Consider the following 115,343-nt stretch of genomic DNA (forward strand, 5'->3'; position numbering starts at 1 on the left):
CTCGTGATCCACTGACAGAATATGTCCCAATACAGGTTTCAGATGGTACGTTGGTAACACAGTATGATAAAGATCGTGTCGAAGAGCTTGGTCTGCTTAAAATGGACTTTTTAGGACTTCGAACTTTGACGGTTATCAGCGATTGTCTGGATCATATAAAAGCAAATAGAGGAATTGATCTTGATCTGGACAGCATTCCACTTGAAGATGAAAAAACATCACAAATGCTTTGTTCAGGTGCGACTGGCGGAGTGTTTCAAATGGAATCATCAGGGATGACAACGTTGGTGAAAGATTTGAAACCGACCGGTTTTGCAGACTTGATCCCATTAGTTGCTTTATACCGCCCGGGACCACTTGGCAGTGGAATGGTTACGGACTTTATCAATGGACGTCACGGGAAAAAAGAAGTAACCTATATCCATCCTTTGTTGGAACCAATTTTGAAAGAAACATTTGGTGTGGTTTTATATCAGGAACAGGTTATGCAAATTGTTCAAACTTTGGCGGGTTTTACATTAGGACAGGCCGATCTTTTAAGGCGTGCTATGGGAAAAAAGAAACATTCTATTTTGATGGCACAAAAAGAAAACTTCTTAAAAGGAGCAAAAACAAAAGGTCTGGAAGAAAAAACAGCGAATACGATTTTTGACCTGCTGACACATTTTGCCGATTACGGTTTCAATAAATCACATAGTGCGGCATATGCGTTGGTGGCGTACCAGACCGCTTATTTAAAAGCGAATTATCCACAAGAATTTATGGCAGCGATGCTGTCGAGTGTTATGGGGGCGAACGATAAGATCGGTACATATATCGAACAATCGCGCCATATGGGAATTGATGTGCTGCCACCTGATATTAATGCCAGCAAATCCTCCTTCACTGTTGATGGAAATGCGATTCGGTTTGGTCTGGCAGCTGTAAAAAATGTTGGAGAGGCAGCTCTGGTCAATTTAATCAAAGTCAGGGAAAAAGATGGACTGTTTAAATCATTGGTTGATTTTTGTGCGCGAGTCGATATGAGGACTGTTAATAAACGCGTCATGGAAAGTTTAATTAAATGCGGGGCCTTTGATTCAATGGGAGGGAAGAGATCACAGTTTTTGGCAGTGTTGGATCGAGCTGTTGATGCGGCAGGAGCCAAGCAGCGTGATGCGGCAAGCGGGCAAATGGGCTTATTTGGTATGGAGGCAATGGAAGAGGTCGATGATCTTGCTCTGCCAGATATTGAAGAATTGCCTAAAAATGAAATATTGACGTTGGAAAAAGAAATCACAGGTTTTTATATTACAGGGCATCCGCTTGATCAGTATCGTGATAAAATGCAAAGCTTTGTATCAATTCAAGATCTTTTAGCGGGTAAGTTCAAAGAGGGAAATGTAATCAAACTGGCAGGGATCATTTTATCGGCAAAACGGATTACCACTAAAAAAGGTGATACAATGTGTTTTATGGAAGTTGAAGATTTTACGCATGCGATCGAAGTCATTGTTTTCCCAAAAGTTTTTTACCAGAATGTAAACACTTTAGTACCAGATTTTCCTGTCGTAGTCAGTGGCCGTGTTAATGTAACGGATGATGGTGTGAAAATTATTGCGGAAAACCTGTGCTTAATTGCTGATTATCAGCCGGAAGTACGGATAAAACTTCGTAAGGATCAAGAACAGGCTGAGGTTTTTGAGGAATTGAAAAATGTGTTCCATGAATACCACGGCGATCATATTGTTTTTTTACATTTGATTGACAGCCGCAAGGTTATCAAAACAGAACCCGGATTTTGGGTTAAACCATCGGAGCAATTTCTAGGGAAAATCGAAAATCTGCTGGGGAAAGGTGCTGTGCATTTTACATAAGTTCAACTAAATGATGTAAAATGCTTGATAAATTCTGTAATACAGGCAGGAATGAATCTTTTTATGGAGAAAAACATATAAAAATATAACTTTTATTGAATGGAGGGATGCTAAATCTAAAAATGCTATCTGGATACTTTGTGAGGACTTGGAATGTTTTCTTATGAAGTCGATAAAGAATGTTTTTTGGAGGAAATGTGCATGTGGACGTCTATATATATTGCAAATAACAGAAAGCAGGCAGATCATTTAAAAACCTTGTTGAGTAATGAGGAAATTTTAACCAATATTCGTCCGGTTGGTATTGCCGCAACAACCGGTGAAGGTATGTTTGAGATACAAGTTCTGGAATCAGAAGTCGATGAAGCACAGGCTATTGTTTGTCAAGGTTCAGCGAATCATTGATTTAAGCAATAAAAACGGTCTCCGAAATGGAGACCGTTTTTATTGCTTATTTATTTTTAGGATAGATGCCAATTAATAGACTATTAATTATTGGATAAAATGTGCCGATTTTTCTAAATAAAGCGGCTGCGGCAATACTAAGTATCGTAACTAGAAAATAAAACAAAATGGCAACGGGAGCAGTCATGATTTTTCCTTGCCAGGTAAGAAACATAGCTAAATAGGTAATGGCAAATGGATGAAATAAGTAGGCAAAATAGGAATGCTTGCCAAGAATCGATAGTATGGAATGAACAAAAACTGGAAATTTTGTATTGGAAAATAGGGTGAAAAAGAAAAGTGAGGCACCAATCGTATAAAAAATACCGGCTGGGCATAGCTGATGGGCTGTATTGATTGCAGCTTCCAACGAATAAGATCGTTCGTAAATTAAATAGTAATAATAAATGACTAAAGAAGATAAACTTGCAATAAAAAAAGAACAAATCGAATTATAGTGTCGACTCATATAAATTTCAAATTTATTGTAATGGATCGCCAGATATCCACCAAAGAGAAAAATAAATATGTAATGCAGTACCCAGTAATTTAAGCGATATTCAAAAAGAGCTTTGATAACAGGGTTTTCAATGCTATATGGATTCATAATAAAACTGGAATAATAGTCAAAGGCAAGCTGAAATAGAAGCAGCATCAGCAATCGAACAGCACTCATGTGTCGAATCATATAGATCCACACGGGCATAAGTGCATAAAACCAAAGTAAAATTACTAGAAAATATAATTGGTATGATGCAAAACCAAAAAATAAAAACTTTATCAAAATTGGAATTGATAGCAAGGACGTATCATGATATAAAAATGTATAATGGGCAATGTAGAGAAAAGACCATACGACATAAGGAATCAAGACCGTTTTGAAACGTTTTGTCATAAAGTTTTTATAACTAAATTTTTCCGTTAGATCGATATTATAAAATAAGCCAAAAGCTGAAATAAAAAAGAAAATTGGCACACTGAAACGTGTCAGAATTTCAAATATAGCAATCAGATGAATATTACTCGTGGGATTGCTGAGATATTGTGAACCGGTATGTATACCGATGACACCAAGCATAGAAATGCCACGAATATATTCGATGGCTAAAATACGATTTTTTTTCATAAATATATAAGCTCCTCTATATAACATATAAACTCTATTATAAAAGCTGACTATGAATAAGTAAATGCACAGATCCGAATAAATGATGATTTTGAAATTTATTGCGACAAATTAGAGCGGCTATAGCCAAACAAGCTGGTAAAATGGTAGAATAAAATATGAAAAACATAAAGGGGGATTTTATATGCAGCCAATGGTTATACGATTGCTGGCCATTTTTGTTGTAAGCGGCATAATTAAACTGATTCTTCAGATGACCGTAGGAGGCCCAATTGCTGTTGTTCTCGGGGTTTTGGTAGATATCGGGGTTTTATGGTATATTTATCAGCTTTTACGTCGTTATGGATATGTAGATTTAAAAAGGATTATGCTTTTTCTGAGTGGAATTACGTTGATTTCAATTTTAGTTGAAGTGGGGGTTTTACGAGGAGACCTTGGCAATTTGATTATATTATTGGCCATCGCCTGGATTCTGTTTGGCAAAGATGGACTTTGGGGTGGACGTCGCCGTGGGCGAAATTGGTTTTAAATAGTTTCGAATAAAAACAGTCCAATATCAAGTATACTTGATATTGGACTGTTTTTGATTTAGGTAATTAATCCATTATAAATTGAACTTGTACAGTAGAATTAATATGGATTTCATCTGGTTCAATTGGTGTAGATAGTCCATCACTCTTTCGTAGGGAGAAACTGGCGAAATTACGCGATTCTATATAAGAATTGTTTTCACTGACACTGACCACGTTCGTTACATGTTTGCCAAGTGCTTTAGCAATACTGTCTGCTTTTTCACGAGCATCTTTTATTGCGGCTTGCAGAGCTTTTTGCTGCATATCTTTTGGATTTTTCATCGTGAAATTGATAGAATTGACCTTGTTAGCACCACTTTTGATACTAGAGTCGATTACATCACTGAGCATAGCAATATCGTCGAGGGTTACGGATACTGTATTATCCGCTGCGTACCCTGTAATCTCATTTGCATGATCGGTCGTAGTATTATTGTTATAAGTGGGATAAAATGTATAATTTTTTGTATGAATTTTATCTTTGGCGATGCCGAGTGCAGCTAAATTTGTTTGAATATCATTGGCAATTACAGCATTTTCTTGTGCGGCAATATTTGCCGTTGCTGCTGTAGTCGTTATACCAATCGAAATGTCAGCTTGATCTGGAGTTGCGGTAAGAGAGGAATTTCCCTGTACGGAAATGGTGTGGATGGCGGTGTTTTCAACGCTTTCTGCCTGAACAGTACTAAGTGGCAGCCATAACAATGTGCATATAAACATTAAAAATGTAATTTTTTTCATAATAAATCTCCTTTTATATAATTTGAAATATTTCGTGGCTGTGCTGTTTTAACCACAATTTGTGCTTTGCGTAATCTGGCTGATGGCTTTGGACTAAATGCCAAAATTCTTTCGAATGGTTCATATAGTGACGGTGGGATACTTCGTGAATCACTAAATAATCAATCGTTTTCTCTGGAGCCATAATGATACGCCAATTATAATTGATATTGCCCAAAGAAGAACAACTTCCCCAACGGGTTTTTTGTTCTCTAATGGTAATTTTCCCAACATTTGTATTGAGTCTTTGGCACCAAAACTGGGTTTTTTGCAATAGAATTTTTTTCGCTTGCAGGATAAACCAAGTTTTTAGACAAGCTCGTAAATCTTGTGGTCGTGGTGCATATAAATTGACACATAATTCTTGCGCTGCTAAGGTAATGGCAGGCTTACAATAGGTTGATTTTACACGTAAGATGGTTTCATTTCCTTTAAATAACAAGATAGAACCATCTTTTAAATCGTTAAGAGGTGAGGCTTCTGTAAGTGGTTGCTTTTGTAATATATTATTTTTTTGTTGAATCCAATCTGCTTTTTGTTGAATAAATGCAAGAATTACATCCAAGTTTATGCTTTTTGGTGCTTTAATGGATAGCGTATCAATTGCTGTAAGCTGTAATTGCAGTGTCTTGCGGACTTGTCGTTGTAGTGTATATTGATAGATATGCTGTTTGATTGAAATAGATGCCATGTTTACCTGCCCCAAAAATCAGATTCACTTGTATCATAGCGGTATTTGGTTGATTTGTAAAGTTTGAATTTTATAAAAAAGGATATAGTGTACCTCGGATTATACAAGATTACACAAGTTTTGCTTTATAAGGCTGGTTAAATATGATACTATAAGTAAGTAATCATAAATATTTATGTGGTAAAAAGATAGATACAAGGGAGAGATTTGCTATGATGTCATTGAATTTCCAAGCGCAAAAACATGAAAAATTATTAATTGCCCGTCAAAAAAATTGTACGGTTCGACTCGGTGATGTTCGTAAACATTATCCGGAAAGTTCCATTGTGTGGATTACAACTGGTGCAAAATTGGAAACAAAACATAAGTTGTTTACAGCTTTTATTGATAAAACGCAGGTCAAAACAATGGCTGATTTAACATCGAATGATTTAGGCCATCAAAATCCGGAAATTAATTCACGAGAAGAGCTCATTGCTGATTTTGAACGTATTTATAAAAAAAGAATTACCATGGATGATACTGTAACTGTAATTTATTTTTCAGAAGTAAATGAATAGAACGAAATAAGTTGTAAATCCTTTTCTTTAATATGGGTTAATAATTATGGCGAATATCGATGTTGACATTTTGTTGACATCGATATTTTTTTGCTCATTTATTTTGTGAATTAAGTTTCGGTAGTACGACAGGGCATAAAACGGGTGCTTGCTGGTAAAAAGCAAAGTGCTGACTTTCTATTTGCGATGATACCCTTTGCTTGATCTGTGTTATGATGGAGTAATGGAAAGTGAAAATTACTATTTGTGAAACTGGCGGGCCGCGCTCGTATTCATAACGGATGAAGCAAGGAGCTGAAAGCATGTTTAATAAAATAAAGAAATTTGTTTTGGGAAAGTCGTTACGCAGTAAACAGCTGGGAGAGCAAAAGTTTAATGTGTTTTGGGGACTACCCATTCTTGCCAGTGATGCAATTTCTTCGGTTGCTTATGCGGGCGAAGAAATTCTTTATGTTTTGGTACCTATCGTCGCGCTAGCGGCTTATGCGCAAATGTTTTATGTATCTTTAGCAATTGTGGCACTATTATGTATTTTAGTTTTTTCCTATCGCCAAACGATTGATGCATATCCTTGTGGCGGTGGCTCTTATATTGTAGCTCATGATAATTTAGGCGTTATTCCGGGGTTGACTGCTGCGGCTACGTTGTCGATTGATTATGTTTTGACAGTTGCCGTTAGCGCTTGTGCCGGTACGGCTGCGATTACTTCGGCTCTGCCGAGTTTGCTGCCGCACAAAATTTTAATGACGTTGTTTTTTATTTTCATTTTAACGATTGGTAATTTGCGGGGCCTTAAAGATTCATCGAAAATGTTTGGTGTTCCGACTTATACATTTATAATATCTATACTTATTATGATTGTTTATGGTGTCTTCAAAGTGAAAGTACTGGGCTTTGTGCCAGTTGATCTGGTGCAAATGCCGGAAGTTACTGGAGATCTTACCATTTTTTTAATTTTACGTGCTTTTGCCGCTGGCTGTACAGCTTTGACTGGTGTGGAAGCTGTAAGTAACGGGATTCCTAATTTTCGTGAGCCATCGCAAAAAAACGCGAAATTCGTTTTGGTTTTATTGGCATTGGTTGTTTTGGCTATTTTTAGTGGAACCTCTTATTTGGCAACTTTGTATCATGCGGTGCCCAATCCGGATCAGACGGTTATTGCACAAATTGCTATGCAGGTTTTTGGGAATGGCGTATTTTATTATTTTATGCAGTTTACGACGGCACTGATTCTTATTATGGCGGCGAATACAGCCTTCAATGATTTTCCCTTACTCTTGTCGTTACTGGCTAAAGATTCATATGTACCACGTCAATTTGCCCAACGGGGCGGACGGCTTAATTATTCAAATGGTATTGATTTCCTTGCCTTGGCAGCGGGTATTTTGGTCGTTGTTTTCAATGGTGAAACGCATTTACTATTACCATTATATGCAGTTGGGGTGTTTGCTTCGTTTACTCTGTCACAGTCTGGAATGTGGCTGCGCTGGGTCAAAAATAAAACGCCGGGGTGGCGATACAAAGCCTTCATTAATGGGCTCGGCGCTATGGTGACTTTTATTACGATGATTATATTGGGTGTAACTAAATTTATGACAGGTGCGTGGATTGTCTGTATTTTAGTTCCTATCTTTATTTATGGGATGCTGCAAATTAAATCCCATTATAATGTTGTGGCTGAACAACTGCGCCTGCCATTGCCAGAAGTTGCCAATGCAATGTCTTGGCGTGAAAGGGAAATTAATCATGTGATTGTCCCCGTGGCATCAATTAATAGGGCCTCCCTCAAAGCGTTGCTTTACGCGAAAGAAATTTCAAAAAATCAAAATATTATTGCTTTTCATGTAGCGATGAATGAACAATTTGCCAAAGAACTGCGTGCCATGTGGGAAGATTTTCAGTTTGGAATCCCTTTGGTTATTTATGCATCTCCTTATAGAGATTCTGTTAAACCCCTGTTGGCGTTTATTGCATCACAAGAATACGCTGCTAAAAAAGATGATATCATTACAATTGTTTTACCTGAAGTAATTGTGAATAAAAAATGGATGAATATTTTGCATAATCAGACCAGCTATTTTATGCGGGGAGAGCTGATTCACGATCCGCGTATTGCCATTATTACAGTACCGTTTCAACTTAAGAAATAGCTTGGTATAGAAATCTATATATAATGCAACTTAATATAGAAAATATTTGTTACGTTATATAAAATGATATTGATTTTCGTTATCATATATGTTATTCTATATGTATACCTCTTCATCAACATCTCCCTTATTAATACATCGAAAAATGCTCACCGATTTGGTGAGTATTTTTTATTGTAGTTGGTGTAATGTTTACATAATGATTTTTGTATGGGATAATCATATTTAGGTTTTAGTTCGTGTACTTGAATTTTATAGGGAGTTGAAATGTATGTTTTTAGAAATTTTTGTAATTGGTATTTTAGCGGGAATGTCTCCGGGACCTGACTTTTTTATTGTAATGAAAAACAGTTTAGGGTTTGGGAAAAAAATAGGGATTGCATCGGCACTGGGTATAGGTGCAGCACTTATGATCCATGCAACATACACGGTTTTAGGTTTAGCTGTTATCATACAGACGTATATATATGTTTTCAAAACAATACAAATAATTGGAGCTGCTTATTTGGCGTATTTAGGTGTACAGGCGTTACTTTCTCTATTTAAAAAAGAGAAGTTTACACTAGAAGCACAATTGGAGTCAGGAAATGGAAAGAGCTTTTGGCAAGGCTTTAAAAACGGATTTATATGTAATGTATTTAATCCAAAGGCATTTTTGTTTTTCCTTAGTGTATTTTCACAATTTTTTTCAGTGGATACACCAAAATGGATTGAGTGGGCTTATGGATTAGAAGTTGTGATGGCAGTTACGGGGTGGTTTATATTTCTTTCCTTAATGATTTCGTCAAAATTTTTTCGATCATTGTATCAAAGAGGCCATAAGGTTCTAGATGGTTTTTTTGGTGGTATTTTATTATATTTTTCTTATCGATTATCTAAAAATATTTTTGACTGATTTTTCTTTGTAGTTCTTTTTAGTTAAAAAGTATTGATTCTAAGCTTGAGATGCAGTATTATTAGAACATGTGTTTACTGGAAAATAAAGCCAGTTGATATACTGCAAGGTGGTGATAGAATGAATATGGATGCGTTATTTAATACATTTTTACATGGTATTGCATGGCATACTGGTGGAAAGTTAGTAAATATGTTTTTTGTGCCAATTCTTTTATGCTTTATAGCATATGGTATTTATAAATTCATTAAACGTAGAAAAGAGTAAAATTTATAATCGTGAATTAAAAAATGCAGAGTTATGTCTGTCCACGGGGTTTTAGAAATCTTGCAAAAGTCGTACTTTAAGGGTACGGCTTTTGTTTTGACCGAGTAGGACGGTTATTTCGTTCTATGTTGTAGCTGTAGTTTCTCGAAGTACCGTTTTTCTGCAATAAATAAGTCATAGGTACTATAGGAAAAATAGGCTGTAAATTGCAGGAGAAGTGCTGGCTGTGTTATAATAATTGAGGAAGATTCGTTGTGACTGCCTATATAGTGGTAGCCTGCTATACAAAAATAATAGAATAATTTTATGTAAAACCTGGATTTAAAATTATTTTTATAATGTGTTGACAACCTGAAATTAAAATGGTATTATATTACATGTTCGGTATGGCATTAATTGCTTTGCAGAATAATGAATAGGAACATGCCGAAGTGGCGGAATTGGCAGACGCACTTGACTCAAAATCAAGCGATTTCCCAATCGTGCCGGTTCGAGTCCGGCCTTCGGCACCATTCAATAGTTCTATACTGTTTTAACTTTAATATGCCGAAGTGGCGGAATTGGCAGACGCACTTGACTCAAAATCAAGCGTTTTCCCAAACGTGCCGGTTCGAGTCCGGCCTTCGGCACCAGTACATTCAAGCCTTCCAGGGGTTTCCTCGGGAGGCTTTTTTTAGTGCTTACTGTTATGTGGATATTACGGTGACACTTATGTTTTTTTTAGATAGATTCTGTGGGGGAAAGAGATGTTTTTATGTTAAAATATGTGTTTTTTGTTTTATGTTCTATTTTGTTTTGTAACTCACTTAGTTCAACTGCTGAGGCAGCTGAACTGACGGGATTGCAGCAAACACATAAAATGAAAATTATGATTAATATACCAAGTCGATTACTGACCTTGTTTTCGGATGGAAAGGCGGTTCGTATGTATGCGGTTGGAATTGGACGATTTGATGCACCGACACCAGTGGGGGAGTATCAAATTCTTTCAAAGGAAATCAATCCGACCTGGATTAAGCCGGGAGAAGAGGTTGTGAAGATTGAATCAGGCCCAGATAATCCTTTAGGTTATCGGTGGATGCAGATTGAGGGGAATTATGGGATTCATGGAACGAATCAGCCCAATTCAATTGGCGGGTACGTTTCGAGTGGCTGTATTCGGATGCGAGAAGCCGATGTTGAAGAATTATATGATTTAGTGCCGATTGGCACGCCAGTAAGTATTCTTTATAAACGTTTAGTCATTGAAAAAAATCCAGATAAAGTCGTGACTTTTTATATTTATCCAGATGAATATCATTCACAGCCTTTGGATATTCAAGCTGTTAATAAAAAATTGGCTGAATTTGGTGTAGATCGTTTTGTCAGTGATGAAAAAATATCAGATAAACTGTTGGCAGCAAATGGTGAAGCTACATTTGTAGGAAAATCTTTTTCTATTATGGTAAATGAGCAGAAGCTTAATGTGGCTGGTGTCGTACAGAACGGTATGGTTTATTTGCCGGTGATACCGATTGCTTCTCAATTGAAAGTAGCTGTGACTTGGAATAAAGAGAGTGGATCATTGAATACTGCCTATGGAACGGTTCCAGGATATGTGAAAAAAGATATTCTGTATATGAATGCAAAAAATGTTGATCGTTTGTTTCATTTAGAACTTGATTGGCATGATAGTGATACTTTGTTTTTGAATCGAAAGATAAGTGTAGATACAGCTTTGCCAACACCACCAGTTACTTCAAGACCGGTTTCAAAAAACGATGTTGTCATGAAACGTGCTAATGAACCTACACACACTACACCGATGATGCCTGATTTTGGAAAAATGGATCAAGTAAAAAATTAACCGATATTTAAACGAATGAATCGGCTGTGTTACAGTGGAATTGATTTTATAAAAAACTAGAGTGTTGCGTATAAGGTTGAATTTTTGGGAGTGAATTGTGTGCAAAAACGATTTATTATAATTGATGGAAGCAGTCTTATGTATAGAGCATTTTATGCTTTACCGTTGCTGACAACAGCGAATGGCGAATACACAAACGCCGTATATGGCTTTGCGACCATGGTAACGAAATTGATTGATGATTTGAAACCAGATTTATTGGTGATTGCCTTTGATAAGGGGAAAAAAACGTTTCGTAATGAAATGTTTGCTGAATATAAAGGTACACGAAAACCTACACCTACAGAACTTTCGGTACAGATCCCTTTGATTCATGATTTGGCTGGTGCATTTGGTATAAAGTTAGTGGAAAAAGCTGGATTTGAAGCAGATGATATTATCGGGACATTGGCTAGCAAGGCAGCAGCTACTGGGCATGAATCCATTATCGTGACGGGAGATCGTGATGCATTACAGCTTGTTGGACCGAACCTTACGGTAATGTTGACGAAAAAAGGTATCTCAGAACTGGAGAGTTTTGATGACGCAGCTATTATGGAGAAATATGGCTTATCACCGAATGCATTGATTGATTTAAAGGGTTTGATGGGAGATTCTTCCGATAATATTCCGGGAGTTCCAGGGGTTGGTGAAAAAACTGGCTTGAAGTTGCTTTTGGAATATGGTTCCTTGGAAAATGTTTTAGATCATATTGACGATGTTGCTGGTAAAAAATTAAAGGAACGTTTAACTGAAAATAAAGAGTTGGCGATTCTTTCGAAAAAGCTGGCAACTATTATTCGAGATATGGATATTCCTTTTGATGAAGACGAGTACAAGATTACGCCGGATGTTGCAAAACTTAAAAAATTTTGTTTGCGGTATGAATTTAAAAGTGTTGCGGCAAAAATAGAAAAATTATTTCCCGAAGTGGATGGTTTGGGCTTTGGTACAGTTGTAGAAAATTTATTGCCGACGTTTGAAAAAATAGATGACCCAGAAAACCTTGTAATCATTGCAAGTGAAGTGGAATCTACAAAAAAAATGATTTTTTATCCAATCCTTATAGGGAAAATGCCAAAAATCGAGTTGAGGGGTATGGTTTTATGCCTTGAAGCAGGTATGGTTTATGTGGATGCGGCTCTGCGAAATTGGAATTTAATCATGGACTTGCTGGCTAATCCAAATGTTGTAAAGATAACGCATGATTTTAAACCTTTATACCATACAGGGCAAGTCATTGATGGTATGATTTTTGATACGATGCTGGCGGCTTATTTATTGGAACCGGCCGACACGAAATATGAAATTTCTACTTTGATGGAAAAATATCTTAATGAATTCAGCCAGCCTGAACAATGTGATGCTATTGAACATGGTGTTTGGGCCGGTTCTTGTATTCGTGATTTATATATTCCATTACAAGACGGACTTGAAAAAGCCCAATTAATGGATCTTTATCAAAAAATTGAAGCTCCCTTGTTGCGAGTTTTGGCAGAAATGGAACATAATGGAGTTTGTGTAAATCGCAACCATCTTGAAATGATGTCTGCTGAAATTGCTGTGCAGATTGATGAATTATTAAAAGAAATTCATGCTTTGGCAGGACTGGAATTCAATGTAAATTCACCGAAACAATTAGGTGAGGTGTTATTTGAACGGCTGCAATTGCCAGCGGTAAAAAAAACAAAGACAGGTTATTCAACGAATGCGGAAGTTCTTGAAGAACTTTTGCCGCAGCATCCCATTGTTGCAAAAGTTCTCGAATATCGTACATGGACAAAGCTAAAATCGACCTATTTAGATGGTTTGGTAGTTTTAATTGATCCAGAGACAAACCGTATCCATACGAGTTTCAATCAAATGGTTACAGCTACAGGGCGCCTTAGCAGTTCAGATCCGAATCTGCAAAACATACCAGTTCGGACGGAAGCTGGTAAAAAGATCCGGGAATTATTTGAACCTGGAGTCGGTTATCAGTATCTTATGTCAGCGGATTATTCACAAATTGAACTTCGTGTTTTGGCGCATATGTCTGAAGACAAAAATTTTGTGGAGGCTTTTACCCATAATCAGGATATTCATACGCGGACAGCTTCGGAAGTCTTTGGTATACCCATGGATGAAATGACACCGGAAATTAGAAATAAAGCAAAGGCCGTCAATTTTGGTATTGTATATGGGATTAGTGATTATGGTTTATCACGTGATTTGCATATATCTCGCAAAGAGGCAGCCCTTTATATCGAAAGCTATTTTGATAAATGCAGTGGTGTTAAACATTTTATTGATCGAGTTGTCGAAGAGGCTCATACAAATGGTTATGTAACGACATTATTTGGCAGACGCAGAAATTTGCCGGATATCAACAGTTCAAACTATAATCATCGTACGCTGGCGGAACGAATGGCGATGAATACGCCAATTCAAGGAACGGCAGCAGATATTATCAAAAAAGCGATGATTGAAGCATACCGTGAGCTTAAACAAAAAAATCTCAAGAGCCGTATCTTATTGCAAGTACACGATGAACTTGTTTTAGAGGTTATTGAAGAAGAGATTGAAATTGTTTCTTCTATATTAAAGAACACTATGCAAAATACCGTAAAGCTGATTGTTCCGCTTACCATTGATATTAAAGTTGGGGTAAATTGGGCAAGAGCAAAATGAAGAAATCATAGGGGGCTGCAACATGCCAGAGTTACCGGAGGTCGAAATCATCAGACGGAGTTTGGTGGATAAATTAAAAAACAGACAGATTATCAATACGAAAATCGATTTACCACGTCTTATCAAGTGGCCAAACCTGACAGGGTTTCAGTCTAGGGTTATAGGGAGATCTATTGTTGATATGACGCGGCAGGGTAAATATTTACTTATTGCCCTTGATAATGGCAATTTAATCGTGTTCCATCTGCGCATGACGGGTCGGCTGCGGTATCTTGATAGTGGAACCTCAGGTGATCCGTATACCAGGATTGTGTTCCAACTTGATAATGGGGCAATCCTGGTGTATGCAGACACTAGGACACTGGGAACTGTTTATGCGCTTTTACCAGGGGAAGCATGGCGTATATCCGGTCTTTCGACGATGGGGCCGGAACCTTTGTCGGCTGAATTTACAATTGTTTACTTGACAAGTCTGTTAGAGAAAAGCCGTGGTAAGATTAAATCGTTTTTATTGAATCAGAAATATATTGGAGGTCTGGGGAACATTTATGCAGATGAATGTTTGGCTCTGGCAAAGATTTATCCGGAAAGAATCGGTGCTAGTCTCACGAGCGCGGAAATCACAGCCTTATATGGGGCTATTAACCAAGTAATCACCGATGGTATTCGCGATGGCGGCACGACTTTTCGTGATTATCGGGATGGAAATGGTGAAAAAGGACATCATCAAGAGCACTTATTGGTTTATGGAAGAACCGGAAAACCTTGCCATAATTGTAATGCATTGATACAGAAGATTGAAGTGGGCGGCAGGGGCACGCATTTTTGTCCACAGTGTCAAAAATAGGAGGCGTAGTTTTAAATATGTTTGTTATTGGTTTAACCGGAGGTATTGCTAGCGGGAAAAGTACGGTTTCTAAAATTTTGGCGCAGGCAGGGGCCCATATTATTGATGCAGACAAGATAGCTCACGACGTCGTGATGCCAAACCAGCTGGCTTGGCAAAAAATTGTGAGTCATTTTGGTATGTCGACAATTCTGGAGAACGGACAGTTAGACCGGGCTGCTCTGGGAGCAACGGTTTTTTCGAATCCGGCTCAGCGTAAATGGCTGGAAGAACTTATTCACCCGTTTGTTCGGGCGGCTATTGAAAAAAAAATTCAAGTCTGGAATGCAGAAAAAAAAGAAATTGTTGTTTTGGACATTCCACTTTTATATGAAGCTGGCTGGGATACCTTAGCAGATGAAACTTGGGTGGTCTCGGTAGATACAGCTACTCAGCTGAAACGGCTGGTGCAAAGAGATCGACTTTCTCTCATGCAGGCTCAAAAAAGAATTGATTCACAAATGCCGCTTATAGAAAAAGTGAAGCGCGCAGACTATGTGATTGATAATATGTTTGATTTGGCAAAGACAAGAGAACAGGTATTAAAACGCTGGAATCAGATTCGAAAGAGGTGAACGGAGGCAATGGATAATGTGATGAGTCGTAGTTCAAGAAGCCGTGCGGTTAAAATTTCAAGCCGCCGTGTTTTATTTATAAGCAGTGTGATTTTATTTATCTGTATATACCTTGGCGTTCAATCGAATTGGTTCCAAAAAAAATATGTATATCCATATCCTTATCAAAATGTGATTGCACAATATGCAAAGTCACATAATTTAGAAACACATTTAGTTGCTGGTGTTATTATGAGTGAAAGTAAATTTCAAGATGAAGTGCATTCAGATACAGGGGCGATTGGTCTGATGCAGGTAATGCCTGAAACAGCAGAGTGGATTGCACAACAAATTGATGAACCGTCTTTTTCGGTTGAAAAATTACATGATCCTGATACAAATATTCGTTTTGGTACATGGTACTTGTCTTCTCTGCAAAAAGAATTTTGCGGGAATGAAGTTCTGATGCTGGCTGCCTACAATGCTGGGCGGGGGAATGTTCATGAATGGATGGATAAGTATGGTTGGGATATGAATTTTAAGGATATTAATCAGATTCCTTATCAGGAAACACGTGAGTATGTAACGCGTGTTTTGAAAAATGAAACGAAATATCGCAGCTTATATCGATAATGAATTGACAATGGCTGTTTACCATGGTATTATGATAAAAGTATAATATTTGTAAGTGCCTTTAAGTATCGGTCCTGTGAGGCTGAGAAGGAAAGCTTTTTTTATGTTAGTATAGCTTAGCTAGCTTTCTCATGTCTTCATATGGGAAAGCTTTTTTTGTATATTCATACAAAAAAATAGATTTTGGTTGAAAGTTTATGCACAAATAAGGTATAATTATTTATAGTTCCTGTGAAGTAAGACCAATACGGTGAATAAAAAGTAGTTATAGCTTTATGATTGACAGATACGATCCTTTAAGTGATCCAGAGAGGTTGGCTAAGGAGTGTGTAGGGTAAGCAATTTCCAAAATTGCAGCACCAATATAACTTCTTGCCGCCGGTAAGAAGTTTATTTTTTATTAGAGGAGTGATTGGTTTGAGTAAAAACAACGTATCCTTAAGTGGAAAAAGTATTCTTGGTTTAGAATATTTTAATGCAGATGAAATTCAGTTGGTGCTTGAAACAGCAAAGGAAATGAAAAATATCATCAATCGTGATATTAAAAAAGTTCCTACATTACGTGGGAAATCAATTGTAAATTTATTTTATGAACCGAGTACAAGAACGAGAAGTTCCTTTGAATTAGCCGGCAAATATTTGGGGGCCGATGTCATTAATATCACCGCTGGCACAAGTAGTATCGTAAAAGGTGAAAGTCTCCGCGATACCTTGCTTACCGTTGAAGCCATGGGGGTAGATGCGATTGTAATGCGGCATAAATCAGAAGGTGCTGCAGAATATGCACATCAAGTCGTCAAACCAGCCATTATCAATGCGGGTGATGGAGCACATGCGCATCCATCACAAGGACTTTTGAATTTATTTACAATTGCTCAGCATAAAAAAACCTTAAAAGGCTTGAAAGTCGCCATCCTTGGTGATATTTTACATAGCCGGGTAGCGCGTTCTGACATATGGGGAATGCGTAAGATGGGAATGGAAGTTCATCTTGCCGGACCGAAAACATTATTGCCGAGATTTTTAACCACAGAAAAAGGGCTTTTCGTCCATGATCGTATTGAGGAAGCAATTGAGGCGGCCGATGTAATCAATGTACTTCGTATCCAGCTCGAAAGACAAAAATCAGGGTTGTTTCCATCACCTCGTGAATATGCAAGAATTTTTGGCTTGAATCGTGAACGGCTGGCTGGAGCGAAAGACGATGTACTTGTATTGCATCCGGGACCGATGAATAAAGGTCTTGAAATTTCACCCGATGTCGCTTATTCAGATCATTCGGCAATTCAGGAACAAGTGCAAAATGGTGTTGCAGTCCGTATGGCTTTGTTGACTTTAGTTTTGATGGGAGGAAAAAATCTTGAAATTAATGCTTAAGGGTGGACGCATAATCAATCCAGGTAAAAATTTTGATCAAATTGGTGATGTTTTAATAGAAAATGGAAAAATTAAAGAAATCGGTGTTGATTTAAAACCAGAGGATGCCACAATTATTGAAGCAGATGGTTTGGTTGTTACACCGGGCTTGATTGATATGCATGTACATTTGCGTGAACCTGGTCAGGAAGCAAAAGAAGATTTTTCTTCGGGATCAAAAGCGGCAGCTGCCGGTGGATATACGAGAATTGCTTGTATGCCAAATACAAAACCGGTTGTTGATAATGCGATTTTAGTGAATGGATTAAAAGAAAGAGCGCGGCAGGCAGCGGTGGTTCATATTGATATCATTGGAGCTTTGACTAAAAATCAAAAAGGTACAGAACTTGCTGAAGTTGGGGATATGACACAAGCTGGGGCAGTGGCTTTTTCAGATGATGGACATTACGTACAAAGCTCTAAAGTCCTGCTAAATGGACTGGATTATCTGCGTACGTTTGATAAACGAATTATTTCTCATGCGGAAGAAACTACTTTGGTAGAAGATGGTATTATGAATGAAGGCTATCGGTCAGCGATGCTCGGAATGAAAGGACGTCCAACTGTAGCCGAAGATATTGCTGTCGCCAGAGATATTTTACTCGCCGAATATGCGGATGCAAAAATCCATATCGCACATATTAGCTCGAAAAATGCAGTGGAAATTGTCCGCCAGGCGAAAAAACGCGGGGTGAAAGTTACAGCGGAAGTAACGCCGCAGCATCTTACGATGACAGATGATCTGGTAAATGCATTCAATACATCAACAAAAGTGAATCCCCCCCTTCGTTCGAAAGAACATTTGACAGCAATGCTTGAGGGGCTTAAAGATGGAACGATTGATGCGATTGTAACCGATCATTCACCACATGCCTATGAAGAAAAAGATGTTGAATACAATTATGCACCAAGCGGATTTCCCGGACTTGAAACGGCAGTGGGGATTTTGCTGACCGATTTGTATCATGAAGGAAAGCTGGATTTACCTAAAATTATTGAAAAAATGACGTATGGTCCAGCCCAAACCTTTGATTTAAACGCAGGTGTACTTGAAGTTGGCGCAGCAGCGGATGTCACCATCATTGATCCCAATCTGAACTGGACTGTTGATGCTGAAAAGTTTTATACACGCGGCACACATTCTCCCTTTGTTGGCAGACAATTAAAAGGAAAAGCAGTTATGACCATCGTTGATGGTAAGATTGTTATGAAAGATGGCAAAATTATCGATTGAGAATTCATTTAATAGAGTATGGAGGTGCTTTTTTGAAAGGAAAATTAATACTTGAAGATGGCAGTGTTTTTACTGGCAGCCTTCTTAATGATGCAAAAGCAACGGGTGAGGTTGTTTTTAATACAGGTATGACAGGTTATCAGGAAATTTTGACAGATCCATCATATTGCAGTCAGATTGTTACGTTGACGTATCCGATGATTGGCAATTATGGGGTTGCTGAACTTTTCAATCAATCACGCAAACCTTTTGTCAATGGGTTTATTATCGGTGAATTGTGTGAAGAAGCCAGCAACTGGAAAATGCAGGGGAGTCTGCGTGAATTCTTAATCCAGCAGAAAATACCTTGTCTGTTTGATGTCGATACACGAGCGGTAACGAGGAAAATTCGCTCTTCGGGTACACTTCGTGGGGTGATTGTTCCAGACGATGTACCACAATCTGAAATTGATAAACTTCTGGCAATGCCGATCAAAATCGATGTTGTACAAGAAGTAACAACACCAGAAACCTACACGATGGATGCGGATGGTCCGACTGTTGTGGTAATGGATTTTGGTATTAAACAAAATATCTTGAATTCACTCCATAAGTTAGGCTGTAATTTGATTATTGTTCCAGCGGATACCACAGCGCAAGCAATTTTGGAACTCAACCCAGCTGGCGTTTTTTTATCAAATGGTCCTGGTGATCCTAAAGATTTACCACAGGTCATTGAAAACATCAAAGGTTTGATTGGTAAAAAACCTTTATTCGGAATCTGTTTAGGACATCAACTTTTAGCATTAGCCTTAGGTGCCGATACGTATAAATTAAAATTTGGTCATCGTGGTTCTAACCAGCCAGTTAAAAATCTGGCAACAGGAAGAGTGCACATTTCCTCACAGAATCATGGATATGCTGTAGCTGAAAAATCGTTGACTGGATTACCACTGAAAGTAACACATATTGCCGTAAATGATGATACCGTAGAAGGTATGCGTCATACAGAGCTGCCAATCTTTTCGATACAATATCATCCAGAAGCTTCACCGGGACCGGATGATAATTTATATCTGTTTGACGAATTTTGGACAATGCTCACAAAGGGGGAATAATTAGTGCCGAAAAAAGAATATCTAAAAAAAGTTATGGTAATCGGATCCGGTCCAATTATTATTGGACAGGCCGCTGAGTTTGATTATGCAGGAACACAGGCCTGCCGCGCGTTAAAAGAAGAAGGCCTTGAGGTTGTACTGGTCAATAGCAATCCGGCAACAATTATGACCGATACACACATTGCAGATCGTGTATATATAGAACCACTTACTGTTGAATTTCTTGAAGAAATTATCAGCAAAGAAAAACCGGAAGGACTGCTGGCAACTTTGGGCGGGCAGGCTGGCTTGAATTTAGCGGTAAAACTTTCGGAGCAGGGAATTTTGCAAAAGTATAATGTTGAACTTTTGGGGACCTCCTTAGAAGCAATCAAAAAAGCGGAAGATCGTGAATTATTCAAAGAAACGATGCAGAAACTTGGCGAACCAATTCCAGCAAGTACAATTGTAGAAGATGTTGCGGCGGCGGTTCAATTTGCAAATGAAATCGGGTATCCGCTTATTGTGCGCCCGGCTTATACAATGGGCGGCAGCGGCGGCGGTATTGCCGATACAGAGGAAGAACTGATTGCCATTGTTATTCGTGGCATTAAGTATAGTATGATCGGTCAAGTTTTGATCGAACGCAGTGTTGCAGGTTGGAAAGAAATTGAATATGAAGTTATGCGTGACTCGAATGATAACTGTATTACAGTATGTAATATGGAAAACTTCGATCCGGTTGGCGTCCACACGGGGGACAGCATCGTCGTTGCTCCTTCACAGACGTTAAGTGATCATGAATATCAAATGCTTCGCAGCGCATCTTTGCGTATTATCCGTGAACTCGGGATTGCCGGCGGTTGCAATGCACAATATGCACTTGATCCAGACAGCGACCAATATTATGTAATTGAAGTAAATCCGCGGGTAAGCCGCTCAAGTGCCCTGGCTTCTAAAGCAACTGGCTATCCGATTGCTAAGGTTTCGGCAAAAATCGCTATCGGTTATTCGCTCGATGAAATAACGAATGCAGTTACGCAGAAAACGAAAGCTTGCTTTGAACCGGCGCTTGATTATTGTGTTGTGAAATTCCCCCGCTGGCCATTTGATAAATTTATTTTTGCTGATCATACATTAGGTACACAGATGAAGGCAACTGGCGAAGTTATGTCGATTGATCGAAATTTCGAAGGTGCTATCTTAAAAGCAGTTCGTTCGCTTGAAATCGGTGTTAACCGTCTGCATATGGAAAAAATGGATGAATGGGACGATGCAAAAGTCCTTAAAAGTTTAAACCGCATCAATGATGAACGAATTTTTGTTGTGGCGGAAGCTCTGCGCCGCGGTATTGCGACCGTAGATGAAGTTCATACTGCGACGAAGATCGACGAATGGTTCTTGTCAAAAATCAAACATATCACGGATATGGAAAATCGTATTGTTGAAAGTGAACTTACGCCAAACTTGATGCTTGCAGCAAAAAAACTCGGGCTGGCAGATCGTTCTATTGCAGAAATTACCGGCAAAACAATGGATGAAATCCGGGTTACGCGCAAAACAATGAACATTCTTCCTTGCTATAAGATGGTTGATACTTGTGCGGCCGAGTTTGAAGCGGCTACACCATATTATTACTCTACTTTTTCGGCACAAGAAGATGAAGTTCTAACCTCTGATAAACGGAAAGTACTGGTACTGGGGTCTGGACCAATTCGTATTGGTCAAGGGGTCGAATTCGATTATTGTTCCGTTCATTCCGTATGGGCACTTCGCGAACTGGGTATTGAAGCCATTATTGTAAATAACAATCCGGAAACAGTTAGTACGGATTTTGATATTTCGGATCGACTTTATTTTGAAGCGCTTACGACCGAAGACGTATTAAATATTATTGATAAAGAAAAACCGGAAGGTGTCATTGTTCAGTTTGGTGGTCAAACGGCAATCAATCTTGCTGATTCTCTGCAAAAAGCAGGGGTCAAAGTTTTCGGTACATCGGTTGATGATATTGACCGTGCGGAAGATCGGGAACGCTTTGATGAACTTCTGGAACAAACTGGAATTCCACGCCCGAATGGTGCCAGTGTAACCACTCCGGATGCTGCAATTACAGCTGCGAATCGAATTGGTTATCCTGTAGTTGTTCGCCCTTCGTATGTACTAGGCGGCCGTGCTATGGAAATTGTTTATAACGAAGAAGAACTTAGGGATTATATGGGGCGTGCTGTGAAGGTAACACCAGAACATCCGGTCTTGGTTGATCGTTATATGCAAGGAACTGAAGTTGAAGTAGATGGTATCGCTGATGGTACAGATGTTGTTATACCAGGTATTATGGAGCATATCGAACGAGCTGGTGTCCATTCGGGTGATAGCATCGCAGTTTATCCACCGCAGACTTTATCCGCAAAGGTAATTTACACAATTATTGACTATACAAAACGGCTGGCACTTGGCCTGCATGTTAAGGGCTTGCTCAATATCCAATATGTTGTTATGAATGATGATGTTTATGTAATCGAAGTAAATCCACGGTCAAGTCGTACGGTACCATTTTTAAGTAAAGTAACTAACATTAAAATGGTCAATCTTGCTACGCAGATTGCACTGGGAGCTACACTCAAAGAACTTGGTTATAAATCGGGCCTTGTGCCGCCGAAACCATATGTTGCGGTTAAAGCACCAGTTTTTTCGTTTGCTAAGATGCAGGATGTAGATATTTCGCTCGGACCTGAAATGAAATCAACTGGCGAAGTTATGGGAATTGATTATCACTATGCCAGGGCTTTATACAAAGCTATTATCGGTGCTGGTATGAATATTCCAGTCGCGGGAACGATCTTATTTACAGTCGCTGATAAAGATAAAGAAGAAGTCAAACAACTTTCTAAAGCGTTTGCAGAACTTGGCTTTCATCTTGTAGCAACACAAGGAACCGCGCAGACGATCCAGTCCATCGGAATTGATGCCGATATTGTTGGCAAAGTACATGAAAGAAGCATTGATATCATTCAAATGATTAAAACAGGTAAAATTAATATGGTCATTAACACGTTAACGCAAGGTAAAGGTTCAGAACGCGATGGCTTCCAGATTCGTCGTGCAACAGTAGAACATGGAATTGCCTGTCTGACTTCGATGGATACCGCCTGGGAAGTGCTGCGCGTCTTAAACTTTATGCGGGAACGCCGTTTGATTTATTCGCTGGCCATTCAAGACTATGTTGGTGGAGGGGATACGCTTGCCTAAGATTGCTATGGATGTAGTAGTACTTGAAAATAAACATCTTTCCGATGACGTAAAGGAACTTATTGTTTATGCCCCTGACATTGCAAAGCAAGCGATGCCGGGACAGTTTGTTCATCTGAAAGTAATAAAAAGTGAACCTCTTTTACGGCGTCCAATCAGTATTGCATCGGTTGATGAAGCAAAAGGTACTTTGAGCTTAATCTATCGTATTGTTGGGAAAGGTACTGCTGCTATAGCAGATCTTAAAGCAGAAAATCAGGTCAATTGCCTGGGCCCTTTAGGGCATGGGTTTGATTTGACATGTAAAAGACCCCTTCTTATTGGAGGGGGTATGGGAATTGCGCCGCTGATCTTTTTGGCTCAGCGGCTTTGCCCTGCAACAACATCGATATTGATGGGTGGACGAAATAAAGCGGAACTGTTTTGGCAGAAACGTTATGAAGGGCTCGTTAATGAAATATTTATCACGACCGATGATGGTTCGCTCGGGGTTAAAGGATTTACCGTTACTTTACTGCCGGAACTACTCAAAACCAAACAATACGATCGTATTTTTGTTTGCGGTCCTGAAATCATGATGGCAGGGGTTGCCAAAATAGCACAAAGCCATGGTGTTGCCTGCCAGGTTTCGCTGGAAAAACACATGGCCTGCGGTCTTGGTGCCTGCTTATCTTGTACATGCGAAAGCAAGGATGGCAGTAAACGCAAAAAAGTCTGCAAAGATGGTCCTGTATTTTGGGCACAGGAGGTTTTTTAATGAAACAAAATTCGAGGCTCGCTACCGAAATTGCTGGAATCAAGATGAAGACTCCCGTAATGACAGCTTCGGGAACCTTTGGTTTTGGCGAAGAGTTTAGTGAATTTGTCGATCTCAATCAAATCGGAGCTATTGTGGTTAAAGGTACGACACTAAAACCACGTAGTGGTAATACTGGGGTTAGAATCGCAGAAACGCCAAGTGGCATGCTCAACTGCATTGGGTTGGAAAATCCTGGTATAGAATATTTTTTAACGGATATTTTGCCACGCATTTCGCACTATGATGCACCGATTATCGTTAATATATCAGGTAGTTCGGTTGAAGAATATGGTATTTTAGCCAAAAAGCTCGATATTCCAGAAATTGCGGCTATTGAACTTAATATTTCCTGTCCGAACGTCAAAGAAGGCGGGATTATTTTTGGGACAGATCCTCTTAGTGCTGCTGCGGTTGTAAAAGAAGCAAAAAAGAATACAAAAAAGCCGGTTATTGCAAAACTGTCTCCTAATGTAACAGATATTGTAGTTATGGCAAAAGCAGTGGAAGAAGCCGGTGCCGATGTGATTTCAATGATCAATACATTACTGGGAATGGCCATTAATATTAATAGCTGGAAACCAGTTCTTGGCAATGTGACAGGAGGGCTTTCTGGTCCGGCGGTAAAACCAATAGCCTTACGGATGGTTTGGCAGGTAGCGCAGGCAGTACATATCCCTATTATAGGTATGGGGGGGATTATGAAAGCAGAGGATGCTATTGAATTTTTCCTGGCAGGAGCTAGTGCGGTAGCTGTCGGCACAGCAAACTTTGTTAATCCATCTGCTGCCGAGGATGTTGCGAAAGGGATTATTAAATATCTTGAGAAAAAAAATGTAGAACATATCAGTCAATTGGTGGGGCAGCTAAAATGTAATTGACCTGTTTATTTGAATGATAGAAATAAAACGTGAGCGGAGGATGAATATGGCTGATGAAAGATTGATTGTTGCCTTGGACTTTCATGAAATGGATAAGGTACAAGCTTTAGTTGAAAATTTAGGAGATTGTGTATCTTATTATAAAGTTGGAATGGAATTGTTTTATAGTGTTGGTGTAGAAGTAATTACATATCTGAAACAACAAAACAAAGAAGTTTTTCTTGATCTGAAATTGCATGATATTCCAAATACAGCAGCCAGGGGCTTATGTTCTTTGGCACGGCTTGGTGTTTCAATCTTGAATGTCCATGCATCGGGCAGTTATACGATGATGAAGACAGCCATAGATCAATTAAGGCAAGAAACAGCTCGGACGGGTATACCTTGTCCAAAATTGATAGCAGTAACGGTTTTGACTAGTATCGACCAAACGGATTGGACGGCGATTGGACAAAAGACAAATATCCAGGAACAGGTGGTTCGTTTAGCGAAACTGACAAAACAAGCTGGACTCGATGGTGTAGTCGCTTCGCCGCAGGAAGCACAAGCGATTCGTCAGGCTTGTGGTGAGGAGTTTATGATTGTAACACCAGGCGTTCGTCCATCTGGTGTGGCAACCAATGATCAGAGCCGCATTGCTGTGCCGATGCAGGCTCTTAAAAATGGTGCATCGCATTTGGTTATTGGCAGACCAATTACGGCAGCTAAAGATCCGCATGCGGCAGCTTTGGCAATTATAAAAGAAATGGAGATGGTGAGATAAATGACAGAAGCACAAGTAAAAGAGTTATTTATTAAAACAAATGCAATCATGGAGGGACATTTTTTATTAACATCCGGGCTGCACAGCCCTATGTATGTAGAAAAGTTCAATGTTTTGCAGCATCCTGTTTATACAGAACAATTATGTACAGCTTTAGCTGAAAAATTTGCTGATCAAAAGATTCAAACGGTTGTGGGTCCGGTAACGGGTGGTATTTTACTTGCACATGAAGTGGGGAAAGCTCTGGGAACAAGGGCTATTTTTACGGAACGAGAAAATGGGAAAATGGCATTTCGCCGTGGCTTTAAGCTGGAAAAAGGTGAACGAGTCCTCATTGTGGAAGATATTGTAACCACAGGCGGATCGGTTAAAGAAGTGATTGATGTTGTAAAAGCGCAGGGAGCAATCCCTGTGGCTGTGGGGATGCTTGTGGATCGAAGCGGTGGGGCGGCAAACTTCGCTGAAGTACCATACCAAGCTCTATTATATCTTGACGTTACAACATATCCGGCCGCCAGCTGTCCGCTTTGTGCAGCGGCTGTACCGATGACAAAACGTGGTCGTACTGGTAAATAAGCAGACTATAATCCATTAACAGAAAAAGCCTCAATACATTTTCGCGTATTGAGGCTTTTTCTTGTGTTGTGTTTTTGTTATTTTACTTTCAAGCAGTCGTGCAGCCATAGGCAGTCGGTTCGATCACAATGGTTATTGTCTGACAGTCCAAAACAAGGAATATTGTTTTCTGCTTTTTGAATTTCATGGATTAAATCAGCTTTTCTTAGATTTCGCGAAACGACTCCCAGTGATTTTGCTTTTACACGGATCTCTTTTAAGGTCATGCCCGTTCACTCCTTGATACAAAAATTTTAAATATATAAAATCTGGGAAAATAAGATTTATTCACGATACTTGGATACATTTCGTAGTAAAATAAATAGATAAAAATACAAAGGGACAGATAAGTATCGTTAATGAGAAAAGTATATACTTTTTTGCAGGTTTTTGTCAAATTAAAAAGAATATTTACATATACGGGTTGTAGAAGTGGGGTAGAAAAGTGAAAGTAGAAACAAAAGAAAAAATTGAGGCGGAAATTCAAGATTGGCAATATATGAAGGATTTGCCTCCAATGTGGTTTGGCTTTGTCTTTACCTTGGAAATGAAAGTATATGGTGATGTCTATGATTTGTATAGTTATGAAAATGCAGCCATCCATCGAAAAATCACTGTGTATTATCATGAAGAAACAAAAGAGTATAAAGTGCGTGTCTTGATCGGATTGACCGAATTTTGTAATATAGAATATATATCACCAACACGAGAGGGTTTAGAGAAAATTCTCTTGGAGCGTTTTGAAACGACATTGCAGTCACTGGCGAAATTTAATGCGAATACAGTCAGTTGTATTGTACTTGAAAAAAAAATATTAGAGTGGGATTATGTTGCTAAACTTCCTGAGACAATTGAAGGATTCAAGCTTTTTATTAAACCAGATCAGCCGGTAAAGACAATCAATGGTTCTTATATTTTATTTGATTACTGTGATTTTGCTACTGACAGCAATTTTATTATTTATTATAATGTATTTCGGGATGAATTTTTTGGCGAAGCCAAGATACGGAAAATACCAGAAGTGAATTATGCTTTTGATTCGCATGAATTAATTGAACTAGAAGAAAAATTAGATGAGCATCTTTTGGAAAGATTAAAAGAAATTCGTTTGAGAATAGATCAATAAGGGGATATACATTATGAAAACAGCATTGACGATAGCCGGTTCTGATTCAAGCGGCGGAGCAGGAATACAAGCAGATTTAAAAACATTTTCTGCTTTGGGAGTCTTTGGCATGAGTGTCATTACTGCCATTACTGCACAAAATACATGTGGTGTTACAGCAATACGAGAAATGGATACAGACATCATCAAGGCGCAAATCCATGCAGTATATGATGATATTGAAGTAAATGCGGTAAAGATAGGGATGCTGTCTAGCTCGGCAATTATTAAAGAAGTAGCAGCCGGCATTGAAGCCTATACCATTCCGAAGGTTGTATTAGATACCGTTATGATATCAAAAAGCGGGAGTTACTTACTGCAGAAAAATGCTGTACAGACATTGATTACAGATCTTATACCAAAGGCCTTTGTTGTTACACCGAATTTACATGAAGCAACTGCTCTGGTAGGATTTGAAGTTGTTGATCAGCCGACGATGCAAAAAGCGGCAAAAGTGATAAAAGATATGGGGGCAGAGTGTGTTGTCATCAAAGGTGGCCATTTAGAGGGGGATGCTTGTGATTTACTTTATGATGGAAAAACGATGGAGTTTTTTCCTAATAAACGAATTCAGACCATTCATACACATGGAACAGGATGTACATTTTCGTCCGCAATTGCTGCTGGTTTGGCGAAAGGAATGGATGTATATAATGCTGTTGCTGAAGCTAAGAAGTATGTTACAATGGCAATACAACATGGGTTTCCGTTAGGAAAAGGGGTTGGACCTACAAACCATTTTTTTGCATTATATGAAAAAGCTGGAATACTTTAAAAAAGTATTGACAAGATTAGGAAGCGTAGGTATAATAGTATTTGTCGCTGAGATGAGCGGCAATGAAAAATGATTTTATTAAAGGAAAATACGGCCCGGTAGTTTAGTTGGTTAGAATGCCGCCCTGTCACGGCGGAGGTCAGGGGTTCGAGTCCCCTTCGGGTCGCCATGCGGAAATAGCTCAGCGGTAGAGCATCGCCTTGCCAAGGCGGGGGTCGCGAGTCCGAATCTCGTTTTCCGCTCCAATTTAACTTTTATGGCGACATAGCCAAGCGGTAAGGCAGAGGTCTGCAAAACCTTTATCCCCAGTTCGATTCTGGGTGTCGCCTCCATAAAAGAATATATTGCCGGGGTGGCGGAACTGGCAGACGCACGGGACTTAAAATCCCGCGGTTGGTAACAACCGTACCGGTTCAATTCCGGTCCTCGGCACCATAATATAGTGCAAGTTGTCTTTTTTTGATTAGTTGAATATTGATATGCATGCGGAAATAGCTCAGCGGTAGAGCATCGCCTTGCCAAGGCGGGGGTCGCGAGTCCGAATCTCGTTTTCCGCTCCAATTTAATTTTTATGGCGACATAGCCAAGCGGTAAGGCAGAGGTCTGCAAAACCTTTATCCCCAGTTCGATTCTGGGTGTCGCCTCCATAAAAAATATATGCCGGGGTGGCGGAACTGGCAGACGCACGGGACTTAAAATCCCGCGGTTGGTAACAACCGTACCGGTTCAATTCCGGTCCTCGGCACCATTTGCCAATTAAAGACACAAGCAGTTGTGTCTTTTTGTTTTATAATACAATAATTTTATATATAGAAACAAAAAAGCAATGTTTTTTCATTCGAAAAATACATTGCTTTTAATTTTAAATCAATCGACGGCATCGCAAGAGCGCATGGCAAGAATTGTTTTGGTAATGAGTTCTTCAAGACTCCAGCCAAGCATTGCAGCACCACGTTCAATTACTTCACGTGAGCAGCCTGCCGCAAAACCTGTCGATTTATACTTCTTTTTTACAGATTTGTATTCGAGGTCTTTGACACTTTTTGATGGTCGCATCAAAGCTGCGGCACCGATTAAGCCGGTTAACTCATCCGTGGCATAGAGTATCTTTTCCATCATATGTTCGGGTTTAATATCCACGGTGATAGAATAGCCATGACTGGCGGTTGCGTGAATCATCCGTTCATCGATATTGTTTTTTCGCATCAATTCCTGTCCTTTTATACAATGCTGGTCTGGATATTGCTCAAAATCAAGATCGTGAAGTAAACCTACAATGCCCCAAAAATCTTCTTCATCGCCATACCCTAATTCTTTCGCAAAATAACGCATAACTCCTTCGACAATCAAAGCATGTTTTAAATGAAAGGCATCTTGATTGTATTCATTTAATAATTGCCAAGCGGCATCTCTCGTAATGGCTGTACTCATGTGATAACCTCCTCGATATATAGACTGGAATGTATGATTTTTAAGACTCTGTAATATACAATCTAGCCATTATCTTACGCGTGTAAAAAAGAAAAGTCAAATGACAGCTGTGGCGATTGTACGTTTGTACCTGTTTCGTTTTTTGCGGAGCCTTATTTGATTTTGCCCAATGATTCGTCTATAATAAGTTTATTGGGAAAATGCTCATGAGCGATCAGGAGCTTTTTTTATGGAAAATACCTGAAAGTAAATAGGGGTGTGACATGGAAAATCAAGTACAACCAGAAAATATTACAAATCAGTTATTGAATGTGTTCAATTATGCATTTGTGGAGTCAGCACCATATAGTTTTTTTGTGCCAAAGAAAGAAAAATACGTTGCCGTTCATGTAACGAAAAAAATATACACTTGTTTAGCTTGTGCGAAGCAGGTTGAAGTCAAATACCACGAAGCTGGTGTTGTGTATTTTTCGAAAGAGCGTTTTGAAAAGCAGCGGGCTGTATATGAAAAAAAAGCCCTGCCGTTTTTAAGTGAAAAAGATTTACAGGCGGAAAAAGAATTTATTTATCAAGAAACAGGGTATTGTGAGCAGTGTGCACCTAAGGTCCTTTTAACAGGCGATGCAAAACAAAAAATTTATAATATATGCCAAGATATTCATAAAGAAGATGAACTTCTTTTAGTAGAGGCTAAGGTTTGTATGGAAAATCAACTTAAAAAATGGCTAAATACATTTATGAAACCTTCACAAATTACACAATATGACCTATCGAGTTATAGTGCTCTTAAAGATTTAGTATGTGCGGCAATTTTGGATGATACAATTGGAGTGGAAAACTGTCTGATTTCTTATAAAAACAAAATAGGAAAAATGATTGCGGATACAGAAAAACTACTAGTCGATATGCCGGAAAAATGGTCTATTCATGCAGCTAGATCAACGGCGATTTACGAATCCATGTCGGATGAACTGTATCATGAATACACGGTTGTTTTCCCTGAGAAAAATACCATACCGCAGGATTTCTTTATTCAGCGTGCTATTGAAAAAATACGGATTGAGATGTTTTTAAAACAAAGCAGAGTCTCAAGTGTTGAACAATTGATGCTTGAAGCAGGTTTTGAGAATGCTTGGATTGATTTGCTTATTGACCATATTGCAACATTCGAGAAATAAAAAAGGCTCTCTGTTGAGAGCTTTTTTTATGAAATAGGATACGAACAAATGTTTATTATAAAGAGGAGGTCATTTGGAAATGGAAACTGTTCTTATAGTATTAGCTATTTTACAGCTGATACTAATGTTTTGCATTTTACTGTATTTAGTTAAAACGCAAGATAAAAATAAAGATATGAACCGGAATTTCACTGCATTGCAAGACACTTTTTTACAGATGAATCATTTGCTGCGTGATGAAATGAAAGAAACGCGTGCTGAAAACAAGGCGGACATTAGATCCTTTCGCGAAGAACTTGGACAAACTATGAACCAGTTTAATGAATCCGTTATTACGAGGATTTATGAAAATAGTACGAATCAGTTAAAACAGCTTGACAGTTTTTCACAGCAATTGTCACAATTGACGCAACTCAATGAGACTAAATTTGAAAAGCTGCGAGAAACAGTCGAACGTCATTTGAATCAGTTGCGTCTTGATAATCAAATGAAATTGGAAGAAATGCGAAAAACGGTTGATGAAAAATTAAATGATACATTGGAAAAACGACTGGGAGAAAGTTTTCGTATGGTGAGTGAAAAACTGGAACAAGTACATCGTGGACTGGGCGAAATGCAAACACTGGCGATTGGTGTTGGCGATCTAAAAAAAGTATTATCAAATGTTAAGACCCGTGGTATTTGGGGAGAAATCCAGCTGGGTAATTTGCTGGAACAAATTTTGATACCGGAACAATATGCAACGAATATTGCTACTGTACCCAATAGCAATGAACGGGTAGAATTTGCTTTAAAACTTCCAGGGCGAGACGAAAAAGGTACACCGGTATGGATGCCAATTGATGCGAAATTTCCGCAGGAAGATTATCAAAGACTCTTGATTGCACAGGAGAATGCAGCAGTGGTTGAAGCAGAAGAATCGGCGAAGGCACTTGAGGTTCGAATAAAAGCAGAAGCGAAGGATATCCATACGAAATATATTAGTGTTCCATATACGACTGATTTTGGTATCTTGTTTTTACCAATTGAAGGGCTATATGCGGAAGTTTTACGTCGACCAGGTCTTTGCGAATACATTATGACAACGTATCATGTCGTTGTGGCAGGACCAACAACACTGGCGGCACTTCTCAATAGCTTGCAAATGGGATTTCGAACTTTAGCAATCGAAAAACGCAGTTCGGAAGTTTGGTCGATTTTAAGTGCGGTAAAAACAGAGTTTGGCAAATTTGGTGATTTGTTAGATAAAACTCATAAAAAATTACAAGAAGCAAGTAATTCGATTGACACGGCAGCCCGAAAAACAAGAACTATTGAACGTAAATTAAAAAATGTTCAGGAGCTGCCACAAAATGAAACAGCCGCTGTTTTTCAAATAGACGAAACAGAAGAAGATGATGTAGATGAAAATAAAACAAATGTTGAATAAATTTGCAAAATATAGCCTTTAAATTTTTGTATACATGAAAAAGACCTAGACAAATATTGCGGAAATGTGTTATTATATGGCTGTAAGAAATACCAGAATATTGGCAATGGAGCCATATGATAGGGCATATTCTATTATGCGTGTGCATTTGTACTTGTATAGTAAAGTGCAGTCATATGGTTTTTTTATCGTTGAAATTTTGTTGTCATTAAAATTCTACATATAATATTAAAAAAATTTAAAGGTGGTACAAAAGATGAGTGATTTATTGTATGTGATTCCTGCAGATTCCAAGAAAGAAGACGTACTTGAGCTGCTTAAAACGCATCCGGAAATTAAATTTGTTTCATTAGTGGGTATTGATCTTGCCGGAAATGATACAGATGAAAAAATTCCAATGAGTTTATTCTTAAAAGATATCGATGATTTTTATGCGGGTACGGCTGTTCAAACAGATGGATCGTCTGTTGTATTAACAGGTATTGCCGTATTGAACAATGCAAAAGTAGATATGCCAATTGACCCAAGTGTGAATTGGTTTGTTGATTATAACGTTGAACATTATGATGAAGAATTAGAAAAACCAGTTGGTACTTTGCGTATTCCAGCGTTTTTGATTCATGAAGGCAAACGTGTGGATTCACGTGCTGTTCTTGCTGAAACATTAGTTCATGTTAAAAAAGAACTTTTAGAATTATTCAAAAAACATCCAAAAGTTTCTGGTCTTGAACATATTGATGGTGCTGATATAGCAGATATCTTATTTACATCAGCTACCGAACTTGAATTTTGGGTAAAAACTCCACTTGTTGAAGCTGAAATTGCTGAAATGTCTGCTTCTCAGGTTATGCAGGAACAATACTGGCAGCGTACTCGTGGGGCTGTTCGTACTGCACTTGAACAATGCGTATTGACAATGGATCAATATGGATTGGGTACAGAAATGGGTCATAAAGAAGTTGGCGGCATCAAAGCTCATATTGATGAAGCTGGTAATTTGACACATGTTTGTGAACAAATTGAAATTGACTGGAGATTTGCGGATGCTTTGCAAGCAGCAGATAATGAACTCTTAGTTCGTATTCTGGTTAAAGAAATATTTAGAGAAAACGGTTTAGAAGTGAATTTCAAAGCCAAACCAATGATTGGTCTTGCCGGTAATGGTGAACATACTCATATTGGTATGGCAGCAAAATTGAAATCGGGTAAAATTGTAAACTTGTTCTCTCCAACTAAAATGGATAAAGATTTCATGAGTGCTGTTGGTTATGGTGCAATCATGGGTTTACTTAAAAATTATGAAGTAGTTAATCCGTTTGTTTCGGCAACGAATGACTCTTTAAATCGTTTAAAACCTGGGTTTGAAGCTCCTGTATGTATTGTTACATCTCTTGGTCATACACCAGCAATTCCATCGCGTAACCGCACAATCTTAGCAGGTCTTGTACGTGATTTGAATAATCCGTATGCAACAAGATTTGAACTTAGAGCTTGTAATCCTTATACAAATACGTATATTGTTTTAGCTGCTATTTATACCGTTATTCTTGATGGTGTTAGAGCTGCTATTACAAAAACTACCGATGAACTTTTAACCGAACTTTCCAAAAATGCTGGTGAAGAAGGCTTCTACCTTGAAAAAGACAGAGCATATCGTAGTGAAGAAGATGTTTTCGAAGATTATACAGAAGAAGAACGTAATCGTTTGTTTGGTGCGCCTCCTGCAACTGTATGGGAAAATATCAATAGTATTGAAAATCATCCAGATAAACGTGCTGTTCTTACGTCGGGCGGAGCTTTATCGGATACGATTATCAATGCGTTTTCAGCAGGGGCTTTGCTTCGTTGGAAAACAGAAATTATCAGCCGTATCATCCCTGAAAATCTTGACATTGTAAGAGGCAGTAAAGAAATTCACTCTACTTATGTAACGGATCAGGATTCTTATACTTGGAATAAAATTAATAATATTCGCTGTTACTTAGCAAAAGACAGTATTGATGAAAAATCCTTGTTTACTTTACTGATTAATTCATTAAATGAAGGCGATTATGCCACAGCTTCTGGACTCCAAGTTGAAATGTATGATAAAGTACAAGAGCTAAAAGCTTTGTATGTTGCTTATAAGAAAAATATGATTTAATTTTTTGGAGTAAAGTCGCTCTCTTTTTTGGGAGAGCGGCTTTTTTAAAATAAAAAGATTGAATTGTCTGAAAATGCTGTTTTTTTGACGCAACGTTTTGTCCATAGTATAATAATATATAAATATTTTTTTGAGGTGATGCTATTGAAGAAAAGATTTTGTGTATTGATTACAGCCGGAATGTTTGTTTTTATGATGCATACAGTTGTTTTTGCGTCTGCTTTTCTTGTGAAATCAGGTATGCAGGGAGAAAATGTTAAAATTGTACAGAACTTACTTGTTGAATTGGGATATTCCCCAGGGTCTGTTGACGGGGTCTGTGGTTCAGCAACAGTAGCCGCTATCAAGAATTTTCAATCAACCCAGGGCTTAATCGTTGATGGTGTTGTAGGTGATCTTACCTATTCCTATTTGACTCGGTCTGTACCAGACAGCGACAGAGGAGGACAGCGGACACTTTATATGTCAGCATCAGCTTACAGTGCACACGATCCAGGAAATTCAAATCGTACAGCTACCGGGAAATTGGTCAAAAAAGGATTGGTTGCAGTAGATCCTAATGTGATTCCTTTAGGAACACATTTATATATCCCAGGCTATGGTGAAGCCATAGCAGCGGATGTTGGGTCCTCCATTCAGGGGAATCGCATTGATATCGCCTTTGATACACACGAAGAGGCTATCGATTTTGGCCGGCAGTCTATTACTGTATACATAATAGATTAAGTTGCAGTTTTCAGTTGCCATGCTATTTACTAACTTGACATCTCTTTTTATAACGTAGTATACTATATAGGTAATTGAATATCGTTGTATGACCTGAGAGGGAGTAACTAGAGAATTACTGTCAACAAATATGTTGTGTTTTATGCAGCTGGCAGTAGTGTTAAATAGTAAATATTTAATTAGTGAGACTTTTAATGTAGTGATTAGTACATAAAATCATTATAATAAGAGTCTTTTTTTGTTGCTGCAGCGTATAGAGTTGCGCTTGAATCAGTATAGTATAGTAAATTAAAATTAAAGGGAGATTGAAATGGAGATTTTATCAGTACAATTTTTAATGGCATTAGGATCGATTATTATATTGGATTTGGTTTTGGCAGGTGACAATGCCGTTGTTATTGCACTAGCATCGAGGTCTTTGCCAGATGAATTACGGCAAAAAGCCATCTATATTGGTACAGTGGGAGCCATTGGTATTCGTATGCTGATGACAATCGTAGCCGTATGGATCTTAACAATTCCTTTTTTACAAGCAGTGGGTGGTCTGGTTTTGATTCCAATTGCGATAAAATTATTAAAACATGAAGATTCAAGTGCAAATGTTGAGTCGGCTCATGACTTTTGGGGTGCGATCAAGACAATTATTGTTGCGGATGCGGCTATGGGGATTGATAATGTTTTAGCTATTGCTGGTGCTGCCCATGGAAATTTTATATTGGTCTTTATGGGATTGCTGATTAGTGTGCCAATTGTGGTTTGGGGCAGTCAGCTGATCGGTACGCTTATGCAAAAATATCCAGTGTTAATTTATTTGGGTTCGGGGATTTTGGGCTGGACGGCCGGCACAATGGTTATACATGATAAAATCATTGGCGCTTATATTACGGCTATATCACCAATACTCCTTTATGGATTACCAGCATTTATTACGGCTATTGTTTTACTTAGCGGTTGGATGCTTGCTAAAAAGACCGCATAAGATATATGAAGTTGTACGAGACTTTCTTAAAAAAACACTTGCATTTGCAATTGAAAAGAGTTAATATAGATAAGTAAGTTAAGCGACTTGCGAATCTTGTATGACTCACTAGCTCAACTGGCAGAGCAACTGACTCTTAATCAGTAGGTTCGGGGTTCGATTCCCCGGTGGGTCACCATGTAAATTCAACGTGTTCAGGGTTTTGGGCACAGTTTAATCAATGGGGCTTGAGCACAATTAAATAATAATTGTGTCTGCAGGGTCTTTATAAAAGTAAATAATGTGCAAATAGGTCCGACGGAAATTTTATCGTCGGATTTATTTGTGTTAAAAAGCGTGCTTGATTTAATAAGGTGATGACCATATCTCGGAGATTGATGACTTTTGTGAACATCACTTGGCACTATCATTAGTTGGAATAAATATATGTTTTCTTAATAAAAGTCAGTAATGTCAGCAGATAGTTGATATTACTGGCTTTATTGATATGAAAAGTGAGGGCTGCAGAAATTGCGATTCCAAATTTCTGTATTCACGAACATCATCAAAAAACGTTATTGCCAGAATATGCTGAGTTGTGTACATAACTATCAGCCAATTAGGGGCGTTATACGGTTCCTGAACTTCTGGAAATTGGACAGGATTTTACAGAAAAAGTATACCAAAATTCAGATCGAATTTTGGTAAAGTAACTGTAAAAAGTTTTATTTGTCGAATTGAATGGTGGCAGCTGATCAGAAATACAGAAGACTAGTGTATATAAAATGTATCGTATACGATGGAGCGGATATACTTATCAACTAAGTACTTGCTTTTTATAATACGTGAAAAAGACCTACAAAATTCATGATGTGAATTTTTGTAGGTCTTTTTTAGTTAAAAATGCTATTTATCCTTATTTCATGCGAGCTTAAAGGTTTTTGGAGGAATTTTTGCTTTATTGTTAAGCCGCAATCGGCAGTGTTAGAGCGGCTGAAGCTTTGATGGTAGTGAATCTATCATCTGGTTGGAAATCAATAATTTGTAGTTTTTTTATCAATTCGATAAACACATCTCTTAATGGTTTATTTGTGTCAACAAAGTTTTTACCAGCTTTAAATGTAGTATATTTATCACCGCCTGCAGCCATGAAATCATTTGTTACGACTTTATAAGTTTTATTCAAATCAAGCGGAGTTTCGTCAAGCATAGTAACTGACACGATTTGTTGACCAAATGGCTTCGAAGGATCAGCTTTGACTTTAATACCAGAGAACTGCAGCATACCAATTTGGGCATTCAGGATACCGTGATTAAGAACTTCCATTACTTGCGCACCAGTCAGGTCTACCGTATATAAAGTATTGTCAAATGGCATTACTTCATATAAGAGTCCCGTGGTAATGCTGCCAGATGGAATACTGACTCTGAGACCACCACCATTCTCGAAGGCAATATCGGCATGAACTGTTTGTCGCATAACATCAGTACACCATTGACCCAAGGGTGATTCTATAGTTCCGTTTTCATGGCCATGGTTCAAATCAGTAACAGTCTTACCAAGCACGACATTTTTAATAGGATCAATTTCACTTTTGGAGCTGTCAACGATCGACTGGACTTCAGAATCAGCAGTCAGCTCTGCTGGTTCTAGTGGAATGGAACTGACATTTGAAACAATTACCTGCTTAGCACTTTTGTCATAGGTAAGCTCAATTTTACCAACATAACGACCAAAGTGATCTGCTTGGACAATTGGTATGTTATTCACCTTACCAGCGACAATTGTATGCGTATGCCCAGATACGATGGCATCAATCCCTCTTGTATTCATCGCTAAAGTTGCTGAGTCGTTGCTAATTAGACCATCTTTATTCTGAATTGCGCCCAAATGACCGACTACGATAATCACTTCAGCACCTTTTTGTTTAAGTTCAGGAACTAAGGTATTGACAATCTTGGCAGGGTCTTCGAAGTCATATGCACCAACTACTCTAGGGTTCGACTTAAAGGCTGTTTCCGGAGTAGCGATACCGATAATGCCGATTTTCAGACCAGCTTTTTCAATGATGATATATGGTGTTGAAAAGTCCGCCAACTTGCCGGTCTTCTTGTCAATAATATTAGCTGCGAGATACGGAAAGGTTGATTGAGCAATCTTGGCTTTCAAGATATCGATACCCCAGTCAAACTCATGATTACCAATAGCCATAGCATCAAAATTAAGAGCATTCATGACTTCAACCACAGTTTTACCATATAGCAGATTGGAATCGACGCTGCCCTGGAACATATCGCCAGCACTCAAAAGTAACGTATTATTCGGGTCTTGAGCGATAATACGTTTTAAATATTGCGCCATTTTTGCAGCGCCAGGGTTCTTGCCATTCTCAATCAAAGCGCCATGAAAATCATTAATGCTAAGAATTTTTAGAGTGACAATATTTGAATTCTCGGCAGCCCGGATCGGACTGGCAAACATAACAAAAGAAAATAACATTGTTAACACTACTAACACATTTACATAATTGAGCCTCTTCATGGTGGGCCTCCTCATATTTTGTTTACAAGGACATTTTATCATTGTGTCCAACAGAGTTCTAGTAAATTTAGCGTAATTTTACATAAACATAATATAGTCGGCTTATTTTTTACCATGGTTTTCGATAGTTCAAGGTCAATCGCGATTCAGCCAAAACGAACTCGTCATTACGTATGTATCGAATACTGTAGATTCTAGTGGGATGTACATATGTTTTCCCAAATATACAATATCTCGATTATGGTGTGAATTCTTTCAAAGATGCGCACATAAATAGAGGGAGGGGACGTGTCAAACTTTTGATTGTATCTATAATTTAATGTATTTCTTGACTGCGGAATTCTATAGTAGTATACTGAAATCAAAGCTTTATCAAGGGAGATCATGGTTGCGAAAACAGCTATGATCTTTTCTTTTTTAGGGATAAAAAATGGGAATTTGATATGGCTTCTAATATCAAGACCAAAATATTTTGAAACGCCATCAGAGGGGCATTTTCATGAATGCGATTCAATAATGCTCACCTCAGCACAAATCAAATTGTCAATATAAAGAGTAAGGCACTGCTGCCGTGGAGATTTTGCATCTCTTGGCGGCTTTTTTTGTATGAAATGATAAACTTAATTGCACGAGGGAGGAGATATTATGATGTTAGTGAAAATAATTCTAACAGCTATTCCTTTTATATGGACGATTGGCATGGTTCCTTTTGTCAATCAAGTAAAACCACTTGTCTTCGGGATTCCTTTTTTTGCTTTTTGGATGATTGCGGGGATCTTTGTTTGTTTTCTCTGTATTAATGGTTTGTACTATATTGATAATAAAAAAAATAGAGCCCGATAGCTCAATAAAAAGGACTAAAGAGGTGATACTATTATGTCAGATCAAACAGCAGCATTGCTCATTATTTTTTTATTTGTTATTGGCGTAACCGTTCTGGGTATGATTCCAGGGATGAGAGATCATACAAAAGGTGGTATGAAATTAGAGGATTGGGCTGTCGGCGGTAGGAATTTTGGACGTTGGCTCAACTGGTTTGTTTTGGCTGGGGAAATTTATACAGCGTTTGCTTTTCTTGGTGCCAGTGGTTGGGCTTATGCACGAGGTGGACCAACCTTTTATATTTTGGGTTATGGTGCATTGGCTTATTTAGTTGGTTATTATATTTTACCAAGTATGTCGCCGATTGGGCGTAAATATAATCTTATGACACAACCCGATTTAATTGAACACTTATATGGCAGTAAAACATTAGGTATTTTGACAGCGGTCATTGGTATTGCTTTTTTGTTGCCGTATCTCCAACTTCAACTTACAGGATTGGGTTTAATTATTGAAACCTGTTCGTATGGACAAATTACTCGTGTTCCAGCCATGCTTATTGCTTTTATGATGGTTGCTGCTTTTGTCTATTTTAGTGGGTTAAAAGGGGTGGCAACAACAGCTGTCGTAAAAGATGTTATTATGATTATTGCCATTTTATTCTTTGGAATTTATCTTCCTACGCATTATTTTGGCAGTGTTGGAGGAATGTTTGAAGCCCTGGATACGGCTAAGCCTGGTTTTCTATCCTTGCCAGGAGGAACAAAAAATCTTGATGTATCATGGGTCATGTCGACGCTTGTGGTGACAAGTCTTGGTTTTTATATGTGGCCTCATTTTGCAACGAATAGCTTTAGTGCAAAAAATCCGGATGTGTTACGACATAATGCCGTTTATCTTCCTCTTTATCAAATATGTTTGTTATTCCCCATGCTAGTTGGGTTTACAGCTCTATTGATATTGGCCGAACCGCTTAAAACACCAGATATGGCGTTCATGGTAATTGTTCAACAACTTTTTCCGGCATGGGTATTAGGTTTAGTTGGTGGTGCTGGAGCTTTGGCCTGTATGGTTCCAGCAGGGGATCTACTGCTTTCGACATCAATGTTATTTACCCGAAATGTATACGGACGGACTTTTGGAAAAGAACTTACTCCTTATGGACAAGCCCGTATGGCAAGATTTGTGGTGCTGGGGCTTACCGCTATTGCACTTAGTTTAGCTATTTTTTTACCTAATATGCTGGTTAATTTACTTTTAACGGGTTATTCTGGCGTAACACAATTTTTTCCAATGATTGTTTTAGGACTTTTTTGGGGGAAAGCGACTCGTCTCGGCGCTTATGCAGGGCTTATTGTAGGTGAAATTCTTGTTTTTGGTCTAATTCTTGGCAAGATGGATCCTTTAGCTATAGGCGGGATGAATTTAAATGCTGGTTTTGTTGCTTTGTTTTTCAACTTTATTATTTATGTTGCTATATCTTTATTAAGTAGTTCGGATAAACATCTTGTCAGTGATAAGGCACAAGATTTATAAGAAGTGTTTATCATCTAAGTGCAACAGCAGAACATTAGTTAGCACCTGAAAATTTTCTTGGACGGTTATAGGGCAGCATGTATATTCGCCAGATTAAATATTGTTATTCAAGTACGGAGGTTACTACTATGAATTTATTACACGATTTAGTAAAAAAACATCAGCAAGAAGTCGTTAATCTACGGCGTTATTTTCATACTCATCCTGAAATAAGTAAAAAAGAATTTAATACGCAAAAAAAAATCATGGAAAAATTGACTGCCTTAGGATTGAAGCCAAAAGTCATTGCAAATACAGGGGTCATGGCTGAATTAACTGGTGCTAAACGAGGAAAACGCATTGCCATTCGTGCCGATATTGATGCCTTAGAATTACAAGATGAGTGTGGAAAATCATATCAATCGGTTAATCGTGGTGCTTGCCACGCTTGCGGACATGATGGCCATATTTCGATGCTTCTCGGAGTCGCAAACGTCCTAACTGACTACCGTGAGAATATAGCAGGTACGATCCGGTTTCTTTTTCAACCAACAGAAGAACGTTTTCCTGGTGGTGCACTTAGTATGATTGAAGAAGGTGCTTTAGATGGAGTCGATGCCATTATTGGTGCACATTTGTGGCAGCCTATTCCAATCGGTACCGTCGGAATTAAGTCTGGACGATTCATGGCCTCCCCTGATGAATTTTCTATTGCGATTCAAGGACGAGGTGGTCATGCTTCTATGCCTCATCAAACAGTGGATGCGTTGCTTACAGCCTCACAAATCGTGTTGGCTTTAAATACAATCGTTAGTCGTGGTGTCGATCCTTTAGAACAGGCGGTTGTGTCGATTGGTTCTTTGCATAGTGGAGATACATTTAATATTATTCCTGATACAGCTATTTTGCAGGGAACGGTACGTTCTTTTGAAGAAAATATTCGACAACTGATTTTTGAACGTATTGAAACTATTACCAGAGGCATCTGCGAAGCAGCTGGTGCAACTTATAAAATAGAAAAAATTTTAGGATTCCCCCCGGTTATCAATGAACTAAGCTGTACGAATGTCGTGATGTCAGCTATAAAAGAATCTCTTGGCGAGAATAAAGTTTTTGCCGTGAATCCAAGTATGGGAGGGGAAGATTTTTCGTATTACCTTAAAAAAGTTCCCGGCGCGTTCATGTTCGTAGGTGTTGGAAATGATGCTAAAGGCATTATCTATCCGCAGCATCACCCTAAGTATGATATTGATGAAGATGCTTTAGCCTATGGTACGGAAGTCATGGCTCGCACAGCTGTTCATTTATCTGCAATGGAAGAACCATTTCCTGTAGTTAATAATTGAGCTTTTAAATCAAGAAAGGGTGAGAATATTGCAGGGGAGACTTATAAGCACAATGACTGTGAATTCTTACTGTATACTAAACTGTTTTTTCGGTGCAAACTTCAATGCCATTTTCTTTAAGCAATTTTGTAAAAAGACCATCTCCAGTAATTAAACGACCAGAAAATGTACCGTCATAAATAGTACCACAGCCACAGGTAGGTGAATTGGATTTCAAAATCGCTTTCTTACAGTGAATTAACAAGGCGATTTTTAATGCTATTGTTGAACCCAATAAATAATCGGCAGTTTGATCAGTACCATTTTCTGAAAGAATGCTTCCCTTTTGTTGCTCTGCCGGGGGACGAGGTGTTGGCAATCCGGCAAGTAATTCTGGACAAATGGGTATAGCTTTACCCGTTTTAACCATTTCAATTATTTTTGGTATTGTATGTGAAGTATTATTATATCTACATTCCACACCTGCTAAACAAGCACTTACTACGATCATATATTCGACTCCTTCATTATAAAGTGTTTTAAACAAGGAAGATTGCTGACTCCTGTAAGATCGATTATAGCTTTTTTGAGCATAAAAAAATAGTTGTGGTTCAAGTGGATTTTAGCGAATCTGCTGCAGATTATGCAAATTTTTAAGTCGGTTAGAAAAGAATGGCTCTTTGTTAAAATACTCTTGTTGTAAATGAAACGATATAATAGTAGAATGGCAATAAAGATAAAAGTTAGTGGGGGATAAAGATGAAAATTGATTCTAAAGATTTTCGTGTTCCCAAAAACGCGAAAATTAAATTAAAAAAATGGCCAACTAAAGTTAAACCGTGCTTTGAGTCCAAAGAAGAGTATCAGAATATTTTGGAAAATCATGTCCATGAATTGAGCGATTGGCAGCGGTTGTTGGAGTCAGACCATCACTATTCTTTGCTGCTGATTTTTCAAGGAATGGATACTGCTGGTAAAGATGGTGCAATTCGACATGTGATGTCGGGTGTAAATCCGCAGGGCTGTCAGGTATATAGTTTCAAAAGCCCTAGTGCGGTAGAACTGGGGCATGATTTTCTTTGGCGAACCACCTGCCAGCTACCAGAACGCGGGCGAATTGGCATTTTCAATCGTTCTTATTATGAAGAGGTGCTTATTGTCCGTGTCCACCCCGATATTCTCGCCGGTGAGAATCTGCCTGAAGAAGCTTTGGATAAAAAAAATATTTGGAAGAACCGTTATCGCTCTATTGTTAATCTGGAAAAGCATTTGCATTGTAATGGTACGAGGGTCATCAAATTTTTTCTGCATCTTTCTAAAGATGAGCAGCGTAAACGTTTTTTAGAACGAATTGATGATCCCGATAAAAATTGGAAACTGACTCGTGACGATATTGAAGAACGTCAATATTGGGATGATTATATGGAAGCCTATGAGGAGTGCTTGGGGGCGACGAGTACGAAGGAGTCGCCGTGGTATATTGTACCAGCGGATGATAAGGAAAATAGCCGATTAATCATTTCAACGATTATACTGGATACGTTGAATAAAATGAAACTGAGTTATCCGGAAACAGATGCTAAACGTCGTGAGGAACTGCAAGTGATTCGTAAGTCGCTTACTGAATAAATAGTAATACATCTCTTTTATCTACTGAAATAGCGAAACCAACTTATTGAATATGGGAATAAACCAGCAAAAATGAATTAGAAAAATAAAATTTATATGAATTTTAGCGGATAAAGCAAAAAAATAATCGTTCAACTTAAAAGGAGTTGACGATTATTTTTTATTTTATTAGAACGAGTTATTTGTTTTCATGAACAGACCTATTGTTAAGCAGAAGCCGAGTGTAATAATACAAATTCGCAAGGCTTTTTCATTTACCTTTTGTAAGGCAAATGCTCCGACTTGACCGCCTGCAATTGCAGCAATCCCTGCAACGGCGACTTGTGTCCACGCAACCTCATTAGAGAATAAAAAAATAAAGACAGCTGAAGCATTCATGACACCAGCTAATACATTTTTTGTGGCACCAGCTTTTCGTACAGCCAAACCAGCAATGGTTAAGGCCGCTAACATTAATATTCCAATGCCGCCGCCAAAATAACCACCGTAAATTGAGATGACAATTTGACTAAGAATTGTTTTATTGCGACTTAATGTCTTGGAATTTTCATCGATTTTACGAAAAAAACTGCCCCATAAAAAAACCAGGGTAGCAAATAAAACGAGCCACGGCACAAGTGCTTCGAACAAAGAAATTGGTGTTGCCAATAATAAAATTGCACCGATGATTCCACCGAGTAAACTGATAATAAATAAAGCTTTAAAAGATAATTGCGGTAAATCGGAAACATTTTTGCGTCCGGCAAATCCTGTGGTGATTTGTCCGGGAAAAAGTGCAACGGTGGATGTAATATTGGCTGCACGGGCATCAAGTCCGGTAAACATCAAAGCTGGAAGGGTAAGAAATGATCCACCGCCAGCTAATGCATTTTGAATTCCAGCAAAAAATGCAACAATAAAAAGAATGATTAAAGTCATCATCTGTAAAATACCACCTGTTCGTACAAAACATAATCTCATGGTTTATATTACAGGAACTTGAAATCCTTGTCTAGCATATTCTAAGAATCAATAAATTATCATAAAACTATTTAAGATTGATTAAGAAGCCGCTGCTTCGATACTTTTATTATACTTTTCGAGTTCAAGAATGGCTTCACGAATCATGGCTTGTGTGATTTTATAGGGAACATGAACAAGATCATTTGTTTCACTGGCTTTTTGGATGAGTGCTTCTAAATCTGTTTGCTTAAGGATATCAAGATCGGCTAATTTTGTTGGTAATCCTATACTTTTATTGAAGTTAAAAATGCGATCTCTTTCTTTTGCTTGCTGATCAAGCGTAAGTAACACAAGCACGCCATAGGATACAATTTCACCGTGTAGATGTTTTTCTGCAGCTTTTCCTAAACTGGTTACGCCATAGTAGACGGCGTGTGCCAATGAACTATTATAATCATTATCTACCAGATTCGAAACCAGACCTGTACTTATGATAATCGATAAAACGGTTTGTTCAAGTTCAGGACTTGGTGTATTGGCTATGCAGTCACGCATGGCTTTTTTCCCATATTTTACAAGTGGATCAACGCTTAAACTGCTTATGTTTATGCCAAGGGCATTGAAGTGTTCAAGTTCATCGCCGCGAGAGGAAAAAGTTGATTCATAATGCTTGGCTAATGTATCACCGATACCAGCCCATAGATATAAGTCTGGTGCTTCGGCGATGATTTTTGTTGAGATGAAAATATGTTTAGCAGGAATATTAGATAAATAAAGACCGCGAAATTCACCGTTTGGATAGTATTGAACTGCTACACCGGTACAGGCTGCACACGTACTGGCTATTGTTGGAAAAGTGAAAAATGGTTTTTCCAAGTCATGGGCGGTCATTTTGCAGGTATCAATCGCTCGTCCACCACCAATACCAAAAAGCATATCAGCATTTTGGATCGACGAATTTTGTTTAAGCATTTCGACATTTTCGGGTGTTGAATCACCACCATACCAAATGATATCCAGTATTTCAAGTCCTGATCCCGTAAGGGCAGCTTTAATTTCATTTTGCACCTTATGTAAGGCGGTTTTGCCACCGATAATAGCGATTTTTTTACCGTAAGGACGACATATTTCAGGTATTTTTGTATAAGAATCGACTCCGACTGTGTAATTTGGAAACATAACATGATAACTCATAGTGATAACCTCCATTGTAATGTAATGCTTGTCTCTTTGAAAAGGATATTGATATATAGTATACAACTTTACACAATATAAAACAATATGGATATGACAAAAAATGGATTATAAAAAAGACTAGTTTCTTATAGACAGTTTTTCATCAATATAGTACACTAAAGTTAACTTTATAGTTTGTTAGGCAATGAAGCCCTATAATTTACAGAAAATCACTGTGAATGATAGGGCTTTTTCTATGTGTTGGAGATGATGAAATGGAAGATCAGGCAAGGATACGCAAGCTGTGTTTAGAATATACGGCACTGCTAGACACGGATATTTGCCAATTAGAAGCCTTGGGAAAGCAATTATTAATGATCGCAACGCTGAATGATACGGATATTTTTATTGATGCACCGTTAGAAGAAGGCAGTGCTAGTATTGTTTTAGCCTGGGCTCATGCCGATACACTGTCGTCCTTATATAAAAAAAGTGTTGTTGGTGAAATTGCCTACGCAGAATGTGAACCAGCGGTTTATCGAGCAGCTTTATTCGGGGAAAAAAGTACAAATGTGCGTGGCCTGAGTCAGGAGGGGGTACCCATTGCCCAGACCGTGGTTCCAATTCAAAATGCCAAAGGGGAAATTATTGGTGCTTTAATTATGGAAAAAGATATTTCGGCAAAAATAGAGCAGGAAAAACAGGTCGAGTTTTTGACACAGACAGCAGATCATTTAAGTCAGACATTGATGTCGTTAGCGAAAACTGGCTGTGGATGGGATGACTGGAATGTTGGCGGTATTTTTGTTTTAAATCCTGAGGGGAATATAACGTATGCAAATCGACAGGGAAGTGTGATTGCAAGAAATTTGTGGCAAGGCGATGTTATGCAGAAAAATTTACAGAAATTTTTAGGCTACCAGTCGTTGACTTCCCTGGTGGAAGATTTGTGGGACACAAAAAATATGCAATATGGATCAGCAAGTTATATTTTTCGTGCCTATTCACTTATTTCTCAGGGAATTCTAAGTGGCTGTGTTGTGTCCGTTCAGGATGTAACGGAACTTCGTGAAAAAGAACGTCGTATTGATATGCAGTCTGTCATTATTGAAGAAATTAATCATCGAGTCAAAAACACTCTGCAAAATGTAATTTCTTTGTTGTATATGCAAATGCGGCGAACCGGAGAGGAAAAAGTTAAGGAAGAATTTTTGGCATGTATTAATCGTATTTTATCGATTGCTAAAGTTTATGAAGTTTTTACGTATCAGGCAAAAGATGTAGTCAATTTAAAAGAACTAGCCGGATATATTATGGAAAAAATCATCGAGAGTGGTACTTTGCCAGAACAACAAGTAAAAACGAACGTGCTGGGGTCGACCGTGTTTCTTCAGGCGAAGCAGGCTGTTCCCATTGCCTTGGTCCTAAATGAACTCTTATCTAATGCTGTAAAACATGGCTTGAAAAATTGTGTACATAGTGGTGAAGTAAATATTACAATCAGCGAAGATTCAGGTATGGTTATGATTCGTATTGAAAACAATGGGGACGAAATAAAAGAAAAAGAGACAAAGAAAGAACGGAAAAAATTAGGACTTTATTTGGTGAAGCTTTTGATATGTGAACAAATGGGCGGAAAATTTGAACTGATGCAGGAAAAAGGAATTGTTGTGGCAAACATTTTCTTCCCTTTACGTGAACTAACAACGGATAAGGAGGCAAAAGCGGTATGAAGACCTTGTCGATTTTATTGGCCGAAGATGAAATTTTGATTCGCGCGGATATGAAAGAGGCTTTAGAAGAAGCCGGACATATTGTTTGTGCTGAATGTGATAATGGGAAAAAAGCGATTGAACAGGCTAAACAAATGCAGCCAGAATTAGCCATTTTAGATATTATGATGCCCGAATTAAATGGTTTAGAGACAGCTCAAATGATGCATGAACTAAACATTCCCGTTATTATGGTGACAGCAAATAGCCAGGCAAAACTCATTCAACGAGCCGAAAAAGTTCATGTTTATGGTTATATTATCAAACCTGTTTCAGAACAAAATCTTTTAGCCGCGGTGCAGATTGCCTATGCGCGTTGGGCTGAGATGGATTGTACGAGCAATGAATTGCAAAAAATGCAGGCAGCTTTATGTGCGCAAAAAACGATTAGTAAGGCACGATCTTTGATTCAAGATCGTCTGGGGATTTCAGCGCAAGAGGCGCATCGCCGCCTTTCACAGGAAGCCATGAAACGGCAGATGACATTGGCTGCTCTTGCGGAAAAAATTTTACAGCAAATGACTTGCAAAAACAAATAGGATGATGTAAGATAAGAATGAAATCAGAAATATTTGGTTTTACAATGGAATAATAGGCAATAACGCCCAATAGATCGTCAGGTTTTCTGACTTTTATTTGGGCGTTTTTTTTATTCTATTGGACGTTGTGACCGGAAAAATAAAGTCATGGATAATCTAAAAAAATTAAAGGCAATGAAGCCTGACAGTAACTGTAGTTTAGTATGCAGTCTGTCAGGCTTTTTTATTGCAAAAAGGGAGGAAATATTTATGGAAGTTAGTAAAAGTGTAGCTTTAGAGGCAACCCCAGAAGAAGCAAGTCTATCGAGAGTTTTGAAACCAATCCATTTATGGGCATTGACCGTTGGTCTCGTTATTTCTGGTAATTATTTTGGCTGGAGTTATGGTTTTGCCGCAGGTGGAGTTATGGGATTAGCGCTGGCACTGGTTCCCGTTACAATTTTTTATGTGACCTTTATTTTATCTTATTCGGAACTTGCTACAGCGATTCCACATGCCGGTGGTCCGTCTGCCTATGCACGGCGAGCTTTGGGGAAATTTGGTGGTTATATGAATGGCATCAGCTGTCTGATTGAATTTGTATTTGCACCACCAGCAATCGCCCTTGCTGTAGGTGGTTATGTTCATGCAATGGTACCGGGCATCGATGTTATGGCAGCAACCGTTGCAGCATTTTTGTTTTTTATCTTTTTAAATTATCTAGGTATGAAAGTTTCTGCGACATTTGAACTAACCGTAACGATTATTGCTTTAGTCGGACTTGTTATATATTGGATATTGGCGCTGCCTCATTTTGAACTTTCTCGGGTTATGGTGGAACCATATTTTCCAAATGGATTTCAAGGCGTTATGGCAGCGGTACCTTTTGCCATATGGTTTTATTTAGCAATTGAAGGTGGAGCCATGAATGCTGAAGAAATGGTAAATCCGCAAAAAGACATTTCAAAAGGTTTTTTAACGGGGATGGGAAGCCTCATGGTTATGGCTTTTTTAACTTTATTCCTTACTGCTGGAATTGCCGATACGAACTTGATTGATTCTGTTGATTTCCCTTTGCCACTTGCATTGAGTGCGGTTTTTGGTGATGGATCTTTTCCTGTTTTACTTATGAGTGGTGTTGGCTTATTTGGTTTAGTAGCTTCACTGCATGGCATTATTTTAGGGTACTCACGTCAAACTTATGCAATGGCACGCACGGGTTATTTACCAAAATTTTTGGCTAAGTTAGATAAAAAACATCATACCCCAGTGTGGTCCTTGATTTTACCAGGTTTAATTTGTTTAGGAACGGCTTTGACAGGACTTACGGATGTTGTTATTACGATTTCAGCTTTTGGTTCGGTTGTTATGTACATTATCAGTTTAACGAGTTTGTTCGTTCTGCGTAAAAAAGAACCAGAATTAAAACGGCCATTTCGGGTATATTATCCGATTGTACCAATCATTAGTATACTAATGGCTGTCTTTTGCTTAGTTAGTTTATTGATTGCATCTAGTGATGTATTGCCTTATGTACTCGGCATTTATGTAGTGGCTATTCTTTATTATTTTATTTGGGGGAATAAAAATATTCGACCATTTGAAGAAGAATTTGGCGTTTTAGATGAGCTTGATCAATAATTTGTGAGGCGAAAAATAGAAAATAAGAATGAGTTAAGGCAGATGTGCTATAACGTGGGCATATCTGCTAAATTCATACACACGAGGTTTATCTAATATGAGACAGGAAATTTTGAGCGTAGGAATTGATTTGGGAACGACAACATCGCAAGTGATTTTCAGCCGAATTGCAATTGAAAGCTTGGCTTTGACAGCGATTCCCGAAGTTAAAATCACCGATAAAACGATTATCTATCGAAGTGAAATTTATTTTACACCTATGAAAAATATCGGGGTAATTGATGTCGAGCAGTTGAAGCAAATCATTCTTGCCGAATATGAAATGGCGGGAATACGTAAAGAAGATATTGTTACAGGGGCAATTATTATTACGGGTGAAACAGCTCGTAAAGAGAATGCGGCGGATGTACTTAATGTTCTGTCTGATTTCGCTGGAGATTTTGTCGTAGCAACAGCCGGACCGGATTTAGAGTCAGTTTTAGCTGGCTATGGAGCTGGCGCAGCTGGGTTGTCAGAGCAGTTGCCGGAAAAAATAATTAATTTTGATATCGGTGGTGGAACAACAAATGCTGTGGTATTTGTTGGCGGACAAGTTCTCGATGCTTTTGCGTTAGATATTGGTGGTCGACTGATTTGTTTGGACGAACAACATCGGATCACGTATATATCAGAAAAAATTAAAGCCTTGATTCAAACATTAGGTTTAGTACTGGCAATTGGCGCACGGGCAGATTTATTGGAATTGGTCAAATTGACAGATGCTTTCGCTAGGATGTTTTTGCAAATCTCTTTAGGGGAAATATTGGATGAGGAAACAAAAGACCTTTTTATTGAACATTTACATCAAGGCTGGCAACTGCAAAATCTGATGTTTTCCGGTGGTGTAGCAGAATTTATTTATAATGAACATGAAATAAAAACGTTAGAAGACGTCAATCTCTTTGGTGATATTGGACCGTTACTGGGGTGGTCCATTCGGAAACATTTGAAAAATATGCCGCTTACGCTGCACGTGGCGAAAGAAAAAATACGTGCTACGGTTATAGGGGCAGGAAGTTATTCCTTACATATCAGTGGAAGTACGGTACTATTTGATGATACGATCGTGCCGCTTAAAAATTTACCTGTATTAAAAATTAAAAATATCAAGTCAATGCAAGAAGAAATTATAAATAAGCGCTGCTTGTTTCCGGGGCAAATGATTGCGATTGCTTTTGCTGGAGCGGCGGCGCCCACATATTTTCAAATTAAGGAAATGGCGACAGCTATTATTGCTGGCTTACAAGGGGCTGAACAACCATTTATTGTAGTCGTTGAACATGACTTTGCGAAAGCTTTGGGGCAAACCCTGCAACGTTTAGCTGGGAATAAAAGCGTGATTTGTTTAGATTGCATTAAGACCGAAATGGGTGATTACATTGATATTGGTAAGTCTGTGGCCAATGTGGTGCCCGTGGTAGTTAAAACGTTGTTGTTTAAAAATTGAAAATTGTAATGGTGATAGATAGAATGTGTTTGAGAGCACAAGGAGGCAGGCGGCAAAATGAAGTTGAAAACAAGCTTATTTGGAAACGTGTATTCGTTTCGCGATGTGAAAGATGTGCTGGCTAAAGCAAATGAAGAAAAATCTGGTGATGTGCTGGCAGGTATTGCGGCACAAAATACAGTTGAGCGCGTTGCGGCAAAAGTGGTTTTGGCGGATATGACGTTGGAGAATCTGAGGAAAAATCCTGTTGTTCCCTATGAAATAGATGATGTTACCCGAGCAGATCAGGACGCACTGGATATAGAGGTCTTTCAAAAAATAAAGTCATTAACCGTAGGGGAGTTTCGTGAGTTTTTACTCAGTGCTGACGAAGCCGATATAGCGGCAATACGTCCCGGACTTACGGCAGAAATGATCGCAGGCGTTGCAAAACTTATGAGCAATATGGATCTTGTTTGTGCATCTGCTAAAATGCATGTCACAGCAACCTGTAATACAACCATTGGGCGAGCGGGAACTTTATCGGCTCGTTTACAGCCAAATCATGCTACGGATAATATATCTGGCATCATGGCTTCCCTAATGGAAGGTCTAAGTTATGGTGTGGGCGATGCAGTCATTGGGTTAAATCCAGCGGTTGACTCTATTGGCAGCGTAGCTGCCGTACTAACCGAGTTTAAAAATTTCATGAATAAATGGAAAATCCCAACACAAAACTGCGTGTTGTCGCACGTCACGACGCAGATGAAAATTTTAGAAAAAAATGCAGCACCAATGGATCTGATGTTTCAAAGTTTGGCGGGTTCGGAAATTGCCAGCAGGGCTTTTGGCATCAATGTTAAACTCATGGATGAAGCTTATGCGATGATGAAAGAGCGGAAAAGTTCATTGGGACCTAATTTCATGTACTTTGAAACAGGTCAGGGGTCTGAACTTTCATCCGATGGACATCATGGAGCCGATCAATTAGTTATGGAGGCACGCTGTTATGCGTTTGCAAAACGCTATAATCCTTTTCTTGTAAATACAGTAGTTGGGTTTATTGGTCCGGAATATCTTTATGATGGGCGTCAGATGATTCGGGCGGGACTTGAAGATCATTTTATGGGAAAACTTACTGGTCTGTCGATGGGGGTTGATGTATGTTATACAAACCATATGAAGGCAGATCAGAACGACTTAGAGAATTTAGCAATGATGCTGACTTTGGCCGATTGCAATTATATTATGGGAATACCGGGAGGTGATGATGTTATGCTCATGTATCAGACGACGAGTTATCATGATGCAGCAGCTTTGAGAAAAATCGGACACAAAAAAACGATTGCAGAATTTGATCAACGTATGGAAGAATTGGGTATCTTTAAAAATGGTCAATTGACCGAAAAAGCTGGAGATCCATCTATATTCATGGTGTAATATGGATTGCAATAAACGAAAAATATGCTCATACTTTGAGCACCAGAAAGGTATGATTAAAAATGGAAGAATTCGTTCGAGATATCTCTTTACCGGAAATAAAAGAAAAAGTGTTGGTCGATAAGCCAGTTAGTATGGAGAATTGTCAGCGACTTAAAAAGACAACCAATGCTCGTATTTGTGTGGGAAGAGCCGGCGAACGATTTAAAACGGAAACCTTATTGAAATTTCGTGCGGATCATGCAATTGCAATGGATACCGTATGGTCCTATGTTGATGAAAAAATTGTTGATCGGTTGGGTTTTTATAAAATACAAACAATGGTAAAAGACAAAGAAGAGTATATTCGTCGCCCTGACTTAGGTCGGATTTTTGCACCGGAAACGATGCAGGCAATCAAGAAAGATTGTATTCAGCAGCCCGATGTGCAAATTATTGCTGCAGATGGGTTGAGTGCCTATGCAATTAATGCCAATTTAGAAGATATTTATTCGATTATGCTGGATGGTTTTGTGGAAAAAGGTTATTCGGTGGGGACGCCTATTTTTGTGAAATATAGTAGAGTGGCAACAATGGATAAGATCAGTGAGGCTTTGGGGGCTAAGGTAACCATTCAATTCATTGGTGAACGACCAGGTCTGGCTACCGGTGAAAGTATGAGTGTCTACATGGCTTATGAAGCCAGTTCACAAAAACCGGAATCGCAGCGTACGGTTGTATCCAATATCTATAAAGATGGGATTCCGTCGGTGGAGGCTGGTGCGCAAATTGTTTATCTGACAGAAGTTTTAATGCGGGAAAAGAAAAGCGGTGTCGAGCTTAAAATATAAGAGTTTGAGGTGCTGAAAATGAGTATAGAAGAACGAGCGAATCGGTTGATTGATGAGATGGCCATACCGAAAAATAGTTTGGGGCTGTTGGAGAAACAAACTAAAAAGATTTTTTGCTGCTGGGGGAAAATGCAGACGGAGATACGGCCGCTTCACTTGATTTTTGCAGCCGATAATGGCGTGGTTGTAGAGTCTGTAGTAAAGCAGTCACAAGAAATCACGTATTTGCAGGCAAAAAATATGATTGCTGGCAGAGCGACGATTAGTTGTTTTTGCCAAAGCAACAATATTCCCTATAAGGTAATTGATGTGGGAATTCGTAATAAAAATTCGGTTGGCATTAATCGTAAAGCTGCATATGGAACAAGGAATTTTTTGCAAGAACCAGCGATGTCCGTTGTTGAATTTGCGAAAGCTTTTGCAGCAGGTAAAGAAATGGTTCGTACTGCGAAGCAGGAAAACTATAATTTGCTGTCATTTGGTGAGATGGGAATCGGCAACACGACAACTTCATCCGCAGTGTTGTATGCTTTAACGGATGTACAGCCCGAATTTATTGTTGGTTATGGCGCCAATAAAAAAAATCCAGAAGTGATTAAACGAAAATGCGAAGTCATTGCGAAAGGGGTGCGTCTTCACCGTGATGAAATGCACACGGTTGAAGATTTGATCCGATTTGTTGGCGGCTTTGATATTGCAGCACTTTGTGGAGCTATGATAGAATGTCGGCAGCAAAATATGCCATTTGTATTAGATGGATTTATTACAGCTGTAGCTTTTGCCTGTGCGGTACAAATGGATGCAAGCGTTGCAGATTTTGGTATTGCTTCCCATTTGTCACGCGAACCGGGAATGTTTTATGCTTTGGCTCTGGGGGGGATTGAATCAGACGATGTTCCCATTCGTGCAGACTTAGCCTTAGGTGAAGGAACGGGGGCTGTTTTATTTCTCGTAATGTTAAAAACGATGATGGATGCAGTTTGGCATGTGGCTAAAATGGCGGAACTTGAAGAGCAGGTTGGCAAAACTGTTGGCGAAGCATTATAAAATAGAAGCAGGTGAAAAAATGAAGGCATGTATCTTAATGATTCAATTTTTTACAAGAATCCCTATCTATACACAGCTTACGGTTAAAATAGAAGATTTTCCACGCAGTATTTGTTATTTACCGATTGTTGGTCTTTTATTGGGGCTATTGAATGTTATATTTTTTGCTTTAGCTTATCAGGTATTTGCCCAAAACGTGGCTATAACTTTAGTACTGATTTCAAACGTTTGCCTGACGGGAGCTTTTCATCTCGATGGTCTTGCGGATACCTGCGACGGAATATTTTCTGGTCGCAGCCGAGAACGCATTTTAGAAATCATGCATGACAGCCGAATTGGAACAAATGGAGCTGTAGCAGTTGGTCTGGATTTTCTCTTGCGTTTTGCCTGTCTGAGTTCGTTGGATCTGCAGCAAACGATTCTGGTTTTGCTTTCTGCACCGATACTGTCAAGGTCTTTGAATCCAATTCTTATGCGAGCGAAATATGCACGAGAAGAAGGACTGGGCAATTTGTTTATCGGCAAGATCGAACCTATAAATCTTTATAAAAGCTTGTTCTTGGGGGGCTTCTTTGTTGTAGTCCTGAATGGGATTCTTTGTGGCAGTATACTTTATTTCGCCAGTCTAGGCTTTGTTTTTTGCTACAAGTGGTATATAGTACGGTTACTAGACGGCATGACGGGTGATACACTTGGTGCTGGTAATGAACTTGGTGAAATTGTGGTCATGCTTCTTTTTTCAGGTCTTGTAAGACAGGGGCTGTTATCATGAATATCTATGTAGTTCGCCATGGAGAAACAGAATATAATCGACGCAAGGTATATTTCGGTTGGTCGGATATTTGTCTGAATGAAACAGGCCGTAAGCAATGTATAACATTAAAAGAAGAATTGACCTATGTTAAATTTGATGAAATATGGGCAAGTCCATCCATACGAACAATGGAAACAGCCAAAATCATTACGAGAGGGCAGGCACTAAAAATAGAGGATCGCTTTCGTGAATTGAATTTTGGTGAATGGGAGGGCTTGCATTATTTGACGATTGAAAAACAATATCCTGTAGAATGGAAAGCTTGGGGCGATGATTGGCAGCATTACTGTCTGCCGGGCGGTGAAAGTTTTATGGATTTTTATGAGCGGGTGAAAAATGCCTGGAATGAGCTAAAAAGCCAAGTTGTAAGACAAAAAGAAATAAAAAATGTTTTATTAACGGTTCATGGTGGAACCTTGAAAGTCATCACTCTTCTTGAAAAAAAGCTTCCGTTGAAAGCTTATTGGCAGATAAAATTTCCGCTGGCAACATATGATATATTTAAGATAGAGTAAGAGCCTTTTTTGCAATGTAAGTTTGGTATCCTTGGCGCAAATCATCCGTCAAAATTCAGCAGCTTTCCATATTAAGCAATTCATCGGGCTGGTGCTTGACAAAGTTACCTATAACTGGTAATATAGTCAACGTAGTCAGTGAACTGATTATGCCTTAATGCAAAAAATGTTTATAACATTAAAAAATCATTTTTACGACTCACTAGCTCAACTGGCAGAGCAACTGACTCTTAATCAGTAGGTTCGGGGTTCGATTCCCCGGTGTGTCACCAAATTAATAATTCAAGGTTCTCTCCTTCGGGAAGAGCCTTTTTTCGTTTTCAGGGATTTTTGCGGGTGGTTAAGGCGCATTCTACAAAGTGTAATACCTAAATGGTTTTTAAATCTATATTTTGAATTTATTAGGGTGGAAATTGACAACAAAGGTTATAGACAATATAAAAATATAATAGCAGGAAAAGTGGCACCAGCATTATGTTGATGCCACTTTTCGTTTATAGTAGACGTAACGAATTTTTTAGGGGGACAAGAAGAACCATGGGGATGTATCTTTTTTGTCAATAAAAGGCTTATACTATAAGAAAAAGAATCCGGTTTGATGTGGAGAGGGGTTGGCTTCACAACCGATAAACATGAAGAGGAAAAAAAGTACCTGTAATTGTGGTTGCGAACATTCAAAAAAAATTGACGGGTAGCACAAATAAATGCAGTAAAGAACAGATTGAGGGCTCCGTAAATAAATTTTATCAAATTACTAGGGGATGATAGTATGATTACCACAACGCCAAGTTCGTCAGGATTAGTCATTCGATCAATTTCACTTTGGCAATTATTCTGGATTTATCTTAAAATCGGTCTGACAGGTTTTGGACCAGCACTTGCTGGCGAAACAAAAAAACACTTGGTAACCAGACTAAAGTGGCTTAGTGAGGATGATTTTGTCAATGGGTTGGCATTAGCGCAGCTTCTTCCTGGAGCCACCTGGGTATCTCTTACGGTTTATGTTGGCTATAAAATACGAGGTATAGTCGGGGCGTTGACTTGCTTTTTTTCTTTTATTTTACCACCATTTAGTATTATGCTGTTGTTTTCTTATATATATTTTACCTATGGTTCAGTAGCGGGGGTTAGTATCTTGTTTAAGGGTATGGCTGTAGTAGTTGTTGGTCTTGTTGCACACGCAGTCATCGAAATTGGTAAATCGGCTATAATGGACTGTAAAGGAATAGTTATTGCATTAGCTTCGGTTGGCATTATGTTATATCGCACTAATATTTTTATACTGTTATTTTTCGCAGCGCTCACTGGTATCCTGCTTTACTATCACTCTCTAAAGCAACAGGACATGACTGCTCTAGGGAGAAATCTACACAAAAATGCAGGTGTAGTGAATATTCCCATTAAAAAGATTATGCTGCTTGCTATTGTGTTAGTGGCTATAGCTTTTGCTGCTTCAGAACAACCTATTTTATTGCAACTTGGCTCGGTGTTTTTTCGCATGGGAGCACTGTTATTTGGTGGTGGCTTTTCCATGATTCCTTTTATTCAGCAGGAAGTTGTGTCACACTATCATTGGTTAACGCTCGATGAATTTCTGGTTGGCATCGCACTGGGACAAGTTACTCCGGGACCGATCCTCATTACAGCGACATTTGTCGGATATAAAGTGGCTAATGTCAGTGGGGCTATTGCAGCGACATTGGGAATTTTTTCACCGTCTTTATTTTTAGTTATAGTGACGGCGGAAGTTCATCAAAAAATCAGAAATAATATCTGGGTGAAATCCGCCATCAAAGGAATCGCCGCAGCTTTTGTGGGCATGATGTTGGTTGTGGCTATAGACCTGGCGCGGTATTCTTTGGTTAACATATTGTCAATCGTTATTGCTTTGGCGGCTTTCGGGACGTTACGGCTCGGCAAGCTAGATACAGTTTGGGTGGTCATCAGCGGGACGATGATTTATTGGCTCTTGAGTATGTATTATTGCTGAAATCATTGCAGCATTTCTATCTTTATTGCATGTTGAAAATTTCATCATGCAAGTATAAAATTCTATACCTGACTATGTTTTGAATTTTTGTATAAATGAGTTGCTAACAAATTTTATAAGTAGTACAATTCATACTAAGTGATAACGATGTAAAACAAGAGGTGAGTATATGCTTACTAATTTCAGTAGAACCTGCGAACTAGCTGACGGACAAGAATCTGAATACCTCAAGCTTTTGTATTATGACCTTTCCCCAATGAATGCTGATTATAAAACATATGAATCCCATAGACTTTGTACCATCCTGGCTGGCTCGAAGCATATTTCTGTTAATGGGGATTTGAATTTCACTTATTATCCTGGACAATTTATATTGCTGCCACCTTATTCAAAAGTTCAAATGAAAATTGATACTTCGACAAAAGCACTGGTTTTTGTGTTGAGCAAGGAACTACTTAAAAAAGTAACTGAGAAAATAAGTATTGATCTAAATACCGATTATGATTTGCTAGCTGAAAGCAGATTCTTTCACGGTGATATCACGAATGAAATGGGGATCTGTCTGAACAAGTTTCCCGGTATTGCTACAATTTATAATAAAAACAAAGAATTCCTACTTGATCTTTACGCGCAGGAATTGATTTATTATTTAGTAAAAATAAAAGGTGTCCAACAGGTGATTAACCTTGAACATGATAATCCTATATATAAGGCAATCAAATATATTCAGAATAACATTAAACATCCGATCAGTATTAATCAGCTAGCACATGATTTGAATATGTCGGAGAGTAATTTTTCTAATTCATTCAAAAAAATCATGAATATTACACCTAGTGAATATATTAGAAATCTTAAGCTTATTACAGCAAAAGAAATGCTGAAAACTCAAAATGTTACGGAAGTGGCATATAATTTAGGTTATGATAATATTTCACACTTTATAGCAATTTTTAAGAATAAATATGGCATCACACCAAAACAGTATCAAAGCATTGGTGTTGGACCCGTAATTTTTAAAACTTGAGGCAGAGGCACTCCTGGTAATATACTTAGGTTTTGCATCAAAATTTTTAGATAGATTATTACACAAAATCGCCCGAAAAATTCGTGAGATCACGTTTTTAGGACGATTTTTTTTATTAGAAACTAATTTTACAGATTATCGCAAAATGAATCAACAAATTCTCGGCAATTGATCATTCATGAGCATACCTGGAAATCGACTTTCACTTTTCTGCGGTCATACTATAGCAAAGTTTTTGCGGGTATTTTAACCAAGGCCATATAAATACAACTTTAATAAAAATAGGGCTATATTTCAAAAGATATCGTTAGATTTCTACATAGAAACCATTGTAATATAAGTATAGTCGAAATATTCAAAGAAATAGATAGTTAAAATCAATAATATGTACAGTTTTCAACAGCGCCAGTATTTTTAACGTTTAGAAGGAGGTGAAACTGGTATCGCAAGTGTGATAACCAGAACAATTATGGGTAAAATATTAACAATTTCTCCTGACAAGTGCACAAACTGTAGAAGTTGCGAATTAGCCTGTTCTTTTAATAAAATAGGTGAATTCAACCCGAGAGAATCAGCGGTAAATGTCTTGTTTTATGAAGAAGCCGCAATTTCAGTGCCTATCATGTGCATGCAGTGCGAAGACCCGGCATGTGCAAAGGTATGCCCGGTAGGAGCATTTTCAAGAGATAAAAACGGGGCTGTTATATCTGATCCGAAAAAATGCATCGTTTGCAAACTATGTATCAGTGCCTGTCCTATGGGGAATATCTCCGTTAGCTCTGCTACGAAAAAAATTGTCAAGTGCACCCTGTGCGACGGTGATCCGTCATGTGCAAAAGTATGCCCTTCCGGGGCAATTAAGTATGAAGATGCAAATACGGGCAACATAAGCAAGAAAAAAATTATTGCAGAAAAGTTTAAAGACTTGTTTGCGGAGGTGGAATAATAATGTACGGTTGGATGGGAAAACTCATACGCGTTAATTTGGCAAAAGGCACCATTTCAACGGAGCCTTTGAATATGCAGGATGCGAAGCTCTATGTTGGGGGCAGGGGTCTTGGTACAAAAATCTATATGAATGAAGTTGATCCCAAAGTGGATCCGCTAAGTCCCGAAAACAAGATGATCTTTATAACCGGACCACTAACGGGAACTCTTGCCGCATGTGCTGGTAGATATGAGGTAGTGGCAAAGGCACCGTTGACGGGTACAATCGGAGCGTGTAACTCTGGTGGACATTTTGGACCTGAATTGAAGTTTGCGGGGTATGACGGAATTATCTTTGAAGGCAAAGCCGAGAAGCCTGTTTACTTGTATATCAATGATGATCAAATTGAGCTTAGAGACGCAAGTCATCTTTGGGGCAAAGAAGTTCCCGCAACGACAGACGAAGTGATCAAAGAAACCGATGAAGATGTTAAAGTTGCCTGTATTGGACCAGCGGGTGAAAAGCTGGTATTATTTGCTGTAATTATGAACGATAAAAACCGCGCGGCAGGACGTTCCGGGCTTGGTGCTGTAATGGGCTCCAAAAACCTGAAGGCGATTGCTGTAAGAGGCACAAAATCAATTAAGGTTGCACAACAAAAAGAATTTATGGATCATTGTTTGAAATCAAAGCAAATGATGAAAGACAATCCAGTCACGGGCGCGGGGTTACCTGCCTACGGAACACAGATACTGGTAAATATTCTGAACCAGTCAGGGGCACATCCAACGAGGAACTGGCAGCATTCTTACTATGACAAAGCGGACGACATCAGCGGCGAAACACTTGCAAAGAAACATCTTGTACGGAACAGAGGCTGTTTTGACTGCTCGATTGGCTGCGGCCGGGTTACGAAAATTGAGAGATCACAGTTTACTAACTTTGGTGAAGGTCCTGAATATGAGGCAGGCTGGTCGTTTGGGTCGGACTGTGACAACAATGATTTACAATCTGTCTGTGAAGCAAATTTTTTGTGCAATGAAATCGGTATGGATCCTATTACAATGGGCGCAACTATAGCATGCGCCATGGAACTGTACGAACAAGGTTATATCACCAAAAAAGACATTGGCATGGATTTACCTTTTGGTAATGCTGAAGCGGTTGTTAAGCTTACGAAAATGACCGGCTACCGGGAAGGATTCGGAGACAAGTTAGCACTGGGGTCATACAGAATGGCGGATGGATTCGGACATCCAGAACTATCAATGTCTGTTAAAAAGCAAGAAATGCCGGCCTACGATGGGCGTGCTATGCAGGGAATGGGTCTTGAATACGCTACTTCCAACCGAGGCGGCTGTCATGTCCGAGGGTATATGACATCTCCTGAAATTCTTGGAATACCTGTTAAGATGGATCCGCTGGTAACGGAAGGCAAGGCAGCAACGCTTAAAATTTTTCAGGATTTAACGGCGGTTGTAGATTCTGTAGGAATGTGCCTTTTTACCACATTCGCAATCGGCTTGCCAGAGATTGCAGACATGTATAGGACTTGTACAGGTTTGGATTATACCGATGAAGAAGTGCTCCAGATTGGTGAACGAATTTGGAATCTCGAGAAAATCTTCAACCTGAAAAGTGGCTTTTCAAAAAAGGATGACACCCTGCCGCCGCGTCTTTTAAAGGAGCCTGTTGCCGAGGGCCCTGCAAAAGGGATGGTAACTAAGTTGGATGTTATGCTTCCTGAATACTATGAACTAAGAGGCTGGGATAAGGAAGGTGTCCCAACAGAAGCAAAGAAAAAAGAGCTTGGCATAGTATAACTTAGATATTTTACCGGCAGGTTTCATACAACTGCGTATATGCCTGCCGGTAAATTCCATCTATTATATTTTTTCATAGTTAACAGATATCCAACTTTTTGAATTGAGAGAAAATCAGTCTTTTTTTGTATATGATATTTAGACAAAGGGGGGTAACGGGATTGAACGTATTGTCATTATTCGGCGTAATACTGCTATTGATTTTCGAAGTTTTGGCAGTAATGAAGACAAAAAAATTAATGCAATTACTGATCTATTCTTCAATTGCGGAAGTAGGATATATCTTGCTTGGAATCGGCAGCAATACATTTTCCGGTCAGACGGGCGGAATCTTACATCTGGAATATCAAATTCTAATGAGGGGTTTGGTATTTTTGGTAGCTTTTGTGCTCATCAAACGCAATGGAACGCAGTATATAGATAAGCTAAAGGGAGTAGGAACAACATCGCCGTATATGGCTACGATGTTTGCGTTTGGCGTTTTTTCGGTAATGGGTCTATCACCGTTTAAGGGAGCTGTCAGCAAATTTCTGATTGTGTATTCCAATATTGAGGTTGGCAATTATCTCTTTGCCGCCATTGCTGTATTGGGAAGCATTATAGAAGCATGGTATTTCATTTGTATTTTACACATTATTTGTTTTGCTGAAGCAGAAGGAAAAGTGCAGAACAACGATTCTACTTCTGTTTTGTTTCAAAGAGTTACCAATGTTATTGTAACAATTCTTGTAGTTTTGACAGCGCTAACTTCACTCTTCCCGGATACGCTGATTCATTTCAGTGAGAATTTGGCGAAACTTTTGTTTGGAGCTGCAAATTTAACCGAATTACCAGTTTTTGATACCCCGTGGCCGTTGGTGGTTTTGATACCTTATATCGGTGCTTTTGCCGTATTTCTGATTGGCTATTTTCTACCGAAGCTGAGAGGAATCTCTGCGGTCGGTGTCAGCGCAGCAACGGTAGTCTGCATTTTGCTGGATGGGAATATCGACGGACTATCCAAGTTGTTTGCGCTGATTATATCAGTTATTATCTTTTTGGTTTCCCTGTATTCCATTGGATATTTCAAAGGGGAGTCACACAATAACCGCTACTTTTTCTTCCTGCTGCTGACGTTGGGCAGTCTGATCGGTGTTGCCACGAGTACACAGTTCGGCAATTTCTATGTGTTTTGGGAATTGATGACGTGGTCATCTTATCTGCTAATCGTGCAGGAACCTTCGGAGAAAGCTCTTAAAGCCGGTTTCAAGTACTTTATGATGTGTACTTCTGGTGCTTATGTCATGCAGTACGGGATTCTGCTTTTGCAAAAGAATACCGGTACGCTGGACATGCAGGCTGTTTCCAGACAACTGTCTACTCTGCCCCCTGGTCTGCTGATTTTAATTTTGATTTTGTTTCTGATTGGTACCGGCGTTAAAGCGGGTCTTGTCCCGCTTCATAGTTGGCTTCCAGAAGCACATCCCGCGGCTCCGTCGCCGGTTTCATCGCTTCTATCTGGTATCCTGACTAAGATCGGTGTTTATGGGATTATTCGTGTATTGTTTGTCGTTTTCGGAGTAGGGCTTCTCAACCAATTGGGATCCATAGGTGAATATTCTTATGTTGGGATGGCAATCTCCCTTGTGGGATTGATTACGTTGTTTTACGGCGAGATTATGGCATTGCTTCAGAAAGATGCGAAACGGCTGCTTGCTTATTCCACGATGGCTCAGATTGGTGAGATTATTACCACTCTTGGGCTGGGTACTTATTTAAGTATCGTTGCCAGTCTGTATCACGTCATGAATCATGCCATTATGAAAGGATTGCTGTTCCTTGCCATAGGCGCGTTGGTTTATCGCCTGAAAACACGGGAAATTAAAGCGTTTAAAGGAATTGGCAGAGCAATGCCGGTAACGGCTGGATGTATGTCAATCGGGCTCATGGCAATCATGGGCTTGCCTCCGTTTAACGGATTCATCAGTAAATTTCTGATGCTTTATGCCGCTGTCAATGCCGGGTACTGGTATATTGCAGCTTTGATTCTTCTTGGAAGTGTGATTGCGGCAGTTTACTATATTAAGTTGATTAGAACGGTGTTTTTTGAAAAATATGAAGGGCCTTCTGTTAAGGAAGCACCTTTAATCATGTTGATTCCAATGGGTTTGCTTACCAGTCTGGTTGTTTTCAATGGGCTGTTTCCACAATATGGACTGGAGCTGGTTGTTCCCGCGGCAAATTATGTTGCGGCACAAGGCGGCATGGCGATTGTGGCGATTCCCCAGATACAGGTGACTTGGCCGGTTATCATTGCCATTCCGATGCTCGGCGGTTTGCTGGTCTACTTTTTGGGCAAACGTTCCCCGCAGGTCGCAGGTTGGATTTCTGTGGCTGTGATGTCTGCTACACTTGTAGCGATTGCAGTTTCTCGCGCGGATTTTGATGTTTATTCTTTGAGTTTTGCCCTTTTAATTGCATTTGTCGGGTTGTTGAATCTCCTGTATTCTTTGGGATATATGGGACATGGTCATGCACAGAACCGCTATTATATGTTCTTCTTAATGATGATCGGCGGATTAATTGGCGTGGCAACCAGCAAAGACTTTTTCTCATTTTTCATCTTTTGGGAAATTATGAGTAGCTGGACGCTGTATTTTTCCATCATCCACGAGGAAACGGAGGGTGCGCTCAAAGAAGGTTTCAAATATTTTATTTTTAACTATATTGGAGCAAGCATCGCGTTTTTGGGTATTCTGATTCTTACCTCGAATACAGGCGTCTTTGACATGATGACGCTTGCAAAACGCATGCAAGAAATGGATCTTGGCACGGCAGGTTTCGGCATTGCTCTCATTACTGTCGGATTTTTGATGAAAGCCGCTGCGCTTCCTTTTCGCATCGACTATCAAATGCATCCGTCGACGGCTCCGACCCCTGTCAGTGGATATATATCATCCGTCCTTCTGAAAAGCGCTCCATATGGGCTCATTAAGCTGTTCTTTATCATGGGTGGCACCGCTGTTGTCGCACGGCTTGGATTGCTCGGCGGCAGTCCGGTTATGCTGAATGTAGTCGCTTGGATTGCTGGTCTTACGATTCTATATGCAGGTGCGATGGCATTGGCTCAGAGGGGAATTAAACGGCTGTTGATTTACAGCACCGTCAGCCAAATCGGCTATATTGTCCTTGGTTTGAGCCTTGATTCCACGCTCGGATTAACGGGTGCGCTGCTGCATTTTGTCAATCATATGTTTTTCAAGGATCTATTGTTCCTTGCAGCGGGCGCAATTATGGTACAGGCTCATGCCAAAAATTTGGATGACGTTACTGGTTTGGGAAGAAAGATGCCCGTTACGCTAACCTTTTTTATGGTAGGCGCTTTGTCGCTGGCTGGTGTACCGCCGTTCAGTGGTTTCACATCCAAATGGGTTATTTACGAAGCCTGTATGCAGAATGGACAGGTCGTCCTCGCAATCCTGTCACTGGTCGGAAGTGTCTTTACTATGGCATATTTTGTTAAATTCATGCATTCTGCTTTCTTTGGTATTCCATCAAAGAATTCCGAGAACGTGAAGGAAGCTCCGTGGACGATGCTGGTTCCCATGGGAGTACTGTCAGCCGTAAGCATTGTTTTCGGCATTATGCCCGGAATTCCAATATCTGTCATATCACAAGTGCTGGCTTTGGCAGGAATTGCTGCACCATCTTATTCGTTGTTTCAGGTCGATACACCGCTTGGTACATGGCAGGCTGGCACAATTACGATGATTCTCCTGTTGGCATTTCTTGTCGGTCTGGTATTCTTGTTTTCTGGAAATAAGAAGGTTCGGTATACGGATGCTTATACCTGCGGCGTAACTGACCTTGATCCGGATCAGATCAATCCGGCCGCTCAGAATTTGTTTGAAACTCCTGTAAAACTGGTAAAAAAAATGCACAAGGCAATTGTTTCAATTTTTGGTAATGACGAGGAGGCAGAGGAAAAATGAATGTAGCAGAATTTTTCGTTAATGTTTTTATTTTTCCCGGCGGCCTTTTTGCTATCATGCTTGGTTTACTTCTGACCGGTCTTGACCGTAAAATCTATGCCCGTCTGCAAAGACGCGTAGGGCCACCGATTTATCAGCCGTGGCTCGATGTCGTGAAACTTTCCCAGAAGGAGACGATCATTCCAAAAACTGCCAACTACACTGCTTTTCGGTTGGCTCCATTGCTTGGTTTTGCGGGTATGCTGGCGGCGATAGCCATTATTCCGGTCACGGGGATTTATTCCGGGCTTTATCAGTCGGGCGACCTGCTGGTGGTCTTGTATCTGCTTTCTGCACCGGCGTTGGCGCTTGCCATGGGGGCCGCTGCCTCCGGTTCACCGTATAGTTCAATTGGCCTTTCCCGAGAAATTTCGATCATGTTAGCGTATGAAATCCCTATGCTGATTGTTTTCTTAACGGTAGGAATGCGGGTCGGAATGGAGATCGGCGGCACAGCGATTTTCTCGCTGAGCAGCATTGTAAATTTTCAATTAAGCCAAGGCTCGTTGCTTCTGGATTTGCCGATGCTGCCCGCATTTTTGGCGTTCTTAATATGCATTCCCGGTATCCTCGGAGTGGTGCCGTTCGATATTCCGGAAGCGGAAACAGAAATAACGGAAGGGCCTCTTTTGGAATATTCGGGCAGTGGGCTCGCCATGTTTAAGCTAACTGGTGGATTGAAAATGTTGGTTCTTTCGGCGCTCACCGTCGCCTTGTTTTTTCCGATGGGACTCGGAAGTTTTTGGCTGGTCAATCTTTTATGGTTCATTTTTAAGTGTGTAGTTATTATGTTCTTTACGACTACGCTGATTCGGGCGATGCAGGCAAGAATGCGGATTGAGCAGGCCTACAAGTTTTACCTGCTGTTTCCGACTGCATTGGCGCTTATAAGTTTGGTTTTAACGGCGATATCTTTCAGAATATAGGTTAGGGAGGCGAATTGATTATGGGGGAATTGCTTCAAAATATCGTAAAGAAATCGCCCTGGATTTACCGCATCAATGCCGGCTCCTGCAATGGGTGTGACGTGGAAATGGCAACTACGGCATTGATTCCCCGGTACGATGTGGAACGGCTCGGGTGCCGCTACTGCGGCAGTCCGAAACATGCGGATATTGTCCTGATTTCTGGACCGGTTACAGCGGTTGTGAAGGATAAGGTTTTGCGTGTTTATGATGAAATTCCAAATCCAAAGGTCGTTGTGGCGGTTGGCATATGTCCTATATCGGGCGGTGTTTTCCGTGAGAGTTATTCCATTGCGAACCAGCTGGATGCATATATTCCCGTAGACGTGAATGTTCCCGGATGTCCTCCGCGGCCGCAGGCAATTATCGACGGGATTGCCATGGCAATCGAAATCTGGAGAAAGAAGTTCTAAGGAGGGATATACTTGAGTAAATTTTTAAAAGTCATTCTCAAAAATCTCATCAAAGGCCCGTCTACTATCAAATATCCCTTTGAAGATTCCCCCGCGCCCGAAAAACTGCGGGGAAAGATCGTGCATAATGCTGATGCCTGTGTGGCCTGCCATCTGTGTGAATATGTCTGCGCGGGCGGAGCCATCAAGATGCAGGAGTCAGAAGATAAAAAAGGTATTGATTTTGTTGTGTGGCACGATACCTGCACCTTCTGTGGCCTTTGTGAATATTACTGTCCAACCAAAGCGATTCATCTGACAAATGATTATCATACCGCGCATTTGCAAGCGGATAAATACAATTATGTTGAAAAGACTTTTGTTAAAAAGCAGCCCTGTACCTGCTGCGGAGAACCGATTGTGCCGATTTCACTGGCAATGGTGGAACAAATTTACGGCAAGGAAGGCGACATCAGAGGTTTGAGCAAAATGTGTCCACAATGCCGCAGGAAAATTCTATGGAAAGGTGGCGTGTCCAAACTATGAAAAAAGAGGCAATGGATCAGTTTCAGAGCCTGTTGACGCAGACTTTAGGAGAAACATTCGAGCTGAAGTGGGATATCGACCGAAAAGGCGTTGTTTGTGGTTGGTGCAAATTGGCAGCTCCAGATGATATTGTAATAGTTGCGGAAGTTGTGGCAGAGCTCAAAGGGAGAGTCATGACGATTTCTCCGCTTAATACCCCGTCGCCGTTAGTTGAACAAGTGCCAGTCGATTCAGAAAATATGGAACAGGGAAAATCGATTCAGGTTGTCATAAATTATCATTTCTACTTTAATGAGATTAATTTGACGGCGGCGATCACCTTGCCGGATGACCAGAGAACCGTGAACTCAATTACTCCAATACTGCGCAGCGCAGATTGGCATGAGCGGGAAATGCAGGAGCTTTTCAATATCAAGCTTCAGGGGCATCCAAATCCGAAACGTTTGTTTCTGGATAAAGATATTTATATGCAAGACCATACGATGATTCCTCTGTCAGAAGCATTGAATGGTGCCAGCACCAATACTTTATGGGAACGGATTATGGAAGCCAACCAGAAGGGGGCGAATTCCGATGAGCACTTATAATATCCCCATTGGACCGATCCATGTGGTATTGGAAGAACCTATTTATTTTAAACTTCAGGTGGACGGGGAAACCGTTGTCGGTCTTGATATCAACGCGGGCCATGTACACCGTGGAATTGAATTTCTCACGATGCAGAGAAACTTTTATCAGAATCTGACGCTGACGGAACGAGTTTGTTCCCTTTGCTCCAATAACCATCCCTTTACCTATTGTATGGCATTGGAAAAGCTGGCAGGCATCCAGATACCGGTAAGAGCCGAGTATTTGCGGACAATAGCCGATGAAATAAAGCGAATTGCTTCGCACTTATTCAACATAGGACTTATTCCGCACATCATTGGTTTTGATTCGCTTTTTATGCACGTGATGGAAGTTCGGGAAACTATGCAGGATTTGAAAGAATCTGTTTTCGGTAACCGGATGAATTTGTCTGTGAATACTATCGGCGGAGTCCGGTACGACATCACCGACGAACAGTCCAAATATATTAGCAAGACTTTGGAGGATTTAAAGAAGCCGCTCGAAGAAATAACGAAAATATGCCGAACGGATGCTTCCATCCGCCGCCGGACCGTTGGCGTCGGCGTCCTTCCAAAAGATAAGGCTATTGAATATGGGGTCGTCGGCCCAGTTGCCAGGGCTTCTGGTCTCGATTATGACGTAAGGGTGGTTAACCCCTATGCCGCATATGACAAAATTAAGGTCAATCCAGCCGTCGAGCAAAACGGCGATGTGTTTTCAAGGCTTTTGGTTCGTTTGCAGGAAACTGCGGAATCCATCCGTATTATTGAGCAAGGTCTGAAGGACATGCCCGCCGGCTCTACCGATCTTGGCTGTATGCCTGATATCCCGGCCGGCGAAGCCATTGCAAAATCTGAAGCTCCCAGAGGCGAATTGATTTATTATGTGCGCACAAACGGTACGCCGATTCCGGAACGGATTAAATGGAGGGTTCCTACGTATCCAAACTGGGCCGCGTTGAACGTCATGATGCCCGGATACAAGATTGCGGATATTTCAGTTATTATTGGCAGCATTGATCCCTGCATTTCTTGCACGGAAAGGTGACAAATGCATTTTTTCGAAAAAGAGGTGTACTAAATTGCATGAACTGGCGATGGTAAGGGGAATTTACAACGTTATCAATGAGCAGATCAAAGAGCATGATGTAAAGCGGGTTCTGCAGATAAGGGTTGTTGTTGGCGCATTGACCGGAGTCGAAGACACAACGATGAAGCTCTGTTTTGAGATGTATGTTCAGAGAACGCCGCTGAAGGGAGCGGAATTGGTGATAAAACGCGTTCCGGTTAAAGTACGGTGCCGTGTATGCGGGAATGAGTACGAAACAGGAATTCCATTTTCCGACTGTACGGTTTGCGGCAATAAGAAAATGCAGATTCTTTCCGGATCCGAGTTATATATTGAAAGTCTGGAAGTCGAGTAAAATGAACATTGGAAAAAAAGGCGGTGATTACGATGTGTATTGCGGCATTTGGGCAGATTGTAGAAATCAACGGAAAAACTGCGGTGGTTAGTTTTCGTGGAGCCCTGAAAAAGGTTTCTATCATGTTACTGTCGAAAATTCAACTGGGGGATACTGTAGTTGTTCATGCCGGTTTTGCGACAGAAATCGTAAAAGACCAACAAAAAGTTTATCGTGATATTGTTGCGTCGGATGCTTATGCACGGCAGCTTTTAGACGCAATCGAAAAAGAGAGCAAACGGTTTAATGAACGCAAATTGAAGATTATGAATTTTTGTGGAACTCATGAAAATACAATTGCAAAGTATTCTTTGCGCAGCCTTTTACCGCCTAATATTCAGTTGTTGAGCGGTCCCGGCTGTCCGGTTTGCGTAACACCCGAAGAAGAAATTGCTATGGGGTTAGAACTGGCGACAAGGAAGAATGTGATTATCACAACTTTTGGCGATCTCTTAAGGGTGCCTACCAGATGGGGTTCTTTGGAACAGTGCAGGCTTGGCGGTGCAGATGTCAGAATAGTTTACGATATTTCACAGGCACTCGATCTTGCCAGAAAAACAAAAGCGGAAGTGGTGCATTTCGCAGTTGGATTTGAAACAACCGCACCCGGTACAGCTTGTGCAATCCAGGAAGCTGGGAATATCGAAAATTTCTCTATTCTCTCTTCACACCGGATCACATCGCCGGCAATGGAATATGTCATGGAACATTCAAAAATGGATATTTTGCTTTGCCCTGGGCATGTGGCTATGGTCATCGGAACAGCTCCTTTTGAGGAGCTCGCACAGAAATATAATCTTCCATGCGTCATCAGCGGTTTTGAGCCGGTAGATATCCTCCAGTCTATTTTGCAAGCCATGTGTCAGTTTGGCAAAGAAAGCAGCACAGCAATCAACCAATATGAAAACGTCGTCAAAACAGAGGGAAACCCGTTGGCGAAGAAATTGATTGAAGAAACATTTACGCTCAAGGATGCAACATGGCGCGGCGTCGGTGTTCTTCCAGAGTCTCGTTTGGTATGTAGAAAAGAATACAGCCGATTTGACGCCGAACTAAAATTCGGGTTGACTATGCCGCAAATAAAAGCAACAGAAGAAAACGCCTGTATGTGCGGCGATGTCCTGATGGGCATGGCGCCTCGGTATTGTCCTAATTTCGGTGGAGGATGCAGACCGGAACATCCGGCCGGCCCGTGTATGGTAACCGGTGAAGGTGCCTGTAGCATCGCCTATATAAATCGCGGCTAAAAGAACTCTTTGGTGTCCTGTAATACAAAATTTGTGTTGATAAAACGGATCGAAAGTCTGCATTAGCATCAAAAGGAGAGTGGTTGATGTGATTGAAGTACGCTTATTTGCAACGTTCAGGGAAAAAAGAGATAAGGTGTATTTTCTTGAGCAGAAAGATTTTAAAAATGCCGGGGAAATTATAGATTATTTCCGGATACCTCGGGAAGAGGTGGCAATTCTTCTGATTAATGGCGTATATTCGCCAATCGATACTTCCGTCAAAGACGGAGATATTCTTGCCCTATTTCCCCCAGTGGGAGGTGGCTGATTTGAGATATGAAAGACAGTTACTAATACCCCAAATTGGTCAGGAAGGACAAGAAAAACTGGAAAAAGCCAAGGTTACGGTTATTGGTGCAGGCGGACTTGGCTCACCTGTGCTTACCTATCTTGTAAGTGCCGGTGTCGGCAAGATACAAATTGTCGACTGCGATGTCGTTTCGGAATCGAATTTGAATCGGCAGTTTCTTCATCATACCGGAGATGTTGGCAGACCGAAAGTTCTGTCGGCACAAGAAAAACTTGTCTCACTTAATCCAGATGTGGCGTTATCCACTGTAAATAAAAGGCTGAATCAAGAAAATATTGAGGAATGCATTATCGGATCGGATGTTGTAGTGGATTGTGTAGACAATATTGAGACCAGGGTCATGGTAGCGAGTGCGTGCATTCAACTGAATATTCCGCTTGTAGAGGGTGGTGTACTCGGATTCTATGGATATGTGATTGACATCGGCAGGGATTATCCATGTCTTTCCTGTTTGGGCTACGATAAAGCAAAACAAAAAACGCCCGTCCCGGTTTTGGGAGTTACTGCAGGGGTTATAGGCTGTATGCAGGCGAATGAGTGTATCAAGCTGCTGCTTGGAATCGGCGAACCCCTTTATGGTCGAATGCTGAATTATGATGGGTTAAGCGGAACGTGGGAAGAGGTTAAAGTAGAAAAGGCCAAAAACTGTGCTGTTCATAAAAATGCAGAAACAGGAAAAAACGGGGAATTTTATTGGAACGGCGGTAAATAGCGATGAGAGATACTTTTAACAGAACAATCGATTATTTGCGCATTTCTGTAACAGATCGGTGCGATCTTCGATGCAAATACTGTATGCCGGAGGGCGGAGTCACACCGCTTACCCATGGAGCTATCCTTTCATACGAGGAAATGATTCGTTTGGCTGAATGCTTTGCACGTTTAGGAATTCGCCGCATTAAAATTACTGGGGGAGAACCTATGGTACGACTTCATGTAATGGATTTTATAGAACAATTGAAGCAAGTGCGAGGGATTGAGCAGGTTACTCTAACTACGAATGGAACGCATCTTGAAGAGTATATCAGTCAGCTTGCTAAGCTGCAAATCGATGGTATTAATATCAGTCTTGACACACTAAATCCGGTACTTTATAAAGAAATAACGGGTAGAGATGTGTTCGATAAAGTTTTTTCCGGGCTGAAAGAGGCACTTAAGTACTCGAATATAAAACTTAAAATCAATTGTGTACCGCAGGGAATACCTGGACAAAATATTGTAAAGGTTGCAGAACTGGCAAAAAATAATCCCATCCATGTTCGATTTATTGAGATGATGCCCATTGGACTTGGAAAAAATTTTACTTTTACAAGTGAGAACGACGTCATGCGAGAACTGGAACAGGCTTATGGTACGCTTGTACCTTTTAATGAAACCTTGGGAAACGGGCCTTGCCACTATTACAGTGTGGCCGGGTTTCAGGGGAAAATAGGATTCATCAGTGCGATGAGTCACAAATTCTGCAGCAGCTGTAACCGACTGAGATTGACGGCGGATGGGAAGCTAAAAACCTGCTTGCAGTATGATGTTGGGATGGATTTAAAGGAGATGTTAAGAACAGGAAAATCTGATAATGAACTCATAGCTGCAATTTTACAGGTACTTGAGAGTAAGCCTGGAGAACATCATTTTGCCGAGGAGTTTGTTGTCGGCAAAGAAATGAAGTCCATGTTTCAAATTGGTGGGTGAGGTGAATTTTATGAAGCGATCAGGCTCATAACTGTGCCAGAAAGTAAAGGTGGATTGTATGGGACAAGTAGTTGCAGTATGTATCAGTGAAATAAAGGGTGTTCAAAAAAGGAATGTGCACACGGCAAATTTCATAGAAGATTATGGAATTGAAAAGGATGCACACGCGGGTAAATGGCATCGGCAGGTAAGTCTTCTCTCCTTCGATAAAATCGAAGATTTCAAAGCGAAGGGGGCTGAAATCAAGGACGGTGATTTCGGAGAAAACCTGGTTGTCACGGGAATTGACTTTCGAAATTGTTCGATAGGAACCCGCTTTCGCTGCAACGAAGTGATACTGGAACTCACTCAAATCGGGAAAGAATGCCATAATGGCTGTGAGATTTTCAAGATTATGGGTGACTGCATCATGCCGCGGGAAGGCGTATTTACCAAAGTTCTTCACGGCGGAACCATAACTGAGGGGGACGATCTAGAGATAATCTAATTTCAGACAGCAATCCATGTCGTTTTGAAATGAGAGGATGAAAAGCATGAAAAAATTTATGGCAATTGTTTTGATGATGTTATTTTCGATGACTATACTTGCAGGTTGTGGGCAAAAGACGGATGAAAATGCTGGTTCCAATTCCAGCCAAAGTCAAAGTTCCAGTGCTGCTGCCGTGCCAAAAGGCGTATTGCTTATGTCGACAACGACAAGCACACAGGATACTGGTTTACTTGATTATCTTGCCCCAATATTTCTGGAGGATACCGGATGGAACCTTCAGTGGACTGCTGTTGGTACCGGCCAGGCTTTGAAAATGGGACAGGACGGCGATGTTGATATTGTGCTTTGCCATGCAAAAGCCAGCGAACTGGATTTTGTAGAAAAAGGCTATGGAGTAAAGCGCTATCCGGTGATGTTTAACGATTTTGTTGTAGTCGGCCCGTCCAAGCCAATCGAAGCTACCAAAGACATTCAAACCGTGTTTACCCAGATTAACAGCCAAAAACTGTCGTTTATATCCAGAGGCGATGATTCCGGAACGGATAAAGCGGAAAAAGCGATCTGGGCTGCATTGAAAATTGATCCAAAAACAAATGAAAAATACATGAAGTCCGGTCAGGGGATGGGTGACACTATCACAATGGCCAATGAGAAAAATGCCTACTGCTTTACTGACCGCGGCACATGGTTAAAAATAAAAAAGGACTCCACTGTAAACATTGATCTTGATATTGTTTGCGAGGGTGACACTCTGCTAAAAAATCAATACGGAGTTATTGCAGTGAATCCTCAGAAATATCCGAAAGTAAATAATCAGGCCGCTAATGATTTTATCAACTGGATCTGTTCAGACAGAGTTCAGAAAATTATTGCCCAATACGGTGTAGATAAATATGGTCAGGCATTGTTTACACCGAATGCCGGTACAAACTCATAAGGTGCATTTAAGCAGGAGATGTTAAAACATCTCCTGCTTGTGTAGTATTTATTTCAAAAGTGACGGGGGGATTTCGTGGACATTATAAATGAAGCAATACAGGTATTTACGGATGCAGGGATAGGCGACGCGGTTAGAGTAACGCTGGTTATGGCAGTGTGTTCAGTCACGATTTCTTCTTTTCTGGGGATCTCTCTGGGCCTTCTTTTGGAACAATATAATTTTCCGGGCAAGAGAGTTCTTATAAGAGTCAATCACACGCTGCTCGGTATCCCGCCTGTGGTAGTGGGCTTGCTTGTTTATTTGCTTTTAATGAGAAACGGCCCTTTGGGAATGCTGTCCCTTTTGTTTACAATAAAAGGCATGATTTTGGCGCAGATTATCATCATAACGCCTATTATAACCAGTATGGTTTATTCCTATGCGGTAAATACCGCGCCGGCAGTTCGGGCGTTTGCAGTCACGATGGGGGCGAGCAAACGACAGACTAAGATATTGATTGTAAAGGAAATGAAGAATGAAATATACTTTGCAATTGTGACCGGCTTTGGCCGTGCCATTAGCGAAGTGGGTTCCGTCATGCTGGTTGGCGGCAATATTGAGGATCGGACAAGAACGATGACGACGGCGATTTCCATGTTGAAAAGCCAGGGTATATATACTGAAGGGGTGACACTGGGCGTTCTTTTGCTTGTTTTTGCATTTATTCTGCAATGGGCGGCTGAAAGCTTCCAGAAAAGAGAGTTAGAAAATGAGAATTATTAATCTTAAAAAGAAGTTGGGAAAGTTTACGATTGATATACCATATTTGGAACTTGAAAGTGGTTGTATTCATGGCTTTATTGGCGAAAACGGCAGCGGGAAAACTACAACGGCCAAGCTTATAGCGGACATTTTGAAGCCTGATGCAGGTGAAATTCTTTATGATGGTTTGGATTCGCGAAGTATAACGATGACGGCTCAGAAACCATATATGCTTCATACTTCCGTCTATGAAAATATAATTTATCCGCTTAAAATTAGAAACATAAAGCCCAATGAAATTGAAATTGATACTATGCTCAAAAAATACGATTTATATGAGAAAAAGAAGCAGTATGCGAGATCTTTATCCAGTGGTGAGCAGCAGAAACTTTCCCTTTTAAGGACATTGATTTTCAAACCGGAATTTGTGATTATCGATGAGACATTGTCAAACCTGTCCGCTGAAAGTCTGGAACTTTTTGAAAACCTGATCTTGGAAATTCAAAAAGCATGCTGTATTACGTGGGTCCTTATCAGTCATCAGCCACATATTATCAATGAACTATGCGACACCGTTCACTTTTTTGCTAACGGCCGGTTGATCGAATCAGGAAAGAAAGAGCAAGTCTTTTTGTATTCTCAAAATCCAATCGTAAAAACCTATGTGCAAAGACAGGTGTTTGGATTATTGAAAGAGAGGTAGCATATGGAATTACTTCAGACAAATACCTTACAATCTGCAAGAGAAAAACTTCTGGATTATTTGATGGGAAAGCATGATAAGAAAACGGTGAAGCTTATGGATGCGGAAGGTCAGGTGCTGGCTGAAGATATCCGAAGTCTCTCTCCTATTCCGTCTTTTCGGCGTTCCACTGTGGACGGATATGCGGTACTTAGCAGGGATACCCAGGGTGTAAGCGAGAGTATACCTGCCTTTCTGGAAAACGTAGAGGAAATTCGGATTGGCCATGAAGCGACATCCGTCCTGAAAAGTGGGCAGTGTGCCTATGTGCCTACTGGCGGTATGCTTCCTGAAGGAGCAGATGCCGTCGTCATGGTGGAATATTGTGAACCTTTTAGCTTGGAAAGTATAGCCGTGTACGACAGCGTTTCAGTGGGAAGAAATGTGGTCAATATTGGAGAAGATGTGGAAAGTAATGGTGTGATTTTAAAAAAAGGCACAACGCTGCATCCGCAGGCAATTGGCGCACTCGCATCTGCAGGAATTTCCCGTGTAAGTATTTATACATCCCTTAAACTCACAATTATTTCCACTGGAGATGAACTCGTATCATTGGACAAAGTTCCTGAATTGGGACAGGTTCGGGATATTAATACGTATGCGTTAGAGTCCCTTGCGAAGAAAAACGGGTTTGATGTGGTTTCAACTTACGTTCTAAAAGATGAGGAAGAACTGCTCAAATCGGCAGTGCTTGATTCGATGCAGATAAGCGATATTGTGGTGATTTCGGGAGGCAGTTCGCAAGGCAAGCAGGACCTGACAGCACGAGTAATTGATGCATTATCGGAACCGGGCGTATTTATACATGGAATTTCCATAAAACCGGGAAAACCTACGATTTTGGGCTATGACAAGCAGAGCAGTACAGCACTTATCGGGCTTCCCGGACATCCTGTCGCTGCCATGATCATTTTTGAGCTTATTGTCATATGGGTCAAAAACAAACTGATTGGGAAAAATGATGAAACATACATTTACGCAAAGCTGAAAACGAATGTCGGCAGCGCTCCCGGTAAAACTACCTGTCAGATGGTCCGGTTGAGTGATTTTGAAGGAGAATATTTTGCTGAACCAATATTTGGCAAGTCAGGCATTATGTCAACTTTGACAGCCGCCAATGGATATACATTGATTGACATGAATAAGGAAGGACTTCACAAAGGCGAAATCGTTAAAGTGTTTTTAATCTAACAAAGCAACTCGACTCTTGACGCCTGAAAGGTGGTTATAAATTTGGGAAATAGAAATTTATATTTAAGTAATACCCCTGTAGAAGAAGCTTTATCAACTTATATTGATGCGCTCAAAGGTAAAATTGCGGCATCCAGCGAAACGATACCTACGATTGAGGCACTGAACCGGGTTACAAAATCGGCGGTTTATGCAAAATACTGTTCCCCATTATATAATGCTGCGGCCATGGATGGTGTCATGGTCATTTCCTCGCATACAAACGGGGCTTCGGAGGGAAAACCGTTGGATCTGGTGCCCGGCAGGGATTATAAGATTATCGATACAGGTGATCCGATTTCTCCCCCTTATGATGCTGTAATCATGGCGGAAGATTTGATCGAACTGGGTGACGGAAAGTTAAGAATTATTGCGTCGGCTGCACCGTGGGATCATGTACGCCCGATTGGTGAAGATATTGTGGCGGGAGAAATGATCCTGCCGAGTAACCATTTGATCCGTCCTATCGATATTGGAGTGTTGCTGTCCGCGGGTATACTGAACCTTGAAGTAATTAAAAAACCGCGGGTTGCCATTTTCCCTACAGGCACTGAAATTATTGAACCTACTGAAAAACCTAAGGAAGGCGACATTATTGAATCCAATTCCCGTATGTTTGAAAATATGGTCAATGTTAAGGGCGGAATTGCTTTTCGGTTCCCGCCTGTCGAAGATAACTACGATAAGATAAAAGAAAAAGTTGCCGCCGCTTCTAGAGAGTATGATTTAGTAATTGTAAATGCTGGATCAAGTGCCGGGACAGAGGATTTTACGGTTCATGTATTAAGAGAACTGGGCATAGTCATTATTCATGGCGTTGCGATAAAACCTGGGAAGCCGGTTATACTTGCCATTGTAAATGATAAACCAGTCATTGGGCTGCCAGGCTATCCTGTGTCGGCTTATATCGGGTTTGAAAACTTTGTATCTCCAGTTCTTAGTATGTATTTGGATCAAAAAATGATCGCAAAGGAAACAGGCATTGAGGCTATTATGGCAAAACGTATTGTCTCCAGTTTGAAGCATAAAGAATATGTTCACGTGAAAGTTGGCAGCGTAGGAGAAAAAATTATTGCTGCACCTTTAGCACGTGGTGCCGGAGCGGCTATGTCACTGGTACGTGCGGATGGCTTCTGCGTGATTGAGCAGAACAGTGAAGGTCTGGAAGCGGGGGAAAAGGTTCGAGTTGAGTTATATCGCAGCCTTGAGGAAATTAGAAATACTTTGGTGATCATCGGGAGTCATGACCTGATGATCGATGTAATTGCGGATATGATGCCGAACCGATATAAAAATATGTATATATCCAGTACACACGTGGGAAGTATGGGGGGGCTGATGGCGCTAAAACGCGGCGAAGCGCATATGGCGCCGATTCACTTGCTAGATGAGAATACGGGAGCATACAATGTTACGTATATCAGGCAGATGTTCAGCAATCAAGTGGCAATCATCCGGGGCGTTGGAAGAGTGCAGGGATTTATCGTAAAAAAAGGCAATCCGTTGGATATCCACAAAATTGAAGATCTTAAAAAAAACCGATATGTGAACCGGCAAAGAGGAGCGGGTACCAGAATTCTATTTGATTTTATGCTGAAAAAAGCGAAACTTGATTCTGCCGAAATCAACGGCTATGCCAATGAGATGACAACACATATGGCGGTTGCCGCGTTGGTTCAAAGTGAAAGTGCAGACGTTGGACTGGGAATTCAGTCTGCAGCTAAGGCAATGGGACTAGATTTTGTGCCTGTAGGACTGGAAGAATATGATTTTGCTATACCAAAGGAGTATCTGGAACTTGAATGTGTGAAAGCTTTTATCAGTATACTTAAAAGTGAGGAATTTAAGGAAAAGCTCACTGAGCTTGGCGGATATACCGGGGACCATTTGGGAGAAATTATCAATTTGTAAATGGGATTTATGGGAGGCTTTGAGCATGTATGATTTTGACGTAATTGTAATAGGCGGCGGCATACTGGGCTGCTTTACAGCCCGGAACCTTGCAAAATATCGTCTGAAGACGGCAGTCCTTGAAGAACGTGAAGATTTATGCACAGGCATCAGCCGAGCCAACACAGCGATTGTATACAGCGGCTGCGATACAAAACCAGGTACCTTAAAAAGTCAAATGTGTGTCCATGCAGCGCAGAGCTTTGAGTCTTTGTGCACTGAACTCGCGGTTCGCTATAAACAATGCGGCTCTATCATGGTTTGCTGTGGTCCCAAAGGGGAAGAAATATTGCGCAAAAAGCTGTCACAAGGTTTGGCAAACGGTGTCAGGGGACTTAGACTGCTTGATCGAGATGAAATTCTGGCACTTGAACCGAAGCTCTGTGCCAATGTCCGGCGGGGGCTTTATGCTCCGGAATCCGGAACGGTTATACCGTGGGAACTTGGTCTGGCTGCGGCGGAAAACGCAGTCCGCAATGGCGTCAAAATTATGTTGAACACAAAAGTAACAAAAATCAAGAAAAAGAAAGATGGCTATGTTGTCTATTCGGCAAACACCGCTTTTTCTGCGCGGGGCGTGATTAATTGTGCGGGTATGTACGCGGATGAAATTTTAGAAAAAGTAGAGAAACCTTCTGTGCGAATTTTTCCGGATTCGGGAGATTACATCGTACTTGATACAAAAGCAGGTCACTACATTCAACACGTTGTTTTTTACGAACCGGAAGAAAGGGAGGAACGGTTGACACTTGTCCCAACAGTTGAAGGCAATATTCTCATTGGTTCAACAAAAAATCAATCAGATGAAAAAGATATTTTTAAAACCGCTGGTGCCAGCATTGAAAAACTTAAATCTATTATCTCAGAGATTGTTCCCGATCTGCCGATGAAACATGTAATCAGGTCATTCGGCGCAATCAGGCCAAATCCATACTATGTGAGTTTTGATTCCGAGAGTGGATTATATGTGCCGATGGAAAAGGCAATCCATAGCTTTAGCATTATTGAATCGAAAGAAAATCCGGCGTTTTTAAGTCTTATCGGCATAAAGACGCCAGGGCTCACTTGTGCAAATGAACTGGGATGCTATGCAGCCGATAGAATGGCATCCATGTTAGGCACGGAGGTTAACACAGAGTTCCGTCCGAAGGAGACAGCCCCTCTGAGGCTGAATGACTTGTCGCTTAGCGAACGGGCGAATCTCATCCAAGACAATTCTGCCTATGGTAAGATTGTCTGCCGATGCAGAAATATTTCAGCAGGGGAAATCATAAACAGTATACATCGTCATCCAGGCGCCGTGACCGTTGACGGAGTGAAACGGAGAACAGGAGCAAGCTCAGGAAGGTGCCAGGGAAGTTTCTGTACACAGCGAATTATGGAGCTTCTGGCACGCGAACAAAATGTTTCAGTCGATTCGGTCAATAAAGATGGCCCTGGCTCAGATATCATTCAGAATGAAAAATTTTGAAACGGTAGTGTTTTTTGAAAACGTAACACTTCAATTGCAGTCAACGATTTGGTTGTTCCTATAGAGTATCTTATAGAATTGTTGTGAAAGGATGGCTTCAGTAACTATGAAATATGACCTTGTCGTTGTCGGCGGCGGCCCTGCCGGGATGGCAGCGGCGCTTCGTGCGCAAAAAGAAAGTGTCTCAAATATTCTCCTTGTTGAACGGGAGGAAGAACTCGGCGGAGTGCTGAGGCAATGTGTACATTTCGGCTTTGGACTCATCTATTTTGGCGAAGAACTCACCGGTCCACAGTACGCAGAGCGATTTGCTATAAAAATTAGACAATCCAATATAGATGTATTTGTAGCTACATCCGTTGTCCAGCTTAAGCCGGATGGGGTGCTGGTTTTAAGCGGAGAAAAGTGCGGCCTTTTGGAGGTGAAAGCACAAGCTGTAATTCTTGCATCCGGTTGTCGGGAGCGCCCTCTTGGGACTATCCCCTTAACAGGGACACGACCTTCTGGGATTTTTACTGCCGGCATGGCACAGAAAATGATGAACCTTGGAGGCTATGAAATTGGGAAAAGATTTGTTATTCTTGGCTCGGGCGACATAGGGCTTATCATGGCGAGGCAGTTGAAACTTTTGAACAGAGATGTACTTGCGGTGATCGAAAAAGAGAAACAATGCGGCGGTCTTGAACGGAACAGGGTTCACTGTCTTGAAAAATATCATATTCCTTTACAACTCCGTTGTACCGTTACGGAAATTCACGGAAAAAACAGGATTACAGGCGTAACGATAAAAAATTTGTTCAACGAACAGGAGGAGTTTTTAGCCTGCGATACGCTCATTACCTCAATCGGTTTGATTCCTGAACGCGAGCTAGCGGAAGAAGTTTATTCCGATGGCAGACTTCCAGACTGGCTGTTCTTATGCGGAAATGCTTGTTATGTCCATGATGCTGTCGATGATGTAACGCTTGAAGCGGAAGAAACCGGAAGGCTTGCAGCACAATTTGTTGTCAGCGGCAAAATTACAAAAAGGGCGAAACATATTTCTTCAAGAACAGGAAATGCAGCCAATTCTGACATTATTTGCATCGGCTGTCCAAAAGCCTGCGCCTTGATAAAAACGGACAATGGTTTTGCGGGTGCCGTGTGTGGGCGAAAGGATCCAGTTCCGTCTTGCCTATGTCATTAGCACGATCATAAGTAGACGTAATAACAATGATTTGCTAACGTTTGTATTGGTGGGTATGGTTTTATATTTCAGTGTCCTATATAGGGGGAGCATATCAATATCACGTGTGGCAGTCTCTTTTCTTGGTATCATGAAAGATATTCGTAACATGCGAGAAAGTGTTATACTATCAGAATTGGTGATACTTATTTAAGGAGAAATAAATATGGATGATTTTATTAAAATTGGAATAAAGGAAATATTCTAGTGAATATTTTCATGCCAGCGAAAAAGTCCTTGCATATCAGAAGCAAATCAAAAATGCACATTGCCCTTGGATTTGGAGAAAACTTTGGAACAACTTGATGATGAATATAATTATATGATTCTGAGCGGAATGGATGTATATTATTGACAAGGTTTTTCTGATGCAGTCCGGTTGATTATGGAGACAATGAGTTGGCCCCCAACGCGGAGTTAAAAGGAACGTGCACCCTGGTGATTTTAAAAATCGCTTGGGTGTTTCTTTTTGCTTATTTGCTGTATTTTTTCACTTCACGGAAGGTGATTTTTTTAAGTTAGGGCTCTCTCATAAACGGGATATGCGGAAGTATGTCAAACAGATATTTCAAATATTTGTATTCGTTTATTTTATTAGCCTTCACATTTCTAAGGAACAATGGGGGCGTGTTTTTTTTCGTTAATAAAGATACTATAAGAAAAAAAATCCGGTCTGGTGGGAAGATGAGTTGGCTTCACAATCGGAACTGAAATGCAAAAAATACACTGGATAGAATCGAAAAGACACAAGCCCAAAACACAGTCGGCTCCGTACAGGGATATAACGAATCCGCTTTCTGAATTTCAGTATAGAAGATTCATTATAATCGTGTTCAGAAAATGTTTTAATTTATGGTACCATTATAGATTCAGCACACAGCATCATTGAGACTCTCCTTTAAGTAAATTTTAATAGTGTATAACATTTCCGCTATTTTTGATTTTATGGATGATGGGGAGTGCTTCTTTGCTTTGGAAAAAGCGCCAAGTTGTTTCTGGTACAAGGTTCTTTAATACATTTATAGCGTCATCCTGGAGTGCTTTTCTTACGATAGAAGCGCTGATAATGTTGCCTTTTGCTTTTTTTCGAGGAATCACAATACAGTCAATTCCTGCTTGAGGTAGTTTTTCGTGCATAATTTGATTATAAATTCCGGTAACTTGACTTAATGGTTCCTCCCCTATGTAACGACAATGGATGCCTAATACAGATGATATTTTTTTAAAAATCTCCAAATCGAGTTCAGCCTGACTGCTTATGACAGCGACTTCATCCTTTTGAAAATAACTGGGGAAAGTGGCATTGCTGACAATGTAAGGCCCGCTGTCGTGATAAATAATATTGTGCAGATGGGAAGTTCCTTCTATGACAAGTTTCTTTCGGATGGAAAAAGGAATCAAACTAGCATCTTCACTCACTATAAAGAGATGTAGAATATCATTTTCTGATGCGGCTCTTTCTACAAGGTGCAGATGACCTAGAGTAAAAGGATTGGCATTCAAGACAATTGCTGCGATTTTACTTTGCTCAGAAACCAGAGAATTTTGCTTCTTATCGGAAAGTGCATGTAGATAATCAGCGAAGCCATTACGTCGGTTTTCCATAAAGACCACTTGATCTTCTATGCGGATAATTTCATAAAAGCCTAAGTCATCAAAAAACTTGGCGGTATTACATTTTGTATAGAGAAATAAATGACAATTACCGCGAGCATATTCGAATTCAACGAGATGAGTGATCATTTTATTTAGAAGTCCTTCACTTTGATGGGTATTACTTACAGCGAGGCAACGCAGGGTATTACCAAAACAACTGCCTGTAGCAATGATTTTCATATCATCATCATAAATTCCGCAAATGTAATCAAGATTTTTATCACGGTGGATACCTTCTTCTTCTAGCAACAAATCGATTTGCTGAAGGCTTGCTTTATCTGATAAATAAATTTTAGAAACATTATAGTCAAACATAAGGAAATCCCTCCTGTGAATTTTTGATTAAATCAATAAAAGCTTTGACCTGTGGCAGAGCAAGAATTTGACTTGAATACATGATGTAGGTTGAGCGAATAAGGGGTTCTCCGTTTGCAAAGAAAAGTTGATGTACGCAGCCGCTGAAATTTTTTAGGCAAATTTCCGGTACAATTGCCCATCCTAGTCCCCGGCGTACCATTTCTACGCAGGTGATAATATTGTCGACATAAATGCCATGTTCTTCAGGTCGAATGTTATTTTCATGCATCCATTGAGCCAATTCCCTTTCAAAGTCCGCATCAGTTTTCCGACCAATGTAAGGAATTTCGGTTAAAGACGTATTTTCATTTTGCTGGTTGCAAATGGCGCAAATTTTCTCTCTGCTTAATAAAATTTTTTCGCCTTTCCAATCATTGTATTCACCTCGCAAAATAGCAACATCGATGATGCCATTTTGCAATTGCAGATAAAGGTTGCGACTTTGATCCGTAGTAATGCACGTATTTACGTGAGGATATTTTCCCCGATAAGAAACCAAAAAGTCAGGAAGGCAAAAAAGAGCATAATTGATGGAAACACCGGCGTTTAATGTTCCACATATGTAATTTCGGTTCGCGTCGATAGATTTGCGCATAAGTGCTAATTGTTTGGCTGCTTCAGAAGTGTGCTTTAGAACAGCTTCGCCAACTGCAGTGAAGTGTATGCCTTGGCGCGAACGCAACATGAGAGATACTCCGAGTTCTCGCTCAATGACTCGAATACGTTTTGATAGGGATGATTGTGAAATATATAAAATATCTGCAGCCTGAGTAATATTTCTGGTCTTGTTTAATGTAGTCAGTAATTTAAAGTCACGTTCGTCCATTTTTTCCCTTTCTAAGCTTTTACGACATGCAAAACAATTTCTAAAATAAAATATAATTGTCCATTCTAATTTTGACTAGTTTGTATCTTCATTATATCCATAGCATAAGAAAATGCAAAGAATAATTCCATTCTATTTTAGAATAGAATTATAAGAAAAATAGGAATTTTACAAATAATATAAATTTTTGTTTAATTTAAGTAATGACATATACTTTGTAGAAAATTTAATATAAGGGAGCGACGTAATTATGGAAATTCAGAAGCCTGGCATTGCTGGAACTTTAGAATCTAGTGATGTACAAGTCAGTGTTGAACCACTTGCTCATGGAATAGAATTGAGCATTGAGAGTAGTGTTATGAATCAATATGGGCGCCAGATAAAAGCAACTGTTTTAAAAACATTGGAACGGCTTGGAGTTAAAAATGGCAAGATCGTTGTAATCGATAAAGGCGCGTTAGAATGTACGCTGAATGCCCGCGTTGAATGTGCTGTATTTAGAAGTGCTGGAGCTTCCGAGAAAAATATTCCTTGGGGAGGTATTGTAAAATGATAACACGGCCTAAACCTCAAAAAAATCGTCTTCGTCGGACAATGATGTTCATGAATGCACAAAAACCAGGCTTGATTAAGGATGCATATATTTATGGTAGTGATAGTATTATTTTGGATTTGGAGGATGCAGTTGCTGAAAATCAAAAAGATGCGGCGAGATTTTCGCTGTATCATACACTTAAAACAATTGATTATGGTGATACAGAAGTTATCGTGAGGATCAATGGACTCGATACACCGCATTGGCAGGAGGATATCCGTTGTGTCGTTGCTGGAGGTGCCGATGGTATCCGCATTGCGAAATGCGAAAGTGCAAAGGATGTAAAAACTGTTGAAGAGCATGCACTTGCGGCAGAACGAGAATTCGGTGTAGAAGAGGGTAGGACACTGATTATGGCTGCGTTAGAAAGTCCAAAGGGCATTATGAATGCATATGAAATCGTTACGGCATCGCCGAGAATGTTTGGTTGTGCAATTTCTGGCGGAGATTTCAGAAAGAGTATGCATGTACAGATTGTCAAAGGAGGTATTGAAATGCTGGCGGCCAGAGGGCAGATGTTGCTTGCAGCTCGTGCTGCTGGTGTGCAATGCTTTGATACGATGTATCCTAACATCGATGATATGGAAGGTTTTAAAGCAGAAGTGTCGCAAAACAGAGAAATGGGTTTTGACGGAAAAAGTGTCGTTAATCCAAAACAAATCCAGTTTGTTCACGAGACGTTTGCACCGACTAAGAAAGAAATCGCCTATGCAGAAAAACTTATTCGTTCCTTTAATGAACAGGTGGATGCTGGTGTCGGTGTTTACACTGTAGACGGAAAAATGGTAGATATTCCATTTTTTGAAGATGCAAAACGAATTTTAGCGCTGGCAAGAGCATGCGGCGTCTACGATGGTGACTTATAAAAGGAGGTTAAAAGCAATGATAAATGCAGTTGGTAGAGAAATTCCAGATGAACTTCTAAAAGATGGGAAAGAGGTTTATCAGGGGAAATTTTATATGAATGGAAAATATGTCAAGAAAGATTCACCGCGGACAAAACGCTATGAAACACCACAGGAAAGTAAAGTTTGTAAAAATATCCGCGAAGCATCCGAAAAATGCGGCGCTCATGACGGTATGACTTTTTCATTCCATTCAGATTTTCGTAACGGTGATTATGTGGCAAGTATGGTTGCAAAAGTTCTCGTTGAAGACATGGGCTTAAAGGATCTTACTATTGCAGCTACTTCTTTGGGAAGTGCTCAAGATCTTATTGCAGATTATATTACGAAAGGTAAAATTGTCGGTATACAGACTTCTGGCGTTCGAGGACGTATTGGTGAAGTGGTTTCCGCAGGAAAACTTAAAACACCTGCGATTATCCGGAGCCATGGTGGACGACCACGCGCAATCGAAGCTGGTGAAGTACATATTGATATCGCTTTCTTAGCAGCATCCAGTGCCGATTGCTATGGCAATGCCAAAGGTACTGGCGGTAAAAATAATTGCGGTTCGTTGGGCTTTGCTGTTCCTGATTCGCATTATGCAGATCATGTTGTAGTCATCACAGATACACTCTTGGATTTTCCAAGCCTTCCGGCAACAATTTCTTCCATTGATGTTGACTGCGTATGTGTTGTGAATTCTGTTGGTGATCCCGCAAAGATTGCTTCCCTGGAAGCTCGGATGACAGACAATCCTCGTGAATTGATGATGGCTGAGAATGTTGCTGGTATTATTGCTGCAACTCCATATTTTAAAACGGGGTATTCCTTCCAAACGGGTGTTGGCGGTCCTTCGCTGGCAGTTACTCGTTTTTTGGAAAAACATATGGTGGAAAAAAATATCACTATGGGATTTGCTCTTGGCGGAATGAGCAGCGCGATTTGCAAATTACAGGATAAAGGTTTGGTGAAACAACTTCTTGATACACAGGATTTTGATAAGGGTGCTATTGAACACCTCGCAGCACATCCTGATCATCATGAAATTTGTACGAGTCAGTATGCAAATCCTGCCAATAAGGGTGCCTATGTAAATAAACTGGATTTTGTTGTTCTAGCAGCATTGGAAATAGATACACATTTTAACGTTAATGTTATTACAGGCTCGGATGGTGTTTTACGTGGTGCTCCGGGAGGACATCCTGATACAGCGGCTGGTAGTAAATGTTGCATTATTGTTACACCACTTGTTCGTGGACGTATGGCTACTGTCTGCAAAGATGTAGTTACTGTTACTACGCCCGGCGATTGTGTCGATGTGCTGGTCACTGATTATGGCATAGCAGTAAATCCGCTGCGTTCTGATTTGATGGAGTGTTTGGATAAAGCAGGGATCTCTTATGTAACAATTGAGTCACTTCAGGAAAAAGCGTATAGTCTTGTCGGAACGCCAGATGATTTAGAATGGGAAGATCAAGTAATTGCCATTGTAGAAGCTAGAGATGGTACAATTCTTGACGTAGTACGTAGAATAAAGCCCTTGCAGCTGGATTAATTTCAAGTTAAAACATGAATAGGTTGCCTTTTGTGTTTTTAAAATAATTGGTAGAACGATTATAAGCACAGAAGGCATTTTTCACAAGCTCTGGGAGGAGTACAGATTGTTTGCCAGTCAATTTGCGTCACGGCCAGGCGTGATGTTTTTCCGTACTATGAGATTCATCTCAATATCGTTAAACGCGTATCTGTTGGGGAAGAAGCGATAAGTGCGTCTGGAGTCCGTGACATGATTCAACGGGATGACGGGGATAGAATACAGAAAATGGTGCCGCCAACAACTTTTAAGTATTTGGCTTCATTTGCAACAAGAAAATATTGAAAATTAAAAAAATAATCAAGTCACTAACTTTATACAAAGGGAGAGCAAGTTGATGGATTTATGGGAGTCGGTGCCGGAGGTTGTCGAAAAAATTGGGACAATTGCGCTAGAGGCCATGCTGATGGAGGCTGCATGCGCTCCTGCCCCTGGTTTGGTTGATCGGTTTAATTCGGGTGCTCATAATGATATGGATATTTTTACATTCATTAAAAGCAGCAGCGCATTAGGGCCAGCGATGTATCGCTGTGCGCTGGCTGGCTGGAAACATACTGGCTCGGATAAAGTTTTGCTGCCAATTTTGCGCTCTATTGGACAGAAGGCGGAAATGGCGATGTTTGAGGCCACTGCTGGTGTTAATACACAAAAAGGCCTATTGTTTTTACTGGGCATTATGGCGGCAGCCGCCGCAAGGAGTATCAGGCAGGGTGATAAAGGTTGCATAATTGAGGCGACGCTGCAGAGGGTAGTTAACATATGCAGCGGTATCGTCGAAGGCGATCTGGGCTCATTAGATCACTCTTTGCCGGACCGAAAGCTTACAGCTGGGGAAAAATTGTATTTGAATCATGGGGCCACCGGTATCCGCGGCGAAATTGCCGCAGGTTTGCCGGTAATTAAAACGCAGGGATTGCCTTGCCTTACCGCAGCTTTACTAGGAGGTCTTACCATCAATGATGCCTTAATACATGCGTTGATTGGTATCATGAGTGAAACTCAGGATACCACAATCTTAAACCGACATGGTATACACACTCTGCTAGCAGTGCAACAATCAGCCAAGGCTATTATGGCGGCGGGAGGCATGTTGACGGAAGAAGGGCGCAGGCGAATTACTGAGCTGGACGGGGAATATTCAAATAAGAGAATCAGTCCGGGGGGATCCGCAGATTTAGTAGCGGGGACCTATTTTATAGATCGTATAAAATTTACTTTTTAATGCAATCTAATAACTTTTCGCGCAGTAGTGTGCGATGAAGATGGGTTATGAGCTAACAAGAATAGTAGCTGGAGGTATTTTGTATGAATGTAGATAGCCAAAAGAAATGTATATATGCCTATGTCGGTCGCCGTACGACCAAGGAACGAAATGCCAGGGGGCTGGGGATAAATGTTTATTGTGTTGATTCGGTAACCGGAATGTTGCTTTTTATTGCAATACTGTCACTGAAGGGAGATTTATTATGTTGACGTTATTGGGCCTTCTTATGGTTGTTACTTTCATGTATTTAATTATGTCAAAACGGATGACAGGTTTTGCGGCTTTGATCCTTATCCCGATACTGTTTGCATGCTTTGGTGGTTTTGCGTCCCAAATAGGCGTTATGATGATGAATGGCGTTAAGACGATTGCGCCGACGGCCATTATGATGATGTTTGCTGTAATATATTTTGGGGTCATGGTGGATGTTGGCTTATTTGATTTACTTATTATTAAAATATTACAAAAGGTTAACGGTGATCCGCTAAAGGTGGTTATGGGGACGGCAGTTTTGTCAATGATTGCTTCTTTGGAAGGGGAAGGAGCAGTGTCGTTTATGATTACCTGCACGGCTATGCTGCCACTTTATAGACGGTTAAATATGGATCCTGTCATACTGGCAGTAATAGGAGCCATGGTTGCCGCTATAAAGAATATGTTTCCATGGGCAGCGCCTACGGCCAGGGTATTAGCTGCTTTGAAGCTGGATGCTTCAGTTATTTTCAACCCTTTATTACTTGTGATAGTTTGTGGTATAATTTGGTTACTGGTTACAGTATACTTTCTTGGAAAACAAGAAAGGGTCAGATTGGGAGTTTTGCATATTGAAGAATCTACGATAAACCAGATTGCCGCAGAAGTTGTTTCAAAGAACCCTGAGTTTAAGCGTCCTAAATTATTTTGGATTAATTTAATCATGACGTTGACGTTGATGGGGTTGTTATTGATTGAAAAGCAGATTGGCGTGCCAATTGCCATCATCTTTATGGTTGGTTCAGCTTTGGCGTTGATTGTCAACTTTCCGAACATTAAAGAACAACAGGGACGCCTGCTTGCGCATGCTAAGGAAGCCTTGCAGGTTACTAGCGTGGTTTTTGCCGCCGGGATATTCATGGGAATTTTGTCGGATACCAAAATGACGGATGCTATAGCAAAATACTTTGTGGGCATCATACCTGCCGATTTAGGTTCACATATGACGATGATCACAGCAATCATTAGTGCACCGCTTTCCTTTTTGTTATCAAATGACGCTTTCTATTTTGGCGTACTGCCAGTGCTTAATAATATGGCTGCTACTTATGGTATTAGTTCGGCAGAAATTGGACGAGCCTCACTCTTGGGAACCCCTATCCACATGTTAAGCCCGCTGGTGGCATCACTATGGTTGTTGATAGGTATGTGTGACATAAACTTTGGTGAATTGCAAAAAAAAGGTATTTTATGGATGACGGGATTGATGGTTGTAAACATAGTGGTAGCTTTAGTGACGGGGTCTATTACCTTATAACGAAATGATCCATGCGTATTTACCTGCTAAAAAACCGGAAAATTCAGATTACTATTTAGTTGGAAAGTAGGAGAGATATAGGATAAATATGAAAGTAACAAGAGGAACAATGGGGATGTGTATTTTTTGTTAATAAAAGGTGATACTATAAGAAAAAGAAGCTGGTCTGATGGGGAGATGAGTTGGCTTCACAATCAGACCTGAAATGCAAAAAATATACTGGATAGAATCGAAAAGACACAGGTCCAAAATACAGTCGGCTCCGTACAGGGGTATAATGAATCTGCTGTCTTGATTTATGGTACAATTAAAAGCTGACAAGAAAGATCTATCCCTATTGACCATGCTGCGTGATGCGGTATGTTTGATTTATAATAATAGGGCGACCTGTTCTGGAATACGATGCTGAGGGCCAGCAGGAAAATCTGCATAGCTGGAATTCCCTTGATTTTGTTGGCATTGGCGGTGTGCAAGATTTTGGCGATACGATACTGTTGAAAAAACTGCATTGATTTCACCGAAAGGCATTTCGTCTGATGGTTGTCTTGTGTTATACTTTTCATAGCATGAGCCTCAATTTGTATGGTTTTATTTCGCAATTTTATTATACAAATATGGTTGTGGTTCATGCTATTTTTATTGTCATAAATATTGAATTTTCAGGGCTCATAGGCGATTATTTATCTGCAAAGTTTGAGTTATAAACAAAAGGCTGTTAACTTTAAAAAGTTGCCAAAGGTAAACATTTAAGTATTGACTGAAGTGAAGTTAAGGACTATAATTTGATTGAAGTCAGTCAAAATGAGGAGAATGAATGCTATGCCTAGGGTGTCAAAAGATCCACAAGTACGAATGGAAGAAATTCTTGATGCTGCAGAAAATTTGTTTTATACAAGAGGTTATCACGAAACTGCAGTTAGTGATATTGTTAAAAAAATAGGAGTAGCTCAAGGAACGTTCTATTATTATTTTGAATCTAAAGAAGCGGCCTTAGAAGGTGTTATAAACCGTCATGTATTGAGTATTCAATCAAGAATTGAAGCAATCGCCAATTCGGATATAATACCGCCGCGTAAAATTGAACAAGTAGTATATACAACGTTCAATAATCTTCGTCACGGGGAGGGGTGGATGTTCGATTTTCTCTATAACGATCAATATTTACATATTGTAGATAAGCTTCTCCGCCATGGTAGGGAAATGTTTGCACCGTCACTCATAAAGATTATCGAAGAAGGAAACAAAACGGGGTATTTTAAAGTGTCCTATCCTACAGAAATGATGGTTTTTGTATCAGCGATACTACAGTGCTTATATCATTCGCTTTATCAAAAACTTTCTAAAGAACAACTAGTATGCAGGTTTGATATAGCTGGCAAATTGATTGAAAATGCATTGGGTCTAGCTGAAGGTACATTGCACCTTATGGTATGAGAAAGTGGGGATTGATTATATGTGAACCTGTATTTGAAAGGCTTTATGAGTGTGTCCTGCGTGGTTATGAAGTGAATGAACTCATAAGAAACAAGGATTTTGACGTGTTAAAAGAAAAAAATGAAGATTAGTTTTAAAAGGGGGTTGTAAGGATGCAATCGGGCAGGCTGCAGAACCACTTTTGCAGGGAAAAAAATCAAAGCCGATTATATCGATGAGATTATTCGCGGTGTTGAGGAAATTGGACCGTATATCGTACTTACGAAGCATGTGGCTTTGAAAAGTGCCATAGGTATTGTTACTTTGAAAACACCTGTGGCTTTTGGTAATAAGAATAATGATCCGGTAAAGTATAGGTTTTGTCTGAGTGCTAAGGACAGTGGTGCGAGGATTTTTATAAATTACTCGATGAAACTCGGACAGCGCAAGAGGTAATTCATGTAAAGAACAGTAGTAGTATTTTCCCCTTTCTGACATTATGCTGATGTATAAATTTATGGGCAGGCAACCTACTACTGGAACGATATTCCAATAGGTTGTTTATCAGATAAGCGTAATTCAATATTATAAGTATTTTTTTCTTTTTGACTGACTTAAATCAGTCAATTGAAAAAAGAGAGATTTATGCGGCTTAAATCTAGAAAAAAGTTAGATTCTTATATTATAAATGGGGTGTTTTTGATATTCAGGGATTGTTCAAGTGGGTATCTCTAAAAGCAAGCGATGCAATGTCTCAAAGTTTTCCAAGGCGTAATAATATATTTTTCAATAGGTTCCAATGGAACAGATTGTCACTATTACATCGATGCAAAGGTGGTTTTTACTGCCACGCAGAAGGTATCTTGATTCTAAGGTCAGCTGGTCTGGGCTGACTCAGGACATTAACTCAAAGGCCAAGTGGTTTTACAAAGACAATACAAGGAAAGAAGGGGTATATATGCCATTGAACCCAATATTTACAGATTTACTAAAAACCGATTTTGACAATCTATATTGTCTCGGAATTGACAAACTGAGGGAATGGTATGACAACAGCTGGGATGACTTTCAAGGGGATGTGGAGGCAGTTCGTTTCGTAGAAAAACGTATGGTTAAAACTTCTGTAAGAGATACACCGATTAGAGTCTATTATCCGATGAATTCAGGACCTTATCCTGTATTTGTCTGGATTCATGGAGGCGGTTTCGTCCTTGGCAACATTGATGTTTATGATTCGATATGTCGCAAGATTACCAATCATGTTCAATGCGCGGTAATCTCCATTGACTATGGTCTATCGCCGGAATATAAATTTCCGGAACCTCTTAAAGAATGTTATCAGGTTATAAAATGGATATATGAGAGTGCCCAAGTTTTAAATATAAATCCTGATAAAATTGCTGTCGGTGGAGATAGTGCCGGAGGAACCCTAAGTGCTGCGATATGTCAACTAGCAAGAGATAGGAGAGAATTCCCGCTTGTTTACCAAGTGCAGATTAATGCGATGTATGATTTACTTGGCTTAACCAAACCGGCATCAAGGGTAGAGAACGCTGAGGGGTACAGACTCACTACAAAAGCCATCGAAGGTTTTTTTGTTCAACAGTATTTGAGAGAGCTAAGCGATGCAAGCCAACCTCTAGCCTCACCTTTGCTTGCCGATAGTTTGGCAGGTGTTCCTAATGCCTGTATAATAACGTCAGAATTTGATCCACTACGAGACGAAGGCGAATATTATGCCAAGCGTTTATCCGAAGCTGGTATTGAGGTATGCCTTAGACGTTTTGACGGAATTATTCACGGATTCTTCAACATGCAGCGATTATTGCCGGAAGCACGAGACGCACTCGCCTTAGTATGTGCAAAACTCAGCGAAGTATTTCGCAAATGAGGGCAGACTGGATTCAACTCAATATTAAGTGTGATTGAAAATACAATTCTATTAGGAGGCGTGAAATTATGTTGGAAACAGGAATAATTGATGTGCATCATCATATTATCCCGAGAAAGTATGTCGAAGCGTTGGCAAAAAAGGGTATAGGAGCGGCTTTAGGAATGCCGTTCCCTCAGTGGGATATTGAAACAACACTTGAACTTATGGACGTAAACGGTATTGCGACGGCGATAGTCTCAATCTCGGCACCAGGGGTTTATTTTAACACATTGCCGGATGCTGCGGTAGTGGCTTGTGATTTGGCCAGGCAAGTGAATGAGATAGCAGCACAATTGGTAGCTGATCATCCAAACCGATTTGGAGCTTTTGCGACGCTGCCATTGCCAGATACGGAAGCTGCTCTGAAAGAGATTGAATATGCCCTCGATACGTTAAAACTCGACGGGATCGTTCTACTAACAAATTATGATGGTTGCTATTTGGGTGATTCAAAGTTTGACGAAGTGCTTTTCGAATTGAATCGTCGCAATGCGGTAGTCTTTATTCATCCAGATACACCTCCGGAATTTGACAAAATTAAAATCGGTTTGCCAGCGTACGCGTTTGATGTATGTTTTGACACAACAAGAGCTGCCTATTCGTTGATATTGAGTGGAATGATGGAGAAATATTCTAGTATTCGCTTTATTTTGGCGCATGCGGGCGGTACGGTTCCGTATTTGGCATCACGAGTTCGTCTTATAAACTTAGCTTTGCCTGAAATTGCTAAGAAGATGCCTAACGGGCTAGAGTATTATCTTAAGAAATTCTACTATGATACGGCGTTATCGGCGTATCCTGCTACTTTTTCCTGCCTAAAGGAGGTTCTGGAGACAACACAGATAGTATTTGGCAGTGATTATGTTTTTGCTCCGGCTCCAGGTATACCAATAACGATTCAAGGAATAAGAGAATATAAAGGCTTTGATAAAGAAATGGTTGGCGCTATCGAAAGAGGCAATGCTATGAGGTTGTTTCCTCGATTGAAAAGGGAATAAAGTGTTTTTTAATAGCAAAAAAGTAATGTAATCAATATATATTTTGTAGATGAAAAGATATTATGCTGGTGCGTGTATAGACTCGTCTTCGGATTAGTCTATACATGTATATAAGGGGGACATTGTCTTAATCTATGGTTCCATTATAGTTATTTACAAACTTAATGTTGTATCATCCTTTGCTGTTTAAGTTGGCTGTGTATTGGATGTAATGGAGAAGGGGGGCTTATTCTCATATTCCAGAATACTTGAATTTGTTAGACAATGGTTGACAGAATATCAGACACAAGATGCTAATTTAACAGTTCTGATAGTGGCGAAGTAGATGGGAGGGTTAGAGGTCACCTAACTTTAATCTAGTTGCCGGATATCCCTGCGAGCAGGAATATGTTCGATATGTGTTTTTTGAATAAGGACGTAAAAAACACCAAATTAGAAATGTATGGAGGAGAAAACAATGCCTAATGAGGCGACTAACGGGATTCAGATTGAATATGATACTTTCGGTAATAGATCTTTTCCAGCTTTACTATTAATCGCCGGCAATGGTGCCCAATTACTCTTCTGGGATGCTGAGTTCTGCGAATTATTAGCGAAAACTGGGCTTTTTATTATTCGCTTTGACAATCGCGATGCTGGTCTTTCAAGCAAATTTGATGAAGCCGGAATCCCAGATATTATGGCCGCAATCAAAGCCGCTATGGAAGGTAAGAAAATTGTAGCGGCGTATTCCCTGGATGACATGGCAGAAGACTGTGTGGGGTTACTGGACGCTTTACACATTGAAAAAGCCCATATTTGCGGTGCTTCGATGGGCGGCATGATAGCCCAGGTTCTTGCTTATCGGTATCCACAGCGTGTTTTGAGCCTGACTTCCGTCATGTCAAATACAGGAAATCCAAATCTTCCGCAGGGACAGCCGGAAGCGATAACCGCTGTTCTTGTGCCGTCGCCAACGGAGCGTAAAGCATATATTGAACACAATATGAATGTATGGCGAAAAATTTGGAGTCCTGGTTTTCCATTTGAAGAAAATAGGGTTTGGACATACCTGGAAAAGAGTTATGACCGCTCCTATTATCCACAGGGAATGGCACGTCAAAATATGGCTATTCTTTCCAGTGGCGATAGAACATCATCGCTTTCGTCCATTAAAGTCCCAACACTCGTCATACACGGGTCCGGTGATCCTTTGATTCCAGTCGAAGCGGGGAAGGATACAGCGAGGGTAATTCCAGGGGCAAATTTATTGATCATTTATGGTATGGGGCATGATATCCCAACAGGGGCCTGGCCGGAAATAGTAACCGCTATTTCCCGTCATATACAAAATGTAACATAACCCATATTTGCTTGAGATTTCAATATTTTGGGGCTGCTTTGCGGTTACTTAAAGTATGGGATAAATAGTAGATATAAATGGTTGTTTACTAAAGTTTTCGATATTCTTATCGGGATAATATTAAATACCCTTAGTTATTACCTGGGTAACGACTGCGGCCTTCTCAGTTTAATGGATGTGAAAAATAGGAGGGAAAAAACGAATAAATGTTAAGAGAGCAAAATATGCATTGATTGACAAATTTTTAAAAAAAGTGTATCTTTATTTCATAATGCTTGTACTGCTGTTGTCTTTTCAGTACAGAAAATAAAGAGGGTGATTTATTTGCGTGATCAAATTCTTATGGCAGCTGCGGAAGAAATGAAAAATCGTGGGGTAAAATTTACTATGAGCGATTTAGCAAAACGTCTTAGCCTCAGCAAGACTTCGCTATATGAACATTTCTCATCAAAGCGTGAACTGGTACATGATATCTTATTTGCTGCCATTCAAGATACTAAACAACAGGAAACAGAAATCTACAACAGTAAGGAACTATCTCCTTTGGAAAAAATCAAAGCTTTATTGGAGGTGTCACCTCGGATTTTTGGACCGATAAACAACTACAGTATTTATGATGATCTTTGCCATTATTATCCTGAAGAGTGGAAAATGGTGTTGGGTTTTATCGATAAACAGTCTGATCGGTTGGCTTTGTTTGTCATTCATGGTATAGAAGTGCACGCTATCCGCAAAGTAAATGTGCCTGTGCTCAAACATCTGATAGCCAGTGTGATCGATGCGTTTCTCAGTCAGCGCTTCCTGGAGCAAAATAATATGACCAATGCTGATGCTCTAGCTGCAATGGCAGATATTATCGTATATGGTTTAAACCCATCAAAAAAATAATTTTCCCCTGCACCAAATTTTAAATCGCACGTAAGTGCGATTTAAAATTATCGTTAAATACTGTCTGTACCGTAAAAATCATATCAGTACAGATTTTAAAAAATTGCGATTATCCTGAAAACAATTAGAGTTTTTAGTGCATAGTATTGCTTAAATTGAAGAAAACTACAGTTTATACAAATAATGAATTGAGAGGACGCGTGATATTGTGAAGATATGGAATCGGATAACTAGGTTTTCTAAAACAAGATTCTATTACGGAGTTGTAACAGCTATGTTAATTATATGCATTGTCATAGCTTCCCTTTGGTATTTGCATCAAAAACCAAAGGCTGTTGTCGAAGAACCAACAAACGTCCAGACGACAGTGATTCGCAGTAATGCAACCAAGTCAGAATATACATATTCTGGGGAAGTCCGCGGGCGGTATGAGAGTCAGCTCGCTTTCCAGGTGAGCGGTAAGATCATTCGAAGAAATGTGGAAGTAGGGAGTACGGTCAATGCTGGTGATGTACTGATGGAGATCGATCCCAAGGATATCCAACAGACGGTCAACAGTACTTTGGCCCAAGTATCTTCTGCTGAATCACAAGTTCATTTGGCGGAAAGTAATTTGAGGCGATATAGTCAACTATATGAAGAAGGTGCTGTCGCACAAATGACCTATGAACAGTATCGTAACGCGTATGAAGTAGCTCTGGCTGCATCGCAGCAGGCTTCGGCTCAATATGCTCAAGGGAGCAATCAATTGGGCTACAGCCTTTTATATGCCGATAAGTCGGGCGTTATCTCGGCAATCAAGGCAGAAATCGGGCAAATCGTCAGCAATGGACAGACTGTGATCACTATCGTACAGGATGGTGATCGCGAAGTAGAAATCAGTATCCCGGAAAACCGCATTAAGGATTTGCAACTGGGACAGGAGCTGAGTGTAACCTTCTGGGCTCTCCCTAATACGATGGTGATCGGGAAGGTACGAGAAATAGCACCTATGGCCGATCCGGCGACCCGTACATATAACGTGAGGGTCAGCTTGCCAAATCCTCCTCCAGAAATAAAATTGGGGATGACCGCCACGGTCGCCTTGGCAGGTAGCAGCAACGTTGCGGATTCCATTGACATTCCGTTGACTTCAGTATACCAAAATGGTGATACCCCAAGCGTCTGGGTGGTCGATGGTGATATAGTCATCTTGAAGCCGGTAAAGCTGGGGCAGATGAACGATAAGATGATCCAGGTGCTAGACGGTTTGCAACAGGGCGAACGGATCGTGGCAAACGGGGTACATAAGCTCAGGCAAGGGCAGACCGTAAAAGTTGGTGATGATTCTTTATGAAAAAGTTCAATCTCACCGAATGGGCCTTGAACCATAAGCAGTTCATTTATTTCTTCATTGCCCTTCTGTTTTCCGCGGGCGCATTTTCCTACATGCACCTGGGGCGGATGGAAGACCCTGACTTCACGATAAAGCAAATGGTAGTCAGTGTTGCCTGGCCGGGCGCGACTGCCCAGCAAATAGAGGAACAGGTAACAGATAAAATTGAGAAGAAATTGCAGGATCTGCCTGGTCTCGATTATCTCAAGAGCTATTCTGCGCCAGGTCAGACCTTGATCTATGTCAATTTGAAGGATCAGGTCCCTAAGAAGGATGTCAGGGGCAAATGGGTAGAAGCACGTAATATGGTAAATGATATCAAAGGGACACTACCGCAAGGAGTGTCAGAACCTATGTTTAATGATCATTTCGATGATGTGTATGGCGTTATGTACGCACTGACGGGCGATGAGTACAGCTATGAGGATATGCGTCAAAGGGCGGAAAAGATCCGTCGCATCCTGTTAGGTGTACCAAGTGTCAGTAAGGTACAGATGATCGGAGTGCAGAGCGAAAAAGTATATATCGAGATAGAGAACAGCAAATTGGCACAGCTTGGGATGAGCCCTTCACTGATCACTTCGACTTTACAGGCACAAAATGCTATGGCAGCAGCCGGAATGCTGGAAACCTCGTCAGACAATATTTATTTGCGAATTTCTGGGATGTTTGACGATCTTGAGGATATCAGAAATACGCCAATCCAGGCGAATGGCAACACCTTCCGTTTGGGAGATATCGCCAAGGTAACGCGAGGATATACCGAACCTTCTGATCCTAAATTTTTCTATAATGGACAGCCAGCCATCGGGATTTCGTTGTCGATGGAACCAGGCGGAAATATCCTCACTTTAGGGGAAAACCTCAAACAGGCTATTGCGCATATACAGAAAGAATTGCCGGCTGGTCTTGATATTACGCAAACGATCAACCAACCAGAAATCGTAAAGGACTCGATAAATGAATTCATTGAATCCTTAGTCGAGGCGGTATTGATCGTCCTGGTTGTTAGCTTCATCAGTCTGGGACTCCGCTCTGGTCTCATCGTAGCTTGTTGTATCCCACTCGTTATTGCGGCGGTCTTTACAGCGATGAATCTTTTGCAGATTGATTTGCAGCGGACTTCCTTGGGAGCGCTTATCATCGCACTGGGGCTGTTGGTGGATGATGCGATCATTACAATAGAGACTATGGTCGTAAAACTCGAAGAAGGGTGGACCCGGTTCGATGCTGCCTGCTTTGCTTATACTTCGACGGCATATCCTCGCCTGACTGGGGAATTGGTGACATGTGCAGGTTTCATCCCAATTGCTTTTTCCCAAGGGTCGGCATCCGAATATTGTGTGACACTTTTTTATGTAGTGACCTTGGCTCTGCTCATTTCTTGGATCGTAGCCGGAACGGTTACGCCGTTGTTCGGTTATTTGTTTATCAAGGTCAAACAGACAAAAGAAAATGAGGAACCCAGAAAAAGCATGTATGATACCAGATTCTATCGCAAATTTAAAAAAATCTTGGTATTTTGTTTGATGCATCGCAAGACCGTATTACTTGGCACTGTTGCCTGCTTCATTATGTCTATTGGACTGTTGTCCAGCATCAAGCAAGAATTTTTCCCGTTGTCTACACGTCCTGAATTGATTGTCCAATTGAAATTGGAAGAAGGAGCATCTCTGAAGGACACGGAGGCAGTAGCGACTCGTTTCGCACAAGAGCTAAATGAGAATCAACAAGTCTCTTATTATACCTATCATCTTGGCGAGGGGGCACCACGTTTTGTCTTGAGTTTCGATCCGACCTTTCCGAAAAGCAATTTTGCCGAGTTCGTCATCATTGCACCGGATGCGGTTGCTCGTGATGCACTGCGTACGCAGCTTGAACAGCTTTTGAACGAAAAATTTAGCAATGTTTCAGAACATACCAAGGTAGTCGAGATTGGTATGCCATCAGATTATCCCATCATGCTTCGTGTCAAGGGCTATGATCATGACAAGGTTCGTGAAATAGCAGAGAAAGTACGTGATACCATGGCAGCTACGCCTGGAGCTAAAAATGTCTCGCTCAATTGGGATGAAAAAAGCAAAGAGCTCCATCTCACTATCGATCAAGACAAGGCCAGAGCTTTAGGAATCAGTTCCCAGGATTTAGCATCTTCATTGCAGACCCAATTATCCGGTGCCACTGTTGCAGAATTCCGTAAGGATGATAGGACCGTCAGCATGGTTGTCCGTTTCGACCAGCAAGAGAGAAATGATCCAGCTTATTTGAAGAACTTGAATATCTATTTAGGAAATGGCAAGTATGTGCCACTCGAACAGATTGCTAAGATTAGCTATGGTGCTGAGGAAGGCTTGATTTATCGTCGCGATTTGAAACCAACAATCATCGTACAAGCAGAGACCCGGAAAGGTTTCACTGGAGACGATGTCGTCCAAAAGGTATATGATCAGCTGGCGAACTATCAAGCTAACTTACCCTTTGGCTATAGCCTCGAATTCGATGGAGCCAAGGAAGACAGCATGAAAGCTCTCAAATTTCTTGTAGAGCCCGTTCCATTCATGATCATTATGATCATGATCCTGCTAATGGTTCAGTTGCAGAATATAGCAAAAATGGTCCTGACATTGCTTACGGCGCCCTTGGGCATAATAGGTGTGTCTGTCGGGCTTTTCCTTACGAACAGCCCGTTGGGGTTCGTTGTTCAATTGGGCATACTGGCTTTGGCGGGCATCATCATGCGCAATTCCGTTATGTTAATGGATCAGATCCAGCAACAATTGGATACAGGGGTGTCCATGTGGGAATCCATCATCGATGCGACAGTAATTCGGCTACGACCAATCCTGTTGACAGCGACTGCTGCAATATTGGGGATGCTGCCTTTATTCCCAAGTGTTTTTTGGGGTCCGATGGCAATCGCAATAGCCAGTGGATTGTTTGGAGCCACGATACTTACTCTCATTGTCTTACCAGTTATGTATGCCGCTTGGTACAAGGTTCAGCCCTCGCAGATAAAATCAATGCCATCTGCCGTCGATATTGAAAATCCCGAGGAAATATGAACTGAATTCTGTAATCGTTAGGCAATGGGCTATCGTCCCCGCTTCTGTAGGTGCAAACATGATACAAAGTGGACAGTTTGTTCTGCAGAAGTTATCAGAGCCAATTCCGTAAAGAATATGCTATAAGGCAACCCATAAATTTCCTTACACGGCTTTAAATAAGACACTTTGCATTCTTGACAATTAGCTGCAGACTATATTTGGCGTATAGGTCGTTACCTTAATAATTCATTTGTACAAAAAATATGTCGAGGTAAGCAATTTGTTTTTTGCTTACCTCGACATTTGTTATAGAACCCTAAGAATAAACCTTCTTAAAGCATTTGTGTCCTATAGAGGGGTAGCATATCATATCAACATTTGACAGCTTTTTTTTATGGTAGAATGGAAGATATTCGTAACATGCGGGAAAGTGTTATACTATCAGAAATGGTGATATTTATTTAAGGAGAAATAAATGTGGATAATTTTGTTGAAATTGGAATAATTGGAGATTTTGATTTAGAACGTCAATCCCATAAGGCGACAAACGAAGCATTAAATCACTGTGCGAATTATTTAGGAATTAAAATAAAAATACAATGGTTAAATACTGAGTCTTTGGAAAGAAATATCGATCATATTAGCGGCTTTGATGGATTTTGGTGCGCACCTGGTGTATATAAGAGTGAAAAGGGTGCATTAAATGCAATTCAATTTGCAAGAAAAAATAATTATCCATTTATTGGGACATGTGCAGGTTTTCAATATACAGTCATTGAGTATGCACGGAATAAATTAGGATTAAATGATGTACAACATGCGGAATATAACCCAGATGCTTCGAATTTAATTATAACTCCGCTATCATGCTCTTTGATTGGAGAAACACGTAAGGTTTTTGTAAATAAAAATTCGATGATTTACAAATACTATAATAAAACAGAGATTGAGGAACGTTTTAGTTGTACCTTTGGACTCAATCCTAAATATCGACAATGGATGGATGAAAGTGGTTTTAAAGTAGTCGGCACAGATGAGCAAGATGAAGTAAGAATACTTGAATTATCCCAAAATAAATTTTATATAGCTACATTATTTCAACCTCAACTAAGCTCATTACCTACAAATCCTCATAAACTTATTTTAACATACTTAACTTGTTCGAAAGAATTCCATTTAAAGCGTTATTGACGTACTAGAAAATATTGTGAATAGCGAGGCTCATCAGAGTGGTGTTTTCAACAGGTGGTTATATAAGCGTCACTGATAAAGTAGTCAAAATCGTGAAAACAAAGGAGCGATATTATGATAAACAAAGTATTAATTTCCGGTGCAAATAAAGGGATTGGTTTTGAAACTGCCCGTCAATTAGGTCAACAAGGTTGGTCAATCTTATTGGGAGCACACGGAGTGAGAAACGTGGCTTAGCAGCCGTGGCGGAGCTTAAATTTGAGCATTCCAACAGTTGCCAGTGATTTCTTTGCACCTTTCGCTTATATGACCAGTAAAGCATCATTAAACTCAATGATTGCGGCTTTTGGTGCGTACTATACAAAAAATAATATCTCAGTTGAAATATTTGGTGTGATGCCGGGCGGGATTACGACTGATTTGAACGGAAATATGACAGGATCATTCATGAAGACCCTTCCGCAAGGGGGCAAGGTCATTGTTGACCTTTTAACGGATGGAAAGCATCACCAAGGCAAGGTATTGAACGAATATGGTGTGGCTATGGATTATGAAGCGAATTACTTACTAAAAGCGTAAAATCCATATTAAGCCTGCAAAATAACGGGCGTATTATGAATTATACAAAGACGAGGTGCTGACAATGGCAATTTACATCACAGGTGATATTCACGGTGAGCCACGAGAACGGTTTGCTAAAGCGTACTGCCGTGGTGGTCTGCTAAATACGGCAAGTCTTGGGGTGACAAAAAACGGTTGAATTGGCTTGCGAAACAGCCCTATACAACCGTTTTTGTCGATGGTAATCACGAAAATTTTCATTTGCTAAACAATTTACCAATAAAAATATGGAATGGTGGGCACGTTATGGCATCAGAAATATTATTAGATGGTTGGATTAAAGATGTAAAAAAACGGACTAGTGGAATATTATCCATGAGGCCTAAGCGCCCTTTTCGAACCGTTGATTCACGATCTCCAGAAGAATCTGATGCATTAGCGTATGCTGTGATGCTAAATTGGAATAATGCACTTGAAAGTGGGGTATTAAAAAGAGGAACCGGATGGAAGTTATAGGATATGTACCAAAAAAAAATGTCTTAAAAAATATGCTCATAAATCAAGTTGATAGTTATAAAGTGGAAAATTTTTGAGCTATACAGTCCAAGCTTTATAGGCTTAAGTAATTTGGAGCTCTCTGGTTAAGAGCAAAGAACTTTGGAAAAAAGCTCAGAAAGATACTGAAATAAAAAATTTATTAGCACCAGAAATTGAACGTTGATTAGGTTCGGACTGGTGCTTTTCTTATGAATAAAAAAGGTTAGACGGATAGACCTAAAGCGTGACAGCTTTAACGTGTCGTTTTTGCTATTTGAATAACCAACTAAATTTGAAAAATTCAATACAATTAAGGGTATTAGAACCTTCCCTGTTGGCCCCTGAAATACAACTACCAGAAGTGCTATATAAAAAGGTGGTTTGGGAAATAGAGTATTTATGTTTATAAGAAGCTTTATTCTAAAATATTTTACAACTTTTAGAAAATTCGGTAAGTATCAGTGTATTCCGCTGGTAGTTGATGCATGAGATTTTCTGATAACGCTAATTAATGAAGGAATTTACATAAAAAATATGGAAATAATGGTTTTGAGAAGATTTTTTCATTATCAAACGATAATGTTACATAAAAACCGAGGGGATAATGCTATGGAAAAACAGGAATGGTTCTTTAGGTTCTGTATTGGTTATTTAGTGTGGATGTCTCTAGGGTTATTAGTGACAGGACAAAATGCTTATGCACAAAGTCCACCTCCAGAAATATTTAATATTGAACATAGGTGGCCAGCAGATATTGATAGTCCATTTGGGAAATATACTACAACGCGAATCAAGCAATATTTATCAGAGTTTCCCAAAGAAGCCGCAGAATATGGTGTAATTGAACCCGGTGACGAGGTTGAGTTAGTGACGACGGTTCTCTATACGTATCCAGTGAGATATCCAGTTTATATTAGAGCGATGGAGCCGAATTTATATCGAGACTTATCTAGGATGAATGGAAATAAACTGCTTCCACAGAAAGGGGATTATATTTACCTTTTGGCTTATACTGGAGAAGGGCTTTATTTAGCTTGGTATGAAAATCAAGTTTTATATGTACCAGGTGATGGTATTCAAGGCCTGGCTGTTTCTTATAGAGGTGGGAAGGGATACAACAATTGGGGAGATTACGAAGCTATAGCTGCACCTGAAAACGATTTTTGGATTTGTGTAAAAACTAATGAAGATAAGGCAGGGTGGCTCAAATATACCAATTATAATGATTGGCAGGGGAGATATAAAAGCAGCATTTTCTATACAAAATAAGGGGGGCACCATGGAGACGTGTCTTTTTTTGTCAATAAAAGCGATACTATAAGGAAAAGAGTCCGGTCTGATGGGGAGGCGGGTTGGCTTCACAATCGGAACTGAAATGCAAAAAAAGCACTGGATGGAATCGAAACGACACAATCCAAAAACACAGTCGGCTCTGTACAGGGATATAACGAATCAGCTTTCAGAATTTCAGGATAGTAGATTTATTATAATCATGTTCAGGAAATGTCTTGATTTATGGTACCATTATAATATTGAAAAAGCTGACAAAATAGACATGTCCCCATTGGCACTTAGTAAGACATTATCATATATCGATCACAAAACAGTATATGGGGTACATTAAGTAATTGACTTATGAAGTTATGTATGAAATGAAATTCCCTATTTCGGTTAATGGGGTATAAGGGGACATATCATTTTTAGATGAAACGACAAGAAGTCAGTTTCGTATATAGGCGATTTGCTGATTTTTCATGCAAGGTCGCTGGACATCAGTAGATGTGCAGCGGTCTTGTTTTCATTAATAATGTAAAAGCAAGATTTAATACCGTGTTACACTGTTTACTGGTATGGTTACAATGTAATGGATTATTGCCTAAAATTCTGTTTATGGTACTTTTTAGTTGAAAATATTTATTTGTAATTTATTAATAGAAGATGATACAATAAGTCGTATATATTGGTTATTAAATAAAGGCTTGGAGCGGAATTCTAAGTAAGGATGTGATTTTCTATGTTGAATAATCTAGCAGTACCGAAGTATGTACAACTGCAAAATATTATAAAGGATAAAATAATTACGAAACAATATCATAATGGAGATAAAATTCCTTCAGAAACTGAATTGATGGGGACTTATTCTGTTACGCGAACGACAATACGTAAAGCATTGAGCAATCTTGTTTATGAAGGATTGTTGCGAAAAGAACAGGGAAAAGGGACTTTTGTAAACTTTCAAGATATAACGCATAGTATGTGGAATTTTAGTGGTTTTACAAATTATGCAATGTCGAAAGAGCAAATACCAGTATCTCGTGTTTTGGATAAAGCTATTATTGAAGTGGATGGACACTCGTTTTTTAAAATGGTACGCGCTAGAGGTATGGAAACTAATTTAAGTGTTTCATGGTATACGATTGATACATCGCTAACTCCATTGAAGTTGTTTAAAGGGATTGAAAAAAAAGATTTTTCTCTGCTTTCCTTATATAATGTGATGAAAAAAGATTATAATATTATTCCCAAAACAGCATCGCTTGAGGTCAGCGCGGTGTCTAGTACAGCGTGGACTCGTGAAATATTAGCATATGACCAAGATGTTCCATTGGTGCGAGTGAAAGGGTCTATTTATAGTGATAAAAATATTGAGATTGAACGAGTAGATGTTGTTTATAATCCAAATGTAAAGATGCATATTATTACTAATATGTCAATAAATGATAAATGATTTCAGCCATTTTTGCAAAGAAAGTTTTATTTTTAATATAATGAAGTTCTGTTTATTTCGTAAGATTATATAAAGAATGAGTGAGTACTTGATGATACCATTGCGTCAGATTGGACTAAATGCTATAAAAGCGGACATATCGGCGCGGTTGACGTCAAGTTTATTCCATTTAATTACGAACAGTATATTGATGTATATACAAGAGGTTGAAATTTCTTTATTTAATCTCACGTGAAATAGAATAATATCAGCAGGCATCTTTTTACCGGGGATGTCTTTTTGTTATACATTTTAGGCATAACAAACATTCTTTTTCAAGCGAAAAATATTCAATTCATAATTTAATTAATACAAGTTAATTGAATATTGACATAATTAAATATTTATATTACAATTAACTTGTACGCACAACTGTATGAGTTGATTGCGATATAATAATTTGGAGGAATTATATGAGAGAACGTATATTAGGTGCTTTATATGGGATGGCATTAGGTGATGCGATGGGAATGCCATCAGAACTTTGGAGTCGTAGGAAGATAAGAGAATTTTTTGGTGGAAGAATTACTGATTTTTTAGATAGCCCATCGGAAAATCCTGCGGCTATTGGTTTGAAACGTGGTGAATTTACGGATGACACGGCGCAGGCATTAGTAATTATTGACTCGTTGATAGAGAATAATTATGTTCCAGATCGAAAGGTAATTGCTAAAAACCTTATTGCTTGGGCTTTAAAGACAGATGCTTTTGATAAAAATATTCTTGGACAAAGTTCAAAGGCTGCGTTGCGAGCAATTCAAGATAATATGGATCCTGAAATTTATACCGTTAAGGCAGTAACAAATGGTGCAGCAATGCGGATAGCACCAATAGGGTGTTTGTTTCCTAGTGCGGAAAAAGAGAAATTAGCAGAATATGTATTTCATATTAGTGAGGTAACGCATAAAACGGATGTGGCGATTGCTGGTGCTGCAATGATCGCTGCAGCGGTGAGTTCTGCAATAGAGGATAAAAGTTGGGAGGATATAATCAATAATGTGTTCTCGATTTATCCAATTGCTATGAAATTCGGACATGAAACATATAGTGCATCTTTGGCTGCACGTTTGGAACTTGCATTGAGTTTGGCAGATAAATACCGAGGGAATGAACCCGGTTTTACGCAGTCAATTTATGATTTGATTGGAACAACAACTATGACGAGTGAGGCGGTTCCAGCAGCTATTGCTATGGCATATTTTAATCGTGAACCAAAAGAATGCAGTATATCTTGTGCTAATTTGGGCGGTGATACGGATACAATTGGTGCAATGGCCGTAGCTATATGTGGAGCAAAGTATGGGGTGAAAAATTTTGATTCATATTTGATAAAAACATTAAATGAGAGTAATAAAATTGATTTTTTACCGTATGCAGAAAGCTTGTTGCAACATAGAAGAAAAAACCATTAAAGCACACTTTTAAGGAGCAGGTCATCAGATTTTATTCTATCAGAGCAAAGATTTAGAAAGGAGTATACATACATCTATATATGTACTTCTTGTGCATATGAAAAACTGAGAGATAAAGAAATTCCAGAAGAAAACTAAGATATATGAGGAGGAATAATCATGGTAGCAGAGAAAGAAAAAGTATTTTTGTTGGCAGATGAAAGACAGGATAAACCTTTTGGGCTTTTTTTCCTTTATTGTGCGGCAAATATGGGGATTCTTGGACTTGTATATGGTGCTATTGTATTAGGATTTAAATTAAGTTTTTTTCAGTCTGTATTAGTTACTATTTTAGGGTCTTTTTCTTATGGAATAGTAGGTCTAATGAGTCTCGCAGGAAAAGATACAGGAGCTGTGACTTTTGTGCTTTCACGTGCGTCTTTTGGCTTTAAAGGAAATCTTATACCGGCAATTGCTGCTCTTATTGGACATGCGGGATGGCTGTCGATTAATGTTTGTACAGGAACGTTGACATTACTAGCTTTGTTTTTGACTCTGGGAATTCAATCAACTCCGATGATCATGGGAGTGAGTTTATCAATTTTTATTGCATTGGTTCTTATTTCTGTTTTTTTCAGTCATGAAATGTTAGTGAAAATACAGACGGGATGTACGTATTTGTTTGGCTTTTTGACTTTGGTGATTCTATTCGTCATAATTCCAAAAACAAACTGGGCTGTTTTGTCTGCTATGCCGAGTGGTGATTGGTTGGGAAACTTTTTGCCGGCATTAGCTTTTGTTATGGCAGGAACCGGTATTGGCTGGACTAGTTATGCTGCGGATTATAGTTGTCATCAAGCACCCATGAATTCTTCAAGGAAAGTTGCTTGGGCTGTTACTTTAGGCGGTGTCGTTCCGTTAGTCTTAATGATTATGGTTGGAATATTACTTTCTACACAAGTGCCTGATTTGGCGAATTCAGCAAATCCAATTGAAGTTATAAAAGGTGCTTTACCCACACAATTAGCGATGGTATATTACATCACAGCAGTTGGGGGACTTACACCTCAATGCTTTTTAGGACTGAAATCTTCTAAGCTTGTTTTAAAGGCAGCGAATCTTATTTTGAACGAAGCAATGATTTTTATTTTCCAGGCATTGGTCATTACGATTATTCCAATTTATATCTTATTTGTAGCACAGGATTTTCAAGGAACTTTAGAAGGTTTTCTTGGCATTATTGGAAAGCTGTTAGCCGCATGGTCATCGGTATTTCTAGTGGATTATCTGATGTTGCGCAAAAAACAGGGATATTCAGAAGAACTACTTAGTAATCCGGAAAAAAATAAAATTAATTATAAAGGGGTTATCAGCTGGATTGTTGGATTTGTAATAGGATTGTTATTTTCTAAGACATTTTTCTTTAATGGACCATTTTCTGCGGGGATTTTTGAGGGTAATAGTCTGAATGTATTGTTGACATTGATTATTAGTGGAACTTTATATTTCTTTTTGAATTTACATAATGGTGAGGACAGTACAGCTGACATTAGCATACAAAAATAATGGAAGAGAATAAAATGGAGAAAAGCATATGAAAAATAAAAAACTTGTTTCAAATAAGAAAATTTTAATTTTAGGTTCAGCGGTTATTGATGTTATTATTAATATTGAACGTTTACCAAAAGCTGGAGAAGATATTACTGGTGTGCAAAAAGGTCAGAATGTTGGTGGATGTGCATACAATGTAGCTAAAATATTAAAACATCTTCAAATAAAACATGATTTATGTGTACCGGTAGGGAATGGTCCATATGCAGATATTATAAAAAGTGAATTATACAATCGTAATCAATCGATTTTGATAGAAGATACTAGTGCAGATAATGGATATAGTTTGTCTTTAGTAGAGGCTGATGGAGAGAGAACTTTTATTACAGTAGATGGTATTGAAACTAAATGGTCATCTTCCTGGTTTGAAAATATTGATATACAGATATATGATTATATTTACATTTCAGGTTATGGGTTTCAAGACGCGAATGATAGTGGGGACGTTATTTTGTCATTTATTCGGCATAAAAGAATGGATTGTCAGTTGATTCTTGACCCGGGACCACGTCTTATTGGGAAAAGATTTAAAGATGAAGTTTTAAAAATGAACACGATTCTTGAACTTAATGAGCAGGAAGCAAAAGCTTTGGCAGAAAATGAGGATATATTTTTGGCTGTAGAGCAGCTGTATGCTGTTACGCAAAATCCGATAATTGTAACAATGGGAAGCAAGGGGACTTTATGCTATACGTCGGGAAAATCCGAATTGGTTCCTGTACAAATAGTGAAAGCCATTGATACTATTGGTGCAGGAGATTCACATACAGCCGCTTTTATTGCTGGAATTGCTGCAGGCTATGAATTGAGAGATGCCTGTGTATTAGCAAATGATATTGCATCTAGAGTTGTCCAACATGTTGGATGTTGTGTTCTGTAATTAGTTCAATTTGCTATTGTCATTAAGGGGTAGTTATGATTGGTAAGGAGAATGATTCATAAATCGTTTTTTCGAAATATATGTCTAATGAATGATAGTTTTATTCATTGCATAGTGTTATAATTCGGTTGATTTATAGTAGAATGAATTATATTTTAACAATCTAAAGGGAGACTTGCAAGTATTGATTTTTATTTCTAGATTTGAGAGATTCCCAAATAAAAATCCGCATACTTCTTGGGGGTGCGGACAAAAATTTAGACTCTGGATAGGTTACCCTAAACCGGACAGATAAAATAAGGCCAGGTCCACGTTAGAAACGTGTATCTGATAATAAAGAAATTGCTATCTCTGGCTGCGTATTAGGTAGTAATTTCAATACGATTAAAATTTCTATAAGATAAAAACAATATTAGTCGCATTTTATATAACCAAAGTGGTTCGACAATCGATACAGATGGTTGACCAGTAAATTCAATGTGTTCAGGATTTTTGGCACACTTTAGTCAATGGGTTTTGGGCATAATTGATTAATAATTGTGTTTTGCAAGGTCCTTATAAAAGCAAATAATGTGTAAATAAGTCCGACGAAAAATTTTCGTCGGACTTATTTGGTGCGCCCGGCATGGGCGTTTACTCGTCGGTGAAAGTTCGATACAGGGGTTTGATAGTGCCAACCGTTAGTTTAAGATAAGGGTGTCCATCGTGAGGTGGAATCTGAAGGAAATTGGCGGCAAAGTTCTGGTTTGAGGAACACGAACTACATATAAGGCATATTCTGCATCCACACCGAACTGGTAGATATTGTAGGTGGTTTTAGTTGTTGATTACGCATGTCATCTTTCTTCATGCGCATTCATCAACGGTATAACCCTAGACATAACGGCAGCAAAAAATGCAATGTAGTACGATTGATTATAATAATGGTTTAGCAGAAGAAAGTATCAATAATTAAAGGCTATTAAACGAAGTATGTATGGATGGTGTAGTTTTGAAATGTTACGTAAAAAAATTCTAAGACCTGAAAACTACCTTTTCAACTCAGTGTAGAAAGAAGCAATTTATTGATTAATTTGTAATACGTCTTAGTCTATGTAATTTATACACAACTAACGGTAACTACTTCACGTTATTTTCAATAACCATTTACGTTGCCATATACATTTATTTTATCTGATATTTTTGTACAAGCGGAAATGAATAATAAAATTGTTTTTACTGTGGCAAACGATACTTGCTGCGTTTGTCGGATGTCCCTTTAAACTGATGGAGCACTCGGTATTGTGAAATACTAAGTTCTTCCCATTCTTTAAAAAGTTTAAACAGTGTTTGCGCTGAAGAAAAGCCAACAAGTTGGGCAATCTTTTCGATAGAGTAATTCGTATCGCATAAGTAATTTTTAGCGTAATTCAGTCGATATATGCTTAGGGTTTTACCGAAGCTTGTTCCAAAATATTTTTCAAAAAGTCGACTGATGTGGCGTGGGGTAACATGCAGCGCATTAGCTACATCAGTTAATGTAATGCTTTCGTTGTAATGTGCATGCATAAATTTAGTGATTTCAATTGCCATTGTTAAATGAACCTGTTCTTTTTCGGTTGAAACTGGCGTGGGCGGAATGATATTGCGAAACGCATTAATTATAAATTCGAAATAATAATTGCGCATCATAAGTTGCCAGCCAAGGCTTTTGTATTGTATTTCTTCTTGTATTTTTGGAATCAACCCTCCAAATTGGCTCTGGTCTGCAGCTACAAAATATTCTCTTTTTTTGATGGTATCGAAAATGGAATCCATAAACTCTTTTTCAAATTGGGAAGAATCTTGCTTATGAGTACTAATGCGCTCATGATAGTTGAACACCATAACAAAATATTGTTTTTGTACATTTGGCTCGTAAATGGAACCATGCTGTACTCCCGGTGCAATCAGCAGAAAGCGTTTTGGGGATAAAGCAACGATCCGGCTATTTACCCGAATTTTTGAAATTCCCTCAAGAGCATAATAAATTTCATAATCACAATGATTATGAGAGAATTCTACAGCGCTGTTATCCAGAAGCTCAGTATAATTCACTTCAAAATAAAAACTAGACATGGGAATTTGCACTAAAAAAGGAAAGTATAATAATTTATTTGCCTGCCTATACATCTGATATATTCAACTCCATCCCATTTTTTTCGTATCCACAGAATATTTTTCCAACTTAATTAGTTGCAACTAATTAAGTTGGAAAAGGACTTACTTGTTGCTTAAAATGTCTGTTTCGACGATTGCAATTTTTTCGGGGTAAGTTCATATGTAATTTATAGGATAATACAAGGATAATATTAATCAGATTATTCCAAATTTTTAAAATAATGTATATACGTTCTTTAAAAAAGACCTCTATATTATTATACCTATCTTTTTCAGATATTGTTAGAAAAATCTATTTAATTTAAAATAATAACAGAATAAAAAAATTGCAATGAAGTGAGGTGACATGGCAAACGCAGTATCAGCATCTCTTCGTCATAGAGAAATGTCTCAATCAATTATTTGCATCGAGCAAGTCCTCTGAATCCTTCATTCATAAAATAATAAAATGGAGTTGGTGTAATATGGGAAAATCTCTGAATCTATTCGAAAAAAGCGCTCCCAACCCCGGTTTTTATAAGCTTGGCAGAAAAGAAATAGTAGGTTATTCGCTTGTCGATGGCGGGATGAATTTGGTTTTTCAATCACTGCTTATGTTTATTACCTTTTTTTACACGGATGTATATGGTCTGTCCGCCGCAGAAGTATCACTCTTATATTTTATCGCCAGAGGATGGGATCTCATCTGGGATCCCTTGATGGGCGTTATTGCTGAAAGAATGAATCCAAAAACAGGCAAGTATAAACCATACCTTGCGTATGGCTCTATACCATTCGGCATTATTGCAATTCTAACATTTACAGTTCCCGAATTGGGACATGATGGGAAATTAGCTTGGGCTTATGTGACATATTTTCTATTGAATACATTATATACGTTCATCATTAATCCTTATATATCCTGTACTACCGTTATGACCGCCGACCCTGTACAAAGGACAAAACTAAATTCAGTCAGAATGACCTTTGCCCAGAGTGGCGGTGTGGTTGTTGCCCTGTTCATTCCGATCCTTTCAAAACTTTTCGGGCAGGGAGATACTGCGCTTGGCTATCAACTGACTATGGTGCTGCTTGTATGTATTACATGTTCCATCTTGTTTTATAGCTACACTACAGTGCATGAGCGCATTAAAATTAGATCCCATCTCGACCCCGTTACCTTAAAAAATTATATATATCAGATTACACATAATCAACCGGGAGTCATTCTTTTTTTGCTGTTTGTAGGTGCTTATGCTTTTTCAACGATCACATCTACAGCAGGTATTTATTATATGACTTATAACGTCAACAGACCGGATCTTGTGGCAATATTTAGTGTATTAAATGTTTTGCCATCTGTGATTTCCGTACCTTTTGTACCGCTACTGTTTCGGACCATACATAAGAAAAACACCGTTGCGCTAGGCTTTTTTTTTGGCGCTGTAGGATGTGCAGCCTTGTATGTAGTACCTTATTCTCAAATCTTCATGATCATGACCTGCAAAACAATCAGTGCCCTTGGCTATGGTTTATTAATGGGCAGCCTATGGTCCATCATCCCGGACGATGTTGAATATGCGGAATACAATACCGGTAAAAGATACCCGGCCATTGTGTACACGCTGATTACACTAGGATTAAAGGTATCCATGGCTGTCGGCGGAGTCATTCCCGCATGGATATTGGCAAGTGTCCGTTATGTTCCCAATATACAGCAGACTCAAGAAGCGAAAGATGGAATTTTATTCATGTCATCTGGTTTGCCGGCAATGGTGTGCATTGTGACACTCATTATCTTCTATCTTTTTTACTCTCTCACGGAAGACCGCGTTACCTCAATTATGGCTGAATTGGATATACGTCATAAAAATACCCAGGGTGTCGCAAAATATGAACTGCTGGAGGATATGGAAGAAAATCCGCGGATATGAGACTACATCAAAAAGAGAAAATGTGTGCTGATGTATTTCTCTGTCATTTAAGGCAGTAAACCGAAGTGGATGCCACAGCCAAATGACTGGCGATATTTATAGTGGTTTGTATTCAACCAGATATTTCTATTCAACAAACAGAGGAGGTTTTTATTTTGAAAAGTGTTTCTGTTATTAAAGTCGGAAGTCTAAAGGATCCGAATGAAGCCACACGCGGAAAAGTGCAGGTAGTGGACATTCCCGAACAACTCATAGGTGACGAGGATGTTAAAATCAAAGTGGCTTATTGTGCCATCTGTGGTTCCGATCCGCATTTGGTAGAAAACATTTTCGGGTGGGATGTTCCATTTGGAATAGGACACGAGGTTTCAGGCGTAATTATGGAATTGGGTAAAAACGCTACAAAGAAAGGGCTGAAGGTCGGTGACCGCATCGCGGGTAATTTTCTAAAATTCTGCGGTACGTGCTATTATTGTCAAAATGGGCAGCAGCAGTTCTGTGAATACGGCAATGATTCTAATCACCCGGGTATGAGCGAATATATTGTCTGGCACGAATCCCAGGTTTATAAACTACCTGATGATGTAAGCCTGAAAATTGGCTGTTTGCTTGAACCGGTATCCATAGCAGTTCGAATTATGGATAAAATCGGGATGAAAATTGGGCAAAGGGTTGCCATTTGCGGAGGCGGACCGATTGGTTTGTTGGCAATACAGTCACTAAAAATGTATGGAGCAACCTCTCTGACACTGATTGAACCGATTTCAAATCGACGTGACTTCGCAGTGAAATATGGTGCTGACTATGTCATTGACCCTTTGACACAGGATGTGGTAGAGGTTTCAATGTCACTGACCAACGGTCGTGGTTTTGATGTGGTAATCGACTGTTCCGGTTCCGTAAAAGCAGTGAATAATCTGCCCCAAATTACTGCCAAAGGCGGCAAGCTGATTTATGCAGCCATGTATCCAAATACATTTGAAATGCCTCTTAACCTTTATCAATACTGTTATTTTAATGAGCTGACGATTACTGGACTATA

At 39.7% G+C, this 115,343-nt stretch carries 102 protein-coding genes and 11 tRNA genes (2 of these 113 cut by a window edge); 100 read left to right on the forward strand and 13 right to left on the reverse strand.

From position 1 onward, the window contains the following. Positions 1–1,856, forward strand: partial view of a DNA polymerase III subunit alpha gene (locus BMY14_RS06280; protein ID WP_091830202.1) — the 3' portion only. The gene continues 1,549 nt to the left of window position 1, outside the view; only the last 1,856 of its 3,405 coding nucleotides appear in the window; its start codon lies beyond the left edge, outside the window; the stop codon is at positions 1,854–1,856. Positions 1,857–2,057: 201 nt separating this feature from the next. Beyond that, entirely contained in the window at positions 2,058–2,261 is a 204-nt protein-coding gene (locus tag BMY14_RS06285) for a hypothetical protein (RefSeq protein WP_019554349.1), read from the forward strand. 46 nt (positions 2,262–2,307) lie between these two features. Here BMY14_RS06285 and BMY14_RS06290 read toward each other — a convergent pair whose 3' ends face one another. Next, a complete protein-coding gene (locus tag BMY14_RS06290; protein WP_091830203.1) occupies positions 2,308–3,426 on the reverse strand; it encodes an acyltransferase in 1,119 nt (372 codons plus the stop codon). A gap of 184 nt (positions 3,427–3,610) precedes the next feature. Between BMY14_RS06290 and BMY14_RS06295 the strand changes: the two genes are divergently transcribed. Beyond that, positions 3,611–3,955 (forward strand): hypothetical protein, encoded by a 345-nt coding sequence (locus BMY14_RS06295; RefSeq protein ID WP_091830205.1) that lies wholly within the window; start codon positions 3,611–3,613, stop codon positions 3,953–3,955. Between the two features lie 67 nt (positions 3,956–4,022). Here the strand turns inward: BMY14_RS06295 and BMY14_RS06300 are convergent, their stop codons facing one another. Together BMY14_RS06300 and BMY14_RS06305 are read right to left on the reverse strand one after the other, a co-directional pair. After that, entirely contained in the window at positions 4,023–4,739 is a 717-nt protein-coding gene (locus tag BMY14_RS06300) for an SIMPL domain-containing protein (RefSeq protein WP_091830208.1), read from the reverse strand. Positions 4,740–4,752: 13 nt separating this feature from the next. Next, positions 4,753–5,469 (reverse strand): M48 family metallopeptidase, encoded by a 717-nt coding sequence (locus tag BMY14_RS06305; RefSeq protein ID WP_091830210.1) that lies wholly within the window; start codon positions 5,467–5,469, stop codon positions 4,753–4,755. Between the two features lie 212 nt (positions 5,470–5,681). Between BMY14_RS06305 and BMY14_RS06310 the strand changes: the two genes are divergently transcribed. From BMY14_RS06310 to pyrE, 19 genes are all read left to right on the forward strand, one after another. Then, positions 5,682–6,029 (forward strand): ASCH domain-containing protein, encoded by a 348-nt coding sequence (locus BMY14_RS06310; protein ID WP_091830212.1) that lies wholly within the window; start codon positions 5,682–5,684, stop codon positions 6,027–6,029. A 302-nt stretch (positions 6,030–6,331) separates the two neighbouring features. Then, positions 6,332–8,179, forward strand: coding sequence for an APC family permease (locus BMY14_RS06315; protein WP_091830214.1), 1,848 nt, complete (start codon positions 6,332–6,334; stop codon positions 8,177–8,179). Between the two features lie 271 nt (positions 8,180–8,450). Further along, the gene (locus BMY14_RS06320) at positions 8,451–9,074 is read left to right on the forward strand and encodes a LysE family transporter (protein WP_091830216.1); all 624 of its coding nucleotides are present in this window, start codon (positions 8,451–8,453) and stop codon (positions 9,072–9,074) included. A gap of 120 nt (positions 9,075–9,194) precedes the next feature. Then, the gene (locus BMY14_RS20485; protein WP_177177500.1) at positions 9,195–9,341 is read left to right on the forward strand and encodes a hypothetical protein; all 147 of its coding nucleotides are present in this window, start codon (positions 9,195–9,197) and stop codon (positions 9,339–9,341) included. A 425-nt stretch (positions 9,342–9,766) separates the two neighbouring features. Then, positions 9,767–9,853, forward strand: a tRNA-Leu gene (locus tag BMY14_RS06325). 33 nt (positions 9,854–9,886) lie between these two features. After that, positions 9,887–9,973, forward strand: a tRNA-Leu gene (locus BMY14_RS06330). 122 nt (positions 9,974–10,095) lie between these two features. Continuing rightward, complete coding sequence (locus BMY14_RS06335; RefSeq protein WP_091830218.1) at positions 10,096–11,187, forward strand: L,D-transpeptidase; 1,092 nt, start codon at positions 10,096–10,098, stop codon at positions 11,185–11,187. 99 nt (positions 11,188–11,286) lie between these two features. Further along, the gene (gene polA / locus BMY14_RS06340) at positions 11,287–13,896 is read left to right on the forward strand and encodes a DNA polymerase I (protein WP_091830220.1); all 2,610 of its coding nucleotides are present in this window, start codon (positions 11,287–11,289) and stop codon (positions 13,894–13,896) included. Between the two features lie 22 nt (positions 13,897–13,918). Beyond that, positions 13,919–14,743: a bifunctional DNA-formamidopyrimidine glycosylase/DNA-(apurinic or apyrimidinic site) lyase gene (mutM, locus tag BMY14_RS06345; RefSeq protein ID WP_091830222.1), complete on the forward strand. Its 825-nt coding sequence runs from the start codon at positions 13,919–13,921 to the stop codon at positions 14,741–14,743. A gap of 17 nt (positions 14,744–14,760) precedes the next feature. Beyond that, positions 14,761–15,357, forward strand: a complete 597-nt coding sequence (gene coaE, locus BMY14_RS06350; RefSeq protein WP_091830224.1) for a dephospho-CoA kinase — start codon at positions 14,761–14,763, stop codon at positions 15,355–15,357. Positions 15,358–15,366: 9 nt separating this feature from the next. Then, on the forward strand, positions 15,367–15,969 hold the full coding sequence (locus tag BMY14_RS06355; protein ID WP_177177501.1) for a lytic transglycosylase domain-containing protein: 603 nt from the start codon (positions 15,367–15,369) through the stop codon (positions 15,967–15,969). A 417-nt stretch (positions 15,970–16,386) separates the two neighbouring features. Next, positions 16,387–17,346 carry an aspartate carbamoyltransferase catalytic subunit gene (locus BMY14_RS06360; RefSeq protein WP_091830227.1) on the forward strand — a complete coding sequence of 320 codons (960 nt, stop codon included), beginning with the start codon at positions 16,387–16,389 and terminating at the stop codon, positions 17,344–17,346. Further along, positions 17,330–18,619, forward strand: a complete 1,290-nt coding sequence (locus BMY14_RS06365) for a dihydroorotase (protein WP_425438916.1) — start codon at positions 17,330–17,332, stop codon at positions 18,617–18,619. The genes BMY14_RS06360 and BMY14_RS06365 overlap by 17 nt, the downstream gene beginning before the upstream one ends. A gap of 32 nt (positions 18,620–18,651) precedes the next feature. Continuing rightward, the gene (gene carA, locus BMY14_RS06370; RefSeq protein ID WP_091830230.1) at positions 18,652–19,716 is read left to right on the forward strand and encodes a glutamine-hydrolyzing carbamoyl-phosphate synthase small subunit; all 1,065 of its coding nucleotides are present in this window, start codon (positions 18,652–18,654) and stop codon (positions 19,714–19,716) included. A gap of 3 nt (positions 19,717–19,719) precedes the next feature. Further along, positions 19,720–22,947, forward strand: a complete 3,228-nt coding sequence (gene carB, locus BMY14_RS06375; RefSeq protein ID WP_091830231.1) for a carbamoyl-phosphate synthase large subunit — start codon at positions 19,720–19,722, stop codon at positions 22,945–22,947. Beyond that, the gene (locus BMY14_RS06380; protein WP_091830233.1) at positions 22,940–23,704 is read left to right on the forward strand and encodes a dihydroorotate dehydrogenase electron transfer subunit; all 765 of its coding nucleotides are present in this window, start codon (positions 22,940–22,942) and stop codon (positions 23,702–23,704) included. Before carB ends, BMY14_RS06380 begins: the two co-directional genes overlap by 8 nt. Then, the gene (locus BMY14_RS06385) at positions 23,704–24,624 is read left to right on the forward strand and encodes a dihydroorotate dehydrogenase (protein WP_091830235.1); all 921 of its coding nucleotides are present in this window, start codon (positions 23,704–23,706) and stop codon (positions 24,622–24,624) included. Before BMY14_RS06380 ends, BMY14_RS06385 begins: the two co-directional genes overlap by 1 nt. Positions 24,625–24,670: 46 nt before the next feature. Beyond that, on the forward strand, positions 24,671–25,387 hold the full coding sequence (gene pyrF, locus BMY14_RS06390) for an orotidine-5'-phosphate decarboxylase (RefSeq protein WP_091830237.1): 717 nt from the start codon (positions 24,671–24,673) through the stop codon (positions 25,385–25,387). After that, a complete protein-coding gene (gene pyrE, locus BMY14_RS06395; RefSeq protein ID WP_019554370.1) occupies positions 25,388–25,963 on the forward strand; it encodes an orotate phosphoribosyltransferase in 576 nt (191 codons plus the stop codon). A 77-nt stretch (positions 25,964–26,040) separates the two neighbouring features. Here pyrE and BMY14_RS06400 read toward each other — a convergent pair whose 3' ends face one another. Beyond that, positions 26,041–26,229: a Rho termination factor N-terminal domain-containing protein gene (locus BMY14_RS06400; RefSeq protein ID WP_019554371.1), complete on the reverse strand. Its 189-nt coding sequence runs from the start codon at positions 26,227–26,229 to the stop codon at positions 26,041–26,043. 218 nt (positions 26,230–26,447) lie between these two features. Between BMY14_RS06400 and BMY14_RS06405 the strand changes: the two genes are divergently transcribed. The 9 genes from BMY14_RS06405 (at position 26,448) to BMY14_RS06445 (ending at position 28,690) form a co-directional block, all read left to right on the forward strand. Next, positions 26,448–27,128: a hypothetical protein gene (locus BMY14_RS06405; protein ID WP_091830239.1), complete on the forward strand. Its 681-nt coding sequence runs from the start codon at positions 26,448–26,450 to the stop codon at positions 27,126–27,128. Between the two features lie 13 nt (positions 27,129–27,141). Then, positions 27,142–27,942 (forward strand): bifunctional hydroxymethylpyrimidine kinase/phosphomethylpyrimidine kinase, encoded by an 801-nt coding sequence (gene thiD / locus BMY14_RS06410; protein WP_091830241.1) that lies wholly within the window; start codon positions 27,142–27,144, stop codon positions 27,940–27,942. A gap of 92 nt (positions 27,943–28,034) precedes the next feature. Beyond that, a tRNA-Asp gene (locus BMY14_RS06415) sits at positions 28,035–28,111 on the forward strand. Position 28,112: 1 nt separating this feature from the next. Continuing rightward, a tRNA-Gly gene (locus BMY14_RS06420) sits at positions 28,113–28,187 on the forward strand. A gap of 13 nt (positions 28,188–28,200) precedes the next feature. Continuing rightward, positions 28,201–28,274 (forward strand) — tRNA-Cys (locus BMY14_RS06425). A gap of 14 nt (positions 28,275–28,288) precedes the next feature. After that, positions 28,289–28,377: transfer RNA gene (locus BMY14_RS06430), tRNA-Leu, on the forward strand. Positions 28,378–28,427: 50 nt separating this feature from the next. Beyond that, a tRNA-Gly gene (locus BMY14_RS06435) sits at positions 28,428–28,502 on the forward strand. A 13-nt stretch (positions 28,503–28,515) separates the two neighbouring features. Beyond that, a tRNA-Cys gene (locus tag BMY14_RS06440) sits at positions 28,516–28,589 on the forward strand. Between the two features lie 12 nt (positions 28,590–28,601). Next, a tRNA-Leu gene (locus BMY14_RS06445) sits at positions 28,602–28,690 on the forward strand. Positions 28,691–28,809: 119 nt separating this feature from the next. On the opposite strand, the gene BMY14_RS06450 is transcribed toward BMY14_RS06445, so the two are convergent. Continuing rightward, positions 28,810–29,373 (reverse strand): hydrolase, encoded by a 564-nt coding sequence (locus tag BMY14_RS06450; protein ID WP_091830243.1) that lies wholly within the window; start codon positions 29,371–29,373, stop codon positions 28,810–28,812. A gap of 263 nt (positions 29,374–29,636) precedes the next feature. On the opposite strand from BMY14_RS06450, the gene BMY14_RS06455 reads away from it, so the two are divergent. The 6 genes from BMY14_RS06455 (at position 29,637) to BMY14_RS06480 (ending at position 36,006) form a co-directional block, all read left to right on the forward strand. Next, positions 29,637–30,551 carry a hypothetical protein gene (locus tag BMY14_RS06455; RefSeq protein WP_091830245.1) on the forward strand — a complete coding sequence of 305 codons (915 nt, stop codon included), beginning with the start codon at positions 29,637–29,639 and terminating at the stop codon, positions 30,549–30,551. Between the two features lie 79 nt (positions 30,552–30,630). Then, positions 30,631–31,980 carry a DNA recombination protein RmuC gene (locus BMY14_RS06460; RefSeq protein WP_091830247.1) on the forward strand — a complete coding sequence of 450 codons (1,350 nt, stop codon included), beginning with the start codon at positions 30,631–30,633 and terminating at the stop codon, positions 31,978–31,980. Between the two features lie 256 nt (positions 31,981–32,236). Beyond that, positions 32,237–34,123, forward strand: coding sequence for a type I glutamate--ammonia ligase (locus BMY14_RS06465; protein ID WP_091830249.1), 1,887 nt, complete (start codon positions 32,237–32,239; stop codon positions 34,121–34,123). Between the two features lie 138 nt (positions 34,124–34,261). Further along, a complete protein-coding gene (locus BMY14_RS06470; RefSeq protein WP_245741307.1) occupies positions 34,262–34,849 on the forward strand; it encodes a 3D domain-containing protein in 588 nt (195 codons plus the stop codon). Between the two features lie 310 nt (positions 34,850–35,159). Further along, positions 35,160–35,828 (forward strand): TerC family protein, encoded by a 669-nt coding sequence (locus BMY14_RS06475; RefSeq protein WP_091830251.1) that lies wholly within the window; start codon positions 35,160–35,162, stop codon positions 35,826–35,828. Positions 35,829–35,930: 102 nt separating this feature from the next. Beyond that, a tRNA-Lys gene (locus tag BMY14_RS06480) sits at positions 35,931–36,006 on the forward strand. A gap of 765 nt (positions 36,007–36,771) precedes the next feature. On the opposite strand, the gene BMY14_RS06490 is transcribed toward BMY14_RS06480, so the two are convergent. Continuing rightward, the gene (locus BMY14_RS06490; RefSeq protein ID WP_177177502.1) at positions 36,772–38,349 is read right to left on the reverse strand and encodes a bifunctional metallophosphatase/5'-nucleotidase; all 1,578 of its coding nucleotides are present in this window, start codon (positions 38,347–38,349) and stop codon (positions 36,772–36,774) included. Between the two features lie 645 nt (positions 38,350–38,994). Between BMY14_RS06490 and BMY14_RS06495 the strand changes: the two genes are divergently transcribed. From BMY14_RS06495 to BMY14_RS06505, 3 genes are all read left to right on the forward strand, one after another. Then, entirely contained in the window at positions 38,995–39,192 is a 198-nt protein-coding gene (locus tag BMY14_RS06495; RefSeq protein WP_091830255.1) for a DUF3311 domain-containing protein, read from the forward strand. Between the two features lie 33 nt (positions 39,193–39,225). Then, positions 39,226–40,707: a sodium:solute symporter family protein gene (locus tag BMY14_RS06500; RefSeq protein WP_091830256.1), complete on the forward strand. Its 1,482-nt coding sequence runs from the start codon at positions 39,226–39,228 to the stop codon at positions 40,705–40,707. Positions 40,708–40,835: 128 nt separating this feature from the next. Next, positions 40,836–42,032: a M20 metallopeptidase family protein gene (locus tag BMY14_RS06505; RefSeq protein ID WP_091830258.1), complete on the forward strand. Its 1,197-nt coding sequence runs from the start codon at positions 40,836–40,838 to the stop codon at positions 42,030–42,032. A gap of 76 nt (positions 42,033–42,108) precedes the next feature. Here BMY14_RS06505 and BMY14_RS06510 read toward each other — a convergent pair whose 3' ends face one another. Beyond that, the gene (locus tag BMY14_RS06510; protein WP_091830260.1) at positions 42,109–42,522 is read right to left on the reverse strand and encodes a 2-thiouracil desulfurase family protein; all 414 of its coding nucleotides are present in this window, start codon (positions 42,520–42,522) and stop codon (positions 42,109–42,111) included. Positions 42,523–42,770: 248 nt separating this feature from the next. Here BMY14_RS06510 and BMY14_RS06515 point away from each other — a divergent pair, with 248 nt between their 5' ends. Further along, positions 42,771–43,640 (forward strand): ADP-polyphosphate phosphotransferase, encoded by an 870-nt coding sequence (locus BMY14_RS06515; protein ID WP_091830262.1) that lies wholly within the window; start codon positions 42,771–42,773, stop codon positions 43,638–43,640. A gap of 168 nt (positions 43,641–43,808) precedes the next feature. Here the strand turns inward: BMY14_RS06515 and BMY14_RS06520 are convergent, their stop codons facing one another. Both BMY14_RS06520 and BMY14_RS06525 read right to left on the reverse strand, forming a co-directional pair. Beyond that, complete coding sequence (locus BMY14_RS06520) at positions 43,809–44,561, reverse strand: sulfite exporter TauE/SafE family protein (protein ID WP_091830264.1); 753 nt, start codon at positions 44,559–44,561, stop codon at positions 43,809–43,811. A 120-nt stretch (positions 44,562–44,681) separates the two neighbouring features. After that, positions 44,682–45,776 carry an iron-containing alcohol dehydrogenase family protein gene (locus BMY14_RS06525; protein WP_091830266.1) on the reverse strand — a complete coding sequence of 365 codons (1,095 nt, stop codon included), beginning with the start codon at positions 45,774–45,776 and terminating at the stop codon, positions 44,682–44,684. A 257-nt stretch (positions 45,777–46,033) separates the two neighbouring features. On the opposite strand from BMY14_RS06525, the gene BMY14_RS06530 reads away from it, so the two are divergent. From BMY14_RS06530 to BMY14_RS06690, 33 genes are all read left to right on the forward strand, one after another. After that, entirely contained in the window at positions 46,034–47,491 is a 1,458-nt protein-coding gene (locus BMY14_RS06530) for a sensor histidine kinase (RefSeq protein WP_091830268.1), read from the forward strand. Beyond that, entirely contained in the window at positions 47,488–48,069 is a 582-nt protein-coding gene (locus tag BMY14_RS06535; protein ID WP_091830270.1) for an ANTAR domain-containing response regulator, read from the forward strand. The genes BMY14_RS06530 and BMY14_RS06535 overlap by 4 nt, the downstream gene beginning before the upstream one ends. Positions 48,070–48,318: 249 nt before the next feature. Continuing rightward, positions 48,319–49,689, forward strand: a complete 1,371-nt coding sequence (gene eat / locus BMY14_RS06540) for an ethanolamine permease (protein ID WP_019555389.1) — start codon at positions 48,319–48,321, stop codon at positions 49,687–49,689. A gap of 97 nt (positions 49,690–49,786) precedes the next feature. Further along, positions 49,787–51,175, forward strand: coding sequence for an ethanolamine ammonia-lyase reactivating factor EutA (locus tag BMY14_RS06545; RefSeq protein WP_091830272.1), 1,389 nt, complete (start codon positions 49,787–49,789; stop codon positions 51,173–51,175). Positions 51,176–51,232: 57 nt separating this feature from the next. Further along, positions 51,233–52,594, forward strand: a complete 1,362-nt coding sequence (locus BMY14_RS06550; protein WP_091830274.1) for an ethanolamine ammonia-lyase subunit EutB — start codon at positions 51,233–51,235, stop codon at positions 52,592–52,594. 62 nt (positions 52,595–52,656) lie between these two features. Further along, positions 52,657–53,424 carry an ethanolamine ammonia-lyase subunit EutC gene (gene eutC / locus BMY14_RS06555; RefSeq protein WP_091830276.1) on the forward strand — a complete coding sequence of 256 codons (768 nt, stop codon included), beginning with the start codon at positions 52,657–52,659 and terminating at the stop codon, positions 53,422–53,424. A gap of 18 nt (positions 53,425–53,442) precedes the next feature. After that, positions 53,443–54,471, forward strand: a complete 1,029-nt coding sequence (locus BMY14_RS06560; RefSeq protein WP_091830278.1) for a nicotinate-nucleotide--dimethylbenzimidazole phosphoribosyltransferase — start codon at positions 53,443–53,445, stop codon at positions 54,469–54,471. Positions 54,472–54,490: 19 nt separating this feature from the next. Further along, positions 54,491–55,243 (forward strand): adenosylcobinamide-GDP ribazoletransferase, encoded by a 753-nt coding sequence (gene cobS / locus BMY14_RS06565; protein WP_177177503.1) that lies wholly within the window; start codon positions 54,491–54,493, stop codon positions 55,241–55,243. Beyond that, entirely contained in the window at positions 55,240–55,800 is a 561-nt protein-coding gene (gene cobC, locus BMY14_RS06570) for an alpha-ribazole phosphatase (protein ID WP_091830281.1), read from the forward strand. Before cobS ends, cobC begins: the two co-directional genes overlap by 4 nt. Positions 55,801–55,996: 196 nt before the next feature. Then, positions 55,997–56,072: transfer RNA gene (locus BMY14_RS06575), tRNA-Lys, on the forward strand. Between the two features lie 497 nt (positions 56,073–56,569). Beyond that, entirely contained in the window at positions 56,570–57,790 is a 1,221-nt protein-coding gene (gene chrA, locus BMY14_RS06580) for a chromate efflux transporter (protein ID WP_091830283.1), read from the forward strand. 169 nt (positions 57,791–57,959) lie between these two features. After that, positions 57,960–58,817 carry a helix-turn-helix transcriptional regulator gene (locus tag BMY14_RS06585; RefSeq protein ID WP_091830285.1) on the forward strand — a complete coding sequence of 286 codons (858 nt, stop codon included), beginning with the start codon at positions 57,960–57,962 and terminating at the stop codon, positions 58,815–58,817. Between the two features lie 469 nt (positions 58,818–59,286). Further along, complete coding sequence (locus BMY14_RS06590; RefSeq protein ID WP_091830511.1) at positions 59,287–59,763, forward strand: 4Fe-4S dicluster domain-containing protein; 477 nt, start codon at positions 59,287–59,289, stop codon at positions 59,761–59,763. A 2-nt stretch (positions 59,764–59,765) separates the two neighbouring features. After that, a complete protein-coding gene (locus BMY14_RS06595) occupies positions 59,766–61,568 on the forward strand; it encodes an aldehyde ferredoxin oxidoreductase family protein (protein ID WP_177177504.1) in 1,803 nt (600 codons plus the stop codon). Positions 61,569–61,729: 161 nt separating this feature from the next. After that, entirely contained in the window at positions 61,730–65,539 is a 3,810-nt protein-coding gene (locus tag BMY14_RS06600; protein WP_091830289.1) for a proton-conducting transporter transmembrane domain-containing protein, read from the forward strand. Further along, a complete protein-coding gene (locus BMY14_RS06605) occupies positions 65,536–66,504 on the forward strand; it encodes a respiratory chain complex I subunit 1 family protein (protein WP_091830291.1) in 969 nt (322 codons plus the stop codon). The genes BMY14_RS06600 and BMY14_RS06605 overlap by 4 nt, the downstream gene beginning before the upstream one ends. A 20-nt stretch (positions 66,505–66,524) precedes the next feature. Continuing rightward, positions 66,525–66,956 carry an NADH-quinone oxidoreductase subunit B family protein gene (locus BMY14_RS06610; protein ID WP_091830293.1) on the forward strand — a complete coding sequence of 144 codons (432 nt, stop codon included), beginning with the start codon at positions 66,525–66,527 and terminating at the stop codon, positions 66,954–66,956. Positions 66,957–66,968: 12 nt separating this feature from the next. Further along, positions 66,969–67,481, forward strand: coding sequence for a 4Fe-4S dicluster domain-containing protein (locus tag BMY14_RS06615; protein ID WP_091830295.1), 513 nt, complete (start codon positions 66,969–66,971; stop codon positions 67,479–67,481). Next, positions 67,478–68,068 carry an NADH-quinone oxidoreductase subunit C gene (locus BMY14_RS06620; protein ID WP_091830297.1) on the forward strand — a complete coding sequence of 197 codons (591 nt, stop codon included), beginning with the start codon at positions 67,478–67,480 and terminating at the stop codon, positions 68,066–68,068. Before BMY14_RS06615 ends, BMY14_RS06620 begins: the two co-directional genes overlap by 4 nt. After that, on the forward strand, positions 68,055–69,137 hold the full coding sequence (locus BMY14_RS06625) for a hydrogenase large subunit (protein WP_091830299.1): 1,083 nt from the start codon (positions 68,055–68,057) through the stop codon (positions 69,135–69,137). Before BMY14_RS06620 ends, BMY14_RS06625 begins: the two co-directional genes overlap by 14 nt. 34 nt (positions 69,138–69,171) lie before the next feature. Next, positions 69,172–69,513 (forward strand): hydrogenase maturation nickel metallochaperone HypA, encoded by a 342-nt coding sequence (hypA, locus tag BMY14_RS06630; protein WP_091830301.1) that lies wholly within the window; start codon positions 69,172–69,174, stop codon positions 69,511–69,513. Positions 69,514–69,545: 32 nt separating this feature from the next. Further along, positions 69,546–70,799, forward strand: a complete 1,254-nt coding sequence (gene hypD, locus BMY14_RS06635; RefSeq protein ID WP_091830304.1) for a hydrogenase formation protein HypD — start codon at positions 69,546–69,548, stop codon at positions 70,797–70,799. An 88-nt stretch (positions 70,800–70,887) separates the two neighbouring features. Continuing rightward, positions 70,888–71,109 carry a MoaD/ThiS family protein gene (locus tag BMY14_RS06640; RefSeq protein WP_091830306.1) on the forward strand — a complete coding sequence of 74 codons (222 nt, stop codon included), beginning with the start codon at positions 70,888–70,890 and terminating at the stop codon, positions 71,107–71,109. 1 nt (position 71,110) lies between these two features. After that, a complete protein-coding gene (locus tag BMY14_RS06645) occupies positions 71,111–71,863 on the forward strand; it encodes a HesA/MoeB/ThiF family protein (protein WP_218144882.1) in 753 nt (250 codons plus the stop codon). Positions 71,864–71,865: 2 nt separating this feature from the next. After that, positions 71,866–72,840 (forward strand): GTP 3',8-cyclase MoaA, encoded by a 975-nt coding sequence (gene moaA, locus BMY14_RS06650; protein ID WP_091830310.1) that lies wholly within the window; start codon positions 71,866–71,868, stop codon positions 72,838–72,840. A gap of 58 nt (positions 72,841–72,898) precedes the next feature. Further along, complete coding sequence (locus BMY14_RS06655) at positions 72,899–73,327, forward strand: MOSC domain-containing protein (protein WP_091830312.1); 429 nt, start codon at positions 72,899–72,901, stop codon at positions 73,325–73,327. Between the two features lie 46 nt (positions 73,328–73,373). Beyond that, the gene (locus BMY14_RS06660) at positions 73,374–74,267 is read left to right on the forward strand and encodes an ABC transporter substrate-binding protein (protein ID WP_091830314.1); all 894 of its coding nucleotides are present in this window, start codon (positions 73,374–73,376) and stop codon (positions 74,265–74,267) included. Between the two features lie 75 nt (positions 74,268–74,342). Further along, complete coding sequence (locus BMY14_RS06665) at positions 74,343–75,032, forward strand: ABC transporter permease (RefSeq protein ID WP_218144883.1); 690 nt, start codon at positions 74,343–74,345, stop codon at positions 75,030–75,032. Continuing rightward, the gene (locus BMY14_RS06670; RefSeq protein WP_091830316.1) at positions 75,019–75,714 is read left to right on the forward strand and encodes an ATP-binding cassette domain-containing protein; all 696 of its coding nucleotides are present in this window, start codon (positions 75,019–75,021) and stop codon (positions 75,712–75,714) included. The genes BMY14_RS06665 and BMY14_RS06670 overlap by 14 nt, the downstream gene beginning before the upstream one ends. Positions 75,715–75,717: 3 nt before the next feature. Continuing rightward, positions 75,718–76,944: a molybdopterin molybdotransferase MoeA gene (locus tag BMY14_RS06675; RefSeq protein ID WP_091830318.1), complete on the forward strand. Its 1,227-nt coding sequence runs from the start codon at positions 75,718–75,720 to the stop codon at positions 76,942–76,944. Between the two features lie 42 nt (positions 76,945–76,986). Beyond that, positions 76,987–78,894 carry a molybdopterin biosynthesis protein gene (locus BMY14_RS06680; RefSeq protein ID WP_091830320.1) on the forward strand — a complete coding sequence of 636 codons (1,908 nt, stop codon included), beginning with the start codon at positions 76,987–76,989 and terminating at the stop codon, positions 78,892–78,894. A 25-nt stretch (positions 78,895–78,919) separates the two neighbouring features. Continuing rightward, on the forward strand, positions 78,920–80,404 hold the full coding sequence (locus BMY14_RS06685) for an NAD(P)/FAD-dependent oxidoreductase (RefSeq protein WP_091830322.1): 1,485 nt from the start codon (positions 78,920–78,922) through the stop codon (positions 80,402–80,404). A gap of 91 nt (positions 80,405–80,495) precedes the next feature. Further along, positions 80,496–81,590 carry an NAD(P)/FAD-dependent oxidoreductase gene (locus BMY14_RS06690; protein WP_091830323.1) on the forward strand — a complete coding sequence of 365 codons (1,095 nt, stop codon included), beginning with the start codon at positions 80,496–80,498 and terminating at the stop codon, positions 81,588–81,590. Positions 81,591–82,538: 948 nt separating this feature from the next. Here BMY14_RS06690 and citC read toward each other — a convergent pair. Then, positions 82,539–83,600 (reverse strand): [citrate (pro-3S)-lyase] ligase, encoded by a 1,062-nt coding sequence (gene citC, locus BMY14_RS06700; protein WP_091830325.1) that lies wholly within the window; start codon positions 83,598–83,600, stop codon positions 82,539–82,541. Next, positions 83,593–84,468 (reverse strand): LysR family transcriptional regulator, encoded by an 876-nt coding sequence (locus tag BMY14_RS06705; protein WP_091830327.1) that lies wholly within the window; start codon positions 84,466–84,468, stop codon positions 83,593–83,595. The genes citC and BMY14_RS06705 overlap by 8 nt, the downstream gene beginning before the upstream one ends. Before the next feature lie 250 nt (positions 84,469–84,718). Here BMY14_RS06705 and citD point away from each other — a divergent pair, with 250 nt between their 5' ends. From citD to BMY14_RS06735, 7 genes are all read left to right on the forward strand, one after another. Continuing rightward, positions 84,719–85,021 carry a citrate lyase acyl carrier protein gene (gene citD / locus BMY14_RS06710; protein ID WP_091830329.1) on the forward strand — a complete coding sequence of 101 codons (303 nt, stop codon included), beginning with the start codon at positions 84,719–84,721 and terminating at the stop codon, positions 85,019–85,021. Beyond that, positions 85,018–85,929 (forward strand): aldolase/citrate lyase family protein, encoded by a 912-nt coding sequence (locus BMY14_RS06715; protein WP_091830332.1) that lies wholly within the window; start codon positions 85,018–85,020, stop codon positions 85,927–85,929. Before citD ends, BMY14_RS06715 begins: the two co-directional genes overlap by 4 nt. Before the next feature lie 16 nt (positions 85,930–85,945). After that, entirely contained in the window at positions 85,946–87,505 is a 1,560-nt protein-coding gene (gene citF, locus BMY14_RS06720; RefSeq protein ID WP_091830334.1) for a citrate lyase subunit alpha, read from the forward strand. 120 nt (positions 87,506–87,625) lie between these two features. Beyond that, entirely contained in the window at positions 87,626–87,829 is a 204-nt protein-coding gene (locus BMY14_RS21175) for a nucleotidyl transferase family protein (protein ID WP_425438917.1), read from the forward strand. Positions 87,830–87,881: 52 nt separating this feature from the next. Further along, the gene (locus BMY14_RS06730) at positions 87,882–88,766 is read left to right on the forward strand and encodes a triphosphoribosyl-dephospho-CoA synthase (RefSeq protein WP_091830338.1); all 885 of its coding nucleotides are present in this window, start codon (positions 87,882–87,884) and stop codon (positions 88,764–88,766) included. 83 nt (positions 88,767–88,849) lie between these two features. Then, positions 88,850–89,017, forward strand: a complete 168-nt coding sequence (locus BMY14_RS20490; RefSeq protein WP_177177497.1) for a hypothetical protein — start codon at positions 88,850–88,852, stop codon at positions 89,015–89,017. Beyond that, on the forward strand, positions 89,011–90,318 hold the full coding sequence (locus BMY14_RS06735; RefSeq protein ID WP_091830340.1) for a CitMHS family transporter: 1,308 nt from the start codon (positions 89,011–89,013) through the stop codon (positions 90,316–90,318). Before BMY14_RS20490 ends, BMY14_RS06735 begins: the two co-directional genes overlap by 7 nt. A gap of 296 nt (positions 90,319–90,614) precedes the next feature. On the opposite strand, the gene BMY14_RS06740 is transcribed toward BMY14_RS06735, so the two are convergent. Then, positions 90,615–90,881: a hypothetical protein gene (locus BMY14_RS06740; RefSeq protein WP_091830342.1), complete on the reverse strand. Its 267-nt coding sequence runs from the start codon at positions 90,879–90,881 to the stop codon at positions 90,615–90,617. A 256-nt stretch (positions 90,882–91,137) separates the two neighbouring features. On the opposite strand from BMY14_RS06740, the gene BMY14_RS06745 reads away from it, so the two are divergent. From BMY14_RS06745 to BMY14_RS06830, 17 genes are all read left to right on the forward strand, one after another. Continuing rightward, the gene (locus BMY14_RS06745) at positions 91,138–91,752 is read left to right on the forward strand and encodes a TetR/AcrR family transcriptional regulator (protein ID WP_177177506.1); all 615 of its coding nucleotides are present in this window, start codon (positions 91,138–91,140) and stop codon (positions 91,750–91,752) included. 252 nt (positions 91,753–92,004) lie between these two features. Further along, complete coding sequence (locus tag BMY14_RS20825) at positions 92,005–92,187, forward strand: PTS sugar transporter subunit IIA (protein WP_245741309.1); 183 nt, start codon at positions 92,005–92,007, stop codon at positions 92,185–92,187. Positions 92,188–92,689: 502 nt separating this feature from the next. Then, positions 92,690–93,622, forward strand: coding sequence for an alpha/beta hydrolase (locus BMY14_RS06755; protein WP_091830346.1), 933 nt, complete (start codon positions 92,690–92,692; stop codon positions 93,620–93,622). Positions 93,623–93,690: 68 nt separating this feature from the next. Continuing rightward, the gene (locus BMY14_RS06760; protein ID WP_091830347.1) at positions 93,691–94,662 is read left to right on the forward strand and encodes an amidohydrolase family protein; all 972 of its coding nucleotides are present in this window, start codon (positions 93,691–93,693) and stop codon (positions 94,660–94,662) included. A gap of 457 nt (positions 94,663–95,119) precedes the next feature. Further along, positions 95,120–96,004, forward strand: a complete 885-nt coding sequence (locus BMY14_RS06765) for an alpha/beta fold hydrolase (RefSeq protein ID WP_091830349.1) — start codon at positions 95,120–95,122, stop codon at positions 96,002–96,004. A gap of 324 nt (positions 96,005–96,328) precedes the next feature. Further along, positions 96,329–96,892, forward strand: a complete 564-nt coding sequence (locus BMY14_RS06770) for a TetR/AcrR family transcriptional regulator (protein WP_091830351.1) — start codon at positions 96,329–96,331, stop codon at positions 96,890–96,892. 274 nt (positions 96,893–97,166) lie between these two features. Further along, positions 97,167–98,228, forward strand: a complete 1,062-nt coding sequence (locus BMY14_RS06775; RefSeq protein ID WP_091830353.1) for an efflux RND transporter periplasmic adaptor subunit — start codon at positions 97,167–97,169, stop codon at positions 98,226–98,228. Then, positions 98,225–101,329, forward strand: a complete 3,105-nt coding sequence (locus BMY14_RS06780) for an efflux RND transporter permease subunit (RefSeq protein WP_091830355.1) — start codon at positions 98,225–98,227, stop codon at positions 101,327–101,329. Before BMY14_RS06775 ends, BMY14_RS06780 begins: the two co-directional genes overlap by 4 nt. Positions 101,330–101,788: 459 nt before the next feature. Next, on the forward strand, positions 101,789–102,502 hold the full coding sequence (locus tag BMY14_RS06790; RefSeq protein WP_091830356.1) for a CTP synthase C-terminal region-related (seleno)protein: 714 nt from the start codon (positions 101,789–101,791) through the stop codon (positions 102,500–102,502). Between the two features lie 114 nt (positions 102,503–102,616). Then, entirely contained in the window at positions 102,617–102,739 is a 123-nt protein-coding gene (locus BMY14_RS21000; protein ID WP_281246422.1) for a hypothetical protein, read from the forward strand. A gap of 21 nt (positions 102,740–102,760) precedes the next feature. Beyond that, positions 102,761–103,081, forward strand: coding sequence for a Rossmann-fold NAD(P)-binding domain-containing protein (locus BMY14_RS06795; RefSeq protein ID WP_143063145.1), 321 nt, complete (start codon positions 102,761–102,763; stop codon positions 103,079–103,081). Positions 103,082–103,369: 288 nt separating this feature from the next. Continuing rightward, positions 103,370–103,579: a hypothetical protein gene (locus BMY14_RS06800; protein ID WP_143063146.1), complete on the forward strand. Its 210-nt coding sequence runs from the start codon at positions 103,370–103,372 to the stop codon at positions 103,577–103,579. Positions 103,580–104,209: 630 nt separating this feature from the next. Beyond that, on the forward strand, positions 104,210–104,869 hold the full coding sequence (locus BMY14_RS06805) for a hypothetical protein (RefSeq protein ID WP_019555632.1): 660 nt from the start codon (positions 104,210–104,212) through the stop codon (positions 104,867–104,869). A 745-nt stretch (positions 104,870–105,614) separates the two neighbouring features. Further along, positions 105,615–106,328 carry a GntR family transcriptional regulator gene (locus tag BMY14_RS06815; RefSeq protein WP_091830362.1) on the forward strand — a complete coding sequence of 238 codons (714 nt, stop codon included), beginning with the start codon at positions 105,615–105,617 and terminating at the stop codon, positions 106,326–106,328. Between the two features lie 452 nt (positions 106,329–106,780). Then, a complete protein-coding gene (locus tag BMY14_RS06820; RefSeq protein ID WP_091830364.1) occupies positions 106,781–107,779 on the forward strand; it encodes an ADP-ribosylglycohydrolase family protein in 999 nt (332 codons plus the stop codon). 159 nt (positions 107,780–107,938) lie between these two features. Further along, positions 107,939–109,324 carry a purine-cytosine permease family protein gene (locus BMY14_RS06825; RefSeq protein WP_091830366.1) on the forward strand — a complete coding sequence of 462 codons (1,386 nt, stop codon included), beginning with the start codon at positions 107,939–107,941 and terminating at the stop codon, positions 109,322–109,324. A 28-nt stretch (positions 109,325–109,352) separates the two neighbouring features. Next, entirely contained in the window at positions 109,353–110,249 is an 897-nt protein-coding gene (locus BMY14_RS06830) for a PfkB family carbohydrate kinase (RefSeq protein WP_091830368.1), read from the forward strand. Between the two features lie 1,215 nt (positions 110,250–111,464). Here BMY14_RS06830 and BMY14_RS06835 read toward each other — a convergent pair. Continuing rightward, on the reverse strand, positions 111,465–112,400 hold the full coding sequence (locus tag BMY14_RS06835; RefSeq protein ID WP_091830370.1) for an AraC family transcriptional regulator: 936 nt from the start codon (positions 112,398–112,400) through the stop codon (positions 111,465–111,467). Positions 112,401–112,852: 452 nt separating this feature from the next. Here BMY14_RS06835 and BMY14_RS06840 point away from each other — a divergent pair, with 452 nt between their 5' ends. Both BMY14_RS06840 and BMY14_RS06845 read left to right on the forward strand, forming a co-directional pair. After that, positions 112,853–114,301, forward strand: coding sequence for an MFS transporter (locus BMY14_RS06840; protein WP_091830372.1), 1,449 nt, complete (start codon positions 112,853–112,855; stop codon positions 114,299–114,301). 221 nt (positions 114,302–114,522) lie between these two features. Next, positions 114,523–115,343, forward strand: the 5' portion of a protein-coding gene (locus tag BMY14_RS06845; RefSeq protein ID WP_218144884.1) for a zinc-dependent alcohol dehydrogenase. Its footprint extends 172 nt past the window's final position; only the first 821 of its 993 coding nucleotides appear in the window; its start codon is at positions 114,523–114,525; its stop codon lies beyond the right edge, outside the window.

This window comes from Propionispira arboris (genome assembly GCF_900109225.1).
Classification (GTDB): Bacteria; Bacillota; Negativicutes; order Selenomonadales; family Selenomonadaceae; genus Propionispira; species Propionispira arboris.

Coding starts and splice junctions, on each gene's coding strand:
- BMY14_RS06740 (WP_091830342.1), bottom strand. CDS start 90,881: ATGAAAAGTATAACACAAGACAACCATCAGACGAAATGCCTTTCGGTG.
- BMY14_RS21000 (WP_281246422.1), top strand. CDS start 102,617: ATGATAAACAAAGTATTAATTTCCGGTGCAAATAAAGGGATTGGTTTT.
- BMY14_RS06830 (WP_091830368.1), top strand. CDS start 109,353: ATGAAAAATAAAAAACTTGTTTCAAATAAGAAAATTTTAATTTTAGGT.
- BMY14_RS06585 (WP_091830285.1), top strand. CDS start 57,960: ATGCTTACTAATTTCAGTAGAACCTGCGAACTAGCTGACGGACAAGAA.
- eat (WP_019555389.1), top strand. CDS start 48,319: ATGGAAGTTAGTAAAAGTGTAGCTTTAGAGGCAACCCCAGAAGAAGCA.
- BMY14_RS20485 (WP_177177500.1), top strand. CDS start 9,195: ATGAATATGGATGCGTTATTTAATACATTTTTACATGGTATTGCATGG.
- BMY14_RS06715 (WP_091830332.1), top strand. CDS start 85,018: ATGATAACACGGCCTAAACCTCAAAAAAATCGTCTTCGTCGGACAATG.
- BMY14_RS06460 (WP_091830247.1), top strand. CDS start 30,631: ATGGAAACTGTTCTTATAGTATTAGCTATTTTACAGCTGATACTAATG.
- BMY14_RS06355 (WP_177177501.1), top strand. CDS start 15,367: ATGGATAATGTGATGAGTCGTAGTTCAAGAAGCCGTGCGGTTAAAATT.
- cobS (WP_177177503.1), top strand. CDS start 54,491: ATGAAGGCATGTATCTTAATGATTCAATTTTTTACAAGAATCCCTATC.
- BMY14_RS06605 (WP_091830291.1), top strand. CDS start 65,536: ATGAATGTAGCAGAATTTTTCGTTAATGTTTTTATTTTTCCCGGCGGC.
- BMY14_RS06550 (WP_091830274.1), top strand. CDS start 51,233: ATGAAGTTGAAAACAAGCTTATTTGGAAACGTGTATTCGTTTCGCGAT.
- hypD (WP_091830304.1), top strand. CDS start 69,546: ATGTGTATTGCGGCATTTGGGCAGATTGTAGAAATCAACGGAAAAACT.
- BMY14_RS06300 (WP_091830208.1), bottom strand. CDS start 4,739: ATGAAAAAAATTACATTTTTAATGTTTATATGCACATTGTTATGGCTG.
- BMY14_RS20490 (WP_177177497.1), top strand. CDS start 88,850: ATGAATGTAGATAGCCAAAAGAAATGTATATATGCCTATGTCGGTCGC.
- BMY14_RS06310 (WP_091830212.1), top strand. CDS start 5,682: ATGATGTCATTGAATTTCCAAGCGCAAAAACATGAAAAATTATTAATT.
- BMY14_RS06490 (WP_177177502.1), bottom strand. CDS start 38,349: ATGAAGAGGCTCAATTATGTAAATGTGTTAGTAGTGTTAACAATGTTA.
- coaE (WP_091830224.1), top strand. CDS start 14,761: ATGTTTGTTATTGGTTTAACCGGAGGTATTGCTAGCGGGAAAAGTACG.
- BMY14_RS06670 (WP_091830316.1), top strand. CDS start 75,019: ATGAGAATTATTAATCTTAAAAAGAAGTTGGGAAAGTTTACGATTGAT.
- BMY14_RS06780 (WP_091830355.1), top strand. CDS start 98,225: ATGAAAAAGTTCAATCTCACCGAATGGGCCTTGAACCATAAGCAGTTC.
- BMY14_RS06610 (WP_091830293.1), top strand. CDS start 66,525: ATGGGGGAATTGCTTCAAAATATCGTAAAGAAATCGCCCTGGATTTAC.
- BMY14_RS06530 (WP_091830268.1), top strand. CDS start 46,034: ATGGAAGATCAGGCAAGGATACGCAAGCTGTGTTTAGAATATACGGCA.
- BMY14_RS06475 (WP_091830251.1), top strand. CDS start 35,160: ATGGAGATTTTATCAGTACAATTTTTAATGGCATTAGGATCGATTATT.
- pyrE (WP_019554370.1), top strand. CDS start 25,388: ATGACAGAAGCACAAGTAAAAGAGTTATTTATTAAAACAAATGCAATC.
- citD (WP_091830329.1), top strand. CDS start 84,719: ATGGAAATTCAGAAGCCTGGCATTGCTGGAACTTTAGAATCTAGTGAT.
- BMY14_RS06535 (WP_091830270.1), top strand. CDS start 47,488: ATGAAGACCTTGTCGATTTTATTGGCCGAAGATGAAATTTTGATTCGC.
- BMY14_RS06505 (WP_091830258.1), top strand. CDS start 40,836: ATGAATTTATTACACGATTTAGTAAAAAAACATCAGCAAGAAGTCGTT.
- BMY14_RS06820 (WP_091830364.1), top strand. CDS start 106,781: ATGAGAGAACGTATATTAGGTGCTTTATATGGGATGGCATTAGGTGAT.
- BMY14_RS06450 (WP_091830243.1), bottom strand. CDS start 29,373: ATGAGTACAGCCATTACGAGAGATGCCGCTTGGCAATTATTAAATGAA.
- BMY14_RS06825 (WP_091830366.1), top strand. CDS start 107,939: ATGGTAGCAGAGAAAGAAAAAGTATTTTTGTTGGCAGATGAAAGACAG.
- BMY14_RS06320 (WP_091830216.1), top strand. CDS start 8,451: ATGTTTTTAGAAATTTTTGTAATTGGTATTTTAGCGGGAATGTCTCCG.
- BMY14_RS06560 (WP_091830278.1), top strand. CDS start 53,443: ATGAGTATAGAAGAACGAGCGAATCGGTTGATTGATGAGATGGCCATA.
- BMY14_RS06315 (WP_091830214.1), top strand. CDS start 6,332: ATGTTTAATAAAATAAAGAAATTTGTTTTGGGAAAGTCGTTACGCAGT.
- BMY14_RS06840 (WP_091830372.1), top strand. CDS start 112,853: ATGGGAAAATCTCTGAATCTATTCGAAAAAAGCGCTCCCAACCCCGGT.
- BMY14_RS06590 (WP_091830511.1), top strand. CDS start 59,287: ATGGGTAAAATATTAACAATTTCTCCTGACAAGTGCACAAACTGTAGA.
- citC (WP_091830325.1), bottom strand. CDS start 83,600: ATGTTTGACTATAATGTTTCTAAAATTTATTTATCAGATAAAGCAAGC.
- moaA (WP_091830310.1), top strand. CDS start 71,866: ATGAGAGATACTTTTAACAGAACAATCGATTATTTGCGCATTTCTGTA.
- BMY14_RS06625 (WP_091830299.1), top strand. CDS start 68,055: ATGAGCACTTATAATATCCCCATTGGACCGATCCATGTGGTATTGGAA.
- BMY14_RS06515 (WP_091830262.1), top strand. CDS start 42,771: ATGAAAATTGATTCTAAAGATTTTCGTGTTCCCAAAAACGCGAAAATT.
- BMY14_RS06620 (WP_091830297.1), top strand. CDS start 67,478: ATGAAAAAAGAGGCAATGGATCAGTTTCAGAGCCTGTTGACGCAGACT.
- BMY14_RS06755 (WP_091830346.1), top strand. CDS start 92,690: ATGCCATTGAACCCAATATTTACAGATTTACTAAAAACCGATTTTGAC.
- BMY14_RS06290 (WP_091830203.1), bottom strand. CDS start 3,426: ATGAAAAAAAATCGTATTTTAGCCATCGAATATATTCGTGGCATTTCT.
- BMY14_RS06500 (WP_091830256.1), top strand. CDS start 39,226: ATGTCAGATCAAACAGCAGCATTGCTCATTATTTTTTTATTTGTTATT.
- BMY14_RS06765 (WP_091830349.1), top strand. CDS start 95,120: ATGCCTAATGAGGCGACTAACGGGATTCAGATTGAATATGATACTTTC.
- BMY14_RS06335 (WP_091830218.1), top strand. CDS start 10,096: ATGTTAAAATATGTGTTTTTTGTTTTATGTTCTATTTTGTTTTGTAAC.
- BMY14_RS06805 (WP_019555632.1), top strand. CDS start 104,210: ATGGAAAAACAGGAATGGTTCTTTAGGTTCTGTATTGGTTATTTAGTG.
- BMY14_RS06735 (WP_091830340.1), top strand. CDS start 89,011: ATGTTGACGTTATTGGGCCTTCTTATGGTTGTTACTTTCATGTATTTA.
- cobC (WP_091830281.1), top strand. CDS start 55,240: ATGAATATCTATGTAGTTCGCCATGGAGAAACAGAATATAATCGACGC.
- BMY14_RS06545 (WP_091830272.1), top strand. CDS start 49,787: ATGAGACAGGAAATTTTGAGCGTAGGAATTGATTTGGGAACGACAACA.
- BMY14_RS06470 (WP_245741307.1), top strand. CDS start 34,262: ATGCTATTGAAGAAAAGATTTTGTGTATTGATTACAGCCGGAATGTTT.
- BMY14_RS06835 (WP_091830370.1), bottom strand. CDS start 112,400: ATGTATAGGCAGGCAAATAAATTATTATACTTTCCTTTTTTAGTGCAA.
- chrA (WP_091830283.1), top strand. CDS start 56,570: ATGATTACCACAACGCCAAGTTCGTCAGGATTAGTCATTCGATCAATT.
- BMY14_RS06285 (WP_019554349.1), top strand. CDS start 2,058: ATGTGGACGTCTATATATATTGCAAATAACAGAAAGCAGGCAGATCAT.
- BMY14_RS06815 (WP_091830362.1), top strand. CDS start 105,615: ATGTTGAATAATCTAGCAGTACCGAAGTATGTACAACTGCAAAATATT.
- BMY14_RS06510 (WP_091830260.1), bottom strand. CDS start 42,522: ATGATCGTAGTAAGTGCTTGTTTAGCAGGTGTGGAATGTAGATATAAT.
- BMY14_RS06305 (WP_091830210.1), bottom strand. CDS start 5,469: ATGGCATCTATTTCAATCAAACAGCATATCTATCAATATACACTACAA.
- BMY14_RS06705 (WP_091830327.1), bottom strand. CDS start 84,468: ATGGACGAACGTGACTTTAAATTACTGACTACATTAAACAAGACCAGA.
- BMY14_RS06775 (WP_091830353.1), top strand. CDS start 97,167: ATGTTAATTATATGCATTGTCATAGCTTCCCTTTGGTATTTGCATCAA.
- BMY14_RS06520 (WP_091830264.1), bottom strand. CDS start 44,561: ATGATGACTTTAATCATTCTTTTTATTGTTGCATTTTTTGCTGGAATT.
- mutM (WP_091830222.1), top strand. CDS start 13,919: ATGCCAGAGTTACCGGAGGTCGAAATCATCAGACGGAGTTTGGTGGAT.
- citF (WP_091830334.1), top strand. CDS start 85,946: ATGATAAATGCAGTTGGTAGAGAAATTCCAGATGAACTTCTAAAAGAT.
- BMY14_RS06685 (WP_091830322.1), top strand. CDS start 78,920: ATGTATGATTTTGACGTAATTGTAATAGGCGGCGGCATACTGGGCTGC.
- BMY14_RS06400 (WP_019554371.1), bottom strand. CDS start 26,229: ATGACCTTAAAAGAGATCCGTGTAAAAGCAAAATCACTGGGAGTCGTT.
- BMY14_RS06730 (WP_091830338.1), top strand. CDS start 87,882: ATGGATTTATGGGAGTCGGTGCCGGAGGTTGTCGAAAAAATTGGGACA.
- BMY14_RS06745 (WP_177177506.1), top strand. CDS start 91,138: ATGCCTAGGGTGTCAAAAGATCCACAAGTACGAATGGAAGAAATTCTT.
- thiD (WP_091830241.1), top strand. CDS start 27,142: ATGAAAACAGCATTGACGATAGCCGGTTCTGATTCAAGCGGCGGAGCA.
- BMY14_RS06675 (WP_091830318.1), top strand. CDS start 75,718: ATGGAATTACTTCAGACAAATACCTTACAATCTGCAAGAGAAAAACTT.
- BMY14_RS06455 (WP_091830245.1), top strand. CDS start 29,637: ATGGAAAATCAAGTACAACCAGAAAATATTACAAATCAGTTATTGAAT.
- BMY14_RS06595 (WP_177177504.1), top strand. CDS start 59,766: ATGTACGGTTGGATGGGAAAACTCATACGCGTTAATTTGGCAAAAGGC.
- BMY14_RS06660 (WP_091830314.1), top strand. CDS start 73,374: ATGAAAAAATTTATGGCAATTGTTTTGATGATGTTATTTTCGATGACT.
- BMY14_RS06800 (WP_143063146.1), top strand. CDS start 103,370: ATGGCATCAGAAATATTATTAGATGGTTGGATTAAAGATGTAAAAAAA.
- pyrF (WP_091830237.1), top strand. CDS start 24,671: ATGGCTGATGAAAGATTGATTGTTGCCTTGGACTTTCATGAAATGGAT.
- BMY14_RS06495 (WP_091830255.1), top strand. CDS start 38,995: ATGATGTTAGTGAAAATAATTCTAACAGCTATTCCTTTTATATGGACG.
- BMY14_RS06760 (WP_091830347.1), top strand. CDS start 93,691: ATGTTGGAAACAGGAATAATTGATGTGCATCATCATATTATCCCGAGA.
- BMY14_RS06655 (WP_091830312.1), top strand. CDS start 72,899: ATGGGACAAGTAGTTGCAGTATGTATCAGTGAAATAAAGGGTGTTCAA.
- BMY14_RS06525 (WP_091830266.1), bottom strand. CDS start 45,776: ATGAGTTATCATGTTATGTTTCCAAATTACACAGTCGGAGTCGATTCT.
- BMY14_RS06295 (WP_091830205.1), top strand. CDS start 3,611: ATGCAGCCAATGGTTATACGATTGCTGGCCATTTTTGTTGTAAGCGGC.
- BMY14_RS06465 (WP_091830249.1), top strand. CDS start 32,237: ATGAGTGATTTATTGTATGTGATTCCTGCAGATTCCAAGAAAGAAGAC.
- eutC (WP_091830276.1), top strand. CDS start 52,657: ATGGAAGAATTCGTTCGAGATATCTCTTTACCGGAAATAAAAGAAAAA.
- BMY14_RS06690 (WP_091830323.1), top strand. CDS start 80,496: ATGGCTTCAGTAACTATGAAATATGACCTTGTCGTTGTCGGCGGCGGC.
- BMY14_RS06385 (WP_091830235.1), top strand. CDS start 23,704: ATGAAACAAAATTCGAGGCTCGCTACCGAAATTGCTGGAATCAAGATG.